97 protein-coding genes, 1 tRNA gene, 1 pseudogene and 2 riboswitches (2 of these 101 only partly in view) are annotated in these 114,965 nt (G+C 63.4%); of the genes and pseudogenes, 45 read left to right on the top strand and 54 right to left on the bottom strand.

All coding sequences use genetic code 11. From position 1 onward, the window contains the following. From prpC to prpD, 4 genes are all read left to right on the top strand, one after another. Positions 1-734: the 3' portion of a 2-methylcitrate synthase gene (gene prpC, locus PRJ_RS17920; RefSeq protein WP_003250313.1), read on the top strand. The gene continues 394 nt to the left of window position 1, outside the view; the window shows 734 of its 1,128 coding nt (coding positions 395-1,128); its start codon lies off the left edge, out of view; its stop codon occupies positions 732-734. A 162-nt stretch (positions 735-896) separates the two neighbouring features. Beyond that, on the top strand, positions 897-3,485 hold the full coding sequence (acnD, locus tag PRJ_RS17915) for a Fe/S-dependent 2-methylisocitrate dehydratase AcnD (protein ID WP_104962136.1): 2,589 nt from the start codon (positions 897-899) through the stop codon (positions 3,483-3,485). Between the two features lie 151 nt (positions 3,486-3,636). Continuing rightward, positions 3,637-4,827, top strand: coding sequence for a 2-methylaconitate cis-trans isomerase PrpF (prpF, locus tag PRJ_RS17910; RefSeq protein ID WP_104962135.1), 1,191 nt, complete (start codon positions 3,637-3,639; stop codon positions 4,825-4,827). A 171-nt stretch (positions 4,828-4,998) separates the two neighbouring features. Further along, entirely contained in the window at positions 4,999-6,483 is a 1,485-nt protein-coding gene (prpD, locus tag PRJ_RS17905) for a 2-methylcitrate dehydratase (protein ID WP_104962134.1), read from the top strand. 175 nt (positions 6,484-6,658) lie between these two features. On the opposite strand, the gene acnB is transcribed toward prpD, so the two are convergent. After that, positions 6,659-9,268 (bottom strand): bifunctional aconitate hydratase 2/2-methylisocitrate dehydratase, encoded by a 2,610-nt coding sequence (acnB, locus tag PRJ_RS17900; RefSeq protein WP_104962133.1) that lies wholly within the window; start codon positions 9,266-9,268, stop codon positions 6,659-6,661. Positions 9,269-9,673: 405 nt separating this feature from the next. On the opposite strand from acnB, the gene PRJ_RS17895 reads away from it, so the two are divergent. Then, the gene (locus tag PRJ_RS17895) at positions 9,674-10,156 is read left to right on the top strand and encodes a DUF1289 domain-containing protein (protein ID WP_003250325.1); all 483 of its coding nucleotides are present in this window, start codon (positions 9,674-9,676) and stop codon (positions 10,154-10,156) included. A 10-nt stretch (positions 10,157-10,166) separates the two neighbouring features. Here PRJ_RS17895 and queD read toward each other — a convergent pair whose 3' ends face one another. Together queD and PRJ_RS17885 are read right to left on the bottom strand one after the other, a co-directional pair. Continuing rightward, on the bottom strand, positions 10,167-10,523 hold the full coding sequence (gene queD, locus PRJ_RS17890; RefSeq protein ID WP_003250327.1) for a 6-carboxytetrahydropterin synthase QueD: 357 nt from the start codon (positions 10,521-10,523) through the stop codon (positions 10,167-10,169). Between the two features lie 53 nt (positions 10,524-10,576). Further along, complete coding sequence (locus PRJ_RS17885; RefSeq protein WP_004573881.1) at positions 10,577-11,656, bottom strand: patatin-like phospholipase family protein; 1,080 nt, start codon at positions 11,654-11,656, stop codon at positions 10,577-10,579. A 238-nt stretch (positions 11,657-11,894) separates the two neighbouring features. Here PRJ_RS17885 and PRJ_RS17880 point away from each other — a divergent pair, with 238 nt between their 5' ends. The 5 genes from PRJ_RS17880 to PRJ_RS17860 all read left to right on the top strand — a co-directional run bounded on the left by PRJ_RS17880 (position 11,895) and on the right by PRJ_RS17860 (position 15,930). Then, a complete protein-coding gene (locus PRJ_RS17880; RefSeq protein ID WP_010953306.1) occupies positions 11,895-12,203 on the top strand; it encodes a PepSY domain-containing protein in 309 nt (102 codons plus the stop codon). After that, positions 12,203-12,517: a PepSY domain-containing protein gene (locus tag PRJ_RS17875; RefSeq protein ID WP_003250344.1), complete on the top strand. Its 315-nt coding sequence runs from the start codon at positions 12,203-12,205 to the stop codon at positions 12,515-12,517. The genes PRJ_RS17880 and PRJ_RS17875 overlap by 1 nt, the downstream gene beginning before the upstream one ends. Next, entirely contained in the window at positions 12,518-13,186 is a 669-nt protein-coding gene (locus PRJ_RS17870) for a response regulator transcription factor (protein ID WP_010953307.1), read from the top strand. It begins immediately after the preceding gene. Then, complete coding sequence (locus tag PRJ_RS17865) at positions 13,183-14,502, top strand: sensor histidine kinase (protein ID WP_104962132.1); 1,320 nt, start codon at positions 13,183-13,185, stop codon at positions 14,500-14,502. Before PRJ_RS17870 ends, PRJ_RS17865 begins: the two co-directional genes overlap by 4 nt. 273 nt (positions 14,503-14,775) lie before the next feature. After that, positions 14,776-15,930 carry an HPP family protein gene (locus PRJ_RS17860; RefSeq protein WP_104962131.1) on the top strand — a complete coding sequence of 385 codons (1,155 nt, stop codon included), beginning with the start codon at positions 14,776-14,778 and terminating at the stop codon, positions 15,928-15,930. Here PRJ_RS17860 and PRJ_RS17855 read toward each other — a convergent pair. Next, the gene (locus PRJ_RS17855) at positions 15,904-16,770 is read right to left on the bottom strand and encodes a LysR family transcriptional regulator (RefSeq protein WP_020191989.1); all 867 of its coding nucleotides are present in this window, start codon (positions 16,768-16,770) and stop codon (positions 15,904-15,906) included. The genes PRJ_RS17860 and PRJ_RS17855 overlap by 27 nt on opposite strands. 180 nt (positions 16,771-16,950) lie before the next feature. Here PRJ_RS17855 and PRJ_RS17850 point away from each other — a divergent pair, with 180 nt between their 5' ends. Beyond that, positions 16,951-18,840 (top strand): propionyl-CoA synthetase, encoded by a 1,890-nt coding sequence (locus tag PRJ_RS17850; protein ID WP_104962130.1) that lies wholly within the window; start codon positions 16,951-16,953, stop codon positions 18,838-18,840. Between the two features lie 569 nt (positions 18,841-19,409). On the opposite strand, the gene zapE is transcribed toward PRJ_RS17850, so the two are convergent. Together zapE and PRJ_RS17840 are read right to left on the bottom strand one after the other, a co-directional pair. Next, on the bottom strand, positions 19,410-20,480 hold the full coding sequence (gene zapE, locus PRJ_RS17845; protein WP_104962129.1) for a cell division protein ZapE: 1,071 nt from the start codon (positions 20,478-20,480) through the stop codon (positions 19,410-19,412). A 132-nt stretch (positions 20,481-20,612) separates the two neighbouring features. After that, on the bottom strand, positions 20,613-20,855 hold the full coding sequence (locus PRJ_RS17840; RefSeq protein WP_020193386.1) for a hypothetical protein: 243 nt from the start codon (positions 20,853-20,855) through the stop codon (positions 20,613-20,615). Positions 20,856-21,114: 259 nt separating this feature from the next. Here PRJ_RS17840 and PRJ_RS17835 point away from each other — a divergent pair. After that, positions 21,115-21,189 (top strand) — tRNA-Gln (locus PRJ_RS17835). Positions 21,190-21,306: 117 nt separating this feature from the next. Here the strand turns inward: PRJ_RS17835 and PRJ_RS17830 are convergent. The 3 genes from PRJ_RS17830 to PRJ_RS17820 are packed head-to-tail and all read right to left on the bottom strand — an operon-like array spanning position 21,307 to position 26,431. Beyond that, on the bottom strand, positions 21,307-23,694 hold the full coding sequence (locus PRJ_RS17830; protein WP_104962128.1) for a hybrid sensor histidine kinase/response regulator: 2,388 nt from the start codon (positions 23,692-23,694) through the stop codon (positions 21,307-21,309). A 13-nt stretch (positions 23,695-23,707) separates the two neighbouring features. Continuing rightward, positions 23,708-24,169 carry a response regulator gene (locus PRJ_RS17825; protein WP_003250360.1) on the bottom strand — a complete coding sequence of 154 codons (462 nt, stop codon included), beginning with the start codon at positions 24,167-24,169 and terminating at the stop codon, positions 23,708-23,710. 15 nt (positions 24,170-24,184) lie between these two features. Next, entirely contained in the window at positions 24,185-26,431 is a 2,247-nt protein-coding gene (locus PRJ_RS17820; RefSeq protein ID WP_104962127.1) for an ATP-binding protein, read from the bottom strand. Positions 26,432-26,698: 267 nt separating this feature from the next. Between PRJ_RS17820 and PRJ_RS17815 the strand changes: the two genes are divergently transcribed. The 7 genes from PRJ_RS17815 to PRJ_RS17785 all read left to right on the top strand — a co-directional run bounded on the left by PRJ_RS17815 (position 26,699) and on the right by PRJ_RS17785 (position 33,043). Next, positions 26,699-27,226 carry a spore coat U domain-containing protein gene (locus PRJ_RS17815; RefSeq protein WP_104962126.1) on the top strand — a complete coding sequence of 176 codons (528 nt, stop codon included), beginning with the start codon at positions 26,699-26,701 and terminating at the stop codon, positions 27,224-27,226. A gap of 30 nt (positions 27,227-27,256) precedes the next feature. Beyond that, on the top strand, positions 27,257-27,793 hold the full coding sequence (locus PRJ_RS17810) for a spore coat U domain-containing protein (protein WP_104962125.1): 537 nt from the start codon (positions 27,257-27,259) through the stop codon (positions 27,791-27,793). Positions 27,794-27,811: 18 nt separating this feature from the next. Beyond that, the gene (locus PRJ_RS17805) at positions 27,812-28,345 is read left to right on the top strand and encodes a spore coat U domain-containing protein (RefSeq protein WP_104962124.1); all 534 of its coding nucleotides are present in this window, start codon (positions 27,812-27,814) and stop codon (positions 28,343-28,345) included. Positions 28,346-28,348: 3 nt separating this feature from the next. Next, complete coding sequence (locus PRJ_RS17800) at positions 28,349-28,852, top strand: spore coat U domain-containing protein (RefSeq protein WP_020192458.1); 504 nt, start codon at positions 28,349-28,351, stop codon at positions 28,850-28,852. A 40-nt stretch (positions 28,853-28,892) separates the two neighbouring features. Next, positions 28,893-29,669 (top strand): molecular chaperone, encoded by a 777-nt coding sequence (locus PRJ_RS17795; protein ID WP_104962123.1) that lies wholly within the window; start codon positions 28,893-28,895, stop codon positions 29,667-29,669. A gap of 108 nt (positions 29,670-29,777) precedes the next feature. Then, complete coding sequence (locus tag PRJ_RS17790) at positions 29,778-32,075, top strand: fimbria/pilus outer membrane usher protein (protein WP_104962894.1); 2,298 nt, start codon at positions 29,778-29,780, stop codon at positions 32,073-32,075. Next, positions 32,072-33,043: a spore coat U domain-containing protein gene (locus PRJ_RS17785; RefSeq protein ID WP_104962122.1), complete on the top strand. Its 972-nt coding sequence runs from the start codon at positions 32,072-32,074 to the stop codon at positions 33,041-33,043. The genes PRJ_RS17790 and PRJ_RS17785 overlap by 4 nt, the downstream gene beginning before the upstream one ends. A gap of 76 nt (positions 33,044-33,119) precedes the next feature. On the opposite strand, the gene PRJ_RS17780 is transcribed toward PRJ_RS17785, so the two are convergent. The 5 genes from PRJ_RS17780 to dkgB form a co-directional block, all read right to left on the bottom strand. Next, positions 33,120-34,268, bottom strand: coding sequence for a M14-type cytosolic carboxypeptidase (locus PRJ_RS17780; protein WP_104962121.1), 1,149 nt, complete (start codon positions 34,266-34,268; stop codon positions 33,120-33,122). A gap of 141 nt (positions 34,269-34,409) precedes the next feature. After that, positions 34,410-35,183 (bottom strand): helix-turn-helix domain-containing protein, encoded by a 774-nt coding sequence (locus PRJ_RS17775; RefSeq protein ID WP_104962120.1) that lies wholly within the window; start codon positions 35,181-35,183, stop codon positions 34,410-34,412. A gap of 36 nt (positions 35,184-35,219) precedes the next feature. Further along, the gene (locus PRJ_RS17770; RefSeq protein ID WP_104962119.1) at positions 35,220-36,452 is read right to left on the bottom strand and encodes an MFS transporter; all 1,233 of its coding nucleotides are present in this window, start codon (positions 36,450-36,452) and stop codon (positions 35,220-35,222) included. A gap of 162 nt (positions 36,453-36,614) precedes the next feature. Continuing rightward, positions 36,615-37,787: an MFS transporter gene (locus PRJ_RS17765; protein ID WP_104962118.1), complete on the bottom strand. Its 1,173-nt coding sequence runs from the start codon at positions 37,785-37,787 to the stop codon at positions 36,615-36,617. A gap of 20 nt (positions 37,788-37,807) precedes the next feature. Next, positions 37,808-38,611 carry a 2,5-didehydrogluconate reductase DkgB gene (gene dkgB, locus PRJ_RS17760; RefSeq protein WP_104962117.1) on the bottom strand — a complete coding sequence of 268 codons (804 nt, stop codon included), beginning with the start codon at positions 38,609-38,611 and terminating at the stop codon, positions 37,808-37,810. A gap of 204 nt (positions 38,612-38,815) precedes the next feature. Between dkgB and PRJ_RS17755 the strand changes: the two genes are divergently transcribed. Further along, on the top strand, positions 38,816-43,003 hold the full coding sequence (locus tag PRJ_RS17755) for an NEL-type E3 ubiquitin ligase domain-containing protein (RefSeq protein ID WP_104962116.1): 4,188 nt from the start codon (positions 38,816-38,818) through the stop codon (positions 43,001-43,003). A gap of 46 nt (positions 43,004-43,049) precedes the next feature. Here PRJ_RS17755 and PRJ_RS17750 read toward each other — a convergent pair whose 3' ends face one another. Then, positions 43,050-43,544 carry a DUF934 domain-containing protein gene (locus PRJ_RS17750; RefSeq protein ID WP_003250391.1) on the bottom strand — a complete coding sequence of 165 codons (495 nt, stop codon included), beginning with the start codon at positions 43,542-43,544 and terminating at the stop codon, positions 43,050-43,052. Beyond that, positions 43,528-45,180 carry a nitrite/sulfite reductase gene (locus PRJ_RS17745; RefSeq protein WP_104962115.1) on the bottom strand — a complete coding sequence of 551 codons (1,653 nt, stop codon included), beginning with the start codon at positions 45,178-45,180 and terminating at the stop codon, positions 43,528-43,530. Before PRJ_RS17745 ends, PRJ_RS17750 begins: the two co-directional genes overlap by 17 nt. Positions 45,181-45,393: 213 nt before the next feature. On the opposite strand from PRJ_RS17745, the gene PRJ_RS17740 reads away from it, so the two are divergent. Next, the gene (locus PRJ_RS17740; protein WP_104962114.1) at positions 45,394-46,470 is read left to right on the top strand and encodes an ABC transporter substrate-binding protein; all 1,077 of its coding nucleotides are present in this window, start codon (positions 45,394-45,396) and stop codon (positions 46,468-46,470) included. A 1,078-nt stretch (positions 46,471-47,548) separates the two neighbouring features. On the opposite strand, the gene PRJ_RS17730 is transcribed toward PRJ_RS17740, so the two are convergent. Both PRJ_RS17730 and metH read right to left on the bottom strand, forming a co-directional pair. Next, positions 47,549-47,764: a DUF2970 domain-containing protein gene (locus PRJ_RS17730; RefSeq protein WP_020193229.1), complete on the bottom strand. Its 216-nt coding sequence runs from the start codon at positions 47,762-47,764 to the stop codon at positions 47,549-47,551. Positions 47,765-47,930: 166 nt separating this feature from the next. Beyond that, a complete protein-coding gene (gene metH / locus PRJ_RS17725; protein ID WP_104962112.1) occupies positions 47,931-51,638 on the bottom strand; it encodes a methionine synthase in 3,708 nt (1,235 codons plus the stop codon). Positions 51,639-51,820: 182 nt separating this feature from the next. Between metH and PRJ_RS17715 the strand changes: the two genes are divergently transcribed. From PRJ_RS17715 to PRJ_RS17695, 5 genes are all read left to right on the top strand, one after another. Further along, the gene (locus tag PRJ_RS17715) at positions 51,821-54,121 is read left to right on the top strand and encodes a fatty acid cis/trans isomerase (protein WP_104962111.1); all 2,301 of its coding nucleotides are present in this window, start codon (positions 51,821-51,823) and stop codon (positions 54,119-54,121) included. A gap of 192 nt (positions 54,122-54,313) precedes the next feature. Continuing rightward, the gene (locus PRJ_RS17710) at positions 54,314-55,348 is read left to right on the top strand and encodes an acyltransferase (protein ID WP_104962110.1); all 1,035 of its coding nucleotides are present in this window, start codon (positions 54,314-54,316) and stop codon (positions 55,346-55,348) included. 58 nt (positions 55,349-55,406) lie between these two features. After that, complete coding sequence (gene nfuA / locus PRJ_RS17705; RefSeq protein WP_003250416.1) at positions 55,407-55,991, top strand: Fe-S biogenesis protein NfuA; 585 nt, start codon at positions 55,407-55,409, stop codon at positions 55,989-55,991. Positions 55,992-56,187: 196 nt separating this feature from the next. Beyond that, entirely contained in the window at positions 56,188-56,796 is a 609-nt protein-coding gene (locus PRJ_RS17700) for an SCO family protein (protein WP_104962109.1), read from the top strand. Next, entirely contained in the window at positions 56,797-57,279 is a 483-nt protein-coding gene (locus PRJ_RS17695; protein ID WP_104962108.1) for a copper chaperone PCu(A)C, read from the top strand. Positions 57,280-57,329: 50 nt separating this feature from the next. On the opposite strand, the gene PRJ_RS17690 is transcribed toward PRJ_RS17695, so the two are convergent. The 8 genes from PRJ_RS17690 to PRJ_RS17655 all read right to left on the bottom strand — a co-directional run bounded on the left by PRJ_RS17690 (position 57,330) and on the right by PRJ_RS17655 (position 63,166). Continuing rightward, on the bottom strand, positions 57,330-57,557 hold the full coding sequence (locus PRJ_RS17690) for a hypothetical protein (protein WP_003250422.1): 228 nt from the start codon (positions 57,555-57,557) through the stop codon (positions 57,330-57,332). A 242-nt stretch (positions 57,558-57,799) separates the two neighbouring features. Beyond that, complete coding sequence (locus PRJ_RS17685) at positions 57,800-58,645, bottom strand: AraC family transcriptional regulator (protein ID WP_003250425.1); 846 nt, start codon at positions 58,643-58,645, stop codon at positions 57,800-57,802. Then, positions 58,642-58,956: an AzlD domain-containing protein gene (locus PRJ_RS17680; protein WP_020193370.1), complete on the bottom strand. Its 315-nt coding sequence runs from the start codon at positions 58,954-58,956 to the stop codon at positions 58,642-58,644. The genes PRJ_RS17685 and PRJ_RS17680 overlap by 4 nt, the downstream gene beginning before the upstream one ends. Beyond that, positions 58,953-59,645 carry an AzlC family ABC transporter permease gene (locus tag PRJ_RS17675; protein WP_104962107.1) on the bottom strand — a complete coding sequence of 231 codons (693 nt, stop codon included), beginning with the start codon at positions 59,643-59,645 and terminating at the stop codon, positions 58,953-58,955. The genes PRJ_RS17680 and PRJ_RS17675 overlap by 4 nt, the downstream gene beginning before the upstream one ends. A gap of 147 nt (positions 59,646-59,792) precedes the next feature. Further along, positions 59,793-60,488 (bottom strand): sel1 repeat family protein, encoded by a 696-nt coding sequence (locus PRJ_RS17670; protein ID WP_104962106.1) that lies wholly within the window; start codon positions 60,486-60,488, stop codon positions 59,793-59,795. A gap of 138 nt (positions 60,489-60,626) precedes the next feature. After that, on the bottom strand, positions 60,627-61,709 hold the full coding sequence (locus PRJ_RS17665; RefSeq protein ID WP_104962105.1) for a hypothetical protein: 1,083 nt from the start codon (positions 61,707-61,709) through the stop codon (positions 60,627-60,629). 39 nt (positions 61,710-61,748) lie between these two features. Continuing rightward, the gene (locus PRJ_RS17660) at positions 61,749-62,375 is read right to left on the bottom strand and encodes a LysE family translocator (protein WP_010953344.1); all 627 of its coding nucleotides are present in this window, start codon (positions 62,373-62,375) and stop codon (positions 61,749-61,751) included. Positions 62,376-62,377: 2 nt separating this feature from the next. After that, entirely contained in the window at positions 62,378-63,166 is a 789-nt protein-coding gene (locus PRJ_RS17655) for a YqcI/YcgG family protein (protein ID WP_104962104.1), read from the bottom strand. Between the two features lie 160 nt (positions 63,167-63,326). Here PRJ_RS17655 and PRJ_RS17650 point away from each other — a divergent pair, with 160 nt between their 5' ends. Beyond that, positions 63,327-64,247, top strand: coding sequence for a LysR substrate-binding domain-containing protein (locus PRJ_RS17650; RefSeq protein ID WP_003250438.1), 921 nt, complete (start codon positions 63,327-63,329; stop codon positions 64,245-64,247). Here the strand turns inward: PRJ_RS17650 and PRJ_RS17645 are convergent. Beyond that, positions 64,228-65,124: a LysR family transcriptional regulator gene (locus tag PRJ_RS17645; RefSeq protein WP_104962103.1), complete on the bottom strand. Its 897-nt coding sequence runs from the start codon at positions 65,122-65,124 to the stop codon at positions 64,228-64,230. The genes PRJ_RS17650 and PRJ_RS17645 overlap by 20 nt on opposite strands. Before the next feature lie 117 nt (positions 65,125-65,241). Between PRJ_RS17645 and PRJ_RS17640 the strand changes: the two genes are divergently transcribed. The 8 genes from PRJ_RS17640 to PRJ_RS17605 all read left to right on the top strand — a co-directional run bounded on the left by PRJ_RS17640 (position 65,242) and on the right by PRJ_RS17605 (position 80,995). Continuing rightward, positions 65,242-66,432, top strand: coding sequence for an MFS transporter (locus PRJ_RS17640; RefSeq protein ID WP_104962102.1), 1,191 nt, complete (start codon positions 65,242-65,244; stop codon positions 66,430-66,432). Between the two features lie 66 nt (positions 66,433-66,498). Further along, positions 66,499-68,859 (top strand): DNA polymerase II, encoded by a 2,361-nt coding sequence (locus tag PRJ_RS17635; RefSeq protein ID WP_104962101.1) that lies wholly within the window; start codon positions 66,499-66,501, stop codon positions 68,857-68,859. Between the two features lie 78 nt (positions 68,860-68,937). After that, positions 68,938-73,362: an NEL-type E3 ubiquitin ligase domain-containing protein gene (locus tag PRJ_RS17630; protein ID WP_104962100.1), complete on the top strand. Its 4,425-nt coding sequence runs from the start codon at positions 68,938-68,940 to the stop codon at positions 73,360-73,362. Positions 73,363-73,459: 97 nt separating this feature from the next. Next, entirely contained in the window at positions 73,460-77,953 is a 4,494-nt protein-coding gene (locus tag PRJ_RS17625; protein ID WP_104962099.1) for an NEL-type E3 ubiquitin ligase domain-containing protein, read from the top strand. Between the two features lie 228 nt (positions 77,954-78,181). After that, entirely contained in the window at positions 78,182-78,733 is a 552-nt protein-coding gene (locus PRJ_RS17620) for a DUF4174 domain-containing protein (protein ID WP_049587595.1), read from the top strand. A gap of 174 nt (positions 78,734-78,907) precedes the next feature. Next, positions 78,908-79,399 (top strand): hypothetical protein, encoded by a 492-nt coding sequence (locus PRJ_RS17615; protein WP_104962098.1) that lies wholly within the window; start codon positions 78,908-78,910, stop codon positions 79,397-79,399. Positions 79,400-79,473: 74 nt separating this feature from the next. Continuing rightward, positions 79,474-80,307, top strand: coding sequence for a DUF692 domain-containing protein (locus PRJ_RS17610; RefSeq protein WP_064492430.1), 834 nt, complete (start codon positions 79,474-79,476; stop codon positions 80,305-80,307). Beyond that, complete coding sequence (locus PRJ_RS17605) at positions 80,300-80,995, top strand: DUF2063 domain-containing protein (RefSeq protein WP_104962097.1); 696 nt, start codon at positions 80,300-80,302, stop codon at positions 80,993-80,995. Before PRJ_RS17610 ends, PRJ_RS17605 begins: the two co-directional genes overlap by 8 nt. Before the next feature lie 34 nt (positions 80,996-81,029). Here the strand turns inward: PRJ_RS17605 and PRJ_RS17600 are convergent, their stop codons facing one another. From PRJ_RS17600 to PRJ_RS17585, 4 genes are all read right to left on the bottom strand, one after another. Continuing rightward, positions 81,030-81,518, bottom strand: a complete 489-nt coding sequence (locus tag PRJ_RS17600) for a DoxX family protein (protein ID WP_104962096.1) — start codon at positions 81,516-81,518, stop codon at positions 81,030-81,032. 14 nt (positions 81,519-81,532) lie between these two features. Further along, positions 81,533-82,150 (bottom strand): ferric reductase-like transmembrane domain-containing protein, encoded by a 618-nt coding sequence (locus tag PRJ_RS17595; protein ID WP_104962095.1) that lies wholly within the window; start codon positions 82,148-82,150, stop codon positions 81,533-81,535. A gap of 169 nt (positions 82,151-82,319) precedes the next feature. Continuing rightward, on the bottom strand, positions 82,320-83,606 hold the full coding sequence (locus tag PRJ_RS17590; RefSeq protein WP_104962094.1) for a HAMP domain-containing sensor histidine kinase: 1,287 nt from the start codon (positions 83,604-83,606) through the stop codon (positions 82,320-82,322). Next, the gene (locus PRJ_RS17585) at positions 83,603-84,343 is read right to left on the bottom strand and encodes a response regulator (RefSeq protein WP_003250463.1); all 741 of its coding nucleotides are present in this window, start codon (positions 84,341-84,343) and stop codon (positions 83,603-83,605) included. Before PRJ_RS17585 ends, PRJ_RS17590 begins: the two co-directional genes overlap by 4 nt. A 220-nt stretch (positions 84,344-84,563) precedes the next feature. Between PRJ_RS17585 and PRJ_RS17580 the strand changes: the two genes are divergently transcribed. Together PRJ_RS17580 and PRJ_RS17575 are read left to right on the top strand one after the other, a co-directional pair. Further along, entirely contained in the window at positions 84,564-84,839 is a 276-nt protein-coding gene (locus PRJ_RS17580; protein ID WP_104962093.1) for a DUF2790 domain-containing protein, read from the top strand. Between the two features lie 10 nt (positions 84,840-84,849). Continuing rightward, positions 84,850-85,365 (top strand): thioredoxin family protein, encoded by a 516-nt coding sequence (locus tag PRJ_RS17575; RefSeq protein ID WP_104962092.1) that lies wholly within the window; start codon positions 84,850-84,852, stop codon positions 85,363-85,365. Between the two features lie 113 nt (positions 85,366-85,478). On the opposite strand, the gene PRJ_RS17570 is transcribed toward PRJ_RS17575, so the two are convergent. The 6 genes from PRJ_RS17570 to PRJ_RS17545 all read right to left on the bottom strand — a co-directional run bounded on the left by PRJ_RS17570 (position 85,479) and on the right by PRJ_RS17545 (position 91,521). Further along, on the bottom strand, positions 85,479-86,327 hold the full coding sequence (locus PRJ_RS17570) for a shikimate dehydrogenase (RefSeq protein WP_010953360.1): 849 nt from the start codon (positions 86,325-86,327) through the stop codon (positions 85,479-85,481). Then, entirely contained in the window at positions 86,324-86,773 is a 450-nt protein-coding gene (aroQ, locus tag PRJ_RS17565) for a type II 3-dehydroquinate dehydratase (protein WP_014591603.1), read from the bottom strand. Before aroQ ends, PRJ_RS17570 begins: the two co-directional genes overlap by 4 nt. A gap of 183 nt (positions 86,774-86,956) precedes the next feature. After that, the gene (locus PRJ_RS17560; protein WP_104962091.1) at positions 86,957-88,294 is read right to left on the bottom strand and encodes an MFS transporter; all 1,338 of its coding nucleotides are present in this window, start codon (positions 88,292-88,294) and stop codon (positions 86,957-86,959) included. A 180-nt stretch (positions 88,295-88,474) separates the two neighbouring features. Further along, positions 88,475-89,251, bottom strand: coding sequence for a ParA family protein (locus PRJ_RS17555; protein WP_104962090.1), 777 nt, complete (start codon positions 89,249-89,251; stop codon positions 88,475-88,477). 159 nt (positions 89,252-89,410) lie between these two features. Beyond that, positions 89,411-90,982, bottom strand: a complete 1,572-nt coding sequence (locus tag PRJ_RS17550) for a sensor domain-containing diguanylate cyclase (RefSeq protein ID WP_104962089.1) — start codon at positions 90,980-90,982, stop codon at positions 89,411-89,413. A 59-nt stretch (positions 90,983-91,041) separates the two neighbouring features. After that, positions 91,042-91,521 carry a hypothetical protein gene (locus PRJ_RS17545; RefSeq protein WP_010953367.1) on the bottom strand — a complete coding sequence of 160 codons (480 nt, stop codon included), beginning with the start codon at positions 91,519-91,521 and terminating at the stop codon, positions 91,042-91,044. A 133-nt stretch (positions 91,522-91,654) separates the two neighbouring features. On the opposite strand from PRJ_RS17545, the gene PRJ_RS17540 reads away from it, so the two are divergent. After that, positions 91,655-92,152 carry a GNAT family N-acetyltransferase gene (locus tag PRJ_RS17540; protein WP_104962893.1) on the top strand — a complete coding sequence of 166 codons (498 nt, stop codon included), beginning with the start codon at positions 91,655-91,657 and terminating at the stop codon, positions 92,150-92,152. Between the two features lie 156 nt (positions 92,153-92,308). Here the strand turns inward: PRJ_RS17540 and PRJ_RS17535 are convergent, their stop codons facing one another. From PRJ_RS17535 to lpxO, 9 genes are all read right to left on the bottom strand, one after another. Then, entirely contained in the window at positions 92,309-92,743 is a 435-nt protein-coding gene (locus tag PRJ_RS17535; RefSeq protein ID WP_104962088.1) for a pseudoazurin, read from the bottom strand. A 17-nt stretch (positions 92,744-92,760) separates the two neighbouring features. Beyond that, complete coding sequence (locus PRJ_RS17530; protein WP_104962087.1) at positions 92,761-93,549, bottom strand: ABC transporter ATP-binding protein; 789 nt, start codon at positions 93,547-93,549, stop codon at positions 92,761-92,763. Next, a complete protein-coding gene (locus PRJ_RS17525; RefSeq protein WP_019437465.1) occupies positions 93,546-94,562 on the bottom strand; it encodes an iron ABC transporter permease in 1,017 nt (338 codons plus the stop codon). Before PRJ_RS17525 ends, PRJ_RS17530 begins: the two co-directional genes overlap by 4 nt. Beyond that, positions 94,562-95,572 carry an ABC transporter substrate-binding protein gene (locus PRJ_RS17520; RefSeq protein WP_104962086.1) on the bottom strand — a complete coding sequence of 337 codons (1,011 nt, stop codon included), beginning with the start codon at positions 95,570-95,572 and terminating at the stop codon, positions 94,562-94,564. The genes PRJ_RS17525 and PRJ_RS17520 overlap by 1 nt, the downstream gene beginning before the upstream one ends. A gap of 110 nt (positions 95,573-95,682) precedes the next feature. Then, a riboswitch (cobalamin riboswitch) is annotated at positions 95,683-95,881 on the bottom strand. A gap of 28 nt (positions 95,882-95,909) precedes the next feature. Further along, complete coding sequence (locus PRJ_RS17515) at positions 95,910-97,076, bottom strand: DUF1624 domain-containing protein (protein WP_104962085.1); 1,167 nt, start codon at positions 97,074-97,076, stop codon at positions 95,910-95,912. A gap of 108 nt (positions 97,077-97,184) precedes the next feature. Further along, the gene (locus PRJ_RS17510; RefSeq protein WP_104962892.1) at positions 97,185-99,311 is read right to left on the bottom strand and encodes a TonB-dependent siderophore receptor; all 2,127 of its coding nucleotides are present in this window, start codon (positions 99,309-99,311) and stop codon (positions 97,185-97,187) included. Between the two features lie 108 nt (positions 99,312-99,419). After that, a riboswitch (cobalamin riboswitch) is annotated at positions 99,420-99,628 on the bottom strand. A gap of 155 nt (positions 99,629-99,783) precedes the next feature. Continuing rightward, entirely contained in the window at positions 99,784-100,353 is a 570-nt protein-coding gene (locus tag PRJ_RS17505) for a GNAT family N-acetyltransferase (RefSeq protein ID WP_049587612.1), read from the bottom strand. A 78-nt stretch (positions 100,354-100,431) separates the two neighbouring features. Then, positions 100,432-100,776, bottom strand: coding sequence for a carboxymuconolactone decarboxylase family protein (locus tag PRJ_RS17500; protein ID WP_014591592.1), 345 nt, complete (start codon positions 100,774-100,776; stop codon positions 100,432-100,434). A gap of 119 nt (positions 100,777-100,895) precedes the next feature. Beyond that, positions 100,896-101,795: a lipid A hydroxylase LpxO gene (gene lpxO, locus PRJ_RS17495; protein WP_020193192.1), complete on the bottom strand. Its 900-nt coding sequence runs from the start codon at positions 101,793-101,795 to the stop codon at positions 100,896-100,898. Positions 101,796-101,953: 158 nt separating this feature from the next. Here lpxO and thpR point away from each other — a divergent pair, with 158 nt between their 5' ends. Next, positions 101,954-102,499: an RNA 2',3'-cyclic phosphodiesterase gene (thpR, locus tag PRJ_RS17490; RefSeq protein ID WP_104962084.1), complete on the top strand. Its 546-nt coding sequence runs from the start codon at positions 101,954-101,956 to the stop codon at positions 102,497-102,499. A 7-nt stretch (positions 102,500-102,506) separates the two neighbouring features. Here thpR and PRJ_RS17485 read toward each other — a convergent pair. Together PRJ_RS17485 and PRJ_RS17480 are read right to left on the bottom strand one after the other, a co-directional pair. After that, positions 102,507-103,202: pseudogene (locus tag PRJ_RS17485) on the bottom strand (TonB-dependent siderophore receptor); the annotation flags it as partial. A 7-nt stretch (positions 103,203-103,209) separates the two neighbouring features. Next, positions 103,210-103,806 (bottom strand): NAD(P)H-dependent oxidoreductase, encoded by a 597-nt coding sequence (locus PRJ_RS17480; RefSeq protein ID WP_064492450.1) that lies wholly within the window; start codon positions 103,804-103,806, stop codon positions 103,210-103,212. 91 nt (positions 103,807-103,897) lie between these two features. Between PRJ_RS17480 and PRJ_RS17475 the strand changes: the two genes are divergently transcribed. Beyond that, a complete protein-coding gene (locus tag PRJ_RS17475; RefSeq protein ID WP_076403271.1) occupies positions 103,898-104,497 on the top strand; it encodes a TetR/AcrR family transcriptional regulator in 600 nt (199 codons plus the stop codon). A 44-nt stretch (positions 104,498-104,541) separates the two neighbouring features. Here PRJ_RS17475 and PRJ_RS17470 read toward each other — a convergent pair whose 3' ends face one another. Continuing rightward, positions 104,542-105,447, bottom strand: a complete 906-nt coding sequence (locus PRJ_RS17470) for an AraC family transcriptional regulator (protein WP_020193187.1) — start codon at positions 105,445-105,447, stop codon at positions 104,542-104,544. A 181-nt stretch (positions 105,448-105,628) separates the two neighbouring features. Between PRJ_RS17470 and calA the strand changes: the two genes are divergently transcribed. Then, complete coding sequence (gene calA / locus PRJ_RS17465) at positions 105,629-106,681, top strand: vanillin reductase (RefSeq protein WP_104962083.1); 1,053 nt, start codon at positions 105,629-105,631, stop codon at positions 106,679-106,681. 110 nt (positions 106,682-106,791) lie between these two features. On the opposite strand, the gene PRJ_RS17460 is transcribed toward calA, so the two are convergent. Continuing rightward, entirely contained in the window at positions 106,792-108,108 is a 1,317-nt protein-coding gene (locus PRJ_RS17460) for a hypothetical protein (RefSeq protein WP_104962082.1), read from the bottom strand. Positions 108,109-108,313: 205 nt separating this feature from the next. Between PRJ_RS17460 and PRJ_RS17455 the strand changes: the two genes are divergently transcribed. Further along, positions 108,314-109,513, top strand: coding sequence for a sugar transporter (locus PRJ_RS17455; protein ID WP_104962081.1), 1,200 nt, complete (start codon positions 108,314-108,316; stop codon positions 109,511-109,513). A 39-nt stretch (positions 109,514-109,552) separates the two neighbouring features. Here the strand turns inward: PRJ_RS17455 and PRJ_RS17450 are convergent, their stop codons facing one another. From PRJ_RS17450 to PRJ_RS17440, 3 genes are read right to left on the bottom strand one after another with little or no spacing between them, the layout of a single operon-like run. Beyond that, positions 109,553-110,137, bottom strand: coding sequence for a LysE family translocator (locus PRJ_RS17450; protein WP_104962080.1), 585 nt, complete (start codon positions 110,135-110,137; stop codon positions 109,553-109,555). A 51-nt stretch (positions 110,138-110,188) separates the two neighbouring features. Continuing rightward, positions 110,189-111,019: an AraC family transcriptional regulator gene (locus PRJ_RS17445; protein ID WP_003250518.1), complete on the bottom strand. Its 831-nt coding sequence runs from the start codon at positions 111,017-111,019 to the stop codon at positions 110,189-110,191. A gap of 48 nt (positions 111,020-111,067) precedes the next feature. After that, on the bottom strand, positions 111,068-111,991 hold the full coding sequence (locus PRJ_RS17440) for a LysR family transcriptional regulator (protein ID WP_104962079.1): 924 nt from the start codon (positions 111,989-111,991) through the stop codon (positions 111,068-111,070). 103 nt (positions 111,992-112,094) lie between these two features. Between PRJ_RS17440 and PRJ_RS17435 the strand changes: the two genes are divergently transcribed. The 3 genes from PRJ_RS17435 (at position 112,095) to PRJ_RS17425 (ending at position 113,774) form a co-directional block, all read left to right on the top strand. Beyond that, positions 112,095-112,748: an oxygen-insensitive NAD(P)H-dependent nitroreductase NfsB gene (locus PRJ_RS17435; RefSeq protein WP_014591578.1), complete on the top strand. Its 654-nt coding sequence runs from the start codon at positions 112,095-112,097 to the stop codon at positions 112,746-112,748. 142 nt (positions 112,749-112,890) lie between these two features. Then, the gene (locus PRJ_RS17430) at positions 112,891-113,340 is read left to right on the top strand and encodes an antitoxin Xre/MbcA/ParS toxin-binding domain-containing protein (protein WP_003250525.1); all 450 of its coding nucleotides are present in this window, start codon (positions 112,891-112,893) and stop codon (positions 113,338-113,340) included. After that, a complete protein-coding gene (locus PRJ_RS17425; RefSeq protein WP_003250527.1) occupies positions 113,337-113,774 on the top strand; it encodes an RES family NAD+ phosphorylase in 438 nt (145 codons plus the stop codon). The genes PRJ_RS17430 and PRJ_RS17425 overlap by 4 nt, the downstream gene beginning before the upstream one ends. A 57-nt stretch (positions 113,775-113,831) precedes the next feature. Here the strand turns inward: PRJ_RS17425 and PRJ_RS17420 are convergent, their stop codons facing one another. Further along, positions 113,832-114,965 carry the 3' portion of a cysteine desulfurase family protein gene (locus PRJ_RS17420; RefSeq protein WP_104962891.1) on the bottom strand. Its footprint extends 21 nt past the window's final position, so the window shows 1,134 of its 1,155 coding nt (coding positions 22-1,155); the start codon falls outside the window, past its right edge; it ends in the stop codon at positions 113,832-113,834.

The following is a 114,965-nucleotide window of genomic DNA, read 5'->3' as shown; positions in this document are numbered from 1 at the left end:
CCGTGATGTGCTACTGGTACCGCTTCACCCACCATGGCGTACGCATCGACTGCACCACTGATGAAGACACCTTGGGTGGCCACTTCCTGCACCTGCTGCACGGCAAGAAGCCGAGCGAGCTGCACGTCAAGGTCATGAACGTGTCGCTGATTCTCTACGCTGAGCACGAATTCAACGCCTCGACCTTCACTGCCCGCGTCTGTGCCTCGACCCTGTCTGACTTGTACTCCTGCGTTACCGCAGCCATCGGCTCGCTGCGTGGCCCGCTGCACGGCGGTGCCAACGAGGCTGCGATGGAGCTGATCGAACGCTTCCAGAGCCCGCAGGAAGCCACCGCCGAGCTGCTGCGCATGCTCGAGCGCAAAGACAAGATCATGGGCTTTGGCCATGCCATCTACAAAGAGTCCGACCCGCGCAACGAGGTGATCAAAGGCTGGTCGAAGCAGCTGGCTGACGAAGTGGGTGACAAGGTGCTGTACCCGGTTTCCGAAGCCATCGACAAGACCATGTGGGAGCAGAAGCGCCTGTTCCCCAACGCCGACTTCTACCATGCCTCGGCGTACCACTTCATGGGCATTCCGACCAAGCTGTTCACCCCGATCTTCGTCTGCTCGCGGCTGACCGGCTGGGCGGCGCACGTCTTCGAGCAGCGCGCCAACAACCGCATCATCCGCCCGAGCGCCGAGTATGTCGGCGTCGAACAGCGCCAGTTCGTGCCGATCGAGCAGCGCTGAATAGCTATAGAGAGGCAACCCGTTTCCCTTGAGGGAGCGGGCGTGCCCGCGAATGCACCCGGCCTTGCAACCACTGTGCACCTGCTGACGCATTCGCGGGCACGCCCGCTCCCACAGGTACGGTGAAACCTTCCGAATCCTGTGACCGAGCCTGATTCCATGATGAACACTGCATACCGCAAGCACCTGCCAGGCACCGACCTGGACTACTTCGATGCCCGCGCGGCGGTCGAGGCGATCAAGCCCGGCGCCTACGATGGCTTGCCATACACGTCCCGCGTGCTCGCCGAGAACCTGGTGCGCCGCTGCGACCCTGCTACGCTCGATGCCTCGCTGAGCCAGCTGATCGAACGCAAGCGCGACCTCGACTTCCCGTGGTTCCCGGCCCGCGTGGTGTGCCATGACATCCTCGGCCAGACTGCGCTGGTCGACCTTGCCGGCCTGCGTGACGCCATTGCCGATAAAGGCGGCGACCCGGCCCAGGTCAACCCGGTGGTGCCGGTGCAATTGATCGTCGACCACTCGCTGGCCGTCGAGTGTGGTGGTTTCGACCCGCAGGCCTTCGAAAAGAACCGCGCCATCGAAGATCGCCGCAACGAAGACCGCTTCCACTTCATCAACTGGACCAAGAAGGCGTTCAAGAACGTCGACGTGATCCAGCCGGGCAACGGCATCATGCACCAGATCAACCTGGAGAAGATGTCACCGGTGGTCCACAGCGACCGCGGCGTAGCCTACCCGGACACCTGCGTCGGCACCGACAGCCACACGCCGCATGTCGATGCACTGGGTGTGATCGCCATCGGCGTAGGCGGCCTGGAAGCCGAAAACGTGATGCTCGGCCGCGCCTCCTGGATGCGTCTGCCGGAGATCGTCGGCGTCGAGCTGACTGGCAAACTGGCCCCGAACATCACTGCCACCGACCTGGTACTGGCCTTGACCGAATTCCTGCGCAAGCAGAAAGTGGTCGGCGCTTACCTGGAGTTCCATGGTGAGGGTGCCCGTGCCCTGACCTTGGGCGACCGCGCCACCATTTCCAACATGGCCCCGGAATACGGCGCCACGGCGGCGATGTTCGCCATCGACCAGCAGACCATCGACTACCTGCGCCTGACCGGCCGTGAAGAGCAGCAGGTCAAACTGGTGGAAACCTACGCCAAGGCCACCGGCCTGTGGGCTGACAGCCTGGGCGGCGCGGTCTACGAGCGTACCCTGAGCTTCGACCTGTCGAGCGTGGTACGCAACATGGCCGGCCCGTCCAACCCGCATGCCCGCGTCGCCACCAGCGACCTGGCAGCCAAAGGCATCGCCGGCAGCTGGGAAGAAGTGCCGGGGCAGATGCCGGACGGCGCGGTGATCATCGCTGCCATCACCAGTTGCACCAACACCAGCAACCCGCGCAACGTGATTGCCGCAGGCCTGATTGCGCGCAATGCCAACAAGCTGGGCCTGACCCGCAAGCCGTGGGTCAAGTCGTCGCTGGCTCCCGGCTCCAAGGCTGTGCAGCTGTATCTGGAGGAAGCAGGGCTGGAGAAGGAGCTGGAGCAACTTGGCTTTGGCATCGTCGCCTTTGCCTGCACCACCTGCAACGGTATGTCCGGCGCCCTGGACCCGGTGATCCAGCAAGAAATCATCGACCGCGACCTGTACGCCACTGCCGTGTTGTCGGGTAACCGCAACTTCGACGGGCGTATCCACCCGTACGCCAAGCAGGCCTTCCTGGCCTCGCCACCGCTGGTGGTGGCGTATGCCATTGCCGGTACCATTCGTTTCGACATCGAGAAGGATGTGCTGGGCGTGGTCGATGGCAAGGAAATCCGCCTCAAGGACATCTGGCCCAGCGACGAAGAAATCGATGCGGTGGTGCGTGCAGCGGTCAAGCCGGAGCAGTTCCGCAAGGTGTACATCCCGATGTTCGCCATCGAGGAAGACCGCGGGCCGAAGGTTGCGCCGCTGTATGATTGGCGCCCGATGAGCACCTACATCCGCCGCCCTCCCTACTGGGAAGGTGCCCTGGCCGGCGAGCGCACGTTGCGTGGCATGCGCCCGCTGGCGGTGCTGCCGGACAACATCACCACCGACCACCTGTCGCCGTCCAACGCCATCATGCTCGACAGCGCCGCCGGTGAATACCTGGCGAAAATGGGCCTGCCGGAAGAGGACTTCAACTCCTACGCCACTCACCGGGGTGACCACCTGACCGCCCAGCGCGCCACCTTCGCCAACCCCAAGCTGTTCAACGAAATGGTGCGCAACGACGATGGCAGCGTGAAGCAGGGCTCGCTGGCGCGTATCGAGCCGGAAGGCAAGGTTACCCGCATGTGGGAGGCGATCGAGACCTACATGCAGCGCAAGCAGCCGCTGATCATTGTCGCCGGTGCCGACTACGGCCAGGGTTCGTCCCGTGACTGGGCGGCCAAGGGCGTGCGTCTGGCCGGTGTCGAGGCGATCGTGGCCGAAGGCTTCGAGCGTATTCACCGCACCAACCTGGTAGGCATGGGCGTGCTGCCGCTGGAGTTCAAACCGGGCACCGACCGCAAGACCCTGGGCCTGGATGGCAGCGAAACCTATGACGTGCTGGGTGCGCGTACGCCACGGGCGACCCTGACCCTGGTGGTTACCCGTGCCAATGGCGAGTGCCTGAAAGTACCGGTGACCTGCCGTCTGGACACCGCCGAGGAAGTGTCGATCTACGAAGCGGGCGGGGTGCTGCAGCGCTTTGCCCAGGACTTCCTCGAAGCGACCGCCTGAGCATGAATCGGGGGCCGCTTTGCGGCCCTTTCGCGACACAAGGCCGCTCCCACAAAGGGCGGCGCAGTACCTGTGGGAGCGACCTTGTGTCGCGACAGGGCTGCAAGGCAGCCCCAGGGTATTTCACCGGACTATCAGGATGCCCAAGAAAATGGCACATGTACCCCAGATCAAAATCCCCGCCACCTACATCCGCGGCGGCACCAGCAAAGGTGTGTTCTTTCGCCTGCAGGACCTGCCCGAGCAGGCGCAAATTCCAGGTCCCGCCCGCGATGCGCTGCTGCTGCGGGTAATCGGCAGCCCCGACCCTTACGGCAAGCAGATCGACGGCATGGGCGGCGCCACGTCGAGCACCAGCAAGACCGTGATCCTGTCGCAAAGCATCAAGCCCGAGCACGATGTCGACTACCTGTTCGGCCAGGTCAGCATCGACAAGGCCTTCGTCGACTGGAGCGGCAACTGCGGCAACCTGTCCGCTGCGGTCGGTTCGTTTGCCATCAGCAGTGGCCTGGTCGACCCGGCGCGTATTCCGCGCAACGGTATCGCCACCGTGCGTATCTGGCAGGCGAATATCGGCAAGACCATCATCGCCCACGTCCCGATCACTGAAGGTGAAGTGCAGGAAACCGGCGACTTCGAGCTGGACGGGGTCACCTTCCCGGCGGCCGAGGTGCAGCTGGAGTTTCTTGACCCTGCAGCCGATGAAGACGGCGGTGGCGGTGCCATGTTCCCCACCGGCAATCTGGTCGATGACCTGGAAGTGCCGGGGGTCGGTACGTTCAAGGCGACCTTGATCAATGCCGGCATCCCGACCATTTTTGTCAATGCTGCCGATATCGGCTACACCGGTACCGAACTGCAGGACGCCATCAACGGCGATCCGCAGGCGCTGCTGCGCTTCGAGACCATTCGCGCCTATGGCGCCGTGCGCATGGGGCTTATCGACAACGTCGACCAGGCTGCCGGGCGTCAGCACACGCCGAAAGTGGCGTTCGTCGCGCCGCCGAGCACCTACACTGCCTCCAGTGGCAAGGCGGTGCCGGCCGGTGAGATCGACCTGCTGGTGCGGGCCTTGTCGATGGGCAAGCTGCACCATGCCATGATGGGTACGGCTGCGGTGGCAATTGGCACTGCGGCGGCCATTCCGGGCACGCTGGTCAACCTCGCCGCTGGCGGGGGCGAGCGCAGCGCTGTGCGTTTCGGTCATCCTTCGGGCACCCTGCGGGTCGGGGCCGAGGCACGCCAGGTGAATGGTGAGTGGACGGTAACCAAGGCAATCATGAGCCGTAGTGCTCGCGTGCTGATGGAGGGCTGGGTTCGCGTGCCTGGCGACAGCTTCTAACGCACCACTGGCGCTCGGCTTTAGTTCGTTGGGGCCGCCAAGCGGCCCTTCGCGGGCTTGCCCGCTCCCACAGGGTAACCACAGGTTCTGAATGCCGTGGTCAACCTGTGGGAGCGGGCAAGCCCGCGAAGGGCTGCGCAGCAGCCCCGGCAATTCTGAAGGGAGCTGGATATGAGCGCCAACGTAGACCTCAACGACCGCCCGGATTACGACCGGGTGCTACAAACCCTGGCCGATTACGCCCTCGGCTACCGGGTCGAATCCCGCGAGGCCCTGGACACCGCGCGCAACTGCCTGATGGACACCCTCGGTTGCGGCCTTCTCGCCTTGCGCTTCCCTGAGTGCACCAAGCTCCTTGGCCCCCAGGTGGAAGGCACGCTGGTCCCGAATGGTGCTCGCGTCCCCGGCACCTCCTATCGCCTCGACCCGGTCAAGGCCGCTTGGGACATTGGCTGCACGGTGCGCTGGCTGGACTACAACGACACCTGGCTGGCCGCCGAATGGGCTCATCCCTCGGACAACCTTGGCGGCATCCTGGCAGTGGCTGACCACCTGTCACAGAAACGGGTTGCCGCGGGTGAAGAGCCACTGCTGATGCGTGATGTGCTGGAGGCCATGGTCATGGCGCATGAGATCCAGGGCGTGCTGGCGCTGGAAAACGCCTTCAACCGTGTCGGCCTCGATCACGTGATTCTGGTGAAGGTCGCCTCGACCGCCGTGTGCGCCAGGCTGATGGGGGCCAATCGTGAGCAGATGCTCTCGGCCTTGTCCCACGCCTTCGTCGACGGCCAGGCCCTTCGTACCTATCGCCATGCGCCCAACGCCGGTTCGCGCAAGTCCTGGGCTGCGGGTGACGCCTCCAGCCGAGGTGTGCGCCTGGCCGACATCGCCTTGCGTGGGGAAATGGGCGTGCCGGGCGTGCTCACGGCGTCGCAGTGGGGGTTCTACGATGTTTCGTTCAGCCATACCAACAAAGACCTGGCGCTCAAGCCCGCCGGGCAGTACGAGCTGCGCCTGCCCCAGGCGTTGGGCAGCTATGTGATGGAGAGCGTGCTGTTCAAGGTCAGTTTCCCTGCCGAGTTCCATGCGCAGACCGCCTGTGAGGCAGCAGTAACCCTGCATCCACTTGTGCGTAACCGTCTGCATGAAGTCGACCGCATCGTCATCACCACCCAGGAATCAGCGATCCGCATCATCTCCAAGAGCGGCCCACTGGCCAATGCCGCCGACCGTGACCACTGCCTGCAGTACATGGTGGCCGTGCCGCTGATCTTTGGTCATCTGGTGGCGGAGCATTATGAGGACGCCTTCCATGCCAACCACCCCAGTATCGACCGCCTGCGCGAGAAGATGGAGGTGGTGGAAGACCCGCGCTTCAGTCGCGAGTACCTGGAGCCGGACAAGCGTTCGATCGCCAACGCGCTGCAGGTGTTCTTCAAGGATGGCAGCAGCACCGAGCAAGTGGTGGTGGAGTACCCGATCGGGCATCGTCGGCGGCGCGGGGAGGGGATACCGTTGCTGGAGGCCAAGTTCAGGGCCAACCTGGCGACCCGCTTTGCCCGGCAGCGGTGTCAGCAGGTTTTCGAACTGTGCAAGGACCAGCAGAAGCTGGAAGGCACGGCTGTGCACAGGTTCGTGGACTTGTTTGTGATATGAGATGGCCTGTGCCGGTTGCTTCGCGGCTAAAGCCGCTCCTACAGGGGCATGCGCAGGTCTCGAACACCGTGGGAGCCCTGTAGGAGCGGCTTTAGCCGCGAACTGGCCGGCACAGGCCCAAACAACAAAGCCCCGGCATCGCTGCCGGGGCTTTGTTTACAACCTGTAACTCAGCTTACGCCTGGACCACCGGGATCTTGGCGTTGGCTGCCGCTTCGCGGAACTCGGCGATCTGGTCGAAGCTCAGGTAGCGGTAAACGTCGGCAGCCATGCTGTCGATGTCTTTCGCGTACTGCATGTACTCTTCGACGGTCGGCAGTTTGCCGATGATCGAAGCGACAGCGGCCAGCTCGGCCGATGCCAGGTACACGTTGGTCGCGTCGCCCAGACGGTTCGGGAAGTTACGGGTCGAGGTGGAGACCACGGTCGAACCGGTCTGCACACGTGCCTGGTTGCCCATGCACAGCGAGCAGCCTGGCATTTCCATACGTGCACCGGCCTTGCCGTAGATGCCGTAGTAGCCTTCTTCGGTCAGCTGGTGAGCGTCCATCTTGGTTGGCGGAGCCAGCCACAGACGGGTCGGAATGCCACCCTTGACCTTCTCCAGCAGCTTGCCGGCAGCGCGGAAGTGACCGATGTTGGTCATGCACGAACCGATGAACACTTCGTCGATCTTCTCGCCTTGTACCGAGGACAGCAGGCGGGCATCGTCCGGGTCGTTCGGCGCGCAGAGCACAGGCTCCTTGACGTCGGCTAGGTCGATTTCGATGATTTCGGCGTATTCGGCATCGGCGTCGGCCGACAGCAGCTCAGGCTTGGCCAGCCAGGCTTCCATGGCCTGGGCACGGCGCTCCAGGGTGCGGGCATCGCCGTAGCCTTCGCCGATCATCCAGCGCAGCAGGGTGATGTTGGACTGCAGGTACTCGGCGATGGCCTTTTCCGGCAGCTTGATGGTGCAACCGGCAGCGGAACGCTCGGCCGAGGCGTCGGACAGCTCGAAGGCTTGCTCGACGGTCAGGTCGTCCAGGCCTTCGATTTCCAGGATGCGACCGGAGAAGGCGTTTTTCTTGCCTTTCTTCTCGACGGTCAGCAGGCCCTTCTGGATGGCGTAGTAAGGGATGGCATGAACCAGGTCACGCAGGGTGATGCCTGGTTGCAGTTTGCCCTTGAAGCGCACCAGGATCGATTCTGGCATGTCCAGCGGCATGACGCCGGTGGCGGCAGCGAAGGCCACCAGGCCGGAACCGGCCGGGAACGAGATGCCGATCGGGAAGCGGGTGTGCGAGTCGCCACCGGTACCTACGGTGTCCGGCATCAGCATGCGGTTCAGCCAGCTGTGGATGATGCCGTCGCCCGGGCGCAGCGACACGCCGCCACGGGTGCGGATGAAGTCTGGCAGGGTGTGGTGGGTGGTGACGTCGATCGGCTTCGGATAGGCCGCGGTGTGGCAGAACGACTGCATGACCAGGTCAGCAGAGAAGCCCAGGCATGCCAGGTCTTTCAGCTCGTCGCGCGTCATCGGGCCAGTGGTGTCCTGGGAGCCGACGGTGGTCATTTTTGGCTCGCAGTAGGCGCCTGGGCGCACGCCCTGGCCTTCTGGCAGGCCACAGGCACGGCCGACCATTTTCTGCGCCAGGGTGAAGCCCTTGCCGGAATCGGCAGGCTGCTCTGGTTTCTTGAACAGGTCGGAAGCACCCAGGCCCAGCTCGGCACGGGCTTTTTCGGTCAGGCCACGGCCGACGATCAGCGGGATACGGCCGCCAGCGCGGACTTCATCCAGCAGCACTTCGGTTTTCAGCTCGAAGGTGGTGACCAGCTCGTCGCTGTCGTGACGGCGTACTTCACCTTTGTATGGGTAAACGTCGATGACGTCGCCCATGCCCAGGTTGGTGCAGTCGAATTCGATCGGCAGGGCGCCGGCGTCTTCCATGGTGTTGTAGAAGATCGGGGCGATCTTGGTGCCGAAGCAGAAACCACCGGCGCGCTTGTTCGGCACGTAAGGGATGTCGTCGCCGAAGAACCACAGTACCGAGTTGGTAGCGGATTTACGCGAGGAACCGGTACCGACCACGTCGCCGACATAGGCAACCGGGAAGCCCTTGGCCTTGACGGCTTCGATCTGGGCCAGCGGGCCGACCGAACCAGGCTGCTGCGGCTCGATGCCGTCGCGGGCCATTTTCAGCATGGCCAGGGCGTGCAGCGGAATGTCAGGGCGCGACCAGGCGTCCGGGGCAGGCGACAGGTCGTCGGTGTTGGTTTCGCCAGGCACCTTGAACACGGTCAGGGTGTACTTGTCGGCGATGGCCGGGCGCGAGGTGAACCACTCGCCGGCAGCCCAGGAGTCCAGGACGGCCTTGGCGTGCGTGTTGCCGGCCTTGGCTTTTTCGGCCACGTCGTGGAAGGCATCGAACATCAGCAGGGTGTGCTTGAGCTGTTCGGCCGCGACGGCGCCCAGTTCGGCGTCATCCAGCAGTGCGACCAGCGTTTCGATGTTGTAGCCGCCCTGCATGGTGCCCAGCAGTTCGGTGGCGTGCTTGCGGTCGATCAGTGGCGACTTGGCTTCGCCCTTGGCGACGGCGGACAGGAAAGCGGCCTTGACGTAGGCAGCTTCGTCGACCCCTGGCGGTACGCGGTTGGTGATCAAGTCTACGAGGAAGGCTTCTTCGCCGGCCGGCGGGTTTTTCAGCAGCTCGACCAGGCCTGCAGTTTGTTCGGCGTTCAGCGGCTGGGGAACGATACCCAGGGCGGCGCGCTCTTCGATGTGTTTGCGGTAGGCTTCAAGCACAGTTATTTCCCTCATCAGTGGTCCCTAAAGGGGGTCCGGGACGCTTATCCAGCATTCAATGCACCCATGCGCTGCCGCGGCTTTGTGGGCCGCCCAACCAGGGTCGCAAGGAATCCTTACAGAAGCTGCTTTCAAAGTTTTACGCCTGCAGAACGGGGACTGATGAGGGCTGGCGCGGGCATGCGAGGGATGCATGGCCCGGGCCAACGCCGTTCTACCGGATCAACTGTGCTCGTGACGCTTTGAAAACAGCTTCCAACGGACATTGTTGCCTTTGAAAAGGCCGGGTGATTCTACGGTAAAAAAAGCCTGAAGGTAAGGCGGTGTTCATGACTTTAACGAGTGACCCTGGTTAGACAAAGGGCTAACATGGGCCTGTGTTCCATCGCCAAGCTGTTGTTTTTCATGTCCAACAAGTCCATCAAAACCCCTTGCGTCGGCCTGTGCTCCACGGTGTACGGAGACACGGTGTGCCGTGGCTGCAAGCGTTTTCACCACGAAGTGATCAACTGGAACGGCTACGACGACACGCAGAAGCGCGCCGTGTGGTTGCGCCTTGAGCAGCTGCTGGTGCAGGTGATGATGGCCAAGCTTGAGGTGTTCGACAAAGGCCTGCTGCGCCAGCAACTGGAGCAGCGCTCCATCCGCTTTGTCGAGCAGCAGTCGGTGTATTGCTGGGCTTACCAGCTGATTGCCCGAGGGGCGCGGATGATCCGTGACCTGGAGGCCTATGGCATGGTGTTGCTGCCGGAGTTCCGTGACTGGGAACTGCCCCAATTGCGCGATGCGATCGATCGCGAGTTCTTCCTGCTTTCAGAGGCGCACTACCAGCGCTACATCGCCCCCAGCTTCCTGCGCGATGCCATGGGCAGCGCGCAGGGCCAGTGAGCCGGGCGAATCAGTCGCCGGTGTATTCGCAACCGCTGGTGCAGGTTTCGTGGATGCGAACCTTGGACAGCTCCGGCATAAGCGGCTTGACCTGGTCCCAGATCCACTTGGCGATCACTTCGCTGGTGGGGTTTTCCAGACCGGGGATGTCGTTCAGGTAGTTGTGGTCCAGCTGATCATAGATCGGCTTGAAGATCGCCTTGACCTCGGCGAAGTCGCGGATCCAGCCTGTGTGCGGGTCGAGCGGGCCGGTCAGGTGCAGGCCGACCTTGAACGAGTGGCCATGCAAACGGCCGCATTTGTGCCCTTCAGGGACGTGGGGCAGGCGGTGGGCCGATTCGAATGTGAATTCCTTGAAAATTTCCACGCTGTCATAACTCTGTGTGAATCAATAATGCGCGCAGTCTACCAGCATGGCCGCTACAAGGCTTGCAGGCGTTCATGCAGCCGCCCGGTGGCGGTCAGTTCCAGAAGTTCATCCCCCAGGCGCTGGCTTTCGGCAATGGCTTTGTACCAATAGCGCTTGCGCCCTGGCGCATCGCCCATGAAGCGCTTGAAGTCGTTGCGGTCGGGCAGCTTGCCGTAGGGCAGGGCGGCCAGGTATTGCGGCGAAGGCGTCATCAGCAGCACGTTTTGCAGGCGGGTGGCATCGCCCTTGCGCCAGGGCAGGGCCTTGTCGAACCAGCCGGGTACCACCTTGTCGGTGAAGTGCGGGTACAGCACCAGGTCGTCGCCGCGATAGGGCAGGTCGAGGTGATAGTCGAGCAGGCCGCCGTCGCGGTAGGTGCCGGCGCCGGCACCGGGGATGTCTTTCACGCCCTGCATGACCATCGGTATCGACCCGGAAGCGAGCAGGGCGTGGCGCAGGTTGGTCAAGTCCAGCGGCAGGTAGCGTGAGGGGAAGTCGGTCAGCGTGTCGAGCGGAGGCGCGGCGCGCCCATCGTGCAGAATGATGCGCTCGAAGTGGCGGGCCAGGCGCGAACGGCCCAGGAGGTTACTGGCAACCACCGAGCCCAGGCCCAGCCCCAGGCGGCCGCGATGGTCGTGAGCGAGCTGGCCATGGCTTTTCACCACCAGGATGTTCAGGCGGTAGTGCGGGTTGGCCAGCAGCTGGCCATCGCGGCCCTCCAGCAGGTCATCGAGCATGCGTTGGCAGCTGCGGCTGATTTCGGCCGGGGTGACGCCCTTGGCGAAATCCTGCTCGGTGTATAGCTCGCCCAGGCGACGGATGCCGGCGACCGGGTCGTCGAGGCAGGCGCTGGCGAAGCGCCAGGCACCGATCGATGCGCCGATCAGGGCACGCTGACGGGGTGCCGAGGGTAGCCACTCGCCGAACAGCGCCAGGTCCAGGCCCTGGATGCCCAGCGGCTTCGGCCCACCCGCCGCGCCCGGCAATACCCCGACATCGGCCGCCTGCAGGCCGCGCTCGCGGATGTGTCGCAAGGCACGCTGGCCGGCCTTGAAGGTGAGGGCGGGGTATTTGATGTGGATGGCGCTCATGGCGGGTCTCTTGGGCATAGGAGCAGCCTTGTGCTGCGAGGGGGCCATTACAGATAACACACCTGTAGGTGCCTGTATTGGCCCTTTCGCAGCACAAGGCCGCACCTTGCACTGGGCCGAGTCGGGTTGGCGGCGTAACTGCGCTATCATGCCGCCAGCTGTTTTCAGGTTGAATTAAGGACCGCTGGTTAATCTTAACCCCGTAGACAACTTGCACAGTTCTCAGGAGAGAAGAACGATGAAAACCATGACTGCCCTGATCACCGCCGCTGCCCTCGCCCTGGGTGCCAATGCCGCCTTCGCCAAGGACGTTCAGCCTGACGAAGTGGTCAAACTGGTCAACGCCAAGACCATCAAGTCGCTGGACGAGCTCAAGGCCGCTGCCGTGGCCAAGCACCCAGGCGCCACCGTCACTGACTCGGAACTTGAAGACGAGTACGGCCGCTACATCTACAAGGTCGAGCTGCGTGATACGCAGAACGTCGAATGGGACGTCGACATGGATGCCAAGACCGGTGAGGTGCTCAAGGACGAACGAGACAGCTGATGATCCATGTATCCCGGACGGCACGTTACCTGGCGCTCTCGCTGCTTGCCGTCTGCTCCCTGGCTGTTGCCCGCGACCTGGACCAGGATGAAGCCCTGAAGCTCCGTCAGAAGGGCATCATACTGCCGCTCGAACAGCTGCTCGAGACCGCCCTGGGGCGTCACCCCGGGGCGCGTCTGCTGGAAGCCGAGCTGGAAGAAGACGATGATCGCTACGAATATGAAGTCGAGTTGCTGACGACTGAAGGTGTGGTGCGCGAGATCAAGCTCGATGCCAGCACCGGCGCCCTGCTCAAAGACGAGGAAGATGACTGAATGCGCCTGTTGCTTGTCGAGGACAACGTACCGTTGGCCGATGAACTGACCGCCGGCCTGCAGCGCCAGGGCTATGCCGTGGACTGGCTGGCTGATGGCCGTGACGCGGTTTACCAGGGGCAAAGCGAGCCTTACGACCTGATCATCCTGGACCTCGGCCTGCCTGGCTTGCCCGGCCTGGACGTGCTGGCCCAGTGGCGTGCCGCTGGCCTGGCCACACCGGTATTGATCCTCACCGCCCGCGGCTCCTGGGCCGAGCGCATCGAAGGGCTGAAGGCCGGGGCTGACGATTACCTGAGCAAGCCCTTCCACCCCGAAGAGCTGCAACTGCGCATCCAGGCGTTGCTGCGCCGCGCCCGGGGCCTGGCCAATCAGCCGAAGCTGGAAGCGGCCGGCCTGCACCTTGACGAAAGCCGTCAGTGCGTGAGCCGCGACGGGGTGGATGTGCAACTGACCGCCGCCGAGTTCCGCCTGCTGCGCTACTTCATGCTGCACCCGCAGCAGATCCTGTCCAAAAGCCACCTGGCCGAGCACCTCTACGACGGTGAAACCGAGCGCGACTCGAACGTGCTGGAGGTCCACGTCAACCATTTGCGCCGCAAGCTGGGCCGCAGTGTGATCGAAACCCGTCGCGGGCAAGGCTACATCTATGCCGGGAGCGGCGAGTGAAGTCGATCCAGGCGCGCCTGAGCCTGGGCCTGGTGGCGGTACTGGTGGTGGTCGGCGTGGTGCTGGCGCAACTGACCTTGTGGCTGTTCGAGGCCGGCCTGCAACGTTATCTGGAAAACGGCCTGCGCAACGAAAGCGAGAACCTTCTGGTGGCATTGGTGCGCGGGCCTTCGGGCCTACAGCTGGATGAGCGGCGCATCTCGGCTGCCTATCAGCGGCCGTTTTCCGGTTACTACTTCCGCATCGATTTCGACCAGGGTACCTGGAGGTCTCGTTCGCTGTGGGACCTGGACATGCCCAAGCCCGCAGCGCCCGGGCTTTCCGATAGCCATGAACTCGGCCCGGAAGGCCAGCAACTGCTGGCCCTGCGTGCCGACTACCGGCGCCTGGGCCAGGACATTTCGATCAGTGTGGCTCAGGACTATTCGCCGGTGCGCGAAGGTTTCCGACGCTTGCAGCAGATCGGCCTGGGCATGGGCCTGGTGGCGCTGATCCTGATTCTGGTGCTGCAGCGCATCACGGTTACCCGCTCGCTGCGGCCGCTGGAGCGGGCGCGCCAGCAGATTGCCCAACTGCAGCAGGGGCAGCGCTCGCAGCTGGATGCCGAGGTGCCCAGCGAGTTGGTACCGCTGGTGGGGCAGATCAACCACTTGCTTAGCCATACCGAAGACAGCCTGCGCCGTTCACGCAATGCCCTCGGTAACCTCGGCCATGCGCTGAAGACGCCGCTGGCGGTGCTGCTGAGCCTGGCTTCCAGTGAACGCCTGCAGGGTCTGCCGGACGTGCGCGCGCAAATGCGCGAGCAGTTGCAGCAGATTCAGGAACGCCTGGCGCGCGAGCTGAACCGTGCGCGCCTGGCAGGGGATGCGCTGCCGGGCGCGCAGTTCGATTGTGATGCCGAACTGCCGGGGTTGCTCGGGACCTTGGGCATGATTCATGGCGAGGGCCTGCTGCTGGCAAGTGATGTGTCGCCCGGGCTGTTGTTGCCATGGGACCGCGAGGACGTTCTGGAACTGTTGGGTAATCTGCTGGACAACGCCTGCAAGTGGGCTGACAGCGAGGTGCGCGTGGGTATCGCGTCGAACGCCGAGGGCTACCGGCTGTGGGTCGATGACGATGGCCCGGGTATTGCGCAAGACCAGCGGCAGCAGGTGCTGGAGCGAGGTTCACGGCTGGACGAGCAGGTGGCTGGGCATGGGCTGGGGTTGGGCATCGTGCGCGATATCGTCGACGCATGGGGCGGGCGACTGGCCTTGCTGGAGAGCCCGCTGGGCGGGTTACGGGTGAGCATCGACCTGCCGCGCAAGGCTCGTTGATGCCGGGGCCGCTGTGCGGCCCATCGCGACACAAGACAGGTGTACGCAATCCCCTTTGGCCCTATCAGTACTGCAAAAAAATTGCAGTACAGCCGCAGTTTTTTGAATTAGCTCAAATTCCCCCCACCCGGCAAAATCCCTCCACGAAACCCTGCGGTTTCCATCTCTCCACGGACGGAGCCCCTTGTGGTATTGCATGCGCAATACGAGGCCCAGGCCAACTCGGCTGGGCTTTCTTTTTAAACAGAAAAACCAAAGATCCCGATTGCCCAAATGTCTGCCTCGCGTTCCGAAAGTCGTCTGCAGCGGCTGTTGCCGGCCTCCCTCAACATCCCCCCAAAAGAATGGTTGCGTGCCGGTATCGGTGCGCTGCTTGGCCTGTTCCTCGCGGGCTGGCTGACCAGCCTGGCCTATGGCCCCAGCATCGCCCTGCACTTGCTCGGCCCGCTGGCTGCTTCGGCGGTACTGGTGTTTGCGGTGCATTCCGGCCCCTTGGCCCAACCTTGGCCGGTGTTGGGCAGCTACGCCCTGGCGGGTGCAGTGGGGCTGGCCATGCGCGAAGGCTTCGGCCCCGAGCTGTGGGTGGCTGCTGCGGCGCTCGGCATCTCGATCCTGGTCATGTGCCTGTTGCGCTGCCTGCACCCGCCGGGTGGCGGTGTGGCAGTGAGCGCGGTGCTGGCCGACCCGGGGTTGACCGCCCTGGGCGACCACCTGCTGGAGCCGGTGCTGCTCAATGCGTTGATCCTGGTGACAGTGGCAATCGCCTACAACCGTTTGACGGGGGTGCGCTACCCGAAAGGCGCGGTGCCACGCAAAGACCTGCACCACACCCATGACCCGCTGCCCGGCGAGCGGGTCGGCATCCGCAGTGAAGACCTGGACCAGGCCCTGGAAGAGCTGGGCGAGTTTGTCGATGTCACCCGTGACGAACTGGAGCGCATCATCCTCGCCACCGAGCAGCACGCTCTGCAGCGCAGCCTTGGCGGTATCACCGCTGCCTCGGTGATGTCCCGCGATGTGCAGTTCGTCACGCCTGATACCACGCTGGAGCAGGCCTGGAAAATGCTCGCCAGCCATCACCTGAAAACCCTGCCAGTCCTGCAGCACGGCAAGCTTGTAGGCATCGTCAGCCTCAGCGACCTGGTTGGCCCGGCGATGCAGCGTGGGCGTTTCAGCTGGCGCGGTCTGTTCGGCCGCCAGGCGGTGCGCATGGCACAAGTGATGAGCAGGCGGGTTGTCAGTGTCAGCAGCCAGCACCCGTTGGAACGCCTGCTGCCCTTGTTGTGCGAACAAGGCCTGCACTGCTTGCCGGTGCTTGATGGCGACAAGCTGGTGGGGGTGATCACCCAGACCGACCTGATCGCCGGCCTCAAGCGTCAGTTGCTCAGCAAGACCGAGGCTTCAGATAACCGGGTCCCAGCGTTGTGACCAGTCGCTGGCGCCGGCAGCTATCAGCCGGCGCAGGATCGCGAAGGCCTGTTGCAGGGCTTCGCTGTCGCGTTTGCGTGGGTACACCAGGAAGGTCGGGTAGGTGAACTCCGGTGCCTGCGGTACCCGCTCGAACACGCCGCTGTCCAGATAGGCCTGCACCACCCGCGTGCGGAAGTAGCCACTGCCACCTTGGTCGAGTATGAACTGCAGGGCCAAAGGGCCGAGGTTGAAGCTAAGCGCCGGGCGCGCGCAGTCGGGCAGGGCCGCATCATGCTGGCGGCGGAAGGCCTCGCCCCAGTCGATGTAGATGTACGGCTCGGGCCGCTCGACCCGGCGCACGCGAATCAGCTTCTCTTCCATCAACTGCTCCACCTGCAGGCCTGGACCGTAGGTCGGCTGGTAGACCAGCGCGGCGTCCAGCAAGCCCATCTCGACCTTGCGCAGCAGCGACTCTCCATCGCTGACTTCGCTGCGGATGGCATGGCTGGGCAGTTCACGGTGCAGGGCACTTACCCAGTCGAGCATCATCGGGTTGCCCAGGCTCACCTCACCGCCCACATGCAGCACCTGCTGGCAACCTTCAGGCAACGGCAGGTCGCGGCGCGCGGCTTCCCAGGTTTGCACCAACTGGTTGGCATAACTGACGAACGCTTCGCCATCGCTGGTCAGGCTGGCGCCGCTGCGGCTACGCACGAACAGCTGGCAACCCAGTTGCTGTTCCAGGCGCTGCACGCGCGCGGTGATCGCGGTTTGTGACACGAACAGGCGTTCGGCCGCGGCGACCAGGCTGCCGCAACGCACAATTTCCAGGAAGGTACGGGCCTGCTCGATGTCCATGGGCTGCTCGGTGGTTGAAGGGGAGGCCTATTCTAGAGGCTTTGCACCGTTATGGGGCGTAATTGCGTTGTCTGCAAATTTGCAGGTCGGTTGTGACTTTAGTCCCATGGCGGCGTGGGTATAGCGGTCCATACTCAAGTTTCGCCCTTCAATAACAACAAGTACCGGGTTTCTAACGACATGAGCTATCAGCACAGCTACGCCCATTCCATTTCCGACCCTGCCGCTTTCTGGGCGGAACAGGCCGCACACCTGGCCTGGCACCGCAAGCCTGCCCTGACCCTGCAAGACAACGCCGACGGTACCCACCGCTGGTTCGCGGATGGCCGCCTGAACAGCTGTTACCTGGCCCTCGATCACCAGATCGAGCAGGGCCGGGGCGAGCAGTTGGCGCTGATCTACGATTCGCCCGTGACCGGCGTGCAGCAGACCTACACCTACAACCAGTTGCGCGACGAGGTGGCACGCCTGGCTGGTTTGTTGCGCCAGCTGGGGGTGAGCAAGGGCGATGGCGTGATCATCTACATGCCCATGGTGCCGCAAGCGGCCATGGCGATGCTGGCCTGCGCGCGGATCGGCGCGGTGCATTCAGTCGTGTTCGGTGGCTTTGCCGCCAACGAGTTGGCCCTGCGCATCGATGACGCCCGGCCCACCTTGTTGCTGACGGCATCGTGCGGGCTGGAGTTCGACCGGGTCATTGCCTACAAACCGCTGGTTGACCGTGCCCTGCAACTGGCCCGGCACCAGCCGCGCAATGTGCTGGTGCTGCAGCGGCCACAGGCGCACGCTGAACTGCTGCCAGGCCGCGACCTGGACTGGCAGGCGGCCTTGGCCGACGCCGAGCCGGTGGCGCCCGTCGAGCTTGATGCCGGCGACCCGCTGTACATCATGTATACCTCAGGCACCACCGGTAAGCCCAAGGGTATCGTCCGGGAAAACGGCGGCAATGCCGTGGCGCTGTGTTACGCCATGCGCCATATCTATGGCATGCAGGCCGGCGATGTGTGGTGGGGCATTTCCGACGTCGGTTGGGTGGTCGGTCATTCACTGATCGTCTACGGGCCGTTGATGAGCGGCTGTACCACGGTGTTCTACGAAGGCAAGCCAATCCGCACCCCGGATGCTTCGGCCTATTGGCGGGTGGTGGAGCAGTACCGGGTCAACGCGCTGTTCTGTGCACCTACGGCCATGCGCGCCATCCGCAAGGAGGACCCGGAGGGCGACCTGATTCGCAAACATGACCTCAGCTCGCTGCGGCAACTGTTCCTGGCGGGGGAAAAGCTGGATTCCAGCACCCATGAATGGCTGGAACGGGTGAGTGGCAAGCCGGTGCACGACCACTGGTGGCAGACCGAGACCGGCTGGCCGGTCACCGCGCCTTGCGTCGGGCTGGAGGGCAGCGCGGCGAAGCCAGGGTCAAGCAACCGGGCGGTGCCGGGTTACAACGTTCGCGTACTGGATGACGAAGGCCACTTGCTCGGGGCCAACCATCAGGGTTCGATCGTGATTGCCCTGCCATTGCCACCCGGTTGCAGTCAGACGCTGTGGGGGGATCACGAGCGCTACCTGCAGGCCTATCTGCGCACGTATCCGGGGTACTACCACACGGGTGACGGCGGCTATCTGGACGATGATGGTTTCGTCTACATCATGGGGCGCACCGATGATGTGATCAACGTTTCCGGTCATCGTTTGTCCACCGGTGAAATGGAAGACCTGGTCGCCCGCCACCCGGCGGTAGCGGAGTGTGCTGTGATCGGTGTGCATGACGAGATCAAGGGCCAGGTACCGTTGGCGCTGGTGGTACTCAAGGATGGCGAGGGCATTGCCGAGGCGCAGTTGCTGGTGGAGCTGGTGGGCAGCGTGCGCGAGGAAATTGGCCCGCTGGCCTGTTTCAACCGGGTACGGCTGGTGAAGCGCCTGCCCAAGACCCGTTCCGGCAAGATTCTGCGGGCGGTGCTGCGCAAGATTGCCGATGGGCAGGATTATGTGCCGCCTTCGACCCTGGATGACCCGGCAGTGCTGGGGGAGATCGAAGCGGTGCTGGCGGATTTGCCCAGGGCGGGTTGATGGTTTGACCTCGATGGCCCTTTCGCGGGCGGCACGCGCGTCGGTGGTTCGGCAGAGGCCGTCGCGTAGGAGCGGGTTCACCCGCGAAAGGGCCGGGCCTGCTGGCCAATCTCCACCCGCCGTTCAGCGTTGCGGCCGCTACCGTATTCGCGGGTAAACCCGCTCCTACGCCTGATCGAGGGTGGACACAGGTCGGTGATTGGGCGCAGGCCGCCGTGTAGGAGCGGGTTTACCCGCGAAAGGGCCGGGCCTGCTGGCCAATTTCACCCGCCGTTCACCGTTGCTGCTGCCACCGTATTCGCGGGTAAACCCGCTCCTACAGCTGATCGAGGGTGGACACAGGTCGGTGGTTGGGCACAGGCCGCCGTGTAGGAGCGGGTTTACCCGCGAAAGGGCCGGGCCTGCTGGCCAATTTCACCCGCCGTTCACCGGTGCGGCCGCTACCGTATTCGCGGGTAAACCCGCTCCTACACCCGATCGGGGGTGGACACACATTGGTGATTGGGCGCAGTCCAGGCCGTTGTAGGAGCGGGTTCACCCGCGAAAGGGCCGTCTCAGGCACTGCAGGCTCAGGGGGCAATCTGGTGCAGTTGCCCCAACCGGCTGCGGGTACGCATCAGGTCGGCCAGCGGGCCGCCCAGGCTCTCTTCCAGCGGACGTTTACCTATGACAATCACCCGCCGATCCTGGTCATACAGCACATCCACCAGGTTGACGAAACGCTGCTGAGCCGCCAGCGAACACGCCGAGAGGTCATCCAGCCCATCGATCACCCACTCGTCATACTCCCTGGCCAGCACCAGGTAGTCGATGACCGCGGTGGCCTTCTCGCACAGATCTTCAAAGCCAAGCACCACCCGCCGGCCATCGATGGCCAGCGCCCGCAGCGGGCGCTTGTTCACGTCCAGTATCACCGGTTGTTCGTTCGGCACGTTCAGCGCCTGGCGCTGCGCCGCATCACCCGGCCAGACATAATGGCCCTGGGTAAAACGCTGATGCTCGCGGTTGGCCGGCAAACTGCGAAAATCCGTGTCGCCACCGACTTCGAGCACGTGCATCGAGCTGTTGATCAGGCGAATGACCGGCAGAAAACGCTCGTGATACAGCGGGTTGGGCAACAGCCCTTCGGGCGCGTAGTTAGAGGTCACCAGCAGGTACACGCCACGGGCGAACAAGGCGTTGAACAGCCGGGTGAGCAGCATGGCATCGCCTATGTCATGCACGTGGAATTCGTCGAAGCACAGCACCCGGCAACCACCCACCAGCTCGTCCAGCGTTGCGCCCAGCGCGTCGTCCAGCGCCCGGTGGCGGTGCATGCCCTGGTGCAGGCGTGCAAAGAAATCATGAAAATGCAGGCGCAGCTTGGCGGCTATCGGCACGGCCTGGAAAAAGCCATCGAGCAGCCAGCTTTTACCCCGGCCGACCGAGCCGTACAGGTACAGACTGCGCGGTTGACCTTGTTCAAGCTGCGTCAGTTGTTCGGCCATGCAGTGGATTACCCGCCGCTGACCGTCACTCAGCTGATATCCGCGGCTGTGCGCCTTGTCCTCGAACCAGCCGAGCAGCTCGCTCTGTTGATTGGCGGTGCCGCGCAAGCGTTGGCCAAGCTGGCGCAGCGGGGTAGGGATCCAGGCAGACAAAAGCAACGCTCCTTGGGCGATGGCGGGGCAGCCTGCAGCTTGCCCGAGAGCGGCCATTTTGACTAATAGAGAAAGTGCCGGGCAATCATCACTTCTTGCGATAGGTCTGGCCGCCTCTTGTGCCTGTACGGGCTATGCCTTTCGCTCCAGCTGGCGCTCGATCATGTACTTCACCGCCAGGCGACGCTCCTTGAGGTGGCGCAGGTCTTCGTCGACGAAGTTACCGGCCGATATCGATTCGGCAGCCAGCACCTGGTTGTCGATGTCCACGTACTCGTCCAGCAGGCGATCCAGCGCCTTGTCCTGCTGGCGGCGCTGCTGGACGATTTCGCGCGGGTAGTGCAGGTCCTGGTAGAGGTCGTGAGAGACAGGCATGGGGTCCTCCTTGGTCAATGCAATGGGCTTATCTGATTGGAAGTGCGGAATGCGATTGTGTTGAAGCGAGGCGGGCGGAAACCGACGGACGGTCGCTGCACCAGCACCGAAATGACTAACTCGCTGTTTTTTGGCAATTTTTTTATCAGGGGGGGTTCACAGACCGAAAGTTTGTTGTTAAAGTGCCGCGCATTCCAAGACAACAACCCAGTTGTCACTCAGTTGGAATTGTCAGGGCAGCAAATGCTGCATCCGATACAGGGGCGTCGCCAAGCGGTAAGGCAGCAGGTTTTGATCCTGCCATGCGTTGGTTCGAATCCAGCCGCCCCTGCCATTTTTCAAGATTAAAACGTATTCAACCCGGTGCCAGGAAAGATGAGCACTGGGTTTTCGCGTTTTTGTGATTTTGCGCGCCTCCGCGCCTCCTGAGCGCGGGTCGTGCCGTACCGGGTTACCCGGAAATCCCCAGCATTTCGTTCAGCGCCCTGGCCAGTTCATCAGCCTGCACCGGCTTCTGGATCACCAGGCTGCCCGGCAGTTCCAGCCCCTGCAACTCCGCATAACCGGTAAGAAACACCACCGGCAGGCGGGGGTACCGTTCGCGGGCAGCCAGCGCCAGTTGTGCACCATTGAACTCGGGCATGGCGAAATCAGTCAGCAGCAGGTCAATGTCGTCATCCAGCAAGGCCAATGCCTGCTCGCCGCTGTGCGCCTGGCGCACTTGGTAGCCGTATTGGCGTAACACATCGCCTAGCATGTCGCGCACCAGGTGGTCGTCGTCCACCAGTAGCACCGTGCGGTTATGGCCGCTTTCGCTGATCGACTGACTGAGCACTGCTGGCACGGGTTCGTTCACCATCTCCTCTTTTACCGCCGGCAGGTATACCGCCACTTCGGTACCGCGACCGAGAGTGGTGTCGATGCGCACGCCGCCACCGGACTGCTTGGCGAAGCCGAACACCTGGGCCAGGCCCAGGCCCGAACCTTTGCCGATGTCCTTGGTGGTAAAGAAAGGCTCGAATACCTTGGCCAGCACCTCTTCGCTCATGCCGCAACCCGTATCGCGGATGCTTAGCATCACGTACTCGCCCGGGTCCGGGTCTTCCGGGCGTTGCGGGCGCTGGTCGATATGGGTGTTGCGCGTGGTCAGGGTCAGCTGGCCGCCGTCGGGCATGGCATCGCGGGCATTGATCGCCAGGTTGAGGATGATCATCTCGGTCTGGGTGGGGTCGGTCAGTGCCTGCCACAGGGCCGGGTCAAGGTCCAGACGCACCGAGACGTTGCCACCCAGCGTGCGGCGCAGCAGCTCCTCCAGGCCGGCCAGGGTACGGTTGAGGTTCAGCGGCACCGGCTCCAGACGCTGGCGGCGGGAGAAGGCCAGCAACTGCGAGGTCAGCTTGGCACCCCGCTCGCCCGCTTCGCGGATATGGGTTAGGCGAGTGCGGGCCTTGTCCAGGTCGGCCTTGGCCAGATCGCGCTCCAGAAAGCTGGCACCGGTGAGTATCACCGTGAGCAGGTTATTGAAGTCATGCGCCACGCCAGCCGTCAGTTGCCCGACCGCTTCCAGCCGCTGCATCTGCTGAAGAGCGGCCTCGATGCGCTCGCGCTCGTTTATCTGCTCGCGCAGCCGGGCGTTGGCGTCTGCCAGGCCCAGGGCGGCTTCGCGCTCACTGGTGATGTCGCGTGCCACCACGTACAGCAGGGTGTCCTCCGGCACCACCACCCACGACAGCCAGCGCTGTTGGCCGCCGGCATGCAGGATGCGGCCGACAAAGCGTGCGCTGGTGCGGCCGTGGGCGAGGGCGGCCAGTTCGGTGAGTAACTGTTCCTGGTCGTGCTCAGGCAGCAGGTGCAGCAAGGAGGACTGGCTCAGGCGTTCGCGTGAGAAGCCCAGGCTGGCTTCCCAGGCGGGGTTCAGTGCGACCGGGGTCAGGTCTTTGTTCAGCACGGCCAGCAAATCCTGCGACAGCTCCCAGGCACGATCGCGTTCGCGGGTACGGCGCTCGACGCGCTCGCCAAGCATCTCGTTCAGCTGACGCAGCGCCTGGGTGGCCTGGCGTTGCGCGTGGATGTCCTGCAGTACGCCTGAGAAGCGAACGCACTGATCATCGACGAACTGGCTTTGGCCGCTGCTCAGCAACCAGCGAGGCTCCAGGCCATTGGGTTGCGCGATCCGAAACTCCACGCGGTAATGACCGTCACTTTCCGGGCGCATGGCATGTTCCACCGCCTCGCGCACCAGTGGCAGGTCGTCGGGGTAGATGCCGGCGTAGAACACTTCAAGGCTCATTTCGGTGCTGGTGGGCAGGCCGAACAAGGTCTTGCAGCGGTCATCCCACAGCAACAGGCCCTCTTGCGGGCGCAGGTCCCAGGTGCCCATGCCGGCGGCGTCGATGGCGATGCGAGCACGTGCTTCGACGTCCGCCAGGGCCTCTTCGGCGCGGCGACGGCGCTGGCGTTCCTGCACTTCGCTCAGGGCTCGGCGCACGGCTTTGGGCAGCAGTGGCAGGTTCTTCTTCAGCACATAGTCGGTCGCGCCCAGGCGGATCATTTCCACCGCGTGCTCTTCGCCATAAATGCCGGACAGGAATATGAACGGGATGTCGGGTGCCAGGCGTTGGGCGATGGCCAGCACTTCTGTGCCGGACGAGCCTGGTAGCACGCAGTCACACAAGATCAGGTCGTAGCGGGCCTGGCGCAGGGCATGTTCGACACCCGCATGGTCGAACACCAGCTGCGACTGCACATGCAGCCCGCTGCGCTCCAGGCGCATCAGGGTCAGCTCGGCGTCCATCGAGCTGTCTTCGACCATCAGTAGTTTCAACGGCGTTTGCTGCATCGTTGCGGCGGCCTCAGTTGCTACCGCGACGGTTCAGTCGCAGTGAGCCGGGTGGCGGTTCGTTTAGCACTGCCCAGAATACCCCGAGGTCGGAGATGGCGGTGACGAATTCCTTGAACTCCACGGGTTTGACTACATAAGCGTTTACCCCCAGCTCGTAGGCACGCAACAGGTCGGGCTCTTCGCGCGAAGAGGTCAGCATCACGGTGGGGATGCTGCGCAGTTCGGCAGTGGCGCGCACTTCCTTGAGCACTTCCAGGCCGTCGACCTTGGGCAGTTTCAGGTCGAGTAACAGCACGGCAGGGTTGCCGTCATCGCGCTCGGCGTAGGCGTTGCGGCGCAGCAAGTAGTCGAGGGCATCGGCGCCGTCACGCAGCACGATGACCTCGTTGGCCAACTGGCTGCGCTCCAGGGCCAGCAGGGTCAGCTCCAGGTCTCGGGGGTTGTCTTCGACCAGCAGAATGGGCTTGAGCATGATGGTAGCGATGCCTCAGGTAGCAGTGTTTCGGGGTAGGGTGAAGTGGAAGCTGGCGCCTTGGTCGACCTGGCCAGTGGCCCAGACTCGACCGTCGTGGCGCTCGATGATGCGGCGTACACTCGCCAGGCCAATGCCGGTGCCTTCGAAATCTTCCATGCGGTGCAGGCGCTGGAAGACGCCGAACAGCTTGTTGGCGTAGGCCATGTCGAAGCCCACGCCATTGTCGCGGATGCAGACCTCGGTTTCTTCAGGGTGCTGTACGGCACTGATCTCGATGCGAGCAGGCGTACGGCCGCGAGTGTACTTGATGGCATTGGCTATCAGGTTGAGCAAGGCCATGTTGATGAATGCCGGGTCGCCGATCACCTTGGGCAGTGGGGCGATGTCCCAAACGATTGCGCGGCCTTCGTAATCGGGGGCCAGCTCGCTGCGAATGGCCTCGACCAGGGCGTTGAGGTCGACGTCGGACAGGCGCAAGGCCGAGCGGCCCATCTGCGAGAAGTTGAGCAGGTTGTCGACCAGGCTGCCGGCAAAGTGCGCCGCTTCACCGATATGCTGGAGGAAGCGCTTGCCGCGTTCGCTCAGGCCTTGGCCTTCGATTTCGCCAAGCAGTTCGGTATAGCCGGCGATGTGCCGCAGCGGTGCGCGCAGGTCGTGGGAAACACTGTAGGAAAACGCTTCGAGCTCCTTGTTGGAACGGCGCAATTCGCCAGCCAGTTGTGCCAGCTCTTCCGCCTTGCGCAGGACAATGCCCAGCACAGCGCTGCGCAGCTCCATCACGCCCTCGATCACCAGTGGGTCCCACGCCTGACAATAGCCGCGCAGTTCTTCCTGCCAGCGTTCAAAACTGTGCCGTGGGTCGAGGTTGCCCTGTGGCCCGACCTGCTTGGTCGGCTGCCCGGCCCAGTTGACCGTGCGTATCTGCTCGGGGCGGAACCACAGCAGGTAGTGCGAGTGGATCTGCGAGATGGCCACCGCCAGCACCCCGCCAGCATGGTTTGCCAGCTCGGGTAGCTCAGTAATGTCGCGGCGCAGGTTGTCGCTATGGAACACGCTGTCTTCGTCACGTTGGCCTAGCCAGTGCACCAGCGCCGTCACCTGGGCCTCAGGCGGGGTCTGGCCGATCAGGTCACAGCGCTCGGCCGAGATCACTGCCGCGCCCTGGGCGTCGGCGAAGGCCAGCAGCACGTGGGGCAGGTCGCGCAAGCCGTCACTGACGCTGTCGTGGTCGGCCATGGACGAGATCATGCGTACGATGTGCTGGCGCAGCGCCAACAGCTTGCGCGTGCTGGCATGGGACTCGCGGGACTCTATCTGCAACGACAGCACGCTGGCCAACAGCTCGCAGGCCGTGCGGGTGCGCAGGTCCACCGGGCGTGGCTGCTGATGGTGGCAGGAAATCAGCCCCCACAGCTCGCCGTCGACCACGATCGACAGCGACATCGAGGCCAGCGTGCCCATGTTGCGCATGTACTGCAGGTGCACGGGTGACACGCTGCGCAGTACAGCGAAACTCATGTCCAGCGCCTTGCCAGTGCGCGGGTTGGTGGCGGGTAGCAGTGGCGAGGGCTGATAGTTGGCATCCTCGATCACGCGGATACGGTTGACCCGGTACAGCTCGCGCGCCTGGCGCGGGATGTCTGCAGCCGGGAAACACAGGCCTGCGTAGCTGGGGTAGCCCGGGTCGGCTACCTCGGCCAGCACCTGGCCATTGCCTTCGGCATCGAAACGGTAGGCCTTGACCCGCCCAAAGCCGGTGATGCGTTTTAGCTGCAGCACCGCTTGTTGCAGCAGGTCTTCGATACTGCCGGCCAGTTGCAGACTGGCGACAAAGCTGCGCACCAACGGGTAGTAGTCGCCTTGCTCGACCAGGTCTGCTGGCAGGCGGGGCGGTTCGAACTCGGCAATCAGTACCTGATCGTGGCAATGGACCAGCATGTGCAGCAGGGCACTGATGGGTGCGCCCTGGCGCAAGCGCACGTCGCCAATGTGGAAGGGGAAGACTTCATCTTCGGGAAGCCGTGTCAGGTGCGCGTGCAGGTCAAAGCCCTCGTGAACCAGGTCGGCGAAGTGGCAACCGATCAGTTCGCGGGCTGGCAAGCCCAACCAGTGCTCGACATTTTCACTGGCCTGCAGCACGCACAGGTCGGTGGCATCCAGCACCAGCAGAAAGCCGTGAGGCTGGATGCTGCCCGGAACCTGGATCGGTTCTTGGGCACAGCGCTCCATGGCGTCTGCCAGTGAGTTGTCTGCAGTCATGATTGAAAAAGCTCCTGTCATGTCCGTCCGTGTACGGCACAGGTGTCTGGCGCGGGACGAATACGATTCACCCTAACAGAATCCCGGCGAATTTACCGGCTCCTGGCCATTGGAGGCACGGGGTGGCCACGGGTTCTGTGCGGTACAGGCTTTTTTTGATGCCACGGTATCGCTTTGTCGCTAATACAAAAAAATGGCGTTATGCCACATCGGCTGCTCCGCCTCACTGCTACGCTCAGTTCAGGACGTTTCGATAAGGATAACAAGGTGACGGAGCGCATGCTGGCCGCGCTGTTCGGCCTGTTGTTCAGCGGCAGTACCGTGGCTGCGGATTTTCTCGTGGAGGTGCGGGTATTGGTGCAGCGTGGCTGCATGCTGGTCAACCAGACCCGCGATGCGGGAGCCCAGGCCCTGGGGCGGATTGACCTGGGTGCTACGGCGCGCCTGGATGGCCCTGGCGCGCCCTTGAGTGGTGTGCTGCTGAGCCAGCGTCCGCCGCGCCTGGAGTGCAACCCGGATACGCCTTATCAGGTGCGCGTCGATGGTGGCCTGCATGGTGGCATCGGCGAACTGCGCTACCTGGCCAGCGACGATCGCCTGGCGCGGCCCATTCCTTACCGCTTGTACCGTGACGCTGCCTGGCGTGAGCCGCTGGCAGTGGGGGTAGCCCAATCGGCGCGTGTACCGGGCAGCGGTTCGGTTGAATTGCCGCTGTATGCACGTATCGACAAACTGGCCTGGGTGCCGGATGCAGGGGTTTATGCCGATCTGCTGAAAGTCACCGTCACCTGGTAAGGACGCCGTCATGCACAAGGACGCCATGCCATGAGCCGCACTTCGATCCTGTTGCTCACCCTCGGCCCGCTGCTGGTCCCAGGCGGTGCGGTGCATGGCAGCACCACCGGTTTCATCCAGGCGCGGCTGGTGATCAGCGCGTCTTGCCAGATCAGCAGCAACGAGACGCAACCGGCCGTGCTGGGTGACCCAGGCGTACTGGACTTTGGCGAGCGCGGTCCGAACTGGGATCAGCCGTTGCGCAGCCAGGTGGACGAAGTGGGCGGTCAGGGTAGCCTGCAGATCAGTTGCACGCCTGAGGTTCGGGCCTTCAACGTGCGTATCAATGGTGGCCTCAATGGCGAAGATGGCATTCGCCGCCTGAGCAACGGCCGTGAACTGATTCCATACCAGCTGGCGGTTGACCCAGGCGGCAGCAGCCGCTACGGCGTCGGCCAGGCACGGGCCTTCACCATTAGCAGCAGCCAGCAAGTACCGATTCCCATCTACGGTGTGGTAGTGGCGCAACCGCGTGCGCTGCCGGCCGGGCTTTACCGCGACACCCTCAGAGTGACCCTGGACTGGTAACCACGCAAGGAGACTCCGATGCGAACGAACCTTTCATTTTGCGTCCTCGCAGGCCTGGGCCTGGCGTTGGCTTCCCAGGCCCAGGCGGCCACGGTGACAGGGAGTATCAGCTCGACCCTGACGCTGACTGCGGCCTGCCAGGTCAATGGCACGTCGGGCACGTCGGGGCTTGACTTCGGTGCCCTGGACTTCGGTACCGAGGATGCCTTGTTCGTCACCGCCGATGCCCAGGTGCTGGGAGGCGGGGGAGGCGCCATGAGCATCCTGTGCTCTGCAGGTACGGTGCCTGTGATCAAAGTGAGTGCAGGCCTGCATGATGGCCAGTCGAGCGGTGGCACCCGTGCGCTCGCCGATGGTTCTGGCAACTTTGTGCCGTATGACCTCTATACCGACGCTGGGCGTACGGCGTTGCTGGCGGTCGACGACACCATCACCCTGCCGACCAGTACCGGCGCCGCTCAAACGATCAACCTTTACGGCAAGGCTGTCGGCAAGGCGGGCCTGCCCGCAGGGGTCTACAGCGACACGATCTCGGTCGAGCTGTCGTTCTGACCCATGCGCGGCTGGCTGGCAGGAGGCCTGACAGGCGTCAGCATGTTGTTGGCCGCTCCGTTGGGGGCAGTGACCACCAGTACCTTCACGGTGACGGCGCAGGTTGTCGCCGGGTGTCTGGTGGTAGGCGGTGTCACCAGTTACGGCACGCTCGATTATGGCTCGCAGTCGGCGCTGTCCACGGGTCTGCTCAGCACATCCCTGGGGGGTTCTACCGTGACGTTCCAGTGCACGCCGGGCGTGGCCATGAGCATGAGCCTGGACGGCGGGCAAAACAGTGCCAGTGGCACACGCAACCTGAAGCGCACCAGTGGCACGCAAGTGCTGGCCTACCAGTTGTACCGGGACGCCGCCTATAGCCAGGCCTTGGGGATCGGCCAGAGCGTGGCGGTGAGCTATTCCGACCCGACGGCGATCAAGTTACCGGTGTACGGACGGGTTCAGCTGACCGGCACGCAGCCGGCAGGGACCTACACCGATGTGGTGCAAGTGACGGTGACCTGGTAACGGCCAGCGCCACCCATGACAAGTGTCTAAGGAGAGCTGCATGCGGGCAGGCGCGAAGTGGACGCGTGGATTGACTGGATTATTGTCGCTGGCAAGCCTGCCGGCCTGGGCGGCCACTTCGGTGCTGATCTGGCCGATCGACCCGGTGCTGGAGGCCGACCAGAAGGCAGGTGCGTTGTGGCTGGAAAACCGTGGCACTGCGCCGGCAAACCTGCAGGTGCGGGTATTCGCCTGGCGCCAGGGTGATTACCAGGAGCAGTTCCAGGCGCAGCGCGAAATTATCGGCAGCCCACCGGTCGCCAACATTGCACCCGGGCAGAAGCAGCTGATCCGCCTCACCCGTACCGGCCCTTCACCCGCCGGCCAGGAGCAGGCCTACCGCATCATCATCGACGAGATTCCGCCCGCCATCCCGGTCGACAAGGCCGAGCCCGGCGCGACGGCGGCCATTCGATTGCAGATGCGCTATTCGGTGCCGCTGTTCGTCTATGGCGAAGGGCTGTGGGGCAAGGCCGACCCTGAAGGCAAACGCAATGCCGAGGGCGTGGGCAAGCCGCAGCTCAGTTGGCGCCCGGTGACGGTGCAGGGCAAGCCCTACATTGAACTGCGTAACACGGGCCCGGTACATGCGCGGCTGACCGATGTGGTCGTGCAGCAAGGCAGCCAGAGCAAGCCACTGGCTGAAGGCCTGCTGGGTTATGTGCTGCCGGGGGCAAGCATGCGCTGGCCGGCCCCCGTGGCATCCGGCAACGGCAGCGTGCTCATGGGCAGGGTCAACGGTCAGCGCTCGGCGGACGCCATCCGCCAAGGCCAATGAGCCAACGGCTGAATGAAGTGCAGGGGCCAGGGAGGACCCGGCAATGGTTGGAAACCGTGTGTGAAATGGCTCCCGGCGACGACGTGCCGCTGGTGCCTGGGGCTGGCCTTGGTCAGCCCCGCGCTGGTACTGGCCGACGACTTGCCCCCACCGCCCACGGAGATGTCCGCCATCGCCGAGGCCACCCTTTACCTCGACCTGGTGGTGAACCAGATGCCCAGGGTTGACCTGATACCGGTGCAGCAGCGGGCCGGGCGGTTGTACCTGGACAGCGACGTATTGCGTGCAGCCGGCGTCTCGCTGCCGGGCAACCCTCAGGGGGAGGTGGCCCTGGACAGCATCGCGGGGCTGCACACCGACTACGACAGTCAGAACCAGCGCCTGCTGCTGCAGGTGCCGCCAGCCTGGTTGCCAGAACAGCAAGTGGGTGATCGCAACCTTTACCCGGCCAGCGATGCGCGCAGCAGTTTCGGCGCCTTGTTCAACTACGACCTGTATCTCAACGACACCGATGAAGGCGGTACCTACCTAGCCGCCTGGAACGAGCTGCGCCTGTTCGACAGCTGGGGTACCTTTTCCAGTACCGGGCAGTGGCGTCAGTCTTTCAATGGCGCACAGGTGGACGATACCCGCCGTGGCTTCATGCGTTACGACACCACCTGGCGCTTCACCGACGAGCAGCGCCTGCTGACCTACGAAGCCGGTGACTTCGTGACGGGCGCCTTGCCCTGGAGCAGTTCGGTGCGGGTGGGCGGAGTGCAGCTGTCACGCGACTTCGCGGCGCGTCCGGATCTTGTCACTTACCCGTTGCCTGCGTTCGCCGGCGAAGCGGCGGTGCCGACGTCGCTCGACCTGTTCATCAACGGTTTCAAGTCCAGTACCACCGAACTGCAGCCAGGCCCGTACACCCTGACCAACGTGCCGTTCATCAACGGTGCCGGGGAGGCGGTGGTGGTCACCACTGATGCCCTTGGCCGGCAGGTGTCGACCACCTTGCCGTTCTACGTCACCAGCAGCCTGCTGCAGAAGGGCCTGTCGGACTACTCGGTGGCCGCCGGCAGCCTGCGCCGTGATTACGGTGTACGCGATTTCAGCTATGGGCCGGGTATCGCCTCGGGTAGCCTGCGCTATGGGCTCAGTGACATCTTCACCCTGGAAACCCACGCCGAAACGGCGGAGTCGCTGATGCTGGGTGGGCTGGGCGGCAACATGCGCGTGGGCAACTTCGGCGTACTCAACGCTGCCTTGGCGCAAAGCCGGTTCGAGGGCGACAAGGGCCACCAGGTCGCCCTTGGCTACCAATACAACAGCCAGCGCATCGGCTTCGGTTACCAGCGCCTGCAACGCCATGGCGATTATGCCGACCTGAGCCGGGTGGGCTCCCCGGACATGCAACTGAGCAAAAGCAGCGAACAGGTTACCCTCAGTGTCAACCTGAACGCATACGGCAGCATTGGCGCTGGCTACTTCGACGTGCGCGCCGGTGACGGAACGCGTACCCGGTTGATCAACCTGAGCTACAGCAAGCCGCTGTGGGGCAGCAGCAGTGTGTACCTGTCGGCCAACCGTGAAGTGGGTGACAGCCAGTGGGCGGTGCAGGCGCAGCTGGTGATCCCGTTCGACCTGCACGGCACCCTGGCGCTGAGCATGGAACGCAGCAATGAAGGCGAGACCCTGCAACGGGTCAACTACAGCCGCGCGGTGCCAGCGGGTGTCGGCGTCGGTTACAACCTGGGCTATGCAGCAGGCAGCGACCGTGATGCCTATCGCCAGGCCGACGTCACCTGGCGCCTGCAATCGGTGCAATTGCAGGCCGGTGTGTATGGCAGCAGCGGCGAGATGACCCGCTGGGCCGACGCCAGTGGTTCTCTGGTGTGGATGGATGCCGGCGTGTTCGCCGCCAACCGTATCGATGATGCCTTCGTGGTGGTCAGCACCGCAGGTTACGCCGATGTACCGGTGCGTTATGAAAACCAGGAAATCGGCCGTACCGATGCCAAGGGGCACTTGCTGGTGCCTTACAGCAGCGGTTACTACCGGGGCAAGTACGAGATCGATCCGATGAACCTGCCACCGGATGTCCTCGCGCCGAACGTTGAGCAGCGTGTGGCGGTACGACGGGGCAGTGGCTATTTGCTGGAGTTCCCCCTCAAGCGCGTCATGGCGGCCAGTATCGAATTGGTGGATGGCAATCAGCAGGTGCTCAAACTGGGTAGCCGTGTTACCCACGCAGAGAGTGGCACCCAGGCGGTGGTGGGGTGGGACGGGTTGGTGTATCTGGAGAACCTGTCGTCGCATAACCGCCTTCAGGTGGCGCTTGAAGGGGGTGGGCATTGCGAAGTGGCGTTCGACCTGCCCGAAGCGCAAGGCTCGGTCCCTTTGATTGGTCCGTTGGTGTGCCGATGAATGCCTGGCGGCGGGGCCTGGTGGCGAGCGTGCTGCTGTTGCCGAGCGGCACGGCCTTGGCGCTTTGCTCGTCGGTGGCCACGTTGCCGGCAGCGTTTGGCAGCCTTAATTCAACGCAGGTTCGCAACACGGTACAGACGGCTTCCAGCCTCAACTCCGGGTTGCAGTGCACCGGTTCGCTGCTGACCTTGCTCAGCAGCGGTGATCATTTCTACGCCACGATCACGCCCGCTTCGGGCGGTCTGGTCGGCCCGACAGGCGATGTCATTCCCTACACGCTGTATGCCGACAACACCACCCGCTACCCGATTACCCGGGGGGTGGCCTACGACTTCGCCCGCAACGGCATCCTCGACTTGCTGGGGCTGCTCGGCGGTACCACGCCCAAGGCGGTGCCGATCTACATGCGCACCCAAATTGGCAGCAATGTCGCGGCCGGGTTGTATCAAGAGGCCCTGACCGTGGCCTGGAGCTGGGATTATTGTTCGGGGATTGGCGCGTTGGGGATATGCCTTGGGCGCGACATCGGCTCGGGTAGCCAGCTCTTGAACGTGAGCCTGACGGTGACCAACGATTGCCAGATCACCACGCCTGACATCAGCTTCGCCAGTGCGCCGGTGGTGGCGGGGTTCGGCACGGTGAGCCAGGGCATAAACGTGTCATGCACCAAGGGCAGCAGCTACACGGTAGGGCTGGGTGACGGGCAGAACGTGTCCGGTGGGCGGCGGCGGATGAAGTCTTCGGCCAACAACTACCTGGCCTATGACATTTTCAAAAGTGCCGGTACCGTGCGCTGGGGGGCGTCAGGGGCTGCCAGGCGTTCCAGTACGGATGCCGACATCAACCCCGGCGTAGGTACCGGCACGGGTAGCCAGGTGTTCAACTACAACGCCAAGGTCTATACCGATCAGGCGACACCGCCGGCTGCGACCTATACCGACAGTGTGATACTGGATGTGCAGTTCTGAACGGCGGTCAATACCCCCGAAGCAGCCGCCGCGTGTCGCGACGGGCTGCTCCTGCAGGGGCTGCGCAAGGCGAGGTTCAGCGCAAATCGCCAACCATGCTTGCCAGGGTCTCCAGCACCGCGCCGGCCAGTGCCTTGGAGCGCGCCCCCGACCACCCGGTGACTGCATCGGGCGCGTCGTCATGGTCCTTGAATGGCATCTCCAGCGTCAGTGACAGGCAGTCATGGGCCATGCCCACCGCATTGCAGGCCAGCGTCGTATTCGCCTGTCCGGGTTCGTCACGGGTATAGCCATGCACCGTCTGGAAGTCGCGGGTCAGGCTGCACAAGGTGCTACGGAACTGCTCTTCGAGGTTGGCCAGCCGAGGGGTGTAACCCGGGTTGCCCTCGCATGCGGCCGTGAACACGTGGGGGATCTCTTCGTCACCGTGCACGTCGATGAAGGCATCCACACCGTACTGCTTCATCTGCGCCTGTGCAAAGAACACTTCCGGGCTGAATTCGACGCTGGCGTCCTGCCAGGCGCGGTTGAGGTCCTTGCCCTTGAAGTTGGTGCGCAGGTGGCCGAGGAATGCGCCGTCGGGGTTCATGTTGGGGATCAGGTAAAGGTCGGCCTTGGCCAGCAATTGCTGGACCACCGTATCGTTGGCCTGCAGGCGGTCGATCACGCCCTCCATGAACCATTCGGCCATGTGCTCGCCCGGATGCTGCTGGGCAATCAGCCACAGCTTGCGCTTGCCTTCGGCACCGTCGCCTGCCCGCAGCAGGGGGATATCGCGGCCCTGGACACTGCGGCCGCTGGCCAGCAACTCGACCCCCGGGAGTTGGCAGGCACGTTCGATCAGCTGGTTGTGGCGGGCACGCGGGTAGGGCTCGAAGTAGGCGAACCAGATCTGGTCCTGTTCAGCCTTGACCTCGAACGATAGCGCCGTACCGTCGAACTGGCTTGGCACACGGAACCAGCGCTGCTGGTCATAGCTGGCCACAGCGTTGTAGCCGCTCCACGCGTTCTTGTACGAGGAGCCAGAAGCGTTGTCCAGGCTGAAGCGATGGACCTGCCCCGGTGTGAGCCCGCTGACCTTGAAGTGGAACCACTGGTAGTGGCCGCTGTGGGTGTCCGGGCGAATGGCCAGGTGTACCTGGGCCGGGTTGCTGGCATCCAGTACCTGTATGTTGCCGGAGTCGAAATCGCAGTCGATCTGCAGGGGGGACAGCGTCACGGTCATGTGCCGGGCTCCTTTGCGGGCATTGTTGTAGGGGTACTGTATACGGCTTGGCGGGGATGCTGTGCAAGAACAGGCAGGGCGAGCCCTCAGCGGACAGCCCGTATGCGGCGGGCCAGTGCCGGCAAATGCGTGGACTTCAGGTTATCTGAAGAACTGACTGGGCGTGGTACCGAACTGGCGTTTGAACATGCTGGCAAAGGCACTTGGGCTGTCATAGCCCAAGGCCCCCGCCACATCGATGATTCGCTCGCCCAGGGCAATCCGCTCCAGTGCCTGCATCAGCCGTGCCTGCTGGCGCCACTGGCCGAAGGTCATGCCGGTTTCCTTGCGGAACAACCGCTGGATGGTCTTTTCGTCCACCCCCAGGCGCAGGCTCCAGTCGGCAACGGTGGCGTTATCCTCGGGCCGTTCATGTAATGCCGTGCAGATCACCCGCAGGCGCTGGTCGCTGGGTTGCGACAGCTTCAGCGGCAAGGTCGGCAGTACGCAGATTTCGTCGAGGATCAGGCGCATGACCCGGGCTTCGCGCGAGTCCTCGGCAAACGGTGCGGTGAACCCCACCGAGGCCTTGATCAGTTCGCTGAGCAAGGGCGAGATGCTGATGGCCTTGCTCTGCAGGGGCAGGCCGGTTGCCGCGTCGATGCGCACGAACACACTGCGCATCTTCACGTCGCCGACACAGCGAATGGCATGCACCTGGCCGCAAGGCATCCACACGCCGCGGCTGGGTGGCACCGTCCAGCATTCGTTTCCGGACTCGACGATCATCAGGCCTTTGATGGCATAGATCAGTTGATGCTTGGTATGGCGATGGGGCTCGATGAACCAGTCGCTTGGGTAGTCTGTCGCACGGCTACCCACCTCCCAGGTCCACTCATCGACCTCCACCAGCAGTTCACGTTGCGGCTTTACCATCGTGACCTCGTATCGAAGCAGCCTGGCAGCGCCACTTTAGCAGCAACGGCCAGGGCGGGCCTGCGAGCGGGTGGCCGGCAGCAAGGCGGTGGCCAACCCGAGCAGCGGCAGGAACGCAATGGCCTGGTACACCCACTCGATGCCATGCCGGTCGGCCAGTGCGCCCAGGCCGGCTGCACCCAGGCCGCTGATGCCGAACATCAGCCCGAACATCACCCCTGAAACCATGCCGACCCGGCCCGGCACCGCCTCCTGGGCATACACCACCAGGGCAGCGAATGCCGAGGACATCACCAGGCCGATGACCACCGCCAGCACGGCTGTCCAGGCAAGGCTGGCATGGGGCAGGGCCAGGGCGAAGGGCGCCACACCGAGGAACGAGACCCAGATCACGGCCTTGCGCCCGATGCGATCACCCACCGGGCCACCGGCAAAGGTGCCCAGCGCAACGGCTGCGAGGAACACGAACAGGTACAGCTGGCTGTGCTGCACACTCAGGCCGAAATGCTCGATCAGGTAGAAGGTGAAGAAGTTGGTGAACGAAGCGATGTAGACGAACTTGGCGAACATCAGCACGGCGATCACCGCCACAGCGCGCCACATGGCACCCCGCGACAGGCCGGGGGCCTGTTGGCCAGCGAAGGTCTTGAGCCGGGCCTGGCCGTGGCGCACGCTCCAGCCCGTCACCCGCAGCAGCACCAGAACAGCCAGCGCAGCGGCCAGCATGAACCAGGCAATGGCCGGTTGGCCGTGCGGAATGATGATGGCAGCAGTGAGCAGCGGGCCGAGGGCCGAGCCGGTATTGCCGCCGACCTGGAAGGTGGATTGCGCGGTCCCGAAGCGCCCGCCGGAGGCCATTCTGGCCACCCGCGAGGCCTCTGGGTGGAAGGTGGCCGAACCCACGCCGACCACGGCGGCGGCCACCAGCAGCATTGCATAGCTGCCGGCAAAGGCGAGCAGGGCGATGCCCACCAGCGTCACCAACATGCCGGCAGGCAGCAGGTAGGGTTGTGGGTGCTTGTCGGTGAACATGCCGACCCAGGGTTGCAGCAGGGAAGCGGTCACCTGATACACCAAGGCGATCCAGCCGATCTGGGCGAAGCTCAGCGCGAAATCGCTTTTCAGCATGGGGTAGATCGACGGCAGTACGGCTTGAATCAGGTCATTGAGCAGGTGGGCGAATGCAGCAGCACCGACGATGCGCACGACAAAGCCCTGAGGCTGGTCGGCAGGCGTGGCGGCGGCTACGGAGGCGGCGGAGGTTGTCATGGGCAAGGTTCTTCTATGGCAAGGGAGCAAGGCGTTGCCGCAGCAGGTTATCCAGTGCCGAGGTTGCCTGTCTCACGCCGAACAGGCAGCCAATGTCGCGTTTCGGGCATCCGTGCCCACAGCCTGGCAGGAGAGCGGAGGCGCTCCTGCAGGTGATTGCCTTCAGGCTATATCGGCTGCGGTCTTGCCGGCGACCTTGTTGCGCCCGCCCAGCCATACCAGCAACAGCCCCGCAGCCGCCAGCACACCTCCGGCCATTGGCACGGCGGCGTAGCCCAGGTTCAGGCTGATAACCGCACCACCCAGCGCCGCGCCCACGGCGTTACCCAGGTTGAACGCACCCACGTTGATCGACGATGCCAGGCCTGGCGCCTCGATGGCGGCAGTCATTACGCGCATTTGCAGCGGCGGTACCACGGCGAAGGTGAACATGCCCCAGACCAGCAGGGCGATGGCAGCGCCGATGTGGCTACTCAGTACCAGGGGCATCGCCAGCATGATCAGCGCCAGCACGGCGAGGAAGATTTTCGCCGCGCCATCCAGCGACCAGTCGGCCAGGCGGCCACCCAGGCTGTTGCCAAGGGTGAAGCCAACCCCGATCAGTACCAGTCCCAAGGTTACGAAGCCGTCCGAGGCACCGGTCAGTTCGGCCAGCACCGGCGCCACGTAGGTGTACAAGGTGAACATGGCGCCGGCACCGAGCACGGTGGTGGCCATTGCCAGCAGCACGCTGGGGCGGGCAATGACCGCCAGTTCCTTGCGCACATGCGGCACGCTGCCGCGTTCACCCTTGGGCAGGGCGTACCACAGTGCGGCCATGGCCAGCAGGCCGAGTACGGCGGTACCGGCAAATGCCATGCGCCAGCCGATCTGCTGGCCAATCCAGGTGGCGGCCGGCACGCCGCCGATGTTGGCGATGGTCAGGCCCATGAACATGGTGGCCACGGCGCTGGCCTGTTTCTCCTTGGGCACCACGCTGGCTGCCACCACGGCTCCCAGGCCGAAGAACGCACCATGGTTGAGGCTGGTGACCAGTCGCGAAGCGAGCAGGGTGTAGTAGTCCGGCGACAGTGACGACAGCAGGTTGCCAAGGGTGAAGATGGCCATCAGCGCCATCAGCGCAGCGCGCTTCCCAAAGCGGCTGAACAGCAAGGTCATGATCGGCGCGCCGACCATCACGCCAATAGCATAGGCGGTGATCAGCATGCCGGCGCTGGGGATGCTCACCTCCACGCCCTGGGCGATGACCGGCAGCAGCCCCATCGGGGTGAACTCGGTAGTACCGATGCCAAAGGCGCCAATGGCCAACGCGAAAAGCACGCGGCCGGGTCTCATTGTTTGAGCAGTCATCGGTGTCAGTCCCAGGTTGGCGCCAGGCCGTCAGGGCTGACCTCGCGGCCGTTGCGCTCCAGCTTGGCGATGCGTGCCATGTCGTCGCTGTCCAGCGTCAGGCCACGGGCAAGCAGGTTGCTGGCCAGGTTTTCACGCTTGGTCGACGACGGGATCACGGCATAGCCCAGTTGCAGGGCCCAGGCCAGGGCAACCTGGGCGACGGTAGCCTTGTGCTTGGCGGCGATCTGGGCCAGTACCGGGTCTTTTAGCACTTTGCCGTAGGCCAGGGTCATGTACGAGGTCACGGTGATCCCTTGTTCCTTGAGGAACGCGGTCAGCTTGCTGTTCTGCAGATAGGGGCTGAGCTCGATCTGGTTGGTGGCGATTTCCCCTTTGCCGACCACGGCAATGGCTTGCCTGGTCAGCTCGATGTTGAAGTTGGAAACGCCGATCTGGCGAGCCAGGCCTTGCTGCTTGGCGTCGGCCAGGGCCTTCATGTACTCGGGCAGTTCTACGCCGTTGCCCGGCGCTGGCCAGTGGATCAGCAGCAGGTCGACATAGTCGGTGCGCAGTTTCTGCAAGCTGTCACGCAGGCTGGGGATCAGCTTGTCGGCGGCGTAGTTGTCGACCCAGATCTTGGTAGTGATGAACAGCTCGCTGCGCGGCACGCCGCTTTCGGCGATGGCCTGGCCCACTTCGGCTTCGTTCTTGTAGATCTGTGCGGTATCGATGACACGGTAGCCGACTGCCAGGGCAGACTTGACCGAGTCGATGACGGTTTGGCCGGTGAGGCGGAAGGTGCCAAGGCCGAAGGAAGGAACGCTCATGGGGTTGCTCCTGAATAGGGGGAGGATCATGTGGTGCCCAGTGTGCAGGTTTGAACGGCAGCGAATAAGCCGCTATAGCGCCAAAGTCATTTGACCTGTAGGCACAAATACATTTTCAAGCTGTGCATTCACTACATAAATAGGGCCAGAGGGGATTGGAACCTTGTTCAGCTAGCGCTTTTTTATCAAGCGTTGAGGCTGCCCATGACCCCTTCCGTAATACCTGCCGATTCCATCGATGCGCTGATTGCCCGTCAGTTGCCAGGCTGGCTCAAGCGCGCGTCTGCCCAAGAGCTGACAGAGCTGCGCGCCGCTGCTTTGCGCCAACAGCGGGCGCAGGACCAAGTAGACGCCTGGTTAGGGGCCATAACCCCCTTGGATGAGTTCGCCGAGTCTTTGCTCAAACGTGCACCCGAGGCCCATTCGATCAAGCAGGTAGATTTGCGCCAGGCTCAGCTCAGGCTGGTGACCCTGCAGCCAAAACCGTCGATATCACCTGCTTTACCAAGCACGTCAACACGCATCGTCAGCACCCAGACGCTTCTCTCGGCGGCACTGCATAACTTCCACGAAAAGGAAATGCAGCCTGGCTGGTTCGCGGCCGGGTCGCAGTTGGTCACTGCCAGCGGGCACCTGCTGCCGCTAAGTGCGCAAGCTTTTGTCCGCCTTTGCAGAGACATCGATATTGGCAGGCGTTATCAAAGCCATTTGCAATCGAAGCTGGAAGGCGAGGGGGTGGCCGTCGAGAGTGCCCTGGAGGAGGCGATGAGCGCCAACCTGGCGCTTGCTGCAATCGCCGCAAGAATCAAGGGTGAAATCGATGAGCAGACCTGTCAGTGGATCAACCAGGTGGTGGGCACAGGGTCTTTCCTGCCAGCCGACAACACCGTATTGAAGTGTCACACCCTGCGGCTGTTGGGCAAGGAGGTCATTGGCGCACTGGTGATCGAAGTGCGTCAGAACGCCCGCCTGCTTGGTGTTATCGCGTGGTTCCCTGAGGACCCGTATGCCCCGGTGAGTTGGCACACCAGCTGGGAGCTGCTGTACATGACCCTTGGCATACGTTTGCGTAATGAAGCGTATCGGCGCTACTTCCAGCGCTTCGTCGCAGAGCGTGATCGCGTCACCTTCTGCGCGGCCCTGAACGCACTGCTCAGCCACGGTAATACTGTTCTTCCGCTTGAGCTGGATGGCCGCTGTTTTGCGATCGAGGGCGACGTGTTCGTCGCGCTGCGCCAAGCCCGGATCGAAAAAATGCTGGATGACGCGCGGGTATTGGCGGTTTCGACAGAGGATGAAGATGTCGCCGACCGCCGCGCACGTTTGCAGGGCTATCTGGATTTGGGGTTGAGCGTGGCAGGCCTGGCAGCGCTGTTTGTGCCTGTGTTGGGGCAGGCCCTGCTGGGGCTTACGGTGGTGCAACTGGCGGGTGAGGTGTACGAAGGCTATCAGGATTGGCAGTTGGGTGATCGCGATGCCGCATTGGGCCACTTGTTCAACGTGGCCGACACGGTCGTGATGGCGGCGGTGACGGCGGCCGGAGCGACGGCACTTGGCAAGCTGGCACAGCGAGTGGCGCGGGTGGATGCCATGGTGCCGGTAAGCCTGGGCGATGGCCAGTTGCGGCTGTGTGATCCGTCCTTGTCGGGCTATCAGCGTGAGGGCGTCGATCTGATGGTAGGCCAGGCCGTGAATGAAACTGGCCGTTCGCTGAGGCGCCTGCACGATGCTGTCTATGAGGTGAGCGAGGGGGACGATGGCGCATGGCGTATTCATCACCCATCAAGGCCAGGGGCGTATTCACCGGCACTTGAGCACAATGGTGCCGGGGGATGGGTGCATGAGTTCGAGCAACCGCAGCGCTGGCATGACCCCGCCTACATGGTGCGCCGCCTTGCCAGCCGCACGGCGCAGGTGCCCGATGAGGCGGTATCTGTAGCGCTGCAGACCACCGGTTTCGAGGCTGACTGCCTGCGCCGTTTGCTGTTGGAAAATGCGCCCGTGCCGGCACGCTTGCTCGATGCCATCGAACGCCAGCAATTGCACCGTGATTTCCCGATGTTGCGGGGTGACGCTTTCGAGGAGGTCTTCAACGAGCGACAGATCAGCCCGCAAGCAGCGGACCGCGTATTGATGCGGGACTTCCCGGGCCTTTCCCACCGCTGCGCACGGGAAATCGTCGAGGGGGCCAGCAGCGTCGAGATGGAGAGCCTGACGGGCGCAGGCCGGGTACCCCTGGCCTTGGCGGAGCGTGCCCGCTGGGCAATACGCGACAGCCGGATAGACCGTGCCTGCGCAGGGTTGCGCCAGGCCACCGCAGAAAATGACGATACCGGTAAGCTCGCGCTGGGCCTGATCGATGCCATCGCCCCTTGGTCGGCTGGGGTCAACGTTGAGCTGCCTGCCGCGGGCAGGGGTGGGTTGCTGCAGACGTTGAGACGGCAGCTGGACAGCCACCAGCGACAGTTGCTTGGTATTAGCCAGATGACGGATGACGCACTGGGTGAGCGGCTTGGGCGTGAGGCACTCGCTGACCGTGAAGCGGCGGCCCGAATGATTGGGCTGGCCCGTGTGGGGCAGGGGATTCGCCCTCCTGTACGGTTGTTCGATGGGCGGTTGGGCTACCCGCTCAGTGGCCACCTGACAGGGACTCGCCAGGCACTGCGGCGCACGTTGAACCACGTGTATCCGGTGATGAGCAGTGAGCAGTTGGAGGCCTATCTGCAAGACCTGGCTTGGCGGGGAGTGGACCCCTGGAACCATGTGAGCCAACTGTTACAGGCCAAGGTCAGCCTCAAGCAGGCATTGCAAGCCTGGCGAAATGACGCAGGACTGAACATTGTTCGCCGCCTGCGTCGTATCAAGGTTGCCAGGCGTATTACGGCAAGCTGGCAGCGCTTTACCCCTGGGGAGATGGCGGGTGACTACCACCTGACCCTCGTGGGCGAGCGGGTGGGTGACCTGCCAGCGTTGCCTGATAATGTGAGTTTCGACCACATCACGCACCTGACCCTGCGCGATATGCAGGTGACGAGCCTTGATGCGGGCTTTCTTGGTCGCTTCAGCAAGGTGCGCAACCTGGACTTGCGGAACAACCAGCTGACGCGCCTTCCCGCAGGTATCGAGCAACTGACCGAACTGAGGACCCTGCGCCTTGGCGGCAACCAGATCGTGCTTTCCAGCGAGGATAACCTGCGTTTGAGCCAGCTTGTGGAGCTGCGCCGCTTGGAGCTCAACGGTAACCCGGTCGGCTTGCTGCCACCCTTGGCGTCTTTCCCCCTGCTGCGCCGGCTGTCCTTGCGCAACACCGGGCTGGGCGATCTGCCCGCTGATCTGGCCAGGCACGGTAATCTGGAGTTGCTGGACATGCGTGACAACCAGATTCAGACACTGCCTGAAGCGCTGTCTTTAGTGCCGCTTCGCTTGTTGCGGGGCCTGGAGCTGCACGACAATCCACTCTCGGACGAAACCTTGCAGCGCTTGCAGTTGGCCAGGGCGTCGGCCGGGGCCGTTGAGCGTCGACGTGCAGCTCATGCCACTTCGATCCCGAACGCTGCAGCCCCTTGGTTTTCAGGATTCACGCCAGCCCAGCGCGAGGTGCGATTGGCGAGCTGGAACCGCTTGAGCCAGGAAGCCGGGGCGCAGGATCTGTTCCGCTTTTTCTCTGATTTACGCGCCCTGCGTGAATACGACGCACAACCGCGCGACCTGCAGGCCCGGGTGTGGCATATCCTCGAGGCCTGCGAGCAGCACGCTGAAGTACGCGCGAGCCTGTTCGAGCAAGTTGCCCGGCCGCGCAGTTGCAGTGACGAGTTGCTGCTGACGCTCAGCGAGCTGGAGGTTGGCGCGCTGGTCGCCAAGGCCGGTACAGCCGGTACCGGTTTACAGAAGGAGCGGGCGCTGGTCAGGCTGGGGCGTTCGTTGTTCCGCCTGGACAAAGTCAACGCAATTGCCGCGCGGCATATTGCGGATTACTTTTCGAACGATCCCGTTGAGGTTTACCTGACCTATCGCGTCAGGCTGGCAGATAGTCTCGACCTTCCCGTGCAGCCCAGCCATCTTTCGTACGAGAGTTTCAGTGGAGTTGGCCGTGAAGACCTGGACGCCGCGCGCAGCGAGGTGCTGCGGCAGGAAACGCCACAAGCCTTGGCGCAGGCGCTGGCAGATCGAACCTTTTGGCAGGACTACCTGCAGGAGCAGCAGGCGGCGCGCTTCAGCCGCCTGGACGAGCCTTTTCAGCAGCGCCTGGATGCGTTGCTCGAACAATCGAAAACGCTGAGTGATGGCGACTATTTTGCCCAGGTCGAGCATATCTGCGCAGCGCGTGAGGTCGCGAAACGGCAGCTTCTGCTTGAATTGAGCCGTGAGGCAATCCAGCGCCACGGCCTGTGAACGAAACAGCCCGCCGAGAGGCGGGCTGTTCGCTGGGGCGGGACGATCAGCGGCGGCGGAACAGCGGCAGCGGTTCGTCGGTAGCGGCCTGGTAGGTCACCGAGAAGTCCTTCAGGCTTTGCAGCGCGTCTTCCGGGTCCTTGTCGGCACGGATGGCGAATGCGTCGAAGCCGCAGCGGGCCATGAAGAACAGCTGGTCGCGCAGCACATCGCCGATGGCGCGCAGTTCGCCCTTGAACTTGTAGCGGTCACGCAGCAGACGCGCATTGGAGTAGCTGCGGCCGTCGGTGAATGCCGGGAAGTTCAGGGCGATGACCTGGAAGTGGTGCACGTCTTCACCGATTTCCTCCGCTTCCTGGTCGCTGTCCAGCCATACGCCCAGGCCGCCATCGCGGGCCTTGAGCACGTGGGCATGGTCGCGCCACATCTGCAGCGGCACGATGTAGTCGTCGCAGTTGGTCAGCTCGTCGAACGAGGTTTCCTTGGGCAGCAGGTGCCAGGTTTCGTCGACGATCTGGTTGTTCTTAATGATTCGCTGCATAGACGCGTTCCTTGAAGGGGTCGATGCCGATACGCTGGTAGGTGTCGATGAAACGCTCTTCCTCGGTACGTTGCTCGACGTACACGGCGATCAGCTTCTCGATCACATCGGCCATGTCATCCTGCGCGAAGGACGGGCCAAGAATCTTGCCCAGGCTTGCGCCGCGTGCGGCGTTGCCGCCCAGCGACACCTGGTAGAACTCCTCACCCTTCTTGTCCACGCCGAGGATGCCGATGTGGCCCACGTGGTGGTGGCCGCAGGCGTTCATGCAGCCGGAGATGTTCAGGTCGATTTCGCCGATGTCGAACAGGTAGTCCAGGTCGTCGAAGCGGCGCTGGATGGACTCGGCAATCGGGATCGACTTGGCGTTGGCCAGCGAGCAGTAGTCGCCACCCGGGCAGCAGATGATGTCGGTCAGCAGGCCGATGTTCGGGGTGGCGAAGCCGCCCTCGCGCAGTTCAAGCCACAGCGCGTGCAGCTGGCGCTGCTCGACGTCGGCGAGGATGATGTTCTGCTCGTGCGAGGTGCGCAGGAAGCCGAAGCTGTAGCGTTCGGCCAGGTCGGCCACGGCGTCCAGCTGCTTGTCGGTCAAGTCACCCGGAGCAACACCGGTCGGCTTGAGTGACAGGGTCACAGCCACGTAACCCGGGCGTTTGTGGGCACGGGTGTTGCGCGAGCGCCAGCGGGCGAACCCTGGGTACTCGGCATCCAGTGCGGTGTAGTCGACGTTGTCGAGTGCGAGGTACTCGGGGTCGACGAAGTGGCGCGATACGCGCTGCACTTCGGCTTCGGTCAGGGTGGTGGTGCCGCCACGCAGGTGGACCATTTCGGCCTCGACCTTTTCGGCGAACACTTCCGGGGTAAGGGCCTTGACCAGGATCTTGATCCGCGCCTTGTACTTGTTGTCACGGCGACCGTAACGGTTGTACACGCGCAGGATGGCGTCGAGGTAGCTGATCAGGTCCTGCCATGGCAGGAACTCGTTGATGAACGAGCCCACCACCGGGGTACGGCCCAGGCCACCACCGACCAGCACACGGAAGCCCAGTTCGCCGGCAGCGTTGCGCACCGGCTCAAGGCCAATGTCGTGCACTTCGATGGCGGCGCGGTCTTCCTGCGAGCCGTTGATGGCGATCTTGAACTTGCGTGGCAGGTAGGCGAATTCCGGGTGGAAGGTGGTCCACTGACGGACGATTTCACACCACGGGCGCGGGTCGACGATTTCGTCTGCGGCCACACCGGCGAACTGGTCGGTGGTGGTATTGCGCAGGCAGTTGCCGCTGGTCTGGATCGCGTGCATCTGCACGGTGGCCAGTTCGGCGAGGATGTCGGGGATGTCTTCCAGCGCCGGCCAGTTGAACTGCACGTTCTGGCGGGTGGAAATGTGGGCATAGCCCTTGTCATAGTCGCGAGCGATCTTGGCCAGGGTGCGGACCTGGTTGGCGTTCAGCTGGCCGTACGGCACCGCGACACGCAGCATCGGCGCGAAACGTTGGATGTAAAGGCCGTTCTGCAGGCGCAGAGGGCGGAATTCTTCTTCGCTCAGCTCACCGGCCAGGTAGCGGCGGGTCTGATCACGGAACTGCTTGACGCGGTCCTCGATGATCCGCTGATCGTACTCGTCGTATACGTACATAAAAGTCCTGTCTCAGGCATGCAGCTATTCGCGCGCACGGCCGCGCACTCCGGTACGGAGCCGGGGAACGATAGCAGGTTGCGGTTATGCGCTAAAGTGATGTTTTTGCATATGAAAAGAACCAAATGGACTATGTGAGATTGACTGCCATTTGTGCGCGGAGCATCGCCAGGCGTTTATAATCCGGCGTTTGCTTCGCAGAGATGTGACCCCATGCTCAAGGCCCTGTGCCAAAGCTTGTGCCTTGTCTTGCCATTGGTGGCAAATGCGCAATCGGCTTCGGTGGTGTTCCTCAACCCGGGGCTGTCCAACGAGACATTCTGGACCAGCTATACCCGCTTCATGCAGGCCGCCGCGGACGAGCTGGGCATGACCCTGCAGGTGCAATACAGCGAGCGCCGCGCCGACCTGGCACTGACCCAGGCCCGGGCGATCCTGAGCGCGCCGCAGCGGCCGGATTACCTGGTGCTGGTCAACGAGCAGTACGTGGCACCGGAAATCCTGCGCCTGTCGCGTGGCACCGGGGTGAAGCTGCTGCTGGTCAACAATGGCCTGACCGCCAGCCAGCGCCTCAGCATCGAGGGCCAGCCCGACAAGTATGCCGAGCCACTGGGTACCTTGATGAGCAACGACGAGCAGGCAGGCTTCCAGATGTTGCACCTGATGCTCGCGCAGCTGCCTCGCGACGCAGGGCCGGTGGATCTGGTGGCTTTTGCCGGGGTCAAGACCACCCCGGCCTCGCAGTTGCGCGTTGAGGGCATGCGCCGCGCCCTGGCCGATTTCCCTCAGGTGCGCTTGCGGCAAGTGGTGTACGGCGGCTGGAACCGCCAGCGCGCCTATGAGCAAGCGAAGCAGTTGCTGGAACGTTACCCGGCCACCCGGCTGGTGTGGTCGGCCAATGACCAGATGGCCTTTGGTGCCATGCAGGCGTTCGAGGAGGCCGGGCACACGCCGGGCCGTGACGTGCTGTTCGCTGCCGTCAACAGCTCGCCCGAAGCCTTGCGCGCGCGTATCGATGGGCGCCTGAGCGTACTGATGGGTGGGCATTTCACCCTTGGCGGTTGGGCCATGGTGATGCTGCACGATGATGCCCACGGGTTGGCGTTGAACCGCGACGGCGTGCGCGAACGCCGTATTCCGGTATTGCAGGAAATCGATCAGGCCAAGGCCAGGCGTTGGCTGAAGCTGTTGGAAAGGGACGACTACGGCGTCGATTTTCGGCGTTACAGTGCCGAAGGGCGGCCGGCAGGGTACCGTTACCCGTTTCTGGCGTCACCGGTCGAATATTGAATGACCCTGCTTGAGGGAAGGGCATTGCTCGTCTTAACTGCTGGTGGTGAAGTGCATTCCCATAACCACTACAAGAGGCAATGCAATGGGAAACTCAACCAAGGTCCGCAAAGCTGACAGCAGCGTCGATGCCTGGGCGATCCTCTGCCTGATCGTTCTGGTGGTGGTCACTGCCGTGTATTGGGTCAGCCACCAGTGACTTGCAACTCAAGAACGTGATGTAGCATGGGCGTCTGCGGGAGGGAATCTCGCAGGCACTTTATTATTGCCTGTGGCCGCCTCTTCGCGGTGAAAACATATCCCTTGAGAATGTCGCAGGACCGTCGTAGGAGCGGGTTTACCCGCGAAAGGGCCGGCCCTGCTGGCCAATCTCCACCCGCCGTTTACCGTTGCGACCGCGACCGTATTCGCGGGTAAACCCGCTCCTACACCGATCGGTGGAGGACACAGGTCGGTGGTTGGACACAGGCCCTCGTAGGAGCGGGTTCACCCGCGAAAGGGCCGGGCCTGCTGGCCAATTTCCACCCGCCGTTCACCGTTGCCGCCGCTACCGTATTCGCGGGTAAACCCGCTCCTACACAGATCGGTGGTGGACACAGGTCGGTGGTTGGACACAGGCCCTCGTAGGAGCGGGTTCACCCGCGAAAGGGCCGGGACTGCTGGCCAATTTCCACCCGCCGTTCACCGTTGCCGCCGCTACCGTATTCGCGGGTAAACCCGCTCCTACACAGATCGGTGGTGGACACAGGTCGGTGGTTGGACACAGGCCCTCGTAGGAGCGGGTTCACCCGCGAAAGGGCCGGGACTGCTGGCCAATTTCCACCCGCCGTTCACCGTTGCCGCCGCACCGGATCGGTGGTGGACACAGGTCGGTGGTTGGACGCAGGCCCTCGTAGGAGCGGGTTCACCCGCGAAAGGGCCGGGCCTGCTGGCCAATTTCCACCTACCGTTCACCGTTGCCGCCGCTACCGTATTCGCGGGTAAACCCGCTCCTACGCCTGAACGAGGGTGGACACAGGTCGGGGGTTGGACACAGGCCCTGTAGGAGCGGGTTCACCCGCGAAGAGGCCGGCACAGGTTAGCGGGTCAGGTGCAGCGCCAACTGCACCAGGCCGATCAATACCGCAATGAACACCAGGGTGAACAGCCCCCCCAGCGCAATGAAATGGCTGGCCTTGCCGTGGGTGAAGTCGCGTGCGCGGTTTTTGCCGCTTTGCACGCCGAAGGCGGCAGCGAGGATGCTGTGCAGCATCTGCCAGAAGGTCGGGGGTTTGCCCTGGCTGGAATCGTCCATGGTGGCTCCTGGGGAAATCAGAGGCAATCAGGGACAGTGTAGGCAATGGTTGTGAGGTTGCCCGTGCCGGCCTCGTCGCGGAGAACCCCCCGACAGGTAAATAACTGCCCTTGAGGGCTGTTTCATACCTGTGTGGGTAAGCCCGCGAAGAAGCCAGCGCAGTCGTTTAGCTGTCATACCCCAGGTTAGGCGCCAGCCAGCGCTCGCTCACGCTGATATCCTGGCCTTTGCGTGCGCTGTAACGTTCGATCTGATCCTTGTCGACCTTGCCTACGGCAAAATACTTCGCCTGCGGGTGGGCGAAGTACCAGCCGCTGACCGCCGCCGCCGGGAACATCGCGAAGTGCTCGGTGAGGTACACCCCGCTCGGCCCGGTTTCACCGATGGCGGTGCCATCGAGCAGGCGGAACAGGGTTTCCTTTTCGGTGTGGTCGGGGCAGGCCGGGTAGCCCGGCGCAGGGCGGATGCCGCTGTACTGTTCCTTGATCAGCGCCTCGTTGTCCAGGTGCTCGTCGCGGGCATAGCCCCAGTGCTCTTTACGCACCTGCTCGTGCAGCCATTCGGCACAGGCTTCGGCCAGGCGGTCGGCCAGTGCCTTGACCATGATCGAGCTGTAGTCGTCGCCCTTGTCCTGGTAAGCCTTGGCCACTTCCTCGGCACCGATGCCGGCGGTGGTGATGAAACCACCTACGTAGTCGGTAACGCCACTGTCTTTCGGTGCGACGAAGTCGGCCAGCGACCAGTTGGGCTTGCCGTCCGGCTTGATGGTCTGCTGGCGCAGGTGGTGCAGGGTGGCCAGTGCCTGGCCGTCTTCGCCGTAGACTTCGATGTCGTCATCGTCCACCTGGTTGGCCGGCCAGAAGCCGAATACCGCGCGGGCGCTGATCAGCTTCTCGTCGATCAGTTTGTCGAGCATCTCGCGGGCATCCTTGTACAGCGCCGTAGCGGCCTCGCCAACCACCTCGTCGGTGAGGATGCGCGGGAACTTGCCGGCCAGGTCCCAGGAGATGAAGAACGGGGTCCAGTCGATGTACTCGGCCAGGGTGCGCAAATCGATGTCTTCCAGCACCTTGACGCCGGTGAAGGAGGGCACCGCTGGCTGGTAGCTGGCCCAGTCGTACTGCGGCTTGGCAGCGATCGCCTGGGAGTAGCTGAGGCGCTCGGTGCGGGCGCTGCGGTTGGCGGTGCGCTCGCGCACGTCCACGTATTCCAGGCGGGTCTTCTCGACGAAGCCCGGCTTGAGTTCTTTGGACAGCAACTGGGTGGCCACGCCGACCGCGCGCGAAGCGTCGGTGACGTAGATAACTGCGTCGTTGCTGTACTTGGGCTCGATCTTGACCGCCGTGTGCGCCTTGGAGGTGGTGGCGCCACCGATCATCAGCGGCAGTTCGAAGCCCTGGCGCTGCATTTCGCGGGCAACGTGGACCATTTCGTCCAGCGACGGGGTAATCAGGCCGGACAGGCCGATGATGTCGCACTTCTGCTCGCGGGCCGTTTGCAGGATCTTCTCCGCCGGCACCATCACGCCAAGGTCGACGATGTCGTAACCGTTACAGCCCAGCACCACGCCGACAATGTTCTTGCCGATGTCGTGCACGTCGCCTTTCACCGTGGCCATCAGGATCTTGCCCTTGGCTTCCGGCTTGTCGCCTTTTTCGGCTTCGATGAAGGGGATCAGGTGAGCAACGGCCTGTTTCATCACCCGGGCCGACTTGACCACCTGCGGCAGGAACATCTTGCCCGCGCCGAACAGGTCGCCGACCACGTTCATGCCGTTCATCAGCGGGCCTTCGATCACTTCGATGGGGCGCGCGCACTGCTGGCGGCATGCTTCGGTGTCTTCGACGATGAACGCGGTGATGCCCTTGACCAGCGCGTGCTCCAGGCGTTTTTCCACCGGCAGCGAGCGCCACTCTTCGTTTTCCACTTCCTTGGTTGCGCCGCCACCCTTGTAGTCGTCGGCGATGGCCAGCAGTGCATCGGTGCCATGCGGGGTGCGGTTGAGCACCACGTCCTCGACCTTTTCACGCAGCTGGGCCGGGATCTCGTCGTAGATCTCCAGCTGGCCGGCGTTGACGATACCCATGGTCAGGCCGTTCTGGATCGCGTGGTACAGGAACACCGAGTGGATCGCTTCACGCACCGGGTTGTTGCCACGGAACGAGAACGACACGTTGGACACGCCACCCGAGCTCAGGGCGTGGGGCAGGTGGTCGCGGATATAGGCACAGGCCTCGATGAAGTCGACGGCGTAGTTGTTGTGCTCTTCGATACCGGTGGCGACGGCAAAGATGTTCGGGTCGAAGATGATGTCTTCTGGCGGGAAGCCCACTTCGTTGACCAGGATGTCATAGCTGCGCTGGCAGATTTCCTTCTTGCGCGCGGCTGTGTCGGCCTGGCCGACTTCGTCGAAGGCCATGACCACCACGGCAGCGCCATAGCGCTTGCACAGGCGGGCGTGGTGCTTGAACTGCTCGACGCCTTCCTTCATGGAAATGGAGTTGACGATGCCCTTGCCCTGGATGCACTTGAGGCCGGCTTCGATCACTTCCCACTTGGACGAGTCGATCATGATCGGTACGCGCGAAATGTCCGGCTCACCCGCGATCAGGTTGAGGAACCGGACCATGGCCGCCTGGGAGTCGAGCATCCCTTCGTCCATGTTGATGTCGATTACCTGGGCGCCGGCCTCGACCTGCTGCAGGGCGACTTCCAGGGCTTCGGTATAGTTCTCTTCGCGGATCAGCCGGGCGAACTTGGCGGAACCGGTGATGTTGGTGCGCTCACCGACGTTGACGAACAGCGACTGGCGGTCGATGGTGAACGGCTCCAGGCCCGACAGGCGGCAGGCCTTGGCGATTTCCGGGATCTCGCGCGGCTTGTACTTGGCCACGGCTTCGGCAATGGCCTGGATGTGCCCCGGCGTGGTGCCGCAGCAGCCGCCAATGATGTTGAGGAAGCCGCTGGCCGCGAATTCTTCGACCACCGCGGCCATCTCGGCCGGGGTTTCGTCGTACTCGCCGAAGGCGTTCGGCAGGCCGGCATTGGGGTGGGCGGACACATGGGTATCGGCCTTGGTCGCCAGTTCTTCCAGGTACGGGCGCAGGTCCTTGGCGCCGAGGGCGCAGTTCAGGCCCACGGAAATCGGCTTGGCGTGACGCACCGAGTTCCAGAACGCTTCGGTGGTCTGGCCCGACAGGGTACGGCCGGAGGCGTCGGTGATGGTGCCGGAGATCATGATCGGCAGTTCGACGTTGTCGTCCTCGAACACTTGCTGCACGGCGAAGATCGCCGCCTTCGCGTTGAGGGTGTCGAAGATGGTTTCGATCAGGATCAGGTCGGCGCCGCCTTCGATCAGGCCGCGGGTGGCCTCGATGTAGTTTTCTACCAACTCGTCGAAGGTGACGTTGCGAAACCCTGGGTCGTTGACGTCCGGGGAAATCGAGCAGGTTCGGCTGGTAGGGCCGAGCACGCCGGCAACGAAGCGCGGCTTGTCCGGCGTCTCCAGGGTCTTGGCATCGGCAACCTGGCGAGCGATGCGCGCGCCTTCGACGTTCAGCTCGTAAACCAGCGACTCCATGCCGTAGTCCGCCTGGGAAATCTGCGTGGCATTGAAGGTGTTGGTTTCGAGAATATCGGCACCGGCATCCAGGTAGGCCTTCTCGATGGCGGCGATCACGTCCGGGCGGCTGAGCAGCAAAAGGTCGTTGTTACCCTTCACATCGCTTGGCCAATCGGCAAAACGCGTGCCACGATAGTCGTGTTCCTCCAGGCGGTAGCTTTGGATCATAGTACCCATGCCGCCGTCGAGGATCAGGATGCGCTCTTTGAGTGCGTTCTGGAGTGCTTGGAGACGAGCGCTGCGGTCGGACATAGGAACTACCTGGTCGGGCGAATATCAGAAGGTGCCGAATCATAACAAAGCTGCGCGGTTTTTAGGCATGTCGCCCATTTGCATGAAAACTGCTCATGTTGGGCGGGTGGAGGCAGCGCGAAGCACCCAGGACGACCAGGCAACAAATCGTGATGGCTTTCAAGAACCAGGACTTTCCGCACATGGTGCATCGTATCCTTGCCGGCGCCTTCGCCCTGCTCATCAGCGGCGCGGTATTCGGGCAGGCCCCCCAGTCGAGCCCGGCTATTTCCTACACCCGGGACATTCAACCGATCTTCACCGAGAAGTGCGTGGCCTGCCACGCCTGCAACGACGCCGCCTGCCAGCTCAAGCTGGAAAGCCCTGAAGGCGCGGTACGCGGGGCCAGCAAGGTCCCGGTGTACCAGGGCGAGCGGAGCAAGGCGGTGCCCACCACGCGGCTGTTCTACGACGCCCACAGCGAAGAGCAATGGCGCAAGAAGGGCTTCTACTCGGTGCTCGACAACCAGGGCGGTCAGGCCGCGTTGATGGCGCGCATGCTGGAGTTGGGCCACAAGACCCCGCTTACGCCCAACGCCAAGCTGCCCGAAGAGATCGTCCTGGGCCTGAGCCGCAACAACATGTGCCCGTTGCCCCATGAATTCGACGCCTATGCCGGCGCACACCCCAAGGAGGGCATGCCGCTGGCGGTGACCGGGCTGACCGACAAGGAATATGCCACCATGCGCCGCTGGCTGGCCGCTGGTGCGCCGGTGGAGTACCAGCCGATCCAGCCGAGCGCGGCCGAAGCCAGGCAGATCGCAGAGTGGGAAGAACTGCTCAACCGCCCGGGTTCCACCGAGGCGCTGGTGGGACGCTGGCTGTACGAGCACCTGTTTTTGGCGCACATCTATTTCGCTGGCGGCGAGCAAGGCCACTTCTTCCAGTGGGTGCGCTCGCGCACGCCAAGCGGCAAGCCGGTCGATATCATTGCCACCCGCCGCCCCAACGACCCGCCGGGCACGGACTTCTACTACCGGTTGATCCCGGTGCAGGGTGTGATCGTACACAAGACGCACATCACCTACCCGATGGGACCGCAGAAACTCAAGCGCGTGAAGCAGCTGTTCTACGCCGGCGACTGGCATGCCACCGCGCTTCCGGGCTACGGCCCGCGCCACCGGGCCAATCCGTTTGAAACCTTCGAGGCGATCCCGGCCGTGGCGCGCTACCAGTTCATGCTGGATAACGCCGAGTACTTCGTGCGCACCTTCATCCGTGGCCCGGTGTGCCGCGGGCAGATTGCCACTGACGTGATCCGCGACAACTTCTGGGCGCTGTTCCAGGAGCCGGCCTTCGATCGCTATGTCACCGATGCCGAGTACCGGGGCGAGGCTACTCCGCTGCTGGCCATGCCTGGTCAGATCGATGACGTGGGCAGTGTGCTGAGCCTGTGGCACGCCTATCGTGACAAGCGCAACGACTACGAGAAACTGCGCCGTGAAGCCTATGCCGAAATGCCGGCACCGAGATGGTCGACGCTGTGGGCCGGCAACGACAATGCGCTGCTGAGCATCTTCCGCCACTTCGACAGCGCATCGGTGACCAAGGGCCTGGTGGGGGATGTGCCGCTGACCGTGTGGCTGTTCGACTACCCGTTGTTCGAGCGCACGTACTACCAATTGGCGGTCAACTTCGATGTGTATGGCAACGTATCGCACCAGTTGCAGACGCGCCTGTACTTCGACCTGATCCGCAATGGTGCCGAGGTCAACTTCCTGCGCCTGATGCCGGCCGACCAGCGCAAGGCGATCCTCGGCGACTGGTACCAGAACAGTGGCAAGGTGAAGATGTGGATGGATTATGAAGACATCGACACCGACACCCCGAGTGGCGTCAAGCTCGACCCGCGCGACCCCAAGCGCGACTTTGGCCTGAAGCTGCTGCAGCGCACCGGCAGCCTGAATGCCGCGCCGGACCCGATCAATCGCTGCCAGGGCGCGTTCTGCTCACGGCCGCAGATCAGCGAAGAGTTCCGCAATGCCGAGCAGTCGCTCAGCCGTCTGGTGTCGCGCCCGGCGGCCGGGCTGAAGGTGATCAACCAGTTGCCCGAGGCGACCATGCTGCGTATCGAAGGACAGGACGGCCAGCGTCAGGTGTACAGCCTGCTGCGCAACCGCGCGCACAGCAACGTGGCGTTCCTGCTGGGTGAGGCGTACCGCTACCAGCCGGGGCTGGATACCCTGACCCTGTACCCGGGGGTGCTCAGCAGCTACCCGAACTTCATCTTCAACATCCCGACCACGGATGTGCCGGAGTTCGTCGAGGACATGGAGTATGCCAAAGATGACGCGGCGAAGTTCGAGCGCATTGTCATGCGCTGGGGTGTGCGCCGCAGTCACCCGGCCTTCTGGCGCTATTTCCATGACCTGAACAGCTATATCAAGGAGACCGAACCGGTCGAGGCGGGCGTGCTGGACATGAACCGCTACGAGAACCTCTGATCGGGTTGGCTGACCTTTCCGATTTGCTTGCGGTCGGACAGAGTAGGTGGTCTGGATCGATTGCTGGGGGCTGCTTTGCAGCCCTTCGCGGGTGAACCCGCTCCTACGACAGGTACGGCGCTGCTCTCAAGGCTGGCGCTGGCCTCTGCACTCGATACGGGCCTCAATGCACCGCCAAGCGCAGGGTATTCCATGCTGTATTCGCTTCAGGCACTGCGGGCGTTCGCCGCCTGGGTGGTGGTCTGCCACCATTTCATGCAGATCTTCTTCGACTTCCACGCCACCGGCCCCATCGGCCAACTGCTCACCGACCGTGGCGCCGTAGGCGTCGACATCTTCTTCGTCATCAGTGGGCTGGTCATCTACCTGTCGACCCGCGACAAAACCATCGAGCCACGCCAGTTCCTGCTCAATCGGGCGCTGCGCATCGTCCCTGCCTACTGGTTCTACACAGCTCTGATGGCCATGTTGCTGCTGGCATTCAGCCAATGGATGCCACATCAGGCGTTTGACTGGCGGCACCTGTTACTGTCGCTGCTGTTCATCCCGGCGGAAAACCCAGGTGGCTATGGCCTGTACCCGACCCTGAACGTGGGCTGGACGCTGAACTTCGAGATGTTCTTCTACCTGCTGTTCGGCCTGGCGTTCCTGGTACGCCAACGGCATCACCTGCTGCTGGTGACTGCCGCTCTGTTGCTGGTCAGTGAGGTACTGGGGCGCATGGGCGTGGTCAGCCGCTTCTACAACAACGACATCATCTACGAGTTTCTGTTGGGCATTGGTGTCGGTGTACTGTACCGCCGCGGGCTGATCCGCCAGGGCCGGTGGTTGCCGCTGGCGTTGCTGGGTGTGGCGGGCATGGCGATCTACTGTCTGGACGCTTCCCAGCGCTTGCTGCACTGGGGGTTACCGAGTGCGATGGTCGTCCTGGCCTTCGTGGCCATGGAGCCGCTGTTCCAGGGCAATCGGCTGCTCAAGGCCCTTGGCGACTGTTCGTACTCGGTGTACCTGATTCATGTGCTGGTGCTGTATGCCGGTTGGTTCGCCAGCCAGCGGCTGCAGCTGAACCCGTTCCTGACGTTCGCCCTGTGCGTGCCGTCCATTGGACTAATGTCGTGGTTCAGCTACCAGTGGCTGGAGCGCGGCCTGTACCGGCGAATGCAGGCCTGGCTGGCGGCGCAACGGGGGCCGGCCCCTGAATATGCGCTTTCCCGAGTCAATTGCTAGGACTTTGTTCGAAGGCTGGGTTGGCGTACACTTGGCCGCAAGTCTGTGAGGAACCTACATGAGCGCTATAACCATTACCGACGCCGCCCATGACTACCTGGCCGATCTGCTCTCCAAGCAGAATACGCCCGGCATCGGCATTCGCATTTTCATCACCCAGCCGGGCACCCAGTACGCCGAGACGTGCATCGCCTACTGCAAGCCGGGCGAAGAGAAGCCTGACGACACCGCCGTGGGTCTGAAAAGCTTCACTGCCTACCTGGACGCCGTCAGCGTACCGTTCCTGGAAGACGCACTGGTCGACTACGCCACCGACCGCATGGGCGGCCAGCTGACCATCAAGGCGCCAAACGCCAAGGTGCCGATGGTCAACGAAGACAGCCCGATCAACGAGCGTATCAACTACTACCTGCAGACCGAGATCAACCCCGGCCTGGCCAGCCATGGCGGCCAGGTGAGCCTGGTGGACGTGGTCGATGACGGCATTGCCGTGCTGCAGTTCGGTGGTGGCTGCCAGGGTTGCGGCCAGGCCGATGTCACGTTGAAGGAAGGCATCGAGCGCACCCTGCTCGAGCGTATTCCGGAGCTGAAGGGCGTGCGTGACGTGACTGACCACAGCCAGAAAGAAAACGCCTACTACTGAGTGGAAGGCGGTTCCCTTAGCAACAAAGTGTTACGGTTTCAACCCCCGCGACAATAGGCCGCAGCCCATATTCAAAGGGCTGCAGGCCATCCTCGCCTTTGTCGGGTAGAACCCCTCTGGGCGTCATGCCAGAATGCCCCGGTTTTTCGACCGGTCCGTCCCGAGGGCCGGCACCTTCCCTTTAAAGGATGGTTTCATGAATGATCTTTTGACCCGGCGTGCGGTTGTCGCCGGCATGGGCGTTCTCGGGCTTGGCCTGCTGGCAGGCTGCAGCCCGGCCCGGGGGCTCGAGTTCAAGTACGGCAAGAACATGAGCAACGATATCCTCGGGCGCAAGTTCAGCCTCAAAGACCCGCAAGGTAACGTGCGCACCCTGTCGAGCTTCTACGGCAGCATGCCGATGGTCTTCTTCGGCTTCACCCAGTGCCCGGCCGTCTGCCCGACCACGCTGGCGCGGGCGGCGCAGATTCGCAAGCTGCTGAGGGGCCGCGACCGCGACCTGTTCCAGGTGGTGTTCATCACCCTGGACCCGGAGCGCGACACGCCCGAGGTGCTCGATGCCTACGTCAAGGCCTTCGACCCGACGTTCACCGCGCTGACCGGCACCCCCGAGGAAATTGCCGCGGTGGCCAAGGAATTCAAGGTGTTCTACGAGAAGGTTCCGGCCGGAGACACCTACACCATTTCTCACTCGTCCACCAGCTACGTCTACGATACACGTGGCACCCTGCGCCTGAGCCTGGGCCATTCCCTGAACGCCAAGGAATGCGCCGAAGATCTGGTCACCCTGATGGAGATCTGCTGAATGTCGATGCAACCGATCAAACGCGGTCTGGCTGCCCTGGTACTGATGGGGCTGGCCCTGCCGGCCCTGGCCCAGACCACCGTGAGTGATGCCTGGGTGCGTGCCAGCGTGCCGCACCAGCAGTCCACCGGTGCTTTCATGGTCCTGACTGCCAGCAGCGACAGCAAGCTGGTGGGCGTGGCTTCGCCCGTGGCCAAGACCGTGCAGGTGCACGAGATGACCATGAACGGTGACGTGATGGGCATGCGTGAGGTCAAGGCTATCGAATTGCCAGCCGGCAAGGCAGTGACCCTGGACCCGAATGGCCTGCATGTCATGCTGATGGGCCTGCACAATCAGGTGAAGGAGGGTGACAAAGTGCCGCTGACCCTGACCATCGAGGATGCCAAGGGCGCCAAGGAAACCCTGGACGTTCAGGCGCAAGTGCGTGCGCTCAACGCCGACGCAGGTGGTGGGCATGATCACATGCACATGAACCACTGACAGATCAAAGGGCCGCGTTCAGCGGCCCTTTTCTTTTTCAGCTGCGCCTTTCAGCTACGAAAGCGCGGCAGCGGTCTGTCGAGGGTCAGCGACGTCAGGGTCTTGCGAACCTGGGCCTCATCGGCCTCCAGTGCCTTCAGGCTAGCGCGGATCTTGCCGGCGGCGGGCACATCGCCCTGCCGGTCGATCCAGTCGGCAATCTCCTTGCAGGCACTGCTCAGACAGGCCTGGCGCTGGTTCATCAACGACAGAAGGGTGGTGAGCTCTCTTTCGGACATGACAGGATCCTCCATTCAGCCTTGTCAGTGTAGCAGAGGGTTGGTCAGGCTCTTGTGGCCTTTGCAAGGCGCGCTGCGGCAGCTGCAAAGGGCTACTGCCGCGTCTGCATGTTTAAAGTTGATGCTCGTCTCGTGCGTGGGATCCAAGGCTCGGGATCTGAAAGTGACCTGTTGAAGTGCTCAACTGCACAGTCTGGTAGCTGCTGGCGGGTCTGCATTCTCGAGAGGGCGCTGCCGCCCTCTCACGCGCGTAGAGCAGAGTGAACGCAGGCTTGTCGATACGCCCCCGGGGTCACCCCATAGGCTTGTTTGAACTGCCGGCTCAAATGGCTCTGGTCGGCAAAGCCGAGGTCGAACGCCACTTGCGAAGCGGCCAGGCCGTGCTTCAGCATTTCGCGGGCGCGGGCCAGGCGGCGTTGCTTCAGCCAGGCATGGGGTGGCAGTCCGGTGGCCTGGCGGAACACCCGGGCGAAGTGGAACGGCGACAGGTTGACTGCTGCCGCCAGCGCTTCCAGTGAGGGCGGGTCGGCCAGTTGGCTTTCCAGCAGTTCGCGGGCGCGGGCTACGGCGAGGGGTTCGTGGCCAGGGGCCGAAGGCTCGGCGCACTGCCCGTGCCGCTGCACCAGGGCCAGCACCGCCTGGCGCCAGGCCGTCTGCTGCTGCAAGGCGCTGGCGCTGGCTTCGGACAACTGATGCAGCTGGCTGAACGCGAGGGCCAGGGCCGGGTCATGGATCACGCTGTCCTTGAAGCTGGGCATGCCGTGGCGGCCCAGTTCCAGTTCGTCAAGCACACCGGTCACCCGCTCGTGCTCGGGATAGAAGCCGCGATAACGCCAGCCGGCTTCATGGGCCGTAGCGCCGGTATGCAGTTCGTCGGGGTTGATCAGCACCATGCTGCCGACCGGTGCCAGGTGCTCGCTGCCGCGGTGCCAGAAGCGCTGGGCGCCCGACTCGATCACGGTGAATACATAGCCCTCGTGCACATGCGGGGCGAAGCGCTGCTGATAGTAGCGAGCGTGCAGCATCTCGACGTCGCCAAGGGCTGGCGCCTGCCAGAGGTGTGTCTGCTCGCGCAAGGGCGGGCTCATGCCAGCCAGCTGCGCAGAAGGAAGAAGATCAACATGCTCACCAGCATGCTCAGCAATACGCTGCGGGTCAACAGCACCAGGGCGATGGCCACAAGGGAGCCCAGCAGGTAGGGGTTGAGCAGGCTCAGGTTGAGCTGGTGGTCAGCCATGAAGATGATCGGGCCGCAGATGGCGGTGAGCATGCCCGGCACGGCAAAGCCGAGAAACTGCCGGGCATTCGAGCTCAGACGCAAGGGCAGGCGCGGCTCCAGGAATGCGTAGCGGTTGAGGAACACGATGGCGCCCATGGCGAATATCAGGATCCAGGTCATGCGCGGACTCCGGCGAATTTCTGGCAGATGAACCCGGCGCTCATGCCCAGCAGGCCTGCGACCACCAGGGCGGTTTCCCAGTGCCAGTAGCTGAACAGCACTGAACAGAACAGCGACACGGCTACGCACACCACGGTGGCCAGGTTGCGCACCAGCGGGGCGATCAGGGCGACAAAAGTGGCGACAATGGAGAAATCCAGGCCGAACTGGTCCAGGTGTGGAATATTCTGGCCCAGCAGTATGCCGGCCAGGGTGAACAGGTTCCAGGCAATGTAGAAGGTCAGGCCCACCCCCAAGGCATACCAGCGGTTGAATTGCTGCTGGTCGTACTGGCTGGTCAGGGCGAAGAATTCGTCGGTCAGCAGAAAGCCCAGGCCCAGGCGCCAGCGCAGCGGCTGGCTGGAAACTACCGGGCGCATCGACAGGCCATACAGCAGGTGCTGCGAGGTCAGCAGCAGGGTGGTGAGCAGGATCGACGCCAGGTTGGCACCCCCCTTGAGCATGCCAATGGCCACCAGCTGCGCGGCGCCGGCGAAGACGATGGCCGACAGCCCTTGCCCCTGCCAGGCGCTGAGGTTGGCCTCGATGGCCATGGAACCGGCCAGCAGGCCCCAAGGGGCAACGGCCAGGGACAACGGGAGAATGGCAATGGCGCCGTGAAGAAAGGCTTGGCGGGCGATGTGGGGCATGATGGCTGCATGGCGGCTACGTGGCAGGCCAGCATGACAGACGGGGCAGGGGATGGCTTGAACGATCTTGCTGGTCTAGGCGTGTTCGCCTCAACCTCAGTGGCCAACTGACAACAGGGCCGCAAGGCGGCCCCGAATGACCCTGGGTTATGGGCGGCTGGTCAGCAGCTGTTGCGCCGTTGCGCAGCCATTGATGTCTACGGCTTTCTGCAGCAGGCTCGTGCGCTGCTGTGGGTCGAGGTCGCCAAGCAGACGGTACACCTCGGCCTGGTAATCGCGCTGACGCCCCCACAGCATCTCCAGGCCTTGTGGCCGGCTGCGGTTGCAAGCCAGGCGTGTGGCCGGTTGCGGGTAGTAGGGGGCGTACACGGTGGCCATGCTGGGGATGGCCTCCAGCGCTGTACGGTACTCGCTGCTGACGTTGTAGGGCCGGCACCAGGTGGCAATGGCTGGCGCCGGTGCGGCAAACCCCTGCTGGAGGCTGGCTTCGAGCAACGGGCAGGCGGCCTCCGGGATTTGCGCGGCGGGCAGGTACGTCATGTAGTACAGGGCCAGGCGGTACTGTGCGACCGGGTGGCCAAGCTCTACCGATTTTTTCAGCAGGGCAACCGCTGTCGGCAAGGTGTGAGCCATGGCCTGGCCCTGGCGGCTAAGCTCAGGGTCGCCGCCTACTGCGGTGCGCAGCGTGCTGTTAGCGTCGCCCTGGTCATCGGCCTGCTCCAGCAGCGGCAAGGCCTGACGGTAGAGCAGGTCGGCATGAGGGTCGATGCGTACCTCCAGCGCTTGCGCGACCAATGGCATCAGCGCAGCCAATAGCGGGGGCAGGCGCCGCACAAGGTTCACAGGCAAACCCCATGGATGGCCAGGTACGGAAGGACGGCTTCGGTGTTCATGGCGGTCAAGCGTGCGCCTCGGGCAAATCGTAACGACGACGTATTCTAGCCACCCAAGGGGGGTGGCCGGAAGACCACCCGACAACTGTCAGACGAGCTTGATCGGCGTGACCTTGCGCTGGGCATGTTTTTCCTGGGCCAGCCCAAGCTTGGCGGTGATCACCTTGGCCAAGGCATTGTTGCCCAGATCGTTCAGGTGCAGGCGGTCGATGAACAGGTCAGCGCCGAACACAGGCGAGCTATCGAGCATGCAGTTCATGTCGTAGCAGGGCACCGGGTCGGCCTGGCTTTTGATGCGGCGGAAAAATGCCGAATGCAACTGTCTGTCGAACGCGCCCTCCAACAGCCGGTCGAAGTTCGCCGGTTGTTGCTGCAGCGCGGTCAGCATGGCTTGCTCACCGGCGGGCAGAGTATCCCGGCACCAGGGCAGCAAGGGTTGCAGGATGAAGGTGAGCGTGGCGTGGCTGTCTGCCAGCAGGCGATCCCATTGGCGCAAGGTACGGCCAATGTTGTCGGCGGCACGGGCCAGCCGTTTTTCCGGGGGCGACAGTGGCCAGCTGACCGGGGGCGCGGCCACAGGAGGGGCCAGCGCTTGTCCGATGCGCCGCCACAGCGACTGCCGACGGGGTGGTGCACAGGGCTGCAGGCCTTCGCTGAAACTGTTGAGAAAGGCCTGGTAGGCCTTGGCGTGCTGCGGGTCGTTGGTACCCGCGAGGACTTCGTGCAGGGCTTCGTGGGCCAGGCTGTTGAGGCCACTGAGCACCACCACATGGCCGAGCAGGCCAAGGCGGTGCTGGTGGGTCAGGAACATCATCAATTCCTGGGTGGCGTTCAGCCCGCAGCCGGCCAGGCTCAGCCAGACTTCGCCCGTGAGCATCGACAGGTGCGAGGCCACCGTATGTTCGTCGGAGCTGGCGCCGATGCCCAAAGCTGTGGAGCCGCCGACCAGCAGGTTGATGCGCGACGCACCACCGTGCTCGGCCGCCGAAAAGCGCTTGCCGGCGCAATGGCTGTAGCGCAGGCCAAGGGCATCGGTGTTGATGGTACCGGACCGGTAGCCGGTTTCGTGCACATGCAGGGTATAGGGGGCACGGCGACTGCCCAACAGGAGAAAGCGCTGGTAGTCCTGCTGCAGCGGCGAAGGAGACGGGCGCGTGTCAGTCGTGGTCATGGTCTCTCCTTCGCTGATGCCGGGTGCTTTGCAGCAGGTTCAGGCCGCCAGTTCCTTGAGGTTGTACAGCAGGCCGCCGGCGGCGATCAGCAGCAGGGCGACGCCCGACGCCAGGCTGATGATGCGGTTGCTGCGCTGCGAGGCGATCTTGCCGATGGCGAAGATGTACAGGCTGAGCACGGCGAAATCGATGGCCACCCACAGTAGCGACAGCACCACCATGCTCTTGCCGAACGATTCGGTGATCTGAATGAACTGCGGGAAGAAGGCGATGAAGAAAATGATGTCTTTCGGGTTGGAAATGCCCACCATGAAGCCTTGCATCAGCCCGCCGCGCCCAGCCTTGGGGGCCTCGCTCGCCGCGTCTGACGCAGGTGCCTGCAGGGCGTCCCTCAGCGTGCCCACGGCAATGTAGCCGATGAACAGGCAGCCCAGCAGGCTCATGGTGCTGAGCCATGTTTTGTCGATGGCGGCACTGGTGAGGATGATCCACGCTGCCGCGCCAATCAGCACCAGTGATGCCCAGTTGGTGCCGACGGCGGTGAACATGGCCTTGCGCGAGCCGGAGGCGGCCGCAGTGTTGACGATCAGTGCAACCACCGGGCCGGGAGTGGCGATCAGTAGCAGCACGGTGAGGGCGTAGGTGGCGGTGAGTGCGGTATTCACGGTCAGTTCTCGATCAGTATGTCGGGTGTCGGCTGGTGTGCGGCATGGGCGTGGAACGGGCAGCGTGACGGGTTGAGCGAGCCTGCCTCCTGCAGTTGATACTGCTTCCACTCGTAGTTGTCGGTATCGCCGAAAAAGCCAAGGGTGTCGGGCACAACGCCGTCGTTGTAGTGATGCACGCGCTCGCGAATGCGCTCGCGGATGCGCTTGCCACTCTCGGTGTTGGCGTTGGCCACTTCGTCGAAGTTCTCCCGCGGGTTGATGACGAAGGTGATGTGCTGGCCCAGGTTGCGGCTTTTCATCTGCTGGTGGCCGGGGAAGTTCATGTTGATGAACAGCGGCATGCCGGCATAGCAGAACGACCAGCCGGTATCGTCGGGATCGGTCGGGATGCCTTGAGGCCAAGGGTGCGGGTCGCGCGCATGCACGCCGCGCAGTACCTTCCAGGCCAAGGCCTGCTGCTCGGCCAGGCTGCTGCCGGAGGCGGTTTCGAGAAACACCACCAAAGGGCTGCCGATGCGCTGCTTGGGTGCGATCGGTGCGACGGTGCGCACATAGTTGGCCAGGCCCTGCGCGATATCATCGGCCAGTTGCTCGGCGCGGGCGAAGAGAATGTGGCAGGTTTCGCCGTTTACCGCCTTGCGGCCGAACAGGCAGGGGAATTCGGGGTTGGCGAGAATACTGCGAAAGTGTTCTATGGTTTTGAACGTCCAGTGTTGCATGGTGTGACCATGTTCAGCGGCAAGCTCCAGCGCATCCAGGCGATAGCAATTTCCATATCCCGTAAACATGATTTCCCCAGGCGTTGATTTAAGTGAACGTTCCAGTCACATGCAGGCAGGATCTTGGTTATGTTTGTTATTTACCTGCATTTTCCGAGACGCTCTTGTCGTTGTAAAACGCGTGGAGTTATGACCTACTATTAGTCCTACTCATGCTCGGGACGCCGCCATGTCGGAACGGATTCAGGCTTTGCACGCGTTACGTGCCTTCGAGGTGGCCTCTCGCTATGGCTCTTTCACCCGTGCGGCTGAAGAGCTGGCCCTGACCCAGGGCGCCGTCAGCCACCACATCAAGACCCTCGAAGCCCTGTTCGGCTGCGACCTGTTCGAACGTCGGGGCCCGAAGCTGAGCCTGACCGAGCACGGCCGCCTGCTGGCGCAAGAGCTGAAGGTCGGTTTCAAGATCATCGAGAATGCCTGCGCACTGCTGCGTCAGGATCGCTATGGCCTGCGCCTGAAGGCGCCGTCCACGCTTACGGTGCGCTGGCTGCTGCGGGCGCTGGATGCGTTCAAGAAGGTCGAGGACAACTGCAGCGTGCAGCTGTCCAGTGTGTGGATGGATATCGACAGCGTGGATTTCTATTCCGAGCCCTACGACTGCGCCATTCTCCTGGCCAGCGGGCGATTTCCCGCCGATATCGAGAGTTTCAAGCTGTTCGATGAATGGCTGATCCCAGTATGTCATCCGGATTACATGACGCAGGCACAACCGCAACTGTCCGACCTGCCCCGATGCGAGTTCCTGCACCCGTCACCCGACCGGCGTGACTGGCGGCGTTGGCTGGCGCGAATGGATGCGCTGGACATCAGCATCGACCAGGGGCAGGTGTTCGATACTCTCGACCAGGGCATATCGGCCGCCCAGCAAGGCCTGGGCATTTCAGTGGTCGATCTGGTACTGGCCAGCACCGACCTGGCCGCCGGGCGCCTGGTCACGCCTTTCAAGCATGCCGTGGCCACCGGCGACGGTTACTACATGACCTGGCTCAAGGCCAGCCCAAAAGCGCGGCAGATGCACAAGCTGCGTGACTTCCTGCTCGGCCAGGTACCGCCGCTGGCCTACAAGGACATCAACTACCTGTACGGTTGAATACCCGAGCGAGCATGAAGTCGATGAATACCCGCAACTTTGGCGGCATCTGCCGCCCGGACGGCCACAGCAGATAGAAGCTGCCGCGCCGTTCCATGAAGTCGTCGAGGACACTGACCAGTGAGCCATTGGCCAGTTCGCGACCCACGTTGAAGTCCGGCAGACAGGTAATGCCGCGGTGGTTCAAGGCAAAGCAGACGCGTGTTTCGACGTGGTTGCAGACCATCGAGATGGGGATGTCATAGGCTTGCTCGGGATGCTCCTGGCGCAGCGGCCAGGTTTCCAGCTTGCCGTTGCTGGGGAAGCGATAATGCAGGCAGGTATGCACCGCCAGGTCGCGTGGGTGCAGGGGAGTGCCGCGTTCGCGCAGGTACTCGGGCGAGGCTACCAGGCGGTGCTGAAAGTGCCCGAGGAATTTGGCGCTGAGCCGGGAATCCACCGGCTGCCCGCCGCGCATCACCACATCGAAGCCTTCGCCGACGATATCCACCATGCGGTCGGAGAAGTCCAGGTCCAGTTCAACCTGTGGGTACAGTGCCATGAACTCGGCCAGGGCCGGCATTACCAGTCTGGTCACCTGCGGCATGCTCACCCGCAGGCGCCCGCGCGGCGTTTCGCTGGCCTGCGACAGCTCCTGCTCGGTGGCTTCGATTTCGGCAAGGATGCGCCGGCTGCGCTCGAGGAACATCGTGCCCTCGGCGGTGAGGGTGATGCAGCGTGTGCTGCGATGGAACAGGCGCACGCCCAAGCGGCTTTCCAGGCGCGCCACGCGCTTGCCCACTGCCGAGGCACTGATCCCCAGTGACTGGCTGGCGGCAACGAAGCTGCGGGTTTCGGCCACCCGGTTGAAGACCACGAAGCCGCTGAGGCTGTCCATGTCGCACTCCTGATTGCGGACGCTGATGTCCTGGGTTAGCGGCATTGTAACCGTCTTTTTCCGCAATGGCCTTGTCTTGCAGACTGTTCGCCTCGTTTCTCACTCAAGGCATTTGCAATGTCCCAGACATCTTCCGCACCGTTGCTGGCCGCCAGCAACGAACGTCTGCCCGTTGGCGGTCTGCTGGCGCTGGCCATGACCGGTTTCATCGCCATTCTCAGCGAAACCCTGCCGGCGGGTCTGCTCGACCAGATCGCCGATGGCATGCACATCAGCCAGGCCATGGCTGGGCAATGGGTCACGGCGTATGCCTTGGGCTCGTTACTGACCGCCATCCCGTTGGTGACGTTGACCCAAGGCTGGTATCGGCGCCGGGCGCTGTTGCTGGCGATCATCGGCTTCGTGCTGTTCAACGGGCTGACGGCCTTGTCGGACTCCAACACGCTGACCCTGGTGCTGCGCTTTTTCACGGGGGCTGCGGCCGGCCTGGCATGGGGCCTGATCGCTGGCCATGCCCGGCGCATGGTGCCGGTGCCGTTGCAGGGCCGGGCCATGGCCCTGGCCATGCTCGGGCAGCCGATTGCCTTGTCGCTCGGCTTGCCGATTGCGACCTGGCTGGGAGCGGGGCTGGGCTGGCGCGCGACATTCGTGGTCGTCACGCTGGTGGCGTCGCTGCTGGTGGTGTGGGTGTTGCGGTCCGTGCCGGACTACCCGGGGCAGGCTGCCGGCAAGCGCCCGGCGGCAATGCAGGTATTGCGCACGCCGGGGGTGTTGATCGTATTGCTGGTGATCCTCACCTGGATCCTTGGCCATAACATTCTCTACACCTATATCGTGCCGTTGCTGGCGGCGGCTGGCATGGCTGCGGACATTGGCCCGGTGCTGATGGTGTTTGGTCTGTCGGCGCTGGCCGGGATCGGCCTGGTAGGGCTGCTGGTCGACCGGCACCTGCGCAAGCTGGTGTTGCTGAGCCTGGCCGGTTTTGCCTTGGCCACGCTGGCATTGGGGCAGGCATCGTCGTGGCTTGTGTACCTGAGCATCGCCTTGTGGGGAATGACCTATGGCGGCGCCCCGACCCTGCTGCAGACAGCGTGCGCCGACGCCGCAGGCCCGGGTGGTGACGTGGCGCAGTCGATGCTGGTGACGGTGTGGAACTGCGCCATTGCCCTGGGCGGGATCATTGGCGGATTGCTGCTGGCTGGGGCCGGCGTGGAGTGGTTTGGCGGGGTGGTGCTGGTGTTGATCGCCTTGGCATGGCTGCTGGCCGTGGCCGGGCGGGGGAGCGGTTTTGTGGCGGGTAGGCGCTAAAACACTCATGTCAGGCACGACACAGGTAGAATAACGCCATCTACAGACAATCCAGAGGTCGACGCAGTGGAGTTGCAGCAGGGTTTTGTCCTGACCCGGCACTGGCACGATACGCCGGAAGGCACCTGCGTGGAGTTCTGGCTGGCCACCGATGCCGGGCCGCGGCTGCTGCGGCTGGCGGCGCAGGAGTCGGTGGCTTTCATTCCTCAGGCGCAGGCCGAGCACGCCCGTGTGCTGCTGGCCAACGAAACCGGGACGAAGCTCAAGCCACTGCGCCTGAAGGACTTCGAGCATCGTCCGATGCTCGGCCTCTATACCCGCCAGCATCGCCAGTTGATGCAACTGGAGCAGCGTCTGCGCACGGCCGGTATCGACGTGTTCGAGGCCGATATCCGGCCGCCGGAGCGTTACCTCATGGAGCGCTTCATCACGGCGCCGGTGCAGTTTACTGGCCTGCCGGATGCGCAGGGCGTTTACCGTGAAGCCCAGCTCAGGCCGCTGCCAGGCTATCGCCCGGCACTGCGCCTGGTGTCGCTGGATATCGAGACCAGCGAGCGTGGCGAGCTGTACAGCATCGCGCTGGAGGGCTGTGGCCAGCGCCAGGTGTACATGCTCGGCCCGGCCAACGGCGATGCCAGCGGGCTTGACTTCGACCTGGAGTATTGCGCCGATCGCGCCGCCTTGATTACCCGGCTCAACCAGTGGATGGCCAGGCATGACCCGGACGCGATCATTGGCTGGAACCTGGTGCAGTTCGACCTGCGCCTGCTGCATGAGCACGCCAAGTCGTTGCAGGTGCCACTTGCCCTGGGGCGCAACGGTGCGGTCATGACCCTGCGCAGCCATGCCGGTGGCGGCCATGTCTTCGCCGATGCGCCGGGGCGGCTGCTGATCGATGGCATCGAGGCGTTGCGTTCGGCCACCTGGAGCTTTGCCTCGTTCAGCCTGGAGAACGTTGCCCAGACCCTGCTGGGTGAAGGCAAGGCCATCGACACGCCGTACCAACGCATGGACGAAATCAATCGCCGCTTCGCCGAAGACAAACCGGCCCTGGCACGCTACAACCTGAAGGACTGCGAACTGGTCACGCGCATTTTCGCCCATACCCGGCTGCTCGACTTCCTGCTCGAACGGGCCTCGGTGACGGGATTGGCCGTGGACCGCAGCGGTGGGTCGGTAGCCGCGTTCTGTCACTTGTACATTCCACAGATGCACCGCCTTGGCTTTGTCGCGCCCAGCCTTGGCAGCCGGCCGGACGAAGCCAGCCCCGGCGGGTTTGTCATGGATTCGCGGCCAGGGCTTTACGACTCGGTGCTGGTGCTGGACTACAAGAGCCTGTACCCGTCGATCATCCGGACCTTTCTCATCGACCCGGTCGGGCTGATCGAAGGCCTGCGTCAGCCTGGCGACGCACATTCGGTCGAGGGCTTTCGCGGTGGGCGGTTTTCACGCACACAGCACTGCCTGCCAGCCATCGTCGAACGGGTGTGGCAGGGCAGGGAAGCGGCCAAGCGCGAGGGCAATGCGCCGCTGTCGCAGGCCTTGAAAATCATCATGAATGCCTTTTATGGCGTGCTTGGCTCCAGCGGTTGCCGTTTCTTCGACCCGCGCCTGGCGTCCTCGATCACCATGCGCGGCCACCAGATCATGCGCCAGACCAGGTCCCTGATCGAGGCGTGTGGCTACGATGTGATCTACGGTGACACCGACTCCACCTTTGTCTGGCTCAAGGGTGCCCACGCCGAGGAAGACGCGGCGCGCATCGGCCGCGAACTGGTGGCAAAGGTCAACCAATGGTGGCAAGCCCATCTGCACGAGACCATGAACCTGCACAGCGCCCTCGAACTGCAGTTCGAGGTGCACTACCGGCGCTTCCTGATGCCCACTATCCGCGGCACCGACGAGGGCAGCAAGAAGCGCTATGCCGGCCTGGTGCAGCGGGCCGACGGTGCTGAAGAAATGGTTTACAAGGGCCTGGAGTCGGTGCGCACCGACTGGTCACCGCTGGCCCGGCAGTTCCAGCAGGAACTCTACGGCCGTGTGTTCCGCAGCGAGCCCTACCGTGATTATGTACGCGAGTATGTACGGCGCACGTTGGCGGGGGAGCAGGACGAACTGCTGGTTTATCGCAAGCGCCTGCGTCGCCCGCTGGCCGATTACCAGCGCAACGTGCCGCCGCATGTGCGTGCCGCACGCCTTGCCGACGACTACAACAAGCGTCTGCAGCGCCCTCTGCAGTACCAGCGTGGGGGCTGGATCAGTTACGTGATCACCACCGCCGGCCCTGAGCCGCTGGAAAACCTGCAGGCACCGATCGACTACGATCACTACATCAGCCGTCAGCTACTGCCGGTGGCCGACGCCATCCTGCCCTTTGTCGGCGATGATTTTGCGCGTCTTACCGACCATCAGTTACTGCTGTTCTGAACAGGTGGTAGATAGCTAGGCGTCAGGCTGACGCTACAGTCTTCAGACTCGGCCCTCCATGTCGTCGCGGAGGCAGAGATGCAGAACAATAGCCGTCAACCATCGGCTGCGGTCGATACCCTTGCCATGGCCCAAGCGTGCCAGGACCACTACATCGCACAGCGGCTGCCGGCCTGGATGAAGCGGCTGAGCGTGGCCGAATTTACCCTGCTGAGCGAGGCGCTGCCTGAACTGCTGGCCTGCCGTGCAGGCTTGGCGTCAGCGCTGGCGCGGCTAAGCAACCTGAATGCATTTGCCCGGCCCTTGCTGCAGCAAGCGCTCGGTGCCCACGGCGACCTTGATGTCGATCGCCTGTACTTTCGCCAGTGGTACACCTTTCCCTCACACACGATCCATTATGTAACCAGTCGGTTTCCGGTTGTCGGCAGCGACTACTACGACATTCCTCTGCTCGAGGCCGCTTTGTGCAATTTCACCGCAGACCAGCAGCGCGACCAGGCACAGGGCAATTGCCTGGTCGATGTGCGCGGCGCAAGGCGCAGTGAGCTGTCTGCACCGGGCTTCGCCAGGCTGTGTCGAGCGCTGGATCTTGGGCAGAAGTACCAGGCGCATCTGGATTCGGTACTTCAGCCCGAAGTCAGGGGATTGCTGACGCGACGGCAACGCTACAGCATGCTGGTGGATGCCCTGCAGGCCAGGGCGCAGGGCATATTGAGCGCAGACGAACTGCAGTGGGTGGTGGCGCTGTGCATGAAGGACACGCTCGGCAAGCTCGAAGGCGCATCGGTTCGCGTGCGCCAGTTGGCGGTGTTCGGTTGCCGCTTGCAGCAAATCGTCGTGCTGGACGTGATCGACGCGGGCTTGCTGTTCAACACCAGCAAGCGCGTGCTGGTCTATGTACCGGGTGACCCGCACGGCCCCTGGAGCGTGAGCAGCGACCTGGAAGATTATGCCCGCCGGGTGCTTGGCAAACGCCTGCGCAAAGATGACTACCGGCGTTTCTTCAACCGCTTCGTGCGCCGACGCGATAGCCAGCGATTCTTCTCGGCCGTCAGTGAGCGGCTCGATGACGTGCCCGGCTGGGCAACCCGGGACCTCGATGAGCAGACCTTTGCCTATCGCCTGCCATTGTTCGAGCACCTTGCTGACGACTGGGTCGCGCGGATCAAGGACGATGCTGCGATCATCGCCCCGCCCGTGGCCTTGCTTGATCGCGAGGTCCAGGCCGAACACGCCCGCCGTTTGCGTGCTGAAGGCTGGACCCTGTTGGGTGTCGCAGGGTTCTTCGTACCGGGCATCGGCGCGGTGTTGTTGGGGGTGATGGCCTGGGAACTGCTTGAGCAGACGTTCCAGGCTGTAGGGGACTGGCAGGAAAACGAACGCAATGCAGCGCTGGCGCACCTGCTGAATGTAGGCAAAGGGCTGCTGGCTGTCGGGGCAACCGTTGCGGTAGTCGCCACGGCCCGACGCGCCTGGAGTCTGGTGGACAACCTGGTACCGGCGCAGCTGGAAAACGGTGAGGAAAAACTGTGGAACGCAGACCTCGGCCCCTATCGCTGCGAAAGCCCGCCAGACAAGGCGGTGCCGGACATGGAGGGTGTGCACCGTGTTGGCGAGCGCCGCTGGATCAGCATGGACGGGCACTGGTATGAGATGACCTGGCACAACGACGATGAACAGTGGCAACTGCTCCCTTATCAGGGCTATGCGCCGCCACTGCGTCACAATGGGGCCGGTGCGTGGCGGCTGTGGTGCGAACAGCCCGCCGAGTGGGGCGACACACGCCAGTTGTTCCGCCGCCTGGGCGGGTCATTCAGCGACCTCGACGACGCGCAGATCGACCGGTCGCTGGCGATTCATGGCCTGGATGATCAGCATCTGCGGGCATGGCATGTGTATGGCCGACCGCCGGAGGCCGCGCTGCTAGACACCGTCACACGCGTGCGGCTCGCTGGCAGGATTGGTACGTTGGTCAACCAGTTGCGCGAGGGCGGTGTAACCGCAGACCCGCAACTGCTGGAGCGGGTCATGCGCCTTCCACAAGCCGCCGGCAAGGAAGGAGCAGCGTTGGCCGATGTGGCTTGGGCCGGGCGACGAGAACTGCTTCAGGCGTTGTACGAAGAGCAGAATCCCGACACTGAAACTGGCCGCCTCTTACGACAGAACTTTGCCAGCCTGCACCGCTTGGCCGCGGATGAGGTGCTGCGCGATGCCAGCGAGGATGACCTGCAGCTTTTGCGTGAGACGGGGCGTGTGCCGTTGCTGATGGCCGAGGCAGCAAGGTTGCAGGTTGCGCGGATTCGAATGGCGCGGGTGTACGAGGCGCTGTGCATCGATACGCCGCAAAACCTCGACCTGGCGCGTGTGGTCCTGAACCTGCTGGTGCATGTGCCGGGGGCTGGCGGGCCGGGGTGGCGATTGTACGACGGTGATGCCAGCGAGCCGTTACTGGCGGTCGAGGGATCGGCGCAGACGTTTGACCTGCTTCATCGTCATGGGCTGTTCCGCCTGCGTACCCCAACGCACACGGTTGCCGGTGAGAGGGGCGAGTTGTTCGAGACCTTGGCAGCAGCCTATGACGACGCATCGCAAGCGGCCATCGGCCAAGGCCAGCCCTTCGTGCCTGCGTTGCGCCAGGCGCTGACCAACGTTGCTTTCGACCAGCGCCAGACCGTGGTGAACCTGCTCAGGCTGGAACAGCCGAGCGGCTCGTTTCTAGCGCCGCAACGTCTTGCTGATGGCCGGATTGGTTACCCCATGGCGGGCGGCAGGCTCTGGGGGGCGTTAGGGCGAAACAGGCCAAGGGCGCTTCAGGCCCGGTTGCGAGACCTGTACCCGGCCTTTACCGACGAACAGATCGGGCGCTGGTTGGCCTCAAGTGACGCGCAGGCCAGGTTATCTATGCTGGAGCAGCAATATGGGGTGCTCAAAAGGCACTTGACCCAGTGGGCACGCAGTGCCTTGCTGTCACCAGAGCTGGCCGCCCGGCGTGAGTTCAGAAAGGGGCTGATCAACTGCTGGCGCTGTCTTGTGCCGGAACTGCAAGGGCAAGCGGCACTGGACGACGGGCGCTTCATGCTGACCCAGACCATCAGCCGCTTGCGCCATCTGCCAGCCCTGCCCGCGCAAGTGGGCTTTCCCCACGTCTCGATCCTGGCCTTGCGCGCCATGCGCGTGGAGCACGTTCCGGATGAGTTTCTGCGGGCGTTTCCCAACTTGCGCAACCTGGAAATCACCCATTGCCGACTCACGCGTTTGCCATTGCCTTTGATGCTTGCCCAGAAGCTGGAGGTACTCGACTTGTCCGGTAACCAGATCACGCTCGACCAAGGCCAGGCGTTGGTCTTGGCAGATTGCCGGTCCCTGGTGTACCTGAACCTTTCGGACAACCCGTTACGCAGGGCATTTTCCGTCCAGGCAATGACCGAGCTGAATGCCCTCTACCTGTCAAACACCCAGATGCCCGGGTTTCCCTACGGGCTGATGGACGCGCCAGAACTGCACACCCTGAACCTCAGCGACAACCGTATTTCTGAACTGCCCGAGGGTTTTCATCAGTCGCAGTTGTGGCGTTCGGGCAGGGTCGAGCTTTCCGGCAATCCGCTGGAGGCAGCATATGACGGGGTTTCAACCTGGCATTTGCTTGAGGCCAGTCGCGTGCCTTACCGGTTGCGCTTTCTGGATGCGTTACCTGGCGAACGTCGAGAGGAAATGGCCGCACTGTGGGCCCATGTGGAGTCCGAGGAGCAGTCGGAGGAATTCTTCAATACCCTGTCGATGCTGACAGAGTCGGGTGCCTTCAATCGCTCATCGACCGCGTCCGCGCTCGCGGCCCGTGTGTTCGACATGCTCCAGGCGATGTCTGAGCATGATGCCCTCAGGCATGAGCTGTTCGAGCACGCAGCGGCGACCGGTTGCCAGGATAACGCCACCGCTCGTTTCGCTGACCTGGAACTGCGACTGATGATATGGCGCACGCGGCACGGTGAATCTGCCCGGCGGCCTGAGCTGGCCTTGCTAAGGCTCGGTGCCGGGATGTGGCGCTTGGCGTTGCTCGATCAGCTTGCCGCTGAGCATGCCTATCGGGTGGGGGCGGGCGCTGAGTCGATCGAATTTGCCTTGGCCTATCGAATCGCCTTGCGCAATGTCCTGGACTTGCCTGCCCAACCCGGTGAAATGCTTTATGCAGGTATCCCGGCGCTGAGCCATCAGGACCTTCTCCTGGTCCGTGAAAGGGTCCTGATGAAACAAACCCGGGAAGATATCGCTCATTATCTGTCACGGCAGTGGTTCTGGCAGGATTACCTGCACAAGACTTTCCCGGTTCGCTTGCAAGTGCCACCCTCCATGCACGCTGAACTGGAACGGCTGATGGCGTTGGGAAATCGGGAAGAGGATATCGCACGGCTGCAGACCAGCAACCAGCAGCGCGAGCATGCGGTATTGCTGCAGTTGACGCTGGAGGCGCTGGACCGGAATACGGTGCAGCGTCCGCTCAGCTAGCGGGTTGGTGGTTATCTGAACGCAGGCATTAGCTATATAGCGCCTGGCGGGGAGCAGGCAACTTAGTCTGGCCTCTTTTCATGAAGAGGCCCCCGCTATGGACACCACTTTGCCGTCAGATGCGCAGGCCGCCATCGATGCTTTCCAGGACGGCATCATCGGCAGGCGCCTGCCACCCTGGTTGCGTCATGCACCTGCTGAGCAACTGCCTGAGATCGGCAGGGCATTGTCAAACAGCCTTCGCTGCTGTGAGCAAGTGAACACGGTGCTGCGAGGTATCGAGGGCATCGACAGTTTCGTCGCATCAGCCCTGGGGAAGGCTCTCAAAGAGCGTTATGGGCTTGGCCGTAACCCTTACTCGCTCAGGTTTCTGGAGGGCCGCCGGGAAGCTGTGATCAACAGTCAGCCGGTGGGCGCGCACCTGACGGCCGTGGTCTATGAAGAAAAGCCGCTGCTCGAAGTGGCATTGCGCAACTTCACGGCCGCCCAGGCGCAGGAAGGTGGCCAGCCGCGCGGTAACCGCCTGCTGCTTCCACGCCACGGCACGGTCAAACCCCCTACAAGCATCGAGTTTGCCGGACTGTGTCGTGAGCTGGACCTGGGTGAGCGCTATCAACGTCATCTGGATGCCATCCTCACACCCGCTGGCAATGCCGAGCGCCTGGTGTCTCAGCTTGTAGATGCCAGGCGCTACACCATGCTTGTGGACGCCTACAAAGCCAGGCAGGAGGGAACGCTCGATGCCAGCGAACTCAATGTGATGGTGGCTGTGTGCGAGAAGGGGGAGCTGCCGCGCCTGGCGGGCGACCTTGTGCTGGCCAGGCAACTGAAATTGCTGGGTTGCCAGATCGAGCAGGTCACCGTGTTCGTTGTCATTGAGCAGGGCGTCCTGTTCAACACGACGCGGCGGGTTTTGCTTTACGTGCCTGGGGACCCTTTTTCGCCCTGGCGCGCGTTCGAGAGCATCGACAAACTGAACCGCGAACTGGGCCGTTGCTTGCGAGACAAGGCCTACCAGCGTTTTTTCAGCCGCTTCGTTCTGCGGCGAGACAGCCAGGCTTTTTTCGCCCAGGTCGCGGAGCGCTTCGATGACCTGCCGAGCTGGGCTTTCCGCGATCTCGAACCGCGCTTGCAGGCTTACCCGCAGCCGTTGTTCATCAGCCTGGCACAGGCACATATCCACCAGATCAAGGACGATGCGGCGATGATCGCGGTCCCCGTGGCCAGGCTGGATCGTGAGGTTCAGCGCCAGCATGACCTGCGCCTTGAAGCCGAAGGATGGGCGCTGCTCAACCTGGCCAGTTTCTTTCTGCCAGGGCTTGGCCTGGCGCTGCTGGCCGTGACGGCCTGCGAACTGCTGGGTGAGGTCTACCATGGCGTCGAGGCCTGGCAGGAAGGCGATCGCCAGGAGGCGCTCGACCATTTGATCCATGTGGCGACAGACCTTGCCGTGCTGGCGACCACGGTAGCCGGGGTGGGTGTGGCTCGACGGTTTTGGGCACGCTCTGCGAAGGTCGATGCCCTGGTGCCGGCTCGGCTGGAGGACGGCACTGAGAAACTCTGGCAACAAGACGTGACCCCGTTTCAAAGCCAGGCACCCGTTGCAGCCTCAAGCCCGGACGCCTTGGGTATTCGGCGTCAGGACGGGCGGGCCTGGATCGAAATGGACGGGCATCACTATCGCGTGACAGAGGCGGGTGATGATCAATGGCAGTTGTATCCGGTCGACGGCCACGGGCCGTTGCTGCGTCATAACGGCTCTGGTGCCTGGCGATTGTGGTGCGAGCAACCGGCTCGGTGGACCGACAGATACCGCATGTTCCGGCGTCTGGGCGAACCCTTCAGTGGGCTGAATGACGAACAGATCGATCAGGTTCTGCTGTTCCACGGCCTTGATGGCGACGACCTGCGTGGCCTGCATGTACACGCCCAGGCACCGAGCCCCGGGATGATCGACAGCGTGGCGCGGGTCAGGCTTGATCAACGTATCCGCAGCATGATTGGCCGTTTGCGCAGCGGCGAGCCGGTAGACGATACAACAGTGCTCGATCACGCTCGGCGCCTGCCAGGTGCGAGTGGCCTGACAGATCAGGCACTGGCCGCGTTGGCCTGGACGCAGCGCCGAACACTGCTGCAGCACCTTTTCGAAGCCTTGCAGCCCAGCGACACCCCTGGCAGCGCGGCGCTGCGCCGGGTGTTCCCGGGGCTGAGCGCGCGCACTGCGCAAGCACTGGTACAGGCCGCCAGCAGCGTTGATCGCATGCGGCTGCTGTCCAGCGGAAGGGTTGCACTGGGGCTGGCCGAGGCGGCAAGGGGCAGCGTGCTGGCTACCCGTCAGGCTCGGGTATTTGAAGCGTTGTACCTTGATACGCCGCAGCATGCAGACCTGGCACGGGTGGCCTTGGGCTTGTTGCGGTATCTACCCGGAAGCGAACAAGGTGTGCGCTGGCGCCTGTACGAAGGCTCCCTGGGCGGGCCGATACTGGCGAAGACCGAGCAAGGGCCGCGGGCGTTCGATCTGGTGCACGTCAACGGTAGGTTTCAACTGCATGGCAGCCAGGGCACGGCGCTGGGTGAGGCAGGGGAGTTGTTCGACGTCATGGCGCCAGCCTATACCGAAGCGCAACGGCAGGCGATGGGGATCGGTGATCCATTCGCGCACAACCTCAGGGTGATGCTGGCGCGCGAAGCGACACGCCATCGTGATGAGATCAGTCGTTTGCTTGGCGCGGTACGCCCAGGTGCTGTCCGAGGGCCCATGCGCTTGGCCGATGGACGTATCGGCTACCCGCTGGGTGGTGGCGGAGTAGGTGGTTTCGCATCAAGGGGGAGTGCCCTGAGGGCAACGCTGCGCGATCTCTTTCCGTGGTTGAGTGATGAGCAGGTCGAGACCTTCGCCGATGACGCCAGGCGTTCAGGGCATCAGATTGAACACGTACTGGCTGACCTTCGCAATGAGTTCGCCATCCTGCGCATGACACTGAATACCTGGGTGGCACGAGGGCAGGGCGATGTCAGGGAAGATCGAGAGGCTCTACGCCAGACGTTGTTCAATTGCTGGCGGCGGTCGGTGGGCGTGGGGGAACTGCAAATCAATGCACAGGAAAACCTCCACGTCATGTTCTGCAATTTCAGATCGAGCGGCTTGCCCAACATACCCCCACAGGTCAGCTTCAGAGGTGTGACCAGCCTGTCGCTGCTGCACCTTGACCTTCTGGAGGTGCCCAGCAGCCTATTGCTGGCTTTCCCTAACCTGCAAACCCTCGATCTGGGAGGGAACCTGCTGACGCGCCTTCCGCAGCCGTTGCTGCAGATAGCGCAGTTGCGGCATCTGAGCCTGACCAACAACCGGATCGTCCTGAACATTGCACAAACCGCCACACTGGCCAGTTGCACGAGCCTGCAGTCTCTCGACCTGTCCCACAACCCCCTGGGGAGCAGGTTCACGTTGGCGGGTTTGGCTGAATTGCGTTGGCTGAACTTGCGAGACACACAGATCTCGCAGTTTCCACTGGGCGTGTTCGACAACGCCCAGTTGGTATCCGTTGACTTGCGGGATAACCGGATCAGGCACATTCCAGAGGGTTTCTACCAGTTGCCCGTGTGGCAGCGGCGGCGGTTCCGCTTGAATGCGAACCCCTTGGGCGAGGCCCAGACGTCACGCTTGCAGGCTTCGTTGAGCAGCGACGATCCTGCCCTCGACGAAGAGCAAGTGCTTCTGCGGCTGCAGCACGCGCGTGAAGTATGGGGGGATGCCGTGGCCCCGGAGCATCGCGGCTTGATGCTTGCTGCCTGGGACTCGCTGGATTCAGGGCAGGCCGCCGAGCGTTTTTTCCGGGTGCTTCGCCAGTTGTTGCTGTCCGAAGACTTTCGTGTCAACGCGCGTGCACTGGGCAATCGGGTCATGGCGGTACTGCAGGCGATGGCCATTACGCCAGAGCTGCGGCAGAACTTGCTGTCGGTGGCCAATGATGAGTGGGGGTGCCAGGACGGTGCGACCTGGTGCTTGAGCAACCTTGAACTGAACTTGCTGGTTTGGCAGGTTGAGCACGCGGCTCAAGGAGAAAGCGAACGCGCTTTGCTAGACCTGGGCAGGCGTTTATGGCGCCAGGATGCAGTCGACCTGTTCGCTACCCGATGGGCGCTACAGCATGGCAGGACGCTGGAAGGAAGCGAGGTGGGGTTGGCTTTCAGGATCGGGCTGAGGGAGCGTCTCGACCTGCCATTGCAGGTGGGAGAAATGAGCTTTCTTGCGATCTCAGGCGTTCTGGATGCGGACCTTGCACAAGCAGAGGCTGCGGTGCGGGAAGCAGAAACCCCGGAAGAGGTTGCCCGCTCCATGGTTGACCGTGAATTTTGGCAGGCGCACCTGGAGCGTTCCCATCCTGAGCGATTCGCTGCGGTCGACCTGCCGTTCAGAAGGCAGCTTGAAAGGGTGCTTGACGACGAAGCGCTGAGCGAAGGGGCCATGATCGACCAGGCGGATGCTATTCGTGATGCTCAGCGCACTGCACGCAGAGGGCTGATGCTGGATATGACGATTCAAGCGATGGAAGTGGGACCCAAGGGGCCATCGATCGATGTGCGTTGACATACGCTCAGGGCAAGGGCTCGCCTGGCCCTGCCAAAGCGGCTTTGGGCTATGCTCAATCAAGCTGACTGTGGTTTGTACCAGCAACGTAGTCTTGGCTTCAGGTGGCTCGGAAATCGACAGTTACTTTTGCACACCCCGTTCTGGAATGAAGTGGTTTAGGCTCCCTGTCGGATTTTTCTCCATGATCTGTAGTCATTGGTATATCGAGACAATAAGGAGATACGCATGCTTGTCCGGTCACTGACCCTCGCAACCTTGCTTGCTGTTGCCGGCCCCCTGTTTGCCGCAGACAGTGATGCGCCTCTAGCCAAGGAACTGGGCAAGGCCAGACCATTGGTGGTTATCGCTCCCAGCAGTGCCGACCCGACGTTGCGAGGGCTGAACAAGGCGCTTGAGGACCCGGCCACCCAGGCCGCGTTCAAGGAGCGCAACCTTGTCCTGTACAGCGTCGCCAACATGATGGGCAAGCGAGAAGACAAGAACCTGGAGCAGCAGACCACAATGGCCCTGATTCGGGAACTGAAGCTGGGGGCGAGCAAGGGTACCAAGGTGATTCTGGTGGGCAAGGACGGTGAGCGGCACATGCTCAAGGACGACGACACCGGCGAGGCCATCGACCCGCAGGTGATCCTCAAGGCGGTCGACGATCTGCCTGCCAGCGAAAAGGCGGTGGCGGCACCCGAGCCCGTAGCGGCGGCCCCGCAAGCCAAGGAGAAGGACAGCAAGCCGGCCAAGCCCGCCAAGCCAGCGGCCCCGCCCAAACCGCTGGAAGACTGATCACGCCTCATGGCCCCAAGGCACCTTGGGGCCCGTTGCCGGGTGGTGTGTATCGCACTGTATCTGCCTGTGCTGCAGACCTACTGCCATACAAAAGCGCGCCTGGCACGATACATCCCCGACAAACCGCAACGGCCTAATGGCTCCACTTTCCAACCCCAGTGGAGCTGCATCATGACTCAAGCAAAAAACACCCTCGGCCTGCTCGGCGCCGCCCTGATCGGCAGCATGGCATTGAGCAACAGTGCGTTCGCCGTCGAGCCGCTGGCTCAAGGTTACCAACTGGCCTCGGCCAAAGTGGCCGGCGAGGGCAAGTGTGGTGAGGGCAAGTGCGGGGGGAGCGGCAAGGCTTCCCAAAGCGAAGGCAAGTGTGGTGAGGGCAAGTGCGGCGCCGGCGCCAAGGCCGGGGCTGAGGGCAAGTGTGGTGAAGGCAAGTGTGGTGACGCCTCGTTCGCCAGAACCGACAGCAATCACGATGGCAAGGTCTCGCGCGAAGAGTTTCTGGCGGTGGCCAAGGACCGTGCCGGTGATTTCGACACGATCGACCGCAACCATGACGGTTTCATCTCCGAGCAGGAAGCGGCCGATCACCTCAAGGCGATTTACCAGGCCAATGGCAAAGCCATGCCGGACGGCTTGTTCAGCCACCTGACCGGCAAACCCTGACGTTCTACCCCATGAAACGCCACAACGCTCCTCCTGCTGGCCAGGTGGGGCGTTGTGCCTGTTGGAGAACTTTTATGTTTCCTGCGATGTTGAACGTCGGCCTAGGCTTGCGTCGCGGCCTGTTGCCGGAACTGCTGGCCATGGAGGCGGGTGCAGTGGACTTTCTGGAGTGTGCGCCGGAAAACTGGATTGCCGTGGGCGGCGCCTATGGCAAGGGCTTGGCCCAGTTGGCGGAGCGCTTTGCTGTCACCTGTCATGGGTTGTCTTTATCGCTGGGTGGCAGTGCGCCGCTGGACCGCCATTTCCTCGAGCAGACCCGGCAGTTTCTCGACCGATACCAGGTGCGACTGTACAGCGAGCACCTGAGCTACTGCAGTGATGACGGGCACCTGTACGACCTGATGCCCATCCCGTTCACCGATGAAGCCGTACGCCATGTGGCCGCGCGCATACGCCAGGCTCAGGAGCAGCTGGAGCGGCGCATTGCCGTGGAGAACATCAGCTACTATGCCGCGCCGTATCAGGCGATGAGCGAACTCGACTTCATCCAGGCGGTGCTCGAAGAAGCGGATTGTGACCTGCTGCTGGACGTCAACAATGTCTATGTCAACGCCTGCAACCATGGCTACGACGCCCAGCAATTCCTTGCAGGCTTGCCCCAGGCGCGCGTGACCGGGATGCACGTTGCCGGGCATTACGATGAAGCGCCGGACCTCAAAGTGGATACCCACGGGGCAGCCGTGAAGGAAGATGTCTGGGCGCTGTACGCCAGCGCTTGTGCGCGCTTTGGCGTACAGCCGACGGTGCTTGAACGTGATTTCAACTACCCGCCCTTGGCCGAACTGTTGGCCGAGACGGCGCGTATGCGTGCTGTGCAATGCGCTGCCGGAGGGCAAGCAGATGAATGAGACCCTGCGTGCGCAGCAGTATGCCTTGGCCCGTCACCTGCGCGACCCACAGCGCCATGCCCCGCCGCCCGGCGTCGAGGCCCGGCGCCTGAAGGTTTACCGTGAGTTGTTCTATGGCGCCATCGAAGGCTTGCTGGCTGGCAGCTTCCCGGTGATGCGCCAGGCGTTGGGCGAGCAGCGCTGGCATGCCCGAGTACGTGATTTCTACGCCAGTTACCGTTGCCAGACGCCGTTGTTTACCGAAATTGCCGAGACGTTCGTCGACTACCTGCAACATGTGGCGCTGGACACCCCTTGGCAGCTGGAGCTGGCGCACTATGAGTGGGTCGAGGCGCAACTGTACCTGAGCGATGCCGAGGATCCGGCGCATGACCCGGGTGGTGACCTGCTGGCTGGAGAGCCGTTGTTGTCTTGTGTGGCGCGGGTCCTGGCCTATCGTTGGCCGGTGGAAGGCATTGGCGTGGACTACCAGCCAACGGTTGCCCCAGCATCGCCGAGCTTGCTGCTGGTTTATCGCGATGCCCGGTTGCAGGTGCGCTTTGCCCGGTTGGCACCTATGGCATATCGGTTGCTGGTGGAGCAAGGGACTGGAAGAGAGCGGCTGCAGGCATTGGGCGGAGATATGCAGCAAGGGTTGGCATTGTTGGAAGCATTGCGCGAGCAGGGTGTCATTGTCGGAACAGTTTGAAGGCATTGGGGGGCTGCGCAGCAGCCCCCGATCCTCATTTGCCGAACCGCATGCCCAGCCAATGATCGAGGCTAAGGCGCCCGGCGCCCTTGAGCAGCAGTGGCAGCAACGCCACCAGGTAGATCAGCGGCAACTTGTAATTGCCGAAGCCCTGGTCGGTAATGGCATAGCCTTGGGCCAGCTCCGCCAGGCCCGACCAGTGCGCCGGCCAGTGCACTGCCGCTATCGCTACAACGGTCACCACCATCAAACCCAATGATGCCAACCGGGTACCCAGGCCCAGCAACAGCAGCAACGGCAGTACCAACTCGGCCCACATCGACAGCTGCCAGTTCAGCTCCGCGGGCAGCAGGTTGAAGGGGAACGGGAAGCTGGACTGCAGGTCGGCGAACCAGTTGCTGCCGTTGAATTTCTCCAGGCCGGATTCGAAAAACTCCCAGGCCAAAAATACCCGTAATGGCACGTCGGCGCTCCAGCTGCCGAGGCGGTCAACGGTGGTCAGGGTACGGGTCAAGGTCGTCATTTGCGGTTCTCTCTTCAGGCAAGGGCGCGGGTGCTGCGGCGTTGTTTACGGGCCACTTTGGCGGTTAGCTTGACGGCGATGGCGCTGAACATCAGGGCGAACGCCAGCGGGTACCACCCCCCCATGGGGATGCGCTTGTAGAACGACAGGCAGAACACGGCAGCCAGCACCCACATGCCGCTGCTGTGCAGCGCTTGCCAGGCACGGCCGCCCAACAGCCGCATGGGGGCCTTGAACGAGGTGGCGGTGAGCAGCAGCAAGAACAGGTAGCCGACCGTGCCGGGCAGGCTGGAAGTGAGCGTGCGGCCGGCCCAGAACAGCTCGGGGAATTGCTGGGCGTAGCGATAGATCAGCACGCCATGCACGGTGTGGGAGAACGCGAATGCCAACCCCAGGTAGCGTCGCTCCTGGAGGATGCGACGGCTTGCTGTGCCAGGCAGCAAGGTCACCAGCGACGAGGCCAGGAACGCCAGCAGGAACAGTGCGAACGAGCTGCGTGCGGTGGCACGGATGGCACTGCGCAAGCCATCCGGGTCAGGTTGGCAGGCCAGGACTACGGCGGTCATCGCCAAGGTCAGGCCGGCGAGGGCGGCGAACAGCGTCCAGCCGGTGGGCAAGGTGAAGGCTTTCATCAGGGACTCCCGGGGTGTGGTTGTGTGACCGGGAGTGTCTCGAGGCGGGGTATCTGCAGTGTGTCAGGGGGATGCAGTTGTGTATCTGTTTGTAGAGGCGACCTCGCTTCTTACAGGAACGGCCCGATCGAGACACAAGGCCGTTCCTGCCAACGATCGCAGAAGCCGTTCAGGTGAGTTCGATCTGCGCGCACAATCCGCCCTGTTCGCGGTTGCTCAGGGTCAGCCGGCCCCCCATGGCCCGGATCAGCTGGTGGGCAATGGCCAGGCCCAAGCCGGTGCCACCCGTGCTGCGATTGCGTGAACCTTCCACCCGGTAGAACGGCTTGAGCACTTCATCCAGCTCGTCAACGGGTATCCCTGGCCCGTTGTCGAGCACGCGGATGATGGTGGTACTGCCCTCGCGAGACACTTGCAGCTCTGCAGCACCTGCAAACTTCAGGGCGTTGTCGACCAGGTTCACCAGTACCCGGCGCAGCGCATGCGGGCGTGTTTCCAGCAGGGTATCGCTGCTGCCGTGGCGTTCGACCTGGGCGCCGCTGTCCTGGTAGTCGAATACCAGGCTGTCGAGAAAGGCATCAAGGTTGACCCGGCAGGTCGCTTCGGTGCTGCTGTCCATGCTGCGGGCATACGCCACGCCTTCGCGCACCAGGTGTTCCATTTCATCCAGGTCGCTCCAGAACTTGTCCCTTTCGACCCCCTCATCCATCACTTCGACCCGCAACTTCATGCGAGTGATCGGGGTTTGCAGGTCGTGGGAAATGGCCGCCAGCAACTGCATGCGTTCCTTGAGGTGGGCAGCAATGCGCGCCTGCAGGGCGTTGAAGGCCACGGCAGCGTAACGCACCTCGCGTGGCCCGCTTTCATCCAGTTGCACGCCGGGCTGGTCCGGGTCGAGGTTGTCCACTGCCTGGGCCAGACGGGTTAGCGGGCCGATGGCCAGGCGTACCGCCAGCCAGGTACACAGCAACAGCACAGCCAGCTGAATCAGCAGTACCACGGGCAACCAACGGGCTACCGGGACCGGTGCTGGCGTCACGTCGATGGTCAGTGGCGCGCCGTCGGCCAGCTTCAGGTGCGCCTGGAAGTGCGCATTGGGCCCCGGGATTTCCAGGAAGGTCAGGCGGTAGTCGCTGCCAATGGCCTTGACGATCGACGCGGCGGCCATCGGTGGGTCACTGCTGGGCATCGCTTCGCCTGCCAGGCCCTGGTCGAGGCGATAGCGGTAGGTGCGCCGTTCCAGGCGCGGCAGCCAGGCGGCACGCTCGGCTGCAGGCAGGCGATCGAGGATGGCAACCGAAGTCGCCACGTCCTGTTCGAGGTTGCTGAGCATCATCGAACGGCTGCTGATGTAGCGCTCGTAGGCCTGCAGGCCGAACGACAGACCATAAGCCAACACCAGGCCGGTGAAGAAGATCATCGCCAGGCGCGAGGCCAGGGTGCGCGGCCATTTCATGAGGGGGACTCGAGCAATTGCACCGGCAGCGAAAACACGTAGCCCTCGCTGCGCACGGTCTTGATGCAGCTGGGCTCGCGGGCATCGTCACCCAGGCGCTGGCGCAGGCGGCTGACCAGCAAGTCGATGGAGCGGTCGAAGATGTCGGCTTCGCGGCCCTGGGTCAGGTTAAGCAGCTGTTCGCGGCTGAGCACCCGCTGCGGGTGGTCGAGGAACACCCGCAGCAGGCGGTACTCGGCGCCACTCAGGGCCACCAGGGTGCCTTCGCTGTCGAGCAGGTGGCGCGCGGTGGTGTCCAGACGCCACTGACCGAAACCCAGCAGGCGGCTGCTTTCACTGATGGTCAGGTTGGGCGGCAGCATGCGTGTGCGGCGCAGCACGGCGTTGATGCGGGCAAGCAGTTCGCGGGCCGAGAACGGTTTGGTCAGGTAATCGTCGGCGCCCATTTCCAGGCCGATGATGCGGTCGGTTTCGTCATTGCGGGCGGTCAGCATCAGCACCGGCGTATTGCGGTGCTTGCCGGCGCGCAGCTCGCGGCACAGCAGCAGGCCGTCGTCACCAGGCATCATGATGTCGAGCACGATCAGATCGACGCTGTTGGCTTCGAGAAAGGCGCGCATCTGCCGGCCGTCGGCAACGATGCTGGTGCGCAGGCCGTTCTTCTTCAGGTAATTGCCGACCAGTTCGCGGATCTCGCGGTCGTCGTCGACGATCAGGATGTGATCGACGTGTTCCATGCGCTGGGTTCCTGTGCAAAGTGGGTTGGGCGCAGTGTACCGAGCGCGTTCGCCCTTGCCTGCGGGAGTTTGTATTGCAGTGTATCTGGCACGGGTAGGGATACAGCAGGAGGCACATCACAACGTTGGGCGACACATGCGGGATACCTGGCTGACGTGAAATGGCTCTCGACCGGGGAGCAACACTCCTCACGCCCAAGTGTTACCCAGGAGAGAAGCCATGAACGTCAAGACTATCGCCAGCGTCAGCCTGTTCGCTGTGCTCAGCTTCGGTGCCATCGCCGCCCAGGCCGCCACTGCCCCGATGCAGGATGGCGGGGTCATGCAGTACCGCTACGGTCAGCCTCTGGATGTGAAGAAAGTGCTGTCGGTGCAGGATGATCAGCACAATGCCTGCGGCCTGGTGAATACCCGAATGGACTACCTTGACTCCCATGGCCAGCGACAAAGCGTGCAGTACCTCACCTATGCCACGGACGGTTGCCATGAAAACTGATCGGCGCCGGATGCTCAAGGCAGGTGGTTTTGCGCTGGCGCTGACGGGGCTTGGATTGGCGGGGCACCTGAAGGCACGCGACAGCTACGGCGCCATGCCATCGCTGGCGGGCGCCAGCCAGTGGTTGAATTCGCCGCCCCTGGATGCCCCGGGGCTCAAGGGCAAGGTGGTGCTGGTGGACTTCTGGACCTGGGACTGCATCAACTGCCGGCGCAGCCTGCCGCATGTGAATGATTGGGCGCGGCGCTATGCCGATCAAGGGCTGGTGGTGGTGGGGGTGCACACGCCCGAGTTCGACTACGAGCATGATGTGGCGACTTTGCGGGACAAGGTAGCCCGGTTGGGTATCGGGTATCCGGTGGCGGTAGACAATGACTACAAGGTGTGGAATGCCTGGGGCAACCAGTTCTGGCCGGCGCATTACTTTGTCGACCGCAAGGGGCAGGTGCGCCATGTGCACTTTGGCGAGGGGGATTATGGTGGGCAGGAACAGGCGATACAGGCTTTGCTGGATGAAAAAGGGTGATTCTCCTCTACCGGCCTCTTCGCGGGCATGCCCCACAGGGAGAGTGCAATCAGTAACGTTTGCGCAGTACCTGTAGGAGCGGGCGTGCCCGCGAAGAAGCCAACACTTTTCTATCAGGTGAAACTGGCAAAGTGCGCCTGCATCCGCGCCGCATCCGCCTGCCGCCCGCTGAACAGCTCGAATGCCTTCACCGCCTGGAACACCGCCATGTTGCTGCCATCCAGCGTGCGGCAGCCCAGTGCCCGGGCCGCGCGCAGCAGTTCGGTCTCCAGCGGGAAGTAGATGATCTCTGCCACCCACAGGCGGGGATGCAGCAACTCCACCGGCAGTGGCGTGCCCGGTAGCTTGGCCATGCCCACCGGCGTGGTGTTGACCAGCCCGTCCGCTTCGGCCAAGGCTGTGGCCAGGTCGGTGCCAAGCACGGCGCGCTCCGCGCCGAAATGGGTGTTCAGGTTGTCCACCAACGCCTGCGCACGGGTCGCATCCACTTCGAACAGCACCAGCCGTTCTACCCCTTCACCCAGCAGGGCATGGGCCACGGCCGAGCCAGCGCCTCCAGCCCCCATCTGCACCACCTGGCGCCGTGCAACGTCGGGCAGGCCACGGCGCAAGCCTTCGGCAAAGCCCAGGCAATCGGTGTTGTGGCCGACGCGCTTGCCGTCCTTGAGCACCACGGTGTTTACCGCGCCGATACCACGGGCCTCGTCGGACAGCTCGTCGAGCAACGGCAGGATTGCCTGCTTGAACGGGTAGGTAATGTTCAGCCCGGTGAAACCGGTATGTTGCGCGGCTTCGAGCAGGCCGGGCAGGGCGCTGTCGTCCAGTTGCAACTGGTCGGCGTCGATCAGCCGGTACAGGTAGCGCAGGGCCTGGGCGTCGCCTTCGTGTTCGTGCAGGGCCGGGGTACGTGACAGCTGGATGCCGCGGCCGATCAGGCCGGCGAGGATGGCTTGCTGGCTCATGCCGCACGCTCCTGCAACAGCTCGGCGAAGTGGCTCAGCGCCATGCGGTAGCCGTGGCTGCCCAGGCCGCAGATGACACCGACGGCGATGGACGATACGAACGACAAGTGACGGAACGGCTCGCGTTTGTGCACGTTGGACAGGTGCACCTCGATCACCGGCAGTTCGCTGGCCACCAGGGCATCGCGGATGGCGACCGAGGTGTGCGTCCAGGCGCCAGGGTTGATCACGATGCCGGCGCAGCGGCCACGGGCGGCGTGGATCCAGTCGATCAGTTCGCCTTCGTGGTTGGTCTGGCGGAATTCGATTTCCAGGCCGTGGGCCTGGGCAGTATCGGCGCATCCCTGGGCCAGGTCAGCAAGGGTTTCGTGGCCGTACTGGGCAGGCTCGCGGGTGCCCAGCATGTTCAGGTTGGGGCCGTTGAGCACGAGAATAAGGGGCTTCATGACGGGCATCGCTTTGTTGTTGTTGAATGCCCGTAGTTTTGTACTGACTGGTTAGTTCCGTCAATTGGACAAGGTCGTCGCACCGGGAAAGTGGGCGATTATCGAACTTCTTCAGGGGGATTGGCGTGAAAGGCAGCAGGAAGACATTTGTGAATGTGGGGCTGCAAGGCAGCCCCAGAACGCTTAAACGGTCCTTCGGGCTCCAGCCCGCACACCGTCCACGCCTACGTCCTCATGCAAAGAAATCCGCGATGTTTCCGGCAACGCCAACCCGCCCACCAACGCCACCAGCGCAATCACCACCAGGTAGAACGCCGGTGCCAGGCTGCTGCCGGTCTGTGCGATGAGCCAGGTTGCCACCAGCGGTGCTGTGCCGCCAAACAGCGTGTAGGCCACGTTGTAGGTAATCGCCGAAGCGGTGTAGCGGGTACGGGTAGGGAAGCTTTCCGACAGCAATGCTGCGGTAACCACGCCGCTGCACAATGCCCCCACCGCGAGCAGGATCACCCCCAGCAGCGCACCCGACATCGAGCCAGAGCTGGCCAGCCAGTACGCCGGGAACACGCAAAGCATCACCCACAGGCAGGTAAAGCCGATGGTCTTGCGTCGCCCCACCCGGTCCGAGAATGCCCCGGCCAGCGGGCAGCCCACGGCGGCGAACAGCAGGGCCACGGTGGTCACCAGCAGTGACTGCGCACGGGTCAGGTTGCCGACCAGTTGCAGGTAGGTCGCGAAGTAGGTGGTGAACATGTAGAACGACAACGCGGTCAGCGAAATGAACGCCCCCAGGTTGCGAATGACTCGGCCATGGTGGCGCAGGGTTTCCTTCAGCGGTGAATGCTCGTGCTCCTTGCCCTGGGCGACGGCTTCGCGGAACGCCGGGGTTTCTTCCATGCGCCAGCGCAGGTAGAGGCCGACCAGTCCCAGCGGTGCGGCAATCAGGAACGGAATGCGCCAGCCCCAGGCATTCATCGCCTCGGTCGACAGGCTGGCCTCCAGGCCATAAGCGATCACCGCTGCGCAGGCAAAGGCGGAAAAGGTCGACACAGGTACGAAGCTGCCATAAAAGGCGCGCTTGTCGTCAGGCGCGTGCTCCATCAGGTAGGCGCAGGCCCCGGCATATTCGCCACCGGCAGAAAACCCCTGCAGGCAGCGGGCCAGGGTCAGCAGCGCCGGGGCTGCCAGGCCGATGCTGGCGTAGGTCGGCAGCAGGCCGATCAACGTGGTGGAGCCGGCCATCAGCAAGATGGTCAGCGACAGGATGCGCTTGCGTCCCAGGCGGTCGCCCAAGGCGCCGAAGACGATGCCACCCAAAGGGCGCAGCGCAAAGGCCACGGCGAACACCGCGAAGGTTTTGAGCAAGGCCACGCTGGCGTCTTCGCTGGCGAAGAACTGGCTGGCGATCAGCGTGGCGAGAAAGCCGTACACGGCGAAGTCGAACCATTCGACGAAGTTGCCGATGGCCGAAGCGGCAATCACCCTGCGCAGGGTGGCGGGGGATACCTCATGATGTGCGGACATGCGGGTGCTCTCCGGTTTCCTTTGGCAGCCATGTTGAAAGTGGCGCAGTAGGGCCGCGCCATCGTTATTGTGCTTGCCAGTAGATAGCCGAGCGCTGCAAGGCGCTTTGTCGAGGGCGACCTCGGTATACCTGATTCGACCGGTGCAGCAGGTTATAGCCGGAGTGCCCCCAACGGCCTGTCAGGCCGCACGCTCAAGCACATCCAGCAAGTCGATGAACTCCAGGGCAAGTTTATGCCGCGGCGCCAAATGCACTAATGGCACCGAGGCATGGTGCGATTCACGCATCTTGATCGAACTGCTCAGGTACACCGGCAGCACCGGCATGCCTTCGTTGCGCAGCTGCTCGACCAGGGTCTGGTGCAGCGCGGTGCGGCCGGCGAACTGATTGACCACCACACCTTCCACCTGCAGCGCGGGGTTGTGGTCCTGGCGCAGTTCTTCGACCTCGGCCATGACACTGTGCAGGGCCTGGCGCGAGAAACTGTCGCAGTCGAACGGAATCAACAGACGCTCGGCCGCCACCAGCGCGCTGAAGGTGTAGAAATTCAGTGCGGGTGGGGTGTCGATGTAGATCCGCTCATAGTCCTCTTCCAGTGCCACCAGCAACTTGCGCAGCTTGTTGATCTTGAACTTGCTCTCCAGCTTGCTTTGCAGGTCGCTGAGGTCTGGGCTGGCGGTGACCAGGTGCAGGTTGTTGTAGCGGGTTTCGGTGATTGCCACGCGGTGCTTCTTGCCGGCGGCGGTAACCGGCGACAAGGTCTGGCGGAAGAAGTCGGCGATGCCGGGTGGAATGGTGTCGTTGACCAGCCCGGTGAGGTAGAAGGTGGCATTGGCCTGCGGGTCGAGGTCGACCAGCAAGGTTCGGTAGCCCTCGGCGGCGCTGGCAGCGGCGAGGTTGCAGGCGATGCTGGATTTGCCGACGCCACCTTTCTGATTGAAAACCACACGACGCATGAGACGCTCATCCATGAAGTAAAAATGTCAGGTCGGGGTCAATCCTATGACTGAAACGCTGCAGTTTTATGACAGGAATTGTTACAAGCCACCGAATCATCGTTGCCTGTACCGGCATTTTCACGGGCAAGCCCGCCCGATGGGTACAACACAAGACGTTCAGGCAAAAGCGACCCGGTTGCGCCCCTCTTGCTTGGCCCGGTAAAGCGCCCGGTCAGCCTCGCCCAGTGCGTTCATGGGCTCGCCATGAGTCTCGCCATCCCAGTGCGTCACCCCCAGCGAAATCGTCACGGCGCCCACCGATTCCACCGGCATCTCCTGTACGGTCACCCGCAACCGTTCGGCCACCGCGGCCGCCACGTTCAGGGTGGCCCCAGGCAGCAATATCAGGAACTCCTCGCCGCCGGTGCGACACAACAGATCGCCCTCGCGGCAACAACGGCGCATGATCTCCGCCAGTTGGCGCAGTACCTGGTCGCCCACGTCGTGTCCATGGCTATCATTTATCCGCTTGAAGTGGTCGATATCCAGCGCAATGGCTGCAAACTCCCGGTTTTCAGCCTCCAGTAACGACAGGCTGATTTCCAGGCTGCGGCGGTTGCCCAGGCCGGTCAGCGGATCGGTCTGGGCGTCCCGATTGAGCCGGCCGATACGTTCTTGCAGCAAGTTCAGGCTGAACAGCAACGCGCGCTTGAGCTCTGCCGCCTCGAAGTACCAGGCCCGCACCTGATGCAAATGCTCGGCGGTACCGGCGCGGTCCATCGTGCGGGCACCGGCGGCGAGTTTCCACAGCGGGCGGGCGATGGTACGGGCCAGCCACCACAGCAGCAGGCTGCCAACCAGCGCCAAGGGCGCCGAACTGGCGATCACGTTCAGCACCAGATGGTGCAACGGCGCCACCGTCTGCGCCAAGGGCTGCTGCGCTACCACGCCCCAGCCGGCGCTGGGCACAGTGGCGAAGCCAGCGAGCATTTCCACGCCCAGGCTATTGGTCAGCTGCCGGGTACCACTGTCCAGTGTCTCCATCTGGTCGACCAGCGCATTGCCCTCCACCACCGTGCCTACCCGCTCGCTACGGGGGTGGTACAGCAGGCGTCGGTTGCGGTCGACCACATACAGGTACGAACCGTCCTTGTAGAAATGCTCGCCCAGCAGGCTGTTGAGGATGTTGCGTTCACGCAGGTACAGGCTGCCACCCACATACCCCAGGTAGCGGCCGTTGCGATCGAAAATGGGTTGCGACAGCGCCACCACCAGGTTGTCGGCCGCCGACAGGTAGGGCGTGGAAACCAGTGGACGGCGTTCGTGCAGGGCTTCCAGAGCGCCGGGTGACTGCACGTGGGTGCCGACCAGGTGGCGTAGCGGGGCGGGGGATACTGCCAGCAGTACACCGTTGGCATCGATCACGAAGGTGGAGTTGAAGGCCATGCTCTGGCCCAGTAGGCGGTCGCTTTCCACCTGCAGCGCAGCGGCATCGCTCAACTGCCGGCTTTGTACGCTGGCGCTGAACATCAGTTGCTGCAAGGCATTGCCTATGAAGGTTTCGGTGATGCTGGCCAGCTTTGTCGCATACACCCGGTTGGCTTCCAGGGCATTGTCGATCAATAGCTGGCGCTGCACCCGGTAGCTGGCGAAATAGCTGGCGCACAGCATGACCACTGCGGTGAGGGCGCAGAGCACCAGAATGAGTGTACGTAGATCCAGGCGCAATCCATGCTTGGTGTGTGTCAATCCTGACCTCGGGTGATCGTAAAGGGCGGCTGAACGGAAGTTACCTTGGCCAGCAGCGCTCAAGAGCCTGCATTGTCCAGCGCCTCAAGTTCGTCTTCCACCCGTTGCATGCGCTGCTCGACCAAGGCCTGCACGTTCACATCGCGGGCGGTTTCGCGCATCAGGGCGGTGAGTTTTTCGCTCAAGCGTTTGCCGGCTTCGGTGTCTTCCAGGGCGCGAGCTTTGGCTGGGTCCTGGGTGGCGGCGACGATGGTGGCGAATTCGGCGTCGCTGAAGTTCTTTTCGCTGTACAGGCGGAACAGGTCCCGGCGCTGGTCCTCGACGGTGAGGTGCTTGCGCAGTACGTCCTGGATGGTCGCTTGCGACAACTGCGGATGACTGCGGCCCAGCAGCGCGGACATGCGCTCGATGTTGTGCGTGTAGGCGTCCTGCAGCGGCAGCTGGCTGAGGATCTGTTCTTCACGGGAGGGTTTCTGGTCGCAGGCGGTGAGTGCAGCAGCCAGCAACAGGGGTAACAGCAACTTCGGGAGGCGAGGCATGGTGTGGCCTGGTCGGGCAGTGAAGACTGCTGATTATACCGATGTCCGCCTTGCCGCGACGAGCCCCGTGATTTGCCTTGAGCGGCACGCTGCGGTAGAACCCTACGCTCCCAACCACACTGGCAACAGCCCGATGCCGAACTGGACCCTGCGACCCGTGGCGCGTGACGCCATTGCCGAAGTGCTGGCGTTTGTCGACAGCGCTCGCCGCGCGCTTTTTCCGATGCTCGCCAACGCACCCTTGCCGCGTGACCTGGCGCATTTCGCCGACACTTACCTGGACGGCGCCGGCTGCTTTCTGGAAGCCCGTGAGGGTGGGCGGCTGGTTGCGGTGATCGGTTACTTGCCCTATGACCATCGCTTTGCCCAGCTTGATTACCGCGCAGAGCGGGTAGTCGAGGTGGTGCGGCTGTTCGTGTTGCCGGCCTACCGCAGGCATGGCCTGGCTGCTGCCTTGTTTGGTGCCTTGCGCGAACGGGCGATGCAAGCCGGCTTCGACTGCCTTTACTTGCATACTCATCCGTTTCTGCCAGGTGCCATTGCGTTCTGGGAGCGGCAAGGCTTCACGGTGGTGGATGTGGAGCAGGACCCGGTGTGGCAGACCACGCACATGCAGTTGCGATTACGCTGACCTGTGGGAACGTGCCTATTGGCGATGAAGATCGCGCCCTGGGTCACTGGGTCGAACGCACTGCGGTTGAGAAGGTTCCAGTTGCCATCCTGGGTATAGCCAATGCTTCACAACTGGGCGGAGCCGGCCAGGGTGTGAGCGGCCCGAATAGCCGCCTCACTGCCCGGCCTCGAGCTTTTGCAACTGTGCGGCAAAGCGGGCTTTGGCCCGCGCCGGCAAGCTGGCCGGCAATTCGGCTGCAGGCGCGTCACCGACCTGGATCACCATGACCATGCCCATGGCCATGTGTGGAATGCACTGGATACCGTATACGCCCGGCACGTTGAAGGTGTGCTCGAACGGCTGGTTCAGCTTGCTCTTGAAGGGTTCGGCACCGGTGGGTAGCAGGCCCGCCACGCTGGCGGCATTATGCCCGCTGTGGCTCGGCAGGAAGCGCACGCTGTCGCCGGGGGCAATGCGCAAGTGGTCAGGCTCGTAGACCATGGCGCCGTCGCTGCCACGGTTGAGCATTTTCACTTCATGCACTTCGGCCAGTGCGGTCGGGGCAAGCAGGGTGCTGGCGAGCAGCAGGGTGACAGGGCGCAACAGCATGGGCAGGGCTACCAGGTTCAGGGGGCGCGAAAGCGCAGGATGCGCACGCCGTCGAAAGGGTCGGTGAGGTAGTGGGCGTGGACGCCGAAGGTGTTCAGCAGGCGCTCTGGGGTAAGCACTTCGAAGGGTTTGCCGAGGGCGACGAGACGGCCCTTGTCGAGAACCGCGACACGGTCGCAGGTCAGCGCCTGGTTGAGGTCATGCAGCGCCACCAGGGTGGTAACCGGCAGCGCCTGCACTTGTTGCAGCAGGCTTAGCTGATGCTGGATGTCCAGGTGGTTGGTCGGTTCGTCCAGCAGCAGCACCTGCGGCCGTTGGGCCAGCGCGCGGGCGATGTGCACACGCTGGCGCTCGCCACCGGACAGCGACCCCCACAGGCGCGTGCGCAGGTGCAGGGCGTCGAGGTCGGCCAGGGCTTGCTCGACGATGGCGCAGTCTTGCCGGGAGAACGGTGCCAGGGCCGAGAGCCACGGCGTGCGGCCCAAGGCAACCGCGTCGAACACACTGATCGCATCGAGGGTGTCGGCCTGCTGCTCGACCAGCGCCAGCGCCTGGGCAACACGGCGGCGGGGCATCTGTGCCAGTGGCTCACCCAGGAGCTGCACGCTGCCGCAGGCGGGTTTGCGCAGCCCTGCCAGCAACTTCAACAGCGAGGATTTACCCGAGCCGTTGGGGCCGACGATGCCCAGGGTTTCACCGGCGACAACGCGAAGGTCGATATCGCTGAGCACGGTATTGCCGGCCAGTTGCAGCCCCAGCCCATGGCAGGCCAGCGGAGGGATGCGAACAGCTGCCATGGCGGTCATGGGCGCCCCCGACGGCTGACCAGAATCAGGGCGAATACGGGGGCACCGATCAGCGCCGTAACCACGCCCACCGGGATCACCTGGCCGGTGATCAGCGTGCGCGAAAGAATGTCTGCCGCAATCAGGAACAGCGCACCGCCCAGTGCGCTGGCGGGCAACAGACGGCTGTGCCCTGGGCCGAGCAGAAGGCGCAGGGCATGGGGGATAACCAGCCCGACAAAACCGATGGCGCCGACAATGGACACCATCACCGCCGTCACCAGCGCTGCACAACTGATCAGCAGCAACTGGGTGCGCCGCACCGGGATGCCCAGCGAGGCGGCCGAATCGGCACCGAAGGTGAAGGCATCCAGCGCACGGCGATGCCACAGGCACACCAGCAAGCCGAAAACCGCCACCGGTACGGCCAGCCACACCGAAGGCCAGCGCACGCCGCTCAGGTTGCCCAGCAGCCAGAACAGGATGCCGCGCGCCTGTTCGGCGGTGGCCGACTTGGTGATCAGGAAGGCGGTCAGTGCATTGAACAGCTGCGAGCCGGCGATACCGGCAAGGATTACTTGTGCATTGTTGCTGCTCGGGCCGGCCGCGCGGGCCAGCACCAGCACCAGGGCGAATGCGGCCCCGGCACCGATGAAAGCCCCTGCGGACATGCTTAATGCCAGGCTACCCAGGCCCAGCAGGCCGACGAGTACCGCGCCGGTCGAGGCGCCGGCAGACAGCCCCAGCAGGTAGGGCTCGGCCAGTGGGTTGCGCAACATCGCCTGCAGGATGACACCGCAGGTGGCCAGCCCGGCGCCACAAGCGGCCGCGACCAGGGTGCGGGTCAGGCGGTAGTTCCAGACGATGCCGGCGTCGATCGGGTCCACCGGGTAGGCGGCTTGCCACAGGTGGTTGGCCAGCACCTGGCCGACCACGCTGGGCGACAGGTTGGTTTCGCCGATGGCGGTCCCGGCCAGCAGGGCGGCCAACAGGGCGGCCAGGGCAACTGCGATGCAGGGTAACAGGCGGATCATCACGGGGCTGCTTTACCGCTGGCGAAGGCCGTGGACAGCGTCTGCACGCCGCGGAAAAGGCGGATGCCGGCCTGCATGGCGTCGGCGTCGAGGATAATGATGCGGTCGTGCTTCACCGCGTCCATGTTGCGGGTTACCGGGTCACTGCGCAGGAATTCGAGCTTTTTCTGGTAGTCGTCGGCGGGGAAACGGCGGCGGTCCATGCGCGCGATGATCAGCCAGGTCGGATTGGCCTTGGCCAAGGTTTCCCAGCCTACGCTTGGCCATTCTTCGCTGGACTCGACCACGTTGCGCACACCGAGGGTGCGCAGCATGAAGTCGGCGACACCCTGGCGGCCGGCCACATAGGGGTCGATGTCCAGGTCGGCGCTTGAGAACCAGAACAGCGCCGAAGTTGCCGACAGGTCCTTGCCGGTCAGTTGTGCCCTGGCGCTGTTGAGGCGCCCTTGCAATTCGGCGTTCAGTACCGCGCCGCGGTCCTGAACGTCGAAGATCTCGGCCAGTTCGCTGACGCTCTTGTAGATGCTGTCTACCTGGAACGCTTGCAGGCGGGTGCCGTCTGCACCGACCAGGTTGTCCTTGCCCTCGCAGTCCGATGGCAGCACGTAGGTGGGGATCTTCAGCTCATCGAACTGCTCGCGGGTGGCGACCACACCCTGGGCACCGACCATCCATTCGAACTGCGCCGCGACCAGCTGCGGGCGCTTGCCGACCACCGCCTCGAAGCTGGGGTCGTTGTCGGCCAGGCGCGGCACCTTGGCGTTCACCGCCTGGTATTCAGGCAATACATTGTTGAACCACAGCGAGGTGCCCGCCAGCTTGTCACCCAGCCCCAGGGCATAGAGCAGCTCGGTACCGGCCTGGCCGATGGTGACGGCGCGCTGCGGCGCCTGGGCAAAAACCTGCGGCTTGCCGCAGTTGTCGACCGTCAGCGGATAGTGGGTGGCAGCGGCCTGGGCCAGGCCAGTGAGGCTTAGGCCCGCGAGCAGGGTGGCGAAACGGGGCAGCATGCTGGGCGATCTCCTATCGGACAGTTCTGGTGAGGAACGCACGGACAGGCATCGCCGAGCCCCAGCGGGTGGCCGGGGCAACACGGATGGCCAATCCCGGACACCCCGCCGGTTGGTGAATGTAGGCCGGCAGGTCTCCTGACTGGTGCGTCACGGCCCGGCTCCGGCCTTCCCGGGCGGTAGGCCCAGTGGCATCGATGGAGCAGGCTCGGCACCTACAGTTGCGGGGGCAGTTCCGATTGGCCTGTATTGGCAGGCCTGGGATTCCCTGTTAGTTCCGTGGTGGAAACCGGCGGCCCGCATGGTAGACCATCGCGCCGCCAGGTGAAAACGCTTTTCAGAAGTACTTCAGCCAACGGATGTCGCGGCGGCGCTGCTTCAGGCGGGCGAACCCACGCACCGGCAGGTACAGCGCAACCGCCAGCAGCACCGCGCCCAGCCACACCGCTGCAATACCGTCGAAACCGAAGTAGTCGCCATGGTTGAGCCCGAATAGCCCCACGCAGGCCAGGTACAGCAGCTTCAGCACATACAGGTGCAGCAGGTAGAAGAACATCGGTGCCGCACCGAACACCGCCAGGGCAGTGATCCAGCGCGCCTGGCCGGCCCGTTCGAACGCGCGCAACAACAACAGGCCGCAGCCCAGGGTCAGGGTCAGGAACAGCAGCGACGGTGGGTATTTGGTGATGTTGAAGAAGCTCATCAGGGTTTGCGTGAAGGTTGGGTAACCGCTCCACGGTGCCTCACCGTAACCGTTGAACATGCGCAGCAGGACAAAGCCAAGCAGCGCGAGCAAACCCGCCACCAGCAGGTGTTGCTGGCGTTGGCCGGCATCGCTGCCGCGGGCGAACCAGGGGCCCAGGCCGTAGCCCAGGGCGATGACGCCGATCCACGGCAGCACCGGGTAAGACGTGCGCAGGTGCAGGTTTTCGGAAAACGCCAGCCAGCCGCGATCATGCAGGATTGCCCACGGCACATGCAGGGCTGAATCCACGCCAAAGTGCAGGCCGTCGAGCAGGTTGTGGCCGGCGACGATGCTGGCGCCCAGGGCGAGCAGTGCGGCGCGCGGCAGCCACACCAGCAGCGACAGGGCGATCATGCTGACGCCGATGGCCCAGATCACTTGCAGGTAGATCACGCTGGGGGGCAACTGGAAGGTCCAGGCGAAGTTGACCAGGGTGAACTCCAGCACCACCAGGAACAGCCCCCGTTTGAACAGGAACGCCGAGACGTCGCCACGGCCCTGATGCTTCTCGCCATACAGCCAGGCCGACAGGCCGGTCAGCAGAACGAACACAGGCGCACACAGGTGGGCGAGGGTGCGGCTGAAGAAAAGCGCCGGTTCCGTGGTGTCGATGGCCATGGGGTCGCTGACCTGGCGGTGTAGGAGGAAAGTCTCGCGGACATGGTCCAGGAGCATGAACAGGATCACCAGGCCGCGCAGGGCATCGATGCTCTGCAGGCGCTGGGTGATCAGAGTGGGCGTGGCGATGGCGCTTGTCATGGGTAGACGCTAATAGTAATGAATGTCATATAGAACGTTATCTTATAACCAGCAAGTGACGGGTTGGTAGCGGTTTTTGTGCATCCGTGCTGTGAAGGGGTATTCAGGTCAGAAGCTGTAATCCACCGTCGCGAAGTACGACCGCGGCATCCCCATCAACCACTGCTGCCCGCTGAACGCCGACTGCACATACTCGCGATCGAACAGGTTGTTCAACTGCAACCCCAACTTCACATCCGGCAACACCTGCCAGGCGATGTTGGCATCGACCACGGTGTACCCGGGGGCGCTCTGGGTATTGGCGGTATCGGCATAACGCTCATCCACATAGCGCGCCCCAATGCCGGCCTCCACCTGCTGGCCGAAGCCTTTGCTCAACCAAAGGTTGGCGGTACGCCGTGGCACGTTGGCCGGCCGGTTGCCTGCCCGGTCCTGCGGCATGCCGCCGACCATTTCGTCGAAGTCGTCGTACTTGGCGCGTACCAGCGATGCGTTGGCCGATACCTGCCACTGATGGGCCAGGGCCAGCTCCAGCGTCGCTTCCAGGCCATCGGAGGTTTGCTGCCCGGCTTGTTGCTTTTCGTGCGTGATCGGGTCGTCCACCAGCAGCTTTTTCTTGACGATGTGGTAGGCGGCAAGCGTCCATTCGCCACGTCCCTGCCAAAAGCGCTGCTTGAGGCCAGCCTCGGTCTGCTTCGCCTCGGTCAGGTCATAGTTCATCTGCGCGGGGCTGAGGCTGATGAGGTTGTTGACCCCGTCCTCGCTGGTCGAGTACTGGCCGTACAACGACAGGTCGTCGTTGAGTGCGTACACCAGCCCGACGCGCCAGTTGCCCCCTTGCAGGCTGCGATCGCTGCGGCTGTCGTTGGTCAGGTTGTTGCGGTCGATGTGGTTCTGGTCGCGACGCACACCGGTAACCAAAGACAGGCGATCACTCAATTGCAGGCGGTTTTCGGCAAACAGGGCAAAGGTATGGGTGGTCGAGAGCGTTTGCGGCCGCAACGGCGAGGCGCTGTGAAACCAGCCTGGCTGTGGCTGCCACGGGTCGATGTAGTCGCCGCCCACATCGTTGTAGGGTGAATTGCTGTCGACGTTGAATCGCACCTTGTTGTACTCGGTACCGAGTACGGTCCTGCTGGCCAGGCCGAACAGGCTGTGGTCGAAGGTGAAGGTCTGGCGGTCACCGAACTGTTCCTGGTTGTGCTTGATCTCCAGGTAGCTGCCGCGCAGCAGCTGCTCACGCCCGGTGTCCCAGCTGTAGTCCTCGGCGTTGCGCCAGTGGCGGCGGCTTTTGATGTAGTACAGCTGGTTGCTGGCGCTGAGCTGGTCGTTCAGCGCCCAGTCGGTCGTGAGCCGGGTCCATTCATCAACGTACTGCTGCACGTCGTTCTGCACGTTGTAGTTCTTCTTGCGCAGGCTGCTGCGGTAGTGGCCGTCGATCAGCGGGGTACCGTAGTAGTTGGCAGGTTGTGCATCCCCGCGGTCATGGGCCAGCGTGAAGCTAAGGTCATCACTGGCGTCGAAACGCAGCGCGGCGCTCAGGGCCAGGCTACGTGAAGCGGTGCGGTCGACCCAGCCATTGCCGGCCTGTTGGTTCAGCGTCAGGCGGTAGCTCAGGCGCTCGCTGAGGCTGCCGCCGCTGTCCAGGCCGAGCTGCTGGCGGTCCCACGAGCCGTAACCCAGGCGCAGGTGGTTGCGCACCTCGCCGGCAAAAGGTTTTTTCGGGATCACGTTGATCACTGCGCCGGTGGCGCCTTCGCCATGGAGGACCGAGGCCGGGCCGCGAATCACCTCGATGCGTTCGACCATCCACGGGTCGACCGGGAAGGTCTGGGTGCCGGCACCGGTGTACAGGCGCGCGCCGTCGAACAGGGTCATCACCGAGCTGTGGCCGGCAAAGCCGCGGGCAGACAGGCCAGTACCGCCGTCCCCCGGGGAGCCGACGAAGGTGATGCCCGGCGAGCGGGTCACTGCATCCTGCACCGTGATGTTGTTGCGCTGCTGAATCTGCCGTTCGCTGATGCTGCTGGTGCTGGCCGGTGTTTCCAGGGCGCTGAGGCCAAGGCGCGAGCCGGCCTGGGTCGGCGTGGCCAGGTCGATGGCGCGGTTGTCCTGGGTGTCGGTGATGGCCGTGGAAGGCAGGGCCAGAGGCTGCGGGTCGTGGTCATCAGCCAGCGCCGGCAGGGCGACGGCCAGGCAGGCCGCCAGGGGGTGAAGCTTGAACATACGGGACATGTCGTTCCACTGCTGCAGGAATGAATGGATCCCGGTGGAAAACACGCAAAGGCGAACCATGCAGGCAGGCGCGCGCACGGATTCCGGCCTGCGCCCGCCCACCGCGGGTTGCCAAGTGAAGCTCCAGGCCGGTCTCCGGGCTTGCGAGGGGCATGAAACCTTCACCTTCCCATGCTTGAGCACAGTGGTATCTCGAAGGGTTCGCTCGCTTACCGTTGCGGGGGCAGCACCGGACTTGTCGTGGGCAACACGACGCACCGGTTTCCCGTTTCACCCTGCGCGCGGCGGCGCAGGGCACCTGAAACTGGCGCGCATCTGACCACTGAAATGCTGGGGCGTCAAATGTTGGCGTGCTGTGAATGCTGAGAAAAAACAACAGGTTGTGCGTTCTTGCGGTGCCGATACCCCTTTGGCAAGAACATCAGGCCCCAGCGTGATGAGCTTGCCGGGAAGGCAGGCTTGCCTGAAATGGCTAGCGCCCGCGGCGCCGCGATACCCGTGCCTCGATGTTCTTGCGCCCGATCAGCAGGGGTGGCTTTTCCACCACCGGCTCATCCGCCAGCCACTTGTACATCACCAGGCAGTCCACCAGCCCCAGGCGGGCATGACGGTAGGCCTTGGGCAAACGTCCGACTGTTTCAAAGCCCAGCTTGTGCCATAGCGCCACGGCCACTTCGTTGCTGGCTACCACCGAGTTGAACTGCAATGCCAGAAAGCCTTCCTGGCGCGCCAGCTTTTGCGAGTGTTCGCACATCAAGCGCGCTACGCCCCGGCCGCGCGCCTGTTCGCAGACCATGTAGCCGCAATTGCCCACATGCGCACCAGGCCCGGCAGCATTGGGCTTGAGGTAATACGAACCCAGTAGCTCGCCATCTTCTTCGGCCAGCAGCGTGTGCAAGGGCAGCTCCAGCCACAGCTGGCGCGCCTGTTCGAAGCTCAGGGCCGGATCGAAAGCGTAGGTTTCACGGGCTTGGACAATGGCCTGGAAGGTGGGCCAGAAACGATCGAAATCGTCCGGCGTCATGGGGCGAATGTGGATCATGCGGGTTCCTGCGCGGGGTTAGCCGCTCAGTCTGGGTGGCGCGGCGCCGTCGCGCAAGGGCGACGACGCCGTTTGTGCTCAACCGTTGGCCTTGCCCACCGCGTCCATTGCACGGGCGGAGTACACCAGCGCGGCACCGGCGTTCATGGCCACGGCCACGCCGAGGGCCTCGGCAATTTCCTCGCGGCTGGCACCCGCTTTGACGGCCTGCTGCGAATGCACGGCGATACAGCCGTCGCAGCGGGTGGTCACAGCCACGGCCAAGGAAATCAGCTCGCGGGTCTTGGCATCCAGGTGGTTGGTCTTGGCACCTGCACCGCTGGCGGTCATGTAGCCGGCTACGGTGTCGGGGGAGAGTTGCTTGAGATCGCCGATGCCGGCCATCAACTGCTTACGGTAGGCGTCCCAGTCCATCATGCTCATCGTCTTCACCTTGGGGTGGTTGCGAGTGGAGCTTTCAGGCTAGTCGAAACGTGGCACGTGCGAGGCGGTACTTTGGTGGGTAAACGCAGGCCACTCGTACAGGGGCCTGCTTTCAGCCTTCAGATGTAGATGAACACCAGCACCAACGCCGCGACCACTGCCCATTTTTCCAGGTAGTAGCGCATGCGGTTGCGCTTCTTCAGCGCCTTGCCACGCTCGCGGATCTTGTAGATGCGGGTGAACAGGCGGTTGATGCCACCGGTCTTGTCGCTGGCGTCGTTGGGCGCAGCGGCAGCTGCCATCACGTTGCGGCTGAACCAGCGGTTGAACGCGGTTGCCCAGCGGTACTTGAGCGGGCGCTCGACGTCGCAGAACAGGATGATGCGGTTGTGCTCGGTGGTGTTGGCTGCATAGTGGATGTAGGTTTCGTCGAAGATCACCCCCTCGCCATCGCGCCAGGCGTATTTCTCGCCGTCCACGTCGATGTAGCAGCCGTCGTCATTCGGCGTGTCCAGGCCCAGGTGGTAGCGGTACGAACCGGCATACGGGTCACGGTGGCGCACCAGCTTGGCTCCCGGAGGCAGGGTGGCGAACATGGCGGCCTTGACCGTGCCGATGCCTTGCAGCAGCTCAGTCGTGCGTGGGCAAAGAGCCATTGCCGACGGGTGGCTTTCGCCATACCACTTCAGGTAAAAGCGCTTCCAGCCGGTCTTGAAGAACGAGTTGAAACCGACGTCATCGTAATTGTCGGATTTCTTGATTTCGCCTACGTGCAGCAACTGGCGGCCTTCCTCACGGATCTCCTGCCAGTGGTCCTGCAGCGGTTTCAGTTCTGGAAAGGCCTCGACCGGCAGGTAGGGCTTGGCCGGGTGTTTGGAGAACAGGTACAGGAAGCTGTTGATCGGAGCCAGGAAGCTGGAGTGGTCGCCCAGCTGGCGAGTCAGCTTGTGGCGAACCCGACCGCGCAGGTGAACATAGGCGATCGAGAGGGCGAAGATAAGTACGAGTGCAATTTTCATGGACGTTTACTTGTCGAAAAATGGTCATGCGCCATGGCATGAGCCCGCCAGCATAAACAATCATGGGGGCAGTTTGTACTTATTGTTATGAAACTGCGGGGCGACATTGGTGTAATACCCTACCGTCTTGCGCAAACGTTTCATGTCAGGGAGTTTGTATGGTTCAGGATATACGTCCCAGCGGTAGCCCGTTCAAGCGGCTGTTCTTCGCCTTGCCGGTCAGCGACGCCCAGCGCCGTGACCTGGCCCAGTGGCGGCGCGGGCTGAACCTGCGCAGCGGTAAGCCGGTGCCGGCGGCCAACTTCCACGTCACGCTGCTGTTCCTCGGTGATGTAGATACCGCCCAGGTGCCTGCGATCTGTGCGGCAGTCGATCAACTGGCGCTGCCGGCCAGAGCACCGCGGCTTCTACTTGACCGCTTGCAGGTGTGGCAGCGGGCCGGCGCGCTGGTGCTGGAGCCACAGCAGACACCGCCAGCCCTGTTGCAACTGGTGTACGGCTTGCAGCAGGCCCTGCTGCCGTTGGGGGTGGAGGCGGCCAACCGTGAGTATCGGCCACACTTGACCCTGTCCAGGGATTACCGCGGGCAACCACCCGAGGCCAGCAGCGCGCCGGAGTTCTACCTCAGCGCGCGCCACTTCACGCTTTACGAGTCACGCAAGGGCGCTTACTGGCCCTTGGCGCAGTGGCCGCTGGCAGGCTGACCCGGGGTCAGAGCTGCGGGGTGTATTTCACTGTCAGCATGAAGTTGCGTGGCTCGCCATAGTTGTTGCTGCCATTGAGCTGGTTGAAGCCTGCAACCCAGTACTTCTTGTCGAACAGGTTGTTGGCGTTGACGGCAAGGTTCACTTCGGGGGTTAGCTGGTACGCCAGGCGTGCGCTCCACACGGTATAGCCAGGCACGGTGTAGGTACGCTCGTAGCCGAGGGTGTGGCTCTGGGTGGTGAAGCCCAGGCCGGTGCTCCAGCGCTGGCCGTCCAGTGGCAGGGTGTAATCGGCCCATGCACGCAGCATGTGCTTGGGTGTCCACTGGCTGAAGGTGCGGCCTTTCTCGTCAGGGTCATCGAGGAACTTGGTGGTGTTGTAGGTGTAGCCTGCGAACAGCTGCAGGCCACTCAGCACTTCGCCGCTGATTTCGGCTTCAACGCCTGGGCTGCGCACCTTGCCCGCTGCGGTGGAGCAGTACCAGCCATCGCAGGCGAAGCCCGAGGCTACGTCGGTGACGGCGCGGTTTTCCTGGTCGTAGCGAAACAGTGCGATCGAGGCGTTGACCCGGCCGTCGAGCAGTTCGCCCTTCAAGCCCGTTTCGTAGTTGCTGCCGATCACCGGTTTGAGCGGCGCATTGCCCACGGCGCGTTCGGTTTGCGGTACGAACACGTCGGTGTAGCTAGCGTACCAGGGGTACTGTGCCGGTTCAGGCTGCGGCCTGGCAATCTGCAAACAGTTTTTTGCCCAAAGCGTGTGCGTGGTGCAAGTGGGGAAGTTGGTCAGCCCCTTCGCTGTCATCCAGCAATGTGGAACTGAGTACTTCTGCGCCGCAATAGTCGAAGATGCCGTGCTCGATCTGCACGCGCATCGCCTCGCCATAGCCATGCCGCTCGAAGGTGCCTGTATCGGCACCTGCAATGCCGACCAGGTGAACCTTCATGCCGCGCAATTTCTTGACCGTGGTGCCCCCTTCATAGTCGAACGCCCAGCCGTTGCTGAATACCCGCTCGACCCAGCCCTTGAGCAAGGCCGGCAGCGACCACCAGTAGATCGGATAGACCAGCACCAAGGCATCGGCGCGCTCGATGCGTGCCTGCTCGTTGAGTACATCGGCCGGCGGTGCTGCCAGCCGGCGGTGCACGGCATGGTCTGCCAGGCTGAAGCGGGGGTCGAAGCCTTCGCTGGCCAGGTCGGCGATTTCGCTGCTGTGGCCGACGCTGGCCAGGCCGTCGGCAACCTGCCGGGCCAGCGCGTGGGTGAGGGATTGCGGGTCATGGTGACCGACGACGATCAGAGCGTGCATGGTGGCTCTCCATTCAAGGATGCAGGGTAGCCTGAAGCGTTATATACTCCAGGTAAGTTACGCTTAGTAAGTTACTTTTGGTAGGTAATCGATGTCAAGCGATGATCAAGCACGTTCCCGCAAGCGCCTGAGCCGCGACGACCGACGCAGACAGTTGCTGGATATGGCCTGGCAATTGGTGCGGGAGGAGGGTACCGATGCCTTGAGCCTGGGCCGCCTGGCCGAACAGGCGGGGGTGACCAAGCCGGTGGTCTACGACCATTTCGAGACCCGCAACGGGCTGCTGGTAGCGCTGTACCAGGAATACGATGCGCGTCAGTCGCAGATGCTGGCGCGAGCCTTGGCCAGCTGTGAAGCCAGCCTGGCCAGCCGCGCCCGGGTGATCGCCGAGGCCTACGTGGACTGCGTAATGAGCCAGGGCCGGGAGATACCTGGGGTGTCGGCAGCGCTGGCCGGGTCGCCGGAAATGGAGGCGCTGAAGCGGGCGTACGAGCAGCCGTTCCTGGACAAGTGCCGCGAAGCCTTGGCCGGGTTTTCGCCCAGCGGCAATGTAGGGGTTGCCGGCATGCGCCTGCTGGTGGGGGCAGCGGATGCACTGTCCCAGGCGGCTGCAGCAGGGGAACTGGAGGCCGGGCAGGCCAAGGCTGAGCTCAAGGCCGCAATTATCGCCATGGTCGAACGGCAAACATGAAGCGCCGACCACTGTGTGTGGGCAGGCTTGATAAACTGGCTTCGCTACACAGGCAAGCTCTGATAGGGCTGTTCATCCCCCGGGCTGCGTTCGAACTGGCGCTTGTACTCGCGGCTGAACTGCGAGGTGCTCTGATAGCCCACCCGGTGCGCAGCCTGTGCCACGCCCAGGCCTTCGCCAATCAGCATCTGCTGCGCCTTGAGTAGCCGCAAGCGCTTCAGGTACTGCATCGGCGCCATGTCGGTGCAGCGCTTGAAGTGTTCATGGAAGGTCGAAACGCTCATGTTGGCCCGCGCGGCCAATGCCTCCACGCTCAGCGGCTCGGCGTAGTGCTCGCGCAGGTGGGCGAGGGCGGCGCCGATGCGGGCGAAGTGCCCCTGTTGCTCCACCAGTGCTCGCAACACACCGGCCTGCGGGCCGCGCAGCGCGGTATACAGCACCTCGCGTACGCGCGCCGGGCCCAGTACCTTGGCGTCAAGCGGGTCGTGCAGGCAGTGCAGCAGCCGTTCCACACTTTCGCGCATGGGTGCATCCAGTGCCGCCGAGGTCATCGATTGCGGGGTTTGCGCCTGCACTTCAGCGTCCGGTGCCAGGCCCATGCTCTGCACCAACTCGCCCAGCACGCCACGGTCGATGCCCACCGCCACGCCCAACAGCGGCGCCTCGCGGGTGGCAAAGGTTTCACACATGAACGGCACCGACAACGCCTGCACCAGGTAATGCCCTGCACCGTACTCCAGGGTACGCGGCCCCAGGCGTGCCAGCTTGCTGCCCTGGGCCACGATCATGAGGCTGGGTTCGTAAATCTGTGGGCTGCTGGCCACATAGTGGTCCCAGCTCAACACCTGCACCTGGGGCAGGAGGGTGGGCACGAAGCCCGGGCGCGTGGTGAGGCTGCGGATCAGTGAGCAGAGCGGCGCATTGGCATCGACGTGACGGGTCAGTTGCATGGTGGACCAAGGGCAGAGAATCAGACAGCTTGATCATCGCAGATTGAGGGCGTGGCGCCAGCTATGGCTTGGTATCTTCGTAGAATCAGGCATGCATGCCGGAGAATCAGCCGTGGGCGAGGCGGCGAACGACGCGCAAAATGCGTCGCCTGAATCGTTTCACTTCACTGCGAGGCCCTGCATGTATACCGCCATCGGTTATGCCGCTCAAACCCCCACCAGCCCCCTGGCCCCCATGACGTTCCAACGCCGCAGCCCGCGCCCGGATGATGTCGCCATCGACATCCTGTACTGCGGCGTGTGCCACTCCGACATCCACCAGGCGCGCAACGAATGGGGCATTGCCGTGTACCCGCTGATGCCGGGCCACGAGATCATCGGCCGGGTCACGGCGGTGGGCGACAAGGTCACCGCGCACAAGGTCGGTGACCTGGTGGGCGTCGGCTGCATGGTCGACTCGTGCCGTACCTGTGAAGCCTGCGCCAAGGACCTGGAGCAATATTGCCTCGAAGGCCCGACCATGACCTACGCCACCCCGGACCGGGTCGACGGCAGCAACACCATGGGCGGGTACTCCAGCAGCATCGTGGTCAGCGAGCACTTCGTGGTGCGCATACCGGCCGGCATGGACCTGCCCAGCGCTGCACCTATTCTGTGTGCCGGCATCACCACCTATTCGCCGCTCAAGCACCACGGCGTTGGCCCGGGCCACAAGATCGGCATCCTCGGCATGGGCGGCCTGGGTCACATGGGCATCAAACTGGCCAAGGCCCTGGGTGCGGAAGTGACCCTGTTTACGCGCTCCCAAGCCAAGGCCGAGGAAGCGCGTCGCCAGGGGGCCGACCATGTGATCGTCTCCACCGATGCCGAGCAGATGCGCGCCGCTGCCGGTCGTTTCGATTTCCTGCTCGACACCATTCCGGTGCAGCACGACCTCAACCCGTACCTGGAAACGCTGAAGTTCGACGGTGTGCACATCCTGGTCGGCCTGATCGAACCGATCGACCCGGCATTGCATGCGGCCAATCTGGTGATGAAGCGCCGAGTGCTGGCGGGGTCGTTGATCGGGGGGATTGCCGAGACTCAGGAAGCGCTGGACTTCTGCGCCGAGCACGACATCCGTTGCGATATCGAGATGCTGGATATCCGCAACATCAACCAGGCCTATGAGCGGATGATTGCCGGGGATGTGAAGTACCGGTTCGTGATCGACATGGCCACGTTACAGGGCTGATGGATCGGTTGCCTGTACGGGCCTCTTCGCGGGCAAGCCCGCTCCTACACAGGGGTGATGTAGGGCTTGCGCGCGGTGGGGCCCGCACAGGCAGCACCGATGCAGCCGTTTTACCAGGCCATCGGCTTGTCCCAGGCCTTCCAGAACAACCATCGCCGCACCTCGCCGTGCGCCCCGGTACCGATCTGCCACTCGGGCCGCCCGCTATCCAGCGCAATCACCGAAATAACCCCCGCATGGCTCGCCGCCACCAGCGTTTGCCCGTCGGCGCTGATATCCATCGCACTGATGGTCGAGCCCAGGTAATGCTGCCAATGCTCGGTACCCTCTTCGCCAAACGCCCGCAGGTAGCCATAGGCATCCCCTACGATGTACTCGCCATCGCGCGCAACCCCCGCATACACCCTTGCGCCATCCTGCACCAGCGGGGTACGCGGGTCCTGGCTGTAGTAATCGGTATCCAGCCCGTGCAGGTCTGCCACCCTCACGGCCAGCGTGGCACCGCTGTAGAAATGGCAGGCATTGACGATCAACTGGTCACCCGCGCGGTTGAACAAGGCAAAGTGCGGGTATTCACTGCCCGGGCCGATGTGCGCCAGCGGCTTGAGTCGTTCGTCCAGAACAAGATGTCGGCTGCCTTGCTCACCCACGACGATCAGCCGGCCATCCGCCGACACCGCACCATGCTCCATGCTCAGCCCCAGGCTGATGTCGTCCGGGTCGGTGCCCTCGGCCAGCTCTTCGAGCACGCGTGCCTGCTGTGGCAGCAGGCGAGTCGCACCTTGAGTGGCCAGCACGAAGATACCTTCGGCGCTCACCAGCAGTACTCGCTGGCCATCGGGGAAGGGGATCAACGCGGTCGGTGTGGGCGGCAGGTCGAACGGCTCGAACGGGTAACCTGGCGGCAACCCCTCCAGCCCCGTGGGCCAGGCCAGGCGTTGCACTTGCGGGCCGCCCCAGCCATCGGTCACACGCACGCCCTCGGCATTGGCCAGGGCGAAGTAGCGCCGCGCGGGGCAGCGGCCAAAGTGTTCGATGCCGATGACCGGGGTTACCCCATGGTGGTCGATACGCACCACCTGGCCCTTGTCGTAAGGCATACCGATGCGGGCCAGCAGGCTGCCATCTTCCAGCAGCAGGACATGGCTGATGCCTTGGCCGTGGTCTTCGAGCATAGGTATCAAGGGGTGGTGTGCGGGTGGCCAGGCCTCGCGAAATGCCTGACGCTGCGGTTCGTCCATGCCAGGGCGGTTGGCTGCCTGCAGGGCTGCCAGCCAGGCGTCGAGCAGGTGTTCGGTGGCGGGTGCCTGCGGCTCTTCGAGGTTGTCCCAGCCGTGCGCACGGCCCTGCGCGACGTAGTCGTTGACGGCCTGGGCATAGGTGATGACTGCCTGCTGCCACTGCTGCTGGGGGTGCTGCTTGTCCATGAGCGGATCGGGCTCCTTGTTGCACGCGCGTTTCACACAAAGCGCGCATGGTACTCCTTCTGCCTGCCCTGCGGTTGTGAGGCCCCAGCTTGACGCGTACCATGCCGGGCATTCCTATCCATAACAAAACGTACGTTGGCCCCCCTGCAAGCGGGTGGCTGGCGTGCGACCTGTTGCTTTGTCTGCGGAGAAGCGGTTTCCACCCATGAACGGACCCATACCCACACACCTGCCGCCCACAACGGGCAGCGGCAGCTGGCTGAGCGTCATCGCCCTGGCCTTGGCGGCCTTCATTTTCAACACCACCGAGTTCGTCCCAGTGGCGCTGCTCAGTGACATTGGCCGCAGCTTCGACATGAGCACTGCCCAGGTCGGCCTGATGCTGACCATCTATGCCTGGATCGTGGCACTGGCCTCGTTGCCCATGATGTTGCTGACCCGCAACATCGAACGGCGGCGTCTGCTGCTGTTCGTGTTCCTGGTGTTCATTGTCAGCCACTTGCTGTCCTGGCTTTCGCAAAGCTTCGCCATGCTGCTGGTCAGCCGCATCGGCATTGCCCTGGCGCATGCGGTGTTCTGGTCCATCACCGCTTCGCTGGCGGTGCGTGTGGCGCCGCCGGGCCAGCAGGCCAAGGCGCTGGGCCTGCTGGCCACCGGTACTACCCTGGCCATGGTCCTGGGCATCCCGCTGGGCCGTGTGGTGGGCGAGGCACTGGGCTGGCGCATCACGTTCCTGAGCATTGGCGGGGTAGCGCTAGCCACCATGCTGTGCCTGATGAAATCGCTGCCGCTGCTGCCCAGCCAGAACTCCGGTTCGTTGCGCAGCCTGCCGGTCCTGTTCAAGCGCCCGGCACTGGTCATTACCTACTTGTTGGTGACACTGGTCATTACCGCGCAGTTCACGGCCTACAGCTATATCGAGCCGTTCGCCCTGCACGTAGCGCAGATCGGCGGCGACCGCACCACACTGTTGCTGCTGTTGTTCGGCGGTGCCGGGGTTTTTGGTTCGTTGTTGTTCAGCCGTTACAGCGACCGCTTCCCGCATGGCTTCCTGGTGGGTTCGATCGGGGTACTCGCCGCGTGCCTGTTGCTGATGTTGCCGCTGTCGGGCAACTTCTATGTGTTCGCAGTGCTGAGCATGTTCTGGGGCGTGGCCATTCTCAGTTTCAGCCTGGCGTTGCAGTCCAAGACCCTGAAGCTGGCGTCCGACGCCACCGATGTGGCCATGGCGCTGTTCTCGGGTATCTACAACATCGGCATTGGCGGTGGTGCGCTGCTGGGCAGTATCGTCAGCAGCCAGATGAACGTGGCGGATATCGGCCTGGTGGGCGGCAGCGTGGCAGTGGTCGGGCTGGTACTGGCCGTTGCCAGTACCCGGCGTTTTCGCGAGGCGTTGACACGTTGAGCCGAGGCCGCTCAGGCCCCTTGTCGGTCAAGTAGAGGCTCAGGCCAATACGGCAGCCCATGCCGATATCAACAAAACCCCCGCCAATACCTGGTTGAACACCCGCAACCGCCCCGGTGCCTGCAGCCACCGGGCGCTCCCCACCCCCAACACCGCCCACGCGGCCATGCTCGGCAGAGCGATCAGCCAAAACACCAGCGCCAACTGCCACACTGGCAACGACGGCGCGGCAAATACCCCGACCACCGCCACGGCCATCAACCACACCTTGGGGTTCACCACCTGCAACGAGGCCGCACTGAGCGCACTGAAGCCTTGTGCCGTGGCCGCGTGGAGCGGGGCGGCGGCACTGCGCAGCATCTTCCACGCCAGGCTGCTCAGCCACAGCACCCCGGCCCAGCTCATCAGCTGTTGCGCCAGGGGGTAGCGCAGCAGCAGTTCGCCCAGCCCCAGCCCGACGAGCAGCACAATGGCTGCAGCCGCGCCACACGCCGCCACGATCGGCGCCAGGCTTGCGCGCAGGCCCCGGTGGGCGCCATGGGCCAGGATCAACAGGTTGGTCGGCCCCGGGCTGATACTGGATACCAGGGCAAACAGAATGAAGGGCAACAACGACTCAGACATGGTTCATGGGCTCCGTAACATCGAAGCACCATGCTCGCTGCCCGCCGGCACTCAGTCTGGAAGGTTTGAGCAGCGCCTGCGGTAGTCGGCCGGGGTCAACTGGTAGGCGCGGCGGAACCAGCGCCCCAGGTGACTCTGGTCGGCAAAGCCCAACGCCACGGCCACTTCGGCAGGTGTCTGGCCTTGGGCAAGCAGGCGCCGCGCGCGGGCCAGGCGCAGCTGGATCAGGTAGGCATGGGGTGCAATGCCGAACGCCGCCTTGAACGCACGCGTCAGGCGAAAGCGGTCGATGCCGCAGGCCTGGGCCAGGTCCTCCAGGCCGATGTCGCGCTCCAGATTGGCATGCAGGAAGTCCCGGGCGCGCTGTGCGGTCAGCGGCAGGCGCGGGTCGGGGTTGATGCGGCGGCGCCAGTGCAGGTGGCGGGTCAGGCAGGCCAGCAGATCGTCCATGGCCGTTTGCCTGACGATGCGCAAGTCCTGGTCATGCACGGCCCGGAAGGCCAGGGCGGTGGCCCGCGCCAGGCGTTCGTCGTGGCACAGGGTGTCGGCAAAGCTGGGCAGGCTGTCGCCCGGCGCGTGCTCGTACAGCGCGCGCAGCTGTTGGTCGAGCCAGGCGGGCTCCAGGTACAACGTCGAATAGGTGAAGCCTTCTTCGGTGGGCGCCAGGCCATCGTGGATGTCGCCAGGCTCAAGTAAAAATACCTGCCCCGGCGTGCTGCGGTGGCGCACCCGGCGGCAGTTGAACTGCTGCACGCCCTGCTCGGTCACGCCGACCAGGAAGCTGTCGTGCCAGTGGGGGTCATAGGCATGGCCGACAAAATGCGCACGGACCGACTCGATGCCGGTGTCGGCGTCTTGTTTGAAGTCGATCCAGTTGCTCATGGACGAGTACCGTGGGGTAAATGGCTACCTTAGCGCAACGCCCCCGGCTCAGTCTGGAACGATTGTGCAGCCGTTGGTCAGGGCCCGGGCGCGCAGGGCCTCGAAGCGTTCGCGTAGCCACAGGTGCAATTGCGTCACGGCAGGCGTGAGCTGCTTGCGATGAGGGCAGACCAAGGCCAGCGGGGTAGGCTCGCCGATCAATTCGGGCAGGACGATTTCCAGTTCACCGGCCGCGATGTTGGCGCTGACATCCAGCCACGACTTGTAGACGATACCTTCCCCCTGGATGGCCAGGCGGCGGATGACGTCGGCATCGTCACTGACCAGCGGCCCACGCACCTGCACGATGCGGTTACCCAACTGCCACTTGTCGTACACCCGGCTGTGCTGCATGTACAGCAGACAGGCATGCTGTTGCAGCGCGTCGGGGGTGAGCGGGCGGCCGTGGCGGGCCAGGTAGTCGGGCGAGGCCACCAGCACGCGGCGGTTCCATTCGGCCAGTGGCAGGGCGATGTAGTTGGCATCCTGGTTGAGGCCATAGCGGATGGCCACATCCACAGGGTCGCGGTTGAGGTCGGCCATCTGGTCGGAGAGGAAGAAGCGCAGTTGCAATGCCGGGTGGTCGCGGCGGAAGGCGCTGAGCCAGGGCAGCAGCATGTTGCGGCCCATGTCGGAAGGGGCCGATACCTGCAGGGTGCCGCGCAAGCTGTTGGGGTTGCCATGCAGATCTTCATGGCCCTGGCGCAGGCTTTCCAGCACATTCAGCGCGGTTGGCAGGTAGCGCTCGCCCTCGGCGGTCAGGCGCAGGCTGCGGGTAGTGCGGGCGAACAGGCGTACATCCAGGTCGCGCTCCAGGCGTTTGATCGCGGCCGCCACCTGGCCTGGCAGCAGGCCTGCTTCGTGGGCAGCGGCAGTGAAGCTACCCAGCACGCTGCTGCGGGCAAACAGTTCGAGGTCGGTGATGCGCAGCATTTTCATTCCAGGGATGAAAGTGTTGTTACATTGTGCCGCTTTTTCTTTTTTGCTGGAAAGATAAGATGCCCGGCAAACCCACTGTTCACTCCGGAGTTGTCGCATGGATACCGTATCGCTGGCCAAGCGCCGTTACACCACCAAAGCTTACGATGCCTCACGCCGCATTCCCCAGGCCACTGTCGATGCCCTGCTCGAACAACTGCGCCACAGCCCGTCGTCGGTCAATTCCCAGCCCTGGCATTTCATCGTCGCCGACACGGCCGAAGGCAAGGCCCGCCTGGCCAAGAGCACTGCTGAGGGTTATGCCTACAACACGCAGAAGCTTCTCGATGCCTCGCACGTGATTGTGTTCTGCACCCGTACCGAGATGACTGAAGAACACCTGAACGCCGTGCTCGATCAAGAGGCCGCCGATGGCCGTTTCCGTGATGAGCAAGCGCGCGCCGGGCAAAACCAGAGCCGCCGCCACTACGTCAACCTGCACCGCTTCGACCAGAAGGATGTGCAGCACTGGATGGAAAAGCAGACCTACCTGGCGCTGGGTACTGCCTTGCTGGGTGCGGCGGCGCATGGGCTGGATGCCACGCCGATCGAGGGCTTCGACAGTAAGGTCCTCGATGCCGAACTGGGTTTGCGTGAGCGTGGGTTCACCAGTGTGGTGATCCTGAGCCTGGGTTACCGCAGCGAGGCGGATTTCAACGCCGGGCTGAACAAGTCGCGGTTGCCGGCATCGCAGGTGTTCACCTTTCTGTGAGGTTTCCGGGGCCGCTGTGCGGCCCTGGCAATGCTGGCGGTCAATCTGGCAAAGCCCTGACGTCGACCGCCCGACCAGGCAAACTGGCAATGACCCGGCATATACCGCATACTTGTCGGCAAATGCCGAAAAGGAGCATGCCATGCTTGCCGAAGTGCTTCGCGACAACGGTTACCACGAGTACCGGGCGCGCCTGCAGGCGCTGCTGGACATTCCCGAGCTTGCCAGCGACTTCGAAATTCACACCCGCATCACCGATGGTTTTGCCGCCACCTGGTTGGTGAAGCTGACCGAGCGCGGTGTGCTCACCCCGGTGGAGCGCGACCAGATCATTCCGCTGCGCACCCTCAAATCCCGTATCGAGCGCGACCAACCGCTGACCGTGGATGAGAGCGATCGGCTGTTCCGCTCGGCCCACATCACCGCCATGGCCGAGGCCGTGTTCGGTGAAGCGGGCAAGGCCAAACGCTGGCTTTCCAAGCCCAAGGAACGCTTCTCGGGGCTGACGCCGATGCAGATGCTCACCACCCAGCAAGGCACCACTCAGGTCGAAGAAATGCTGCTGCAGATTGCCGAGGGCTATGGCCTGTGATTTTGTGGCGAATCAGCGCCTATGCAGACTTGAGCGGTACGGGGGGCTTGCGTGTAAGTGGCCGCTGGCATCAGGCGGGTCGACCGGTGGTGTATGCCGCCACCAGCCCTCCCGGGGCGATGCTGGAAGTGTTGGTGCACCTGGAGATCGACCCCGAGGATTTCCCTACCACCATGCGCTTGCTGCGCATCGAACTGCCCGACACGGTTTCCCAGGCGCAGTTGCCCGCTTTGCAGCCCGGCTGGTCTGCTCAGCCTGAGTTGACCCGTACGCTGGGCAATCGCTTTCTGGATGACTGTTCGGCATTGCTGCTGCCGGTGCCAAGCGCGATCATGCCCAGCACCACCAATTACCTGTTCAACCCACGGCACCCGCAGGCGCAGAGCGCGAAAATCCAGGTTGAGGATTTCACGCCGGACAGCCGCCTGTTCTAGGCTCTGTACGAATAGTCTTGAGACGCAGGTCAGGCAAGGCGAAAACAGCCGAGGTGGTCACCACAGTGCTGCCGATGCTGACGCCAGCACCCGGCCAAACACTTCGAGCGCCTTGTCCACGTCAGCCTCGGTGCTGAAACGGCCGATGCTCAAACGCACACTGTTGCGAGCCTGACGCTCATCCAGCCCCAGTGCCAGCAGCACATGCGAGGCAGCGTTGCTCGCCGAGTTGCAGGCCGAGGTGGTCGACAAGGCCAGCTCGCCGGCCAGCGCCGTGCTGTTGAAGCCCTTGCTGTCGATGCACAGGTTCAAGGTATGGGGAATGCGTTGCTTGGCGCAGCCGTTCAGGGTAACGCCGGGCATGGCCAGCAGGCCTGTGCGCAGGCGTCTTGCCAGTTGCTCAAGGCGCTGGTGCTCGCTGTCGCCAGGTTGGCCGGCCAAGGCAAAGGCACTGCCCATGCCCGCTATCTGGTGGGTCGCCAGGGTGCCGGAACGCAGGCCCTGCTCATGGCCGCCGCCGTGCATCTGCGCACGCATCAGCACGCGGGCGCGCGGCCCGACATACAGCGCGCCGATGCCTTTTGGCCCGTAGACCTTGTGCGCCGAAAAAGACATCAGGTCCACGGCCATCGTATGCAGGTCGATAGCCAGCTTGCCCACGGCCTGCGCGGCATCCACGTGCAGCAGGGCACCGTGGGCACGCACCTGCTCGCCGATCGCGGCAAAATCGGTGACCGTGCCCAGTTCGTTGTTGACCGCCATCAGCGATACCAGGCGGGTGTCAGCGCGCAACGCTGCCTGCACGCTTGCAGGCTGGATCAGGCCATTGGCATCCGCTGCCAGGCGGGTGACGGCCCAGCCCTGACGTTCCAGCTCGGCCACGGTGTCGAGCACGGCCTTGTGTTCCAGCTGGCTGGTGATCAGGTGTCCGGGCTGGCCGATGCCTTGGGCAATACCTTTGAGCGCCAGGTTGTTTGACTCGGTCGCGCCCGAGGTCCATACCAGCTGCTCGGCGTGCGCGCCGACGCACTCGGCGACTTGCTGGCGCGCCTGCTCCACGGCGTGACGTGCAGCCTGGCCGAAGGCGTGGCCGCTGGACGCCGGGTTGCCGAAGTTGGCCTGGTTACCCAGGCAGGCGAGCATGGTTTCGATAACCCGGTCGTCGACTGGGGTTGTGGCGGCGTAATCGAA

It is taken from the genome of Pseudomonas sp. XWY-1 (assembly GCF_002953115.1).
Taxonomy (GTDB): Bacteria; Pseudomonadota; Gammaproteobacteria; order Pseudomonadales; family Pseudomonadaceae; genus Aquipseudomonas; species Aquipseudomonas alloputida.
The sequence above is the reverse complement of the archived record's forward strand: the minus strand, read 5'-3'. Positions and strand labels throughout refer to the sequence as shown.

Excerpts from the sequence above, each read along its gene's own strand:
- acnD (WP_104962136.1), top strand. The coding sequence starts at position 897 with ATGAACACTGCATACCGCAAGCACCTGCCAGGCACCGACCTGGACTAC.
- prpF (WP_104962135.1), top strand. The coding sequence starts at position 3,637 with ATGGCACATGTACCCCAGATCAAAATCCCCGCCACCTACATCCGCGGC.
- prpD (WP_104962134.1), top strand. The coding sequence starts at position 4,999 with ATGAGCGCCAACGTAGACCTCAACGACCGCCCGGATTACGACCGGGTG.
- PRJ_RS17895 (WP_003250325.1), top strand. The coding sequence starts at position 9,674 with ATGTCCAACAAGTCCATCAAAACCCCTTGCGTCGGCCTGTGCTCCACG.
- PRJ_RS17885 (WP_004573881.1), bottom strand. The coding sequence starts at position 11,656 with ATGAGCGCCATCCACATCAAATACCCCGCCCTCACCTTCAAGGCCGGC.
- PRJ_RS17880 (WP_010953306.1), top strand. The coding sequence starts at position 11,895 with ATGAAAACCATGACTGCCCTGATCACCGCCGCTGCCCTCGCCCTGGGT.
- PRJ_RS17875 (WP_003250344.1), top strand. The coding sequence starts at position 12,203 with ATGATCCATGTATCCCGGACGGCACGTTACCTGGCGCTCTCGCTGCTT.
- PRJ_RS17870 (WP_010953307.1), top strand. The coding sequence starts at position 12,518 with ATGCGCCTGTTGCTTGTCGAGGACAACGTACCGTTGGCCGATGAACTG.
- PRJ_RS17860 (WP_104962131.1), top strand. The coding sequence starts at position 14,776 with ATGTCTGCCTCGCGTTCCGAAAGTCGTCTGCAGCGGCTGTTGCCGGCC.
- PRJ_RS17855 (WP_020191989.1), bottom strand. The coding sequence starts at position 16,770 with ATGGACATCGAGCAGGCCCGTACCTTCCTGGAAATTGTGCGTTGCGGC.
- PRJ_RS17850 (WP_104962130.1), top strand. The coding sequence starts at position 16,951 with ATGAGCTATCAGCACAGCTACGCCCATTCCATTTCCGACCCTGCCGCT.
- PRJ_RS17840 (WP_020193386.1), bottom strand. The coding sequence starts at position 20,855 with ATGCCTGTCTCTCACGACCTCTACCAGGACCTGCACTACCCGCGCGAA.
- PRJ_RS17830 (WP_104962128.1), bottom strand. The coding sequence starts at position 23,694 with ATGCAGCAAACGCCGTTGAAACTACTGATGGTCGAAGACAGCTCGATG.
- PRJ_RS17825 (WP_003250360.1), bottom strand. The coding sequence starts at position 24,169 with ATGCTCAAGCCCATTCTGCTGGTCGAAGACAACCCCCGAGACCTGGAG.
- PRJ_RS17820 (WP_104962127.1), bottom strand. The coding sequence starts at position 26,431 with ATGACTGCAGACAACTCACTGGCAGACGCCATGGAGCGCTGTGCCCAA.
- PRJ_RS17810 (WP_104962125.1), top strand. The coding sequence starts at position 27,257 with ATGAGCCGCACTTCGATCCTGTTGCTCACCCTCGGCCCGCTGCTGGTC.
- PRJ_RS17805 (WP_104962124.1), top strand. The coding sequence starts at position 27,812 with ATGCGAACGAACCTTTCATTTTGCGTCCTCGCAGGCCTGGGCCTGGCG.
- PRJ_RS17800 (WP_020192458.1), top strand. The coding sequence starts at position 28,349 with ATGCGCGGCTGGCTGGCAGGAGGCCTGACAGGCGTCAGCATGTTGTTG.
- PRJ_RS17795 (WP_104962123.1), top strand. The coding sequence starts at position 28,893 with ATGCGGGCAGGCGCGAAGTGGACGCGTGGATTGACTGGATTATTGTCG.
- PRJ_RS17785 (WP_104962122.1), top strand. The coding sequence starts at position 32,072 with ATGAATGCCTGGCGGCGGGGCCTGGTGGCGAGCGTGCTGCTGTTGCCG.
- PRJ_RS17780 (WP_104962121.1), bottom strand. The coding sequence starts at position 34,268 with ATGACCGTGACGCTGTCCCCCCTGCAGATCGACTGCGATTTCGACTCC.
- PRJ_RS17775 (WP_104962120.1), bottom strand. The coding sequence starts at position 35,183 with ATGGTAAAGCCGCAACGTGAACTGCTGGTGGAGGTCGATGAGTGGACC.
- PRJ_RS17770 (WP_104962119.1), bottom strand. The coding sequence starts at position 36,452 with ATGACAACCTCCGCCGCCTCCGTAGCCGCCGCCACGCCTGCCGACCAG.
- PRJ_RS17765 (WP_104962118.1), bottom strand. The coding sequence starts at position 37,787 with ATGAGACCCGGCCGCGTGCTTTTCGCGTTGGCCATTGGCGCCTTTGGC.
- dkgB (WP_104962117.1), bottom strand. The coding sequence starts at position 38,611 with ATGAGCGTTCCTTCCTTCGGCCTTGGCACCTTCCGCCTCACCGGCCAA.
- PRJ_RS17755 (WP_104962116.1), top strand. The coding sequence starts at position 38,816 with ATGACCCCTTCCGTAATACCTGCCGATTCCATCGATGCGCTGATTGCC.
- PRJ_RS17750 (WP_003250391.1), bottom strand. The coding sequence starts at position 43,544 with ATGCAGCGAATCATTAAGAACAACCAGATCGTCGACGAAACCTGGCAC.
- PRJ_RS17745 (WP_104962115.1), bottom strand. The coding sequence starts at position 45,180 with ATGTACGTATACGACGAGTACGATCAGCGGATCATCGAGGACCGCGTC.
- PRJ_RS17740 (WP_104962114.1), top strand. The coding sequence starts at position 45,394 with ATGCTCAAGGCCCTGTGCCAAAGCTTGTGCCTTGTCTTGCCATTGGTG.
- PRJ_RS17730 (WP_020193229.1), bottom strand. The coding sequence starts at position 47,764 with ATGGACGATTCCAGCCAGGGCAAACCCCCGACCTTCTGGCAGATGCTG.
- metH (WP_104962112.1), bottom strand. The coding sequence starts at position 51,638 with ATGTCCGACCGCAGCGCTCGTCTCCAAGCACTCCAGAACGCACTCAAA.
- PRJ_RS17715 (WP_104962111.1), top strand. The coding sequence starts at position 51,821 with ATGGTGCATCGTATCCTTGCCGGCGCCTTCGCCCTGCTCATCAGCGGC.
- PRJ_RS17710 (WP_104962110.1), top strand. The coding sequence starts at position 54,314 with ATGCTGTATTCGCTTCAGGCACTGCGGGCGTTCGCCGCCTGGGTGGTG.
- nfuA (WP_003250416.1), top strand. The coding sequence starts at position 55,407 with ATGAGCGCTATAACCATTACCGACGCCGCCCATGACTACCTGGCCGAT.
- PRJ_RS17700 (WP_104962109.1), top strand. The coding sequence starts at position 56,188 with ATGAATGATCTTTTGACCCGGCGTGCGGTTGTCGCCGGCATGGGCGTT.
- PRJ_RS17695 (WP_104962108.1), top strand. The coding sequence starts at position 56,797 with ATGTCGATGCAACCGATCAAACGCGGTCTGGCTGCCCTGGTACTGATG.
- PRJ_RS17690 (WP_003250422.1), bottom strand. The coding sequence starts at position 57,557 with ATGTCCGAAAGAGAGCTCACCACCCTTCTGTCGTTGATGAACCAGCGC.
- PRJ_RS17685 (WP_003250425.1), bottom strand. The coding sequence starts at position 58,645 with ATGAGCCCGCCCTTGCGCGAGCAGACACACCTCTGGCAGGCGCCAGCC.
- PRJ_RS17680 (WP_020193370.1), bottom strand. The coding sequence starts at position 58,956 with ATGACCTGGATCCTGATATTCGCCATGGGCGCCATCGTGTTCCTCAAC.
- PRJ_RS17675 (WP_104962107.1), bottom strand. The coding sequence starts at position 59,645 with ATGCCCCACATCGCCCGCCAAGCCTTTCTTCACGGCGCCATTGCCATT.
- PRJ_RS17665 (WP_104962105.1), bottom strand. The coding sequence starts at position 61,709 with ATGACCACGACTGACACGCGCCCGTCTCCTTCGCCGCTGCAGCAGGAC.
- PRJ_RS17655 (WP_104962104.1), bottom strand. The coding sequence starts at position 63,166 with ATGTTTACGGGATATGGAAATTGCTATCGCCTGGATGCGCTGGAGCTT.
- PRJ_RS17650 (WP_003250438.1), top strand. The coding sequence starts at position 63,327 with ATGTCGGAACGGATTCAGGCTTTGCACGCGTTACGTGCCTTCGAGGTG.
- PRJ_RS17645 (WP_104962103.1), bottom strand. The coding sequence starts at position 65,124 with ATGGACAGCCTCAGCGGCTTCGTGGTCTTCAACCGGGTGGCCGAAACC.
- PRJ_RS17640 (WP_104962102.1), top strand. The coding sequence starts at position 65,242 with ATGTCCCAGACATCTTCCGCACCGTTGCTGGCCGCCAGCAACGAACGT.
- PRJ_RS17630 (WP_104962100.1), top strand. The coding sequence starts at position 68,938 with ATGCAGAACAATAGCCGTCAACCATCGGCTGCGGTCGATACCCTTGCC.
- PRJ_RS17625 (WP_104962099.1), top strand. The coding sequence starts at position 73,460 with ATGGACACCACTTTGCCGTCAGATGCGCAGGCCGCCATCGATGCTTTC.
- PRJ_RS17620 (WP_049587595.1), top strand. The coding sequence starts at position 78,182 with ATGCTTGTCCGGTCACTGACCCTCGCAACCTTGCTTGCTGTTGCCGGC.
- PRJ_RS17615 (WP_104962098.1), top strand. The coding sequence starts at position 78,908 with ATGACTCAAGCAAAAAACACCCTCGGCCTGCTCGGCGCCGCCCTGATC.
- PRJ_RS17610 (WP_064492430.1), top strand. The coding sequence starts at position 79,474 with ATGTTTCCTGCGATGTTGAACGTCGGCCTAGGCTTGCGTCGCGGCCTG.
- PRJ_RS17605 (WP_104962097.1), top strand. The coding sequence starts at position 80,300 with ATGAATGAGACCCTGCGTGCGCAGCAGTATGCCTTGGCCCGTCACCTG.
- PRJ_RS17600 (WP_104962096.1), bottom strand. The coding sequence starts at position 81,518 with ATGACGACCTTGACCCGTACCCTGACCACCGTTGACCGCCTCGGCAGC.
- PRJ_RS17595 (WP_104962095.1), bottom strand. The coding sequence starts at position 82,150 with ATGAAAGCCTTCACCTTGCCCACCGGCTGGACGCTGTTCGCCGCCCTC.
- PRJ_RS17590 (WP_104962094.1), bottom strand. The coding sequence starts at position 83,606 with ATGAAATGGCCGCGCACCCTGGCCTCGCGCCTGGCGATGATCTTCTTC.
- PRJ_RS17585 (WP_003250463.1), bottom strand. The coding sequence starts at position 84,343 with ATGGAACACGTCGATCACATCCTGATCGTCGACGACGACCGCGAGATC.
- PRJ_RS17580 (WP_104962093.1), top strand. The coding sequence starts at position 84,564 with ATGAACGTCAAGACTATCGCCAGCGTCAGCCTGTTCGCTGTGCTCAGC.
- PRJ_RS17575 (WP_104962092.1), top strand. The coding sequence starts at position 84,850 with ATGCTCAAGGCAGGTGGTTTTGCGCTGGCGCTGACGGGGCTTGGATTG.
- PRJ_RS17570 (WP_010953360.1), bottom strand. The coding sequence starts at position 86,327 with ATGAGCCAGCAAGCCATCCTCGCCGGCCTGATCGGCCGCGGCATCCAG.
- aroQ (WP_014591603.1), bottom strand. The coding sequence starts at position 86,773 with ATGAAGCCCCTTATTCTCGTGCTCAACGGCCCCAACCTGAACATGCTG.
- PRJ_RS17560 (WP_104962091.1), bottom strand. The coding sequence starts at position 88,294 with ATGTCCGCACATCATGAGGTATCCCCCGCCACCCTGCGCAGGGTGATT.
- PRJ_RS17555 (WP_104962090.1), bottom strand. The coding sequence starts at position 89,251 with ATGCGTCGTGTGGTTTTCAATCAGAAAGGTGGCGTCGGCAAATCCAGC.
- PRJ_RS17545 (WP_010953367.1), bottom strand. The coding sequence starts at position 91,521 with ATGCCTCGCCTCCCGAAGTTGCTGTTACCCCTGTTGCTGGCTGCTGCA.
- PRJ_RS17540 (WP_104962893.1), top strand. The coding sequence starts at position 91,655 with ATGCCGAACTGGACCCTGCGACCCGTGGCGCGTGACGCCATTGCCGAA.
- PRJ_RS17535 (WP_104962088.1), bottom strand. The coding sequence starts at position 92,743 with ATGCTGTTGCGCCCTGTCACCCTGCTGCTCGCCAGCACCCTGCTTGCC.
- PRJ_RS17530 (WP_104962087.1), bottom strand. The coding sequence starts at position 93,549 with ATGACCGCCATGGCAGCTGTTCGCATCCCTCCGCTGGCCTGCCATGGG.
- PRJ_RS17525 (WP_019437465.1), bottom strand. The coding sequence starts at position 94,562 with ATGATCCGCCTGTTACCCTGCATCGCAGTTGCCCTGGCCGCCCTGTTG.
- PRJ_RS17520 (WP_104962086.1), bottom strand. The coding sequence starts at position 95,572 with ATGCTGCCCCGTTTCGCCACCCTGCTCGCGGGCCTAAGCCTCACTGGC.
- PRJ_RS17515 (WP_104962085.1), bottom strand. The coding sequence starts at position 97,076 with ATGACAAGCGCCATCGCCACGCCCACTCTGATCACCCAGCGCCTGCAG.
- PRJ_RS17510 (WP_104962892.1), bottom strand. The coding sequence starts at position 99,311 with ATGTCCCGTATGTTCAAGCTTCACCCCCTGGCGGCCTGCCTGGCCGTC.
- PRJ_RS17505 (WP_049587612.1), bottom strand. The coding sequence starts at position 100,353 with ATGATCCACATTCGCCCCATGACGCCGGACGATTTCGATCGTTTCTGG.
- PRJ_RS17500 (WP_014591592.1), bottom strand. The coding sequence starts at position 100,776 with ATGAGCATGATGGACTGGGACGCCTACCGTAAGCAGTTGATGGCCGGC.
- lpxO (WP_020193192.1), bottom strand. The coding sequence starts at position 101,795 with ATGAAAATTGCACTCGTACTTATCTTCGCCCTCTCGATCGCCTATGTT.
- thpR (WP_104962084.1), top strand. The coding sequence starts at position 101,954 with ATGGTTCAGGATATACGTCCCAGCGGTAGCCCGTTCAAGCGGCTGTTC.
- PRJ_RS17480 (WP_064492450.1), bottom strand. The coding sequence starts at position 103,806 with ATGCACGCTCTGATCGTCGTCGGTCACCATGACCCGCAATCCCTCACC.
- PRJ_RS17475 (WP_076403271.1), top strand. The coding sequence starts at position 103,898 with ATGTCAAGCGATGATCAAGCACGTTCCCGCAAGCGCCTGAGCCGCGAC.
- PRJ_RS17470 (WP_020193187.1), bottom strand. The coding sequence starts at position 105,447 with ATGCAACTGACCCGTCACGTCGATGCCAATGCGCCGCTCTGCTCACTG.
- calA (WP_104962083.1), top strand. The coding sequence starts at position 105,629 with ATGTATACCGCCATCGGTTATGCCGCTCAAACCCCCACCAGCCCCCTG.
- PRJ_RS17460 (WP_104962082.1), bottom strand. The coding sequence starts at position 108,108 with ATGGACAAGCAGCACCCCCAGCAGCAGTGGCAGCAGGCAGTCATCACC.
- PRJ_RS17455 (WP_104962081.1), top strand. The coding sequence starts at position 108,314 with ATGAACGGACCCATACCCACACACCTGCCGCCCACAACGGGCAGCGGC.
- PRJ_RS17450 (WP_104962080.1), bottom strand. The coding sequence starts at position 110,137 with ATGTCTGAGTCGTTGTTGCCCTTCATTCTGTTTGCCCTGGTATCCAGT.
- PRJ_RS17445 (WP_003250518.1), bottom strand. The coding sequence starts at position 111,019 with ATGAGCAACTGGATCGACTTCAAACAAGACGCCGACACCGGCATCGAG.
- PRJ_RS17440 (WP_104962079.1), bottom strand. The coding sequence starts at position 111,991 with ATGCTGCGCATCACCGACCTCGAACTGTTTGCCCGCAGCAGCGTGCTG.
- PRJ_RS17435 (WP_014591578.1), top strand. The coding sequence starts at position 112,095 with ATGGATACCGTATCGCTGGCCAAGCGCCGTTACACCACCAAAGCTTAC.
- PRJ_RS17430 (WP_003250525.1), top strand. The coding sequence starts at position 112,891 with ATGCTTGCCGAAGTGCTTCGCGACAACGGTTACCACGAGTACCGGGCG.